Origin of the sequence: Turicibacter sanguinis (genome assembly GCF_013046825.1) — a bacterium.
Classification (GTDB): domain Bacteria; phylum Bacillota_I; class Bacilli_A; order MOL361; family Turicibacteraceae; genus Turicibacter; species Turicibacter sanguinis.
Window position 1 is genome coordinate 2,887,400 of the sequence record NZ_CP053187.1, and the last position, 112,288, is coordinate 2,999,687.

Below are 112,288 nucleotides of genomic sequence, written 5' to 3' on the forward strand. Positions count from 1 at the left end.
TCCCAACTATCCCAATTATGGCAACGGGTGGACCAACAAATGAATCAATCTTAGAAACCATTGCGGCAGGAGCAAATGCCATTACTTATACACCTCCAACAAATGGAGAATTATTCCGTGTTAAAATGGAACAATACCGTGAAATTGAAAACAGTGGTCAAACTTATCAATTAACACCCACTGAAAAAGAAGCATTAGCTGAATAAGAAAAAAGCTCTGATAATCTCAGAGTTTTTTTTATAAATGTCCCTCTCCTCCTTCTTAAACCGTGCCATTTCTCCTTTCCTTTGAGTAATTTATATTAGGCATCAAATAAGGGGGGAAATTTGTGAAGATCCATAGATTAATCGTAAATAGTACAAATAGTTTGAGCATTGAACCAATCGATTTCCATTCACTAACACTCCTCGTTGGAGTCTCAGGATCAGGAAAAAGTCAAGTTCTTCATTATATTAAAGAGTTAACCCAACTGTTACAAACTGGACAAACCAAGACACTCGAATCTGGGCACTACGTCCTTGATTTTGAATACAATGAGCACCTATATACTTATGAAGTGACACTTGATAACTATCATATCATCAATCAAGATTTAAGTTCTAGAGAAGGTGCCTTATCCATTCCACTACAAATTAAAAACATCAACGAAAAAATTCGTTATGTTCTTCCTGTTTCACTCATCAGACAACAACAAATTAAAGAAAACTCACTAAACTTCTTAAGTGATAACACCTTAGAAAGACTAGCCTATATTTATCAATTTCAAAAAGAGCGTTTCGATATTCTAAAAGCCTTATACCAACTGATATTTGAAGAAGTCGAAGACTTGACCTTTGAAACAATTGAAAATCAATATGTTCTACGTCTAAAAGATAAATCAGGTGCTACGCTGACGCACCACAACTTATCAGATGGGATGCTTAAAACACTTATCTACTTAAGTGAAGTAACCTTAGCTAAACCCGGAACAGTCTTATTAATTGATGAATTTGAAAATGGTTTAGGCCTTAATTGCTTAGGACTCATTCTAGAAGAGATGATTCAAAAACAAGGAATTCAAATGATTTTAACCAGCCATCATCCCTATATCATTAATAACATTACACCTTCTTGTTGGGTCATTGTTCATCGAATCGACTCTATCGTTTCAAATAAAACAGCAATCGAACTCGGCATTGGTCAAACCAAATACGATGCCTTTTTTGAACTCATGAACCGACTTGAATACGAAGGAGTCTTCTAACATGAATCTCTACATTCTCGTTGAAGACGGAAAATCTGGTCATAAAATCATCGATAACTGGATTGGCAATTTAATGCCTTCTCTCACACGAGTTGCCACTGTTAATGAGGTGACTGACCAAAATTATGTCATCTTTAGTGGGCTCGGTTATCCACGTCTTCTTGGAACAGATCCTAGCTCACCTTCTCGAAATATTCTAGGACAAACCATTGAAACCATCAATCGAAGTCATAAATTCAACTACCTTCTCATCTTCTTAGATGGAGATGATGAAGGCGTCATGGCTCGTAAACAGATAACAATTAATAAAATCAAAAACTATCCACATGCCTTATCTTGTCCCTATCAAATATTCGTTCAAAATAAATGCATTGAAACCTGGTTACTCGGTAATCGTGACTACTTCCCAACCAGTTACAGTAAAGCCTTTGCCCCTTTTGCTAATCATTATAATGTGGCAATCCAGGACCCTGAACTCATGGAAAAAGATAATCGTGGCCTCGTCAGTACAAATGCTCTATATCATGAACGATACTTAAGACAAATGATGCAAGAAGTCGGTCTTCACTACATGAAATCTCGGGCTCATCCTGTGATGTATAGTCTTGAGTTCATTGAAGGCCTTCAAAAAAGAGTTTTTGAAACAGATGACTTACGAAGTTTAAAAGAATTTTTTGAGTTCATCCAAAAACTAAATGACACGACTTTAGCCCCTAACGGCCAGTGACGGGCTTTTTAACGCTCATCTTTAGACCGTACGAGAGATGAGTCTTCATGATTCTAATCCTTTCATCTCAAGAGAAAGGATTAGGCCGAAGTCAATCAGGTTACTTAACATCGTACTTTCCTCGCGATACTTATAGGTAATCTAAATTTTAAATCAATCAAAGTTTTCTAAAAATCAAGAAAACTTATCGTCACTGATATAGGATAAAAAATAAAAATATAGTAAAATGACAACAAAGACTATAAAAGCGAGGGAAGAACATGCAAGCACAATGGACCATTCAATTAGACACCCATCTCTACGGTTGTTTCAATACATCCTTATTAATTTGCGAAGAAGACAATGCTCGATACGCGACTGATGAAGAACAAATAGACTTTTTAAATCGCCTCATTCAAATTGACTTAGAAGAATTAAAAGATGCTTATTTAATCGAACGATTAGATATTTTTAGAGAACATCTAATGGCTTTAAATTTCACACCAGAATTCTTCCATTGTTGGAATGAAGTAGCGCCTAATAGCTATACAGAATATTTAAAAATTGAGCATCAAGAGAATAAAAAAATCGTGGCTTGCTTTAAAGTCAACACGACGCAAGGGATCAAAAATCAGGAAATCATCGATCTTGTGGGTGAGATTGAAAGTATCAGTGTAACCAAATATGAAATTGCAAAAGATTCTAAAATTGGATCCATTAAACTTCAACTATTAGATTTAGGGATTCATGAATTAAAGGCATAAAAAAGACGGGGTGAGTCCCCGTCTTTTTTTTATTCTTCATCTTCAGTTAATGTTTTGCGTCCATAGAACACATCTTTATCAATATGATTATATTTTTTTCCAATTAAAACAGCTGTTGTTAATGTTCCGTTTACATTTAACATCGTACGTCCCATATCTAAAATCGGATCAACCGCAATAACTCCTGCAATCAGTGGGAAATAAGCTCCCATTCCCATTCCTGATAACACAACTGAAATCGCCATCGTTGCAGACCCAGGAATTCCAGCAATTCCAAATGAAGCTAACGCAATCACTAAGACTAACATCGCAATAAAGCTTAAATCAATCGGTGTTCCCGTCATGTTAGCTACCATGACCGCGACTAATGCAGGATAAAGTCCCGCACATCCATTCATTCCAGCATTAGATCCTAAACTTCCAACAAAAGTAGCCGTTCCGTTATCAAGTCCAACATTATCGGTTAGCTTTTCAATACTTACAGGTAATGTTCCAAGACTTGAACGTGAAGTAAAGGCTAATACTAAGGCATCTAATACATTTTTAACGTAACGGAATGGATTTAATCCATTCATTGCAATTAAGATTAATTGCACCACAAACATCACAGCGACTCCAACATACAGGGCAATAATAAAGTCAAACACTTGTCCTAAAGCTGACATTCCACGTCCCGCAATCGTATTTGCTAGTAGGGCAATCACGGCATATGGCATCCATTTGATGATTGTCATCGCAACACTTAAAATGATTTTATAGAAAGCTTCTACAAAATCAATAAATGGCTTCACCACATCATAATACTTTTTCGTTTGACGTTTCGTCGCAATTCCTAAAAAAGCCGCAAAAATAACAACTGCTACCACATTTCCTTCTGCCATCGCTGCAATTGGATTAGATGGAATTAGCCCACGAAGTGTATCAACAATTGAACTCACTTCACGAATAGAAACATCACCCTCCATTAACGTTGTGCTAACCCCTAACTTAAATAAGTTTCCAATGATTAATCCAATAATCGCCGCAATCGTTGTTGTTCCAACTAACGTCAACAAGGTTCTAGCTGTCATCGCTCCTAAATTTTCTCCCTCTTTCATGTTAATAATAACACGAATAATTGAGAAGAAAATAAGTGGGACAACTAACATTTTTAATAAATCCATGAATCCGTTTGCCACTAATCCATACCACTTATTAATTTCTGCAATAAATGGAACATCCATCGGAACATCTGGGAATCCGCCTACAACTTGAATTAATAATCCAAGTACAAGACCAATCGCAGTTGCCGATAACATACGTGTTGAAAATTTAACTTTCTTTTTTTCAAATTGCTTCATCACAAAGAATAAAGCAATTAAAATCGCAATAAAAATAACCGTTCGAATATCGGTTAAATATAAGAAATCTGTAAAAAATGAACTTGTCATCCGTTCACTTCCCTCCTATTCAATTTGTCAAGTGTCTTTTATTTTACAATGATGCTTTTAATTTAGCAACTAATATAATAACTATTTTTCATAATAATGATTAACATTCACAATCATTAAGTCATCTGATTCAATACAAACTTCATTTTAAACGAATCAAAATAGCATCTTAACCTTCCTAGCGTGCTTTATATAGAATACCCCAATCTGATACTTTAATCCAAATTGTGATTGATAACAAATAAAAAAACCATGATTATCATGGTTTTATTCCATTTCGGTAAGAACCTCTCCTTCCACCCCTTGTAATAATTCAAAATAATACCCAATCAAGACTGTATCATCGATGTAAGAAGATTCTTTAACGCAGATACGGTATAAATCAATTAACTTTAAACATTCCTCTTGTGATTCTACCTTATAAAACGGTTGATTTAAATCTTCACTATTGCCGGTGAGTAAATTTCCTCCAAGATAGACTTCTGTTTGATCAACTACATAAAGAGAAGGTAACTGTTCAAGCCACGTCTCATTAATAATTTTAAAATTCGTTCGTCGTTCAATATGTGTCACAGATAACTCAGGTTTTTGACAACATAAATAATATAAGACACCACAGACCATCGTAATTAAAACAAAAAGTCCGACTTTAAATGGAAAACGAAGAGAAACAATTAAAAAAACAAGCGTCAATCCAACCAAAATCAGAGTCGCTAAAAATTTTAATTCCTTCACTAATTGAATTCGTTCTAAGTCAACCTCAATTTTTAAGGACCGATATAAAACTTCATGAAATAAATGATAAAAGTAGGAATCCGATTTTTCAAAGATATGACTCGTCATCGTGACGTCGACTTCAACTTGAGGTGAAAATTGAAATTTCGCAAACTCATCTGGATTAACTTCACTAACATAGAGTTCTGTTTTTTTCTTTGAAGCTCCTAACCGTTCCTTAACCTCTTCAAGTGAACACGATTTTAACGATTTAAGATTAGAAAAATCCATTGCTATTCCTCCCATCCATATCTATTAACTAGCATCACCTTTTCGCTTGGGATGGTTTTTTAAATTGTACAATAAAAGTTAGTTAAAAGAGACCTCATGAATACCTAGTACGATGCTTATTATTCTGCCATCTCTTTTCCTCCTTTATACTAATATATGCGATGACACATAAATTTAACCCTCCCTTTCTTCATGCTACTCAACCTCCATCCTAAAAATCATCCAGATGACAAACATCAAATCTAATTCTGAATCCTCACCTCTTTTAATCTCATATTGTTGTTCATTACGCCAAAAATTATAACGATACTGCACTTCAAATAAACACGCTCCTGACAAATTTTAAATTTGCCGAGGTTCCTTACTTTCACTCGTTGCAATCACCTCTAAATTTGGTGAATAAAACACATAATTCTCCTCATCTTCTAACACATAACCTGACACTAAACCCGCTTCATTAAGCCCCTGAAATAACAGCTGATTCTGAACACTCTCAAAATAACTCACCAATTCATGATTCACGGTACACATACACATTCGCCTCGAAAAAAGATGACATTTCAAGTCGTGCATATCCCACTTTCTTATCTTCAATATAAATCGCTCGGTACTCATCCATCGCTAATTGACTGCCTTTTAAAACAATCTCCTCCCGCTCTTGAAGACATGCTCTCATTTCTTTGGCACTTAGGGTACTTCCTCTATCGAGCAACAATTCAAACTCACACATAACCATCCCAACACACGTCACAACTATCAAAATCAAAAGTCCTACAATTAAGATAAAGCGACCTATTTCAGAAAAACCCTCCCACCTCACTTCAATCACTCCAATATCTTAAAATTCAGTTCTCTAAATTTTATTGTTTTTTTGACATAAATATGAATTTTCATGAAAAACGATCCCTTTTTAACCAAAAAAAGAGCGAAAATTCGCTCTTCTATCGTTTACGTTTAATTAATCTTTCCACAAAGATGGCCATTGCCCCATCTCCAGTGACATTAGTAGCCGTTCCGAAACTATCTTGTGCCGCATGCAAAGCAATCATCAATGGCTTCTCAAAACTTCCAAATCCAAGCATGGATTCGAGTAACCCAAGAGCCGCCATCACACCACCTCCTGGAACACCAGGTGCCGCAATCATCATAATCCCTAACATTAAAATAAACGGAATATACATCGCTAGTGTTGGGGATTGTCCATTTAATAACAAAATGGCCATCGAGGTTAACACTAATGTCATGGTATCACCCGCAATATGAATGGTTGCAGACAATGGAATCACAAATTCACAAACTTCTTCATCCACATCATTCGATTTTGCACATTCGAGCGTAATCGGAATCGTTGCAGCCGATGACTGCGTTCCAACAGCTGTTAAATAAGCGGGGAACATATTTTTTAATAATCGAAATGGATTTTTACGTTTAATTCCCCCAGCTACCGTATATAAAATGATTAGATATAAAACCTGCAATCCAAATAAGACAAGATAAACCATTAAAAAAGATTTAATCGTTGTGAAAATGGTTCCACTATAACTGAGTTCTGCAAAAACCGAACCAATATAGATGGGAACAATCGGAACAATCACTTTTGAAATCACAGACATCATAATCTCACTAAAATCCTGACAGACTTTAAATAAAGAACTTTCTTTACGAGTTGAAAGCCCAATTCCAAGTAAAAATGCTAAAACTAGTGCGCTCATCACTCCCATAATCGCTGGCATTTCAATCGTAAAAATCGGGGTAATCGTGATGCCATCTTCCGTAAATAAGCTAATGCCTCCTATTAAAGAAGGTAATAATAATTTTCCAATTACGAAAGCCAAAAATCCTGCACTAATCGTTGAAACATAGGCCAGTACCGTTGTTAGAAATAAACTTCTTCCTGATTGATTTCCAAGCGATGCAATCCCAGGAACAATCAGTCCAATAATAATTAATGGAATCACAAACGAAATAAACGCTCCAAATAGACTTCGGAAAGTCGCCATGATGGCAATCGGTAAACTCAACTCGGTGGTGCGACACATCACCCCCAAACTGATTCCGATGATTAACCAAATTAAAATACGTAAAATTAATGGCATCTTTTTCATGCTTCTTCCCTCACTTCTTTTGAAATATTGTTACTATTATCTCAAAATTTACAATTTTTTCAACATTTTATTACCAAAAATAACATATTTTTTTAAATTTAAAAGGAATCTCTAATTCTGAGATTCCTTCTTTTTTTTATCAAATTGGGTTATGACCTCACTTTAACGTGAAGATCATGTATCTCCTCTTGTTTAAGATAAGCTAAATAACGTTTGGTTTCAGCTACCACAACCCCACTTAAAGCGATTAACGCAATTAAATTCGGTAAAGCCATTAATCCATTCACAATATCAGCTATTAACCAAACTGCATCTAATTGTAAGAAAGCTCCAAGTCCAATCATGATGATGAAAAGAATACGATATAGCGTAATACTTTTCACACCGAATAAAAATTCACAGCAACGCTCGCCATAATAGTTCCATCCTAAAATCGTGGTAAAAGCAAACAGCGATAAACACACCATTAAAAGTAAAGAACCTAAAGGCATCCCCCAGACAGTCGGTAACACAGAATTAAATGCAGCTTCTGTTAAAGCACCACCCGAAATCCCTTCAACCGTAAAGACACCTGTTACGATTAAACTTAAACCCGTTAATGTACAAATAATGAGACTATCGATAAAAGTTCCCGTCATCGAAATTAACCCTTGTTCAGCTGGCCAATGAGTTTTAGCAGCTGCTGCTGCAATCGGTGCACTTCCAAGACCTGACTCATTTGAAAATACGCCACGCGCGACCCCATTTCGAATAGCCATTGCTATCGTTGCTCCTGAAAAACCGCCCATTGCGGCTGATGGTGTGAAAGCACCACCAAAAATCATTTGAAAAGCTGGCAGAATGAACTGATAATTCACGATTAAAATAATAAGACAGATGATAATATAAGCCCCTGCCATCACAGGCACCACTTTTTCTGCAACTTTTGAGATAGCCGTAATCCCACCAAACGTAATAATCCCAACTAAGACAGCTAATAAAAGTCCAGTGATTTTTGCAGGAACATTTAATGTCCTTTGAATACTTGAAGAAATCGCATTGACTTGCGTAAACGTTCCAATACCAAGTAAAGCCACTAAAATCCCACTAAAAGCAAAGAATATGGCTAATGGTTTAAACTTTTTCCCCATTCCATTTACAATGTAATACATCGGTCCTCCCGCTACGTTTCCATTTTCGTCCACTTCACGATATTTAATGGCTAATACGCCTTCTGCATACTTCGTTGCCATGCCAAAGAACGCAGCTAACCACATCCAAAAAAGTGCTCCTGGTCCTCCCGCTGAAATCGCAGTCGCCACTCCAATAATATTTCCTGTTCCAACCGTTGCAGCTAACGCTGTACATAACGCACCAAAAGAAGAAATATCCCCTTCACCTTTATTATCTGCTTTAAAAATTAACTTCACCGCTTGAGGTAATTTAAATAATTGAATTAGCCTTAAACGAACGGTTAATAAGACCCCCGTTCCAACTAACAACGTTAGCAGTGGAGGTCCCCAAACAAAACGATTCATTTGATCTAATAACTGTACAAAATTCATCACTAACACTCCTTTTTTTACACCCAACTGGTTGTTTTAAAAAAGAAGGGAAATAATATGTCGATTTCCTGGGAAATTCCTGTTATTTTACCCCAACAAACAAAAAGAGTCACCTTTTTAAAGATGACTCTGGAGTTTGACGTTAGTAAAAAGAAGGGTAACACAAAAAATGCGTTCCCAAAAAATACTATTCATCCCTGTCCTTTTGCCTGAGAGATTGAGCGAGATTGCCTTGCCCCTTCGGCGCCTATTCAAATAGGTCTCTCCAGAGTTCCGTCCGCTTTACAGTCCTCACTTGATTAATCAAGTACCTGAGAGTATGACTCCTTCGGTGTTCCAAATTGGAAACTCTTCTATAAAACTTCAACCGGTGTATTTTCATTAAATTAAAATTAGAATAACTCATCTTGTCGTATTTTGCAAGAGGAATGAGTCTAATAAATTTTATTTAGCATCGTTTTCAGAAATAGAAACTGACTGAACTGAGATTTTGCTCATCATTTCTTCAGCTGAAACCATTGGAATCCATGAGTCATCTCCTTTTTTAAACATCACCCTTAATTCCTTTGCTTTTTGACCATCCTGCTGAACCACCATCCAAATCTGCGCTAAATCGCCTTCTTCTGTGATATCAATAACATCATAGGTTAAAGAAAAATTTTTATTCTCAAAATTTGAATCGGTACTTGTTAACAACGTCATCTCTAATTCCTGGACTTGATACATCAGTGAATCTAAACTTTTTCGTGGAGATGGAACCTCTCTTAATCGTCCCACTTTTCCCACGATTAAAAAACTGACAATCAAGATCCCCATGATTAATCGTCGATTCATTTTTTCACCTCTTTTAATATCCTTTGCATGATGAACCTAAACCTCATCTTTGAAACATTAAAAAGCTTTTATTTTAGCTGATTGTTCCTTAATTTAAAGTTCTACTCGTTCATCACGATACGAATCCAAGAATACCTTGTTTTAATTTATCTAAAATCTGTTCTTGAGTAGGAATTTTAAACGTCTCATTTAACCATTCTTCGGTGAGATCTGGGACCCACAATCCTTTTTGTTTCTTGAGCGGCAGATCAATGGTCTTGCTCATCATAGGCTTTTCAATTTGTTCATTTTCCATTAAACTCAAAATGGTATTAACTAACATGTCTTGGCCTCGTCCATTGAAGATATCATCAATTGTTCCAAAGAAATTGGTCAAGACTTGTTTTAAAATCGTCAGGCGTTCATTAATAATCAGTTGCAGTACATCAACAAAGGTTAAATCGACTGTGACATACGCTTCCTGTCCTTCAATCCGTGATCCTTTTATCTCATAGCTGATCGTTGATAAAACAGATTGTAATAAATCCCGCTCTTGATCCGTTAAAGTAAGCTCATCCGAGTTTAAAATTAAAGCATAATCATCTTCTTGAACTTTATCAAACATCACTTTTACGGTTAATTCCGGAAATACTTGCTGAAATTTTATATATCCAACCCCGCCAACGACCACTAAGACGGCAATGATTATCCAAATCCATTTTTTCATGACTCACACCCTTATCCTATCTTTTTATTCATTATAGACTTTTTTAAAGGATTTTATAGCCATTGCCTGTAAAAAAGAGATTAGTTACGCTAATCTCTTTTTTCTTCATCTTGATCATCTAAATCTTCTCTACGAGATGGAACAATGAGTAATGCCATCCCTATCACCACCAATATCATAGGAACTAGTAACATCTCCATAGTCGGAATCCATTGACATAATAAAAAGGAGACTCCAATCCCGAGACCGATGAGATTTCCACGTCGAATACCGTTTTCAAAAATATGAACTCCACACGGAATAATGATAAAAAATGCCCAAAATCCACTAAAGAACACACTAAAATCCCAAATCCTTAAAACATCACCCCCTACTCCAATTCCTAAAATAATGAGTGCTAATCCCCAAATTAAATCCGATAGTTTCAAACTCATAACAATCGCCCCTAACTTGTATTTACTACACTATATGTTAGATACTGTCAAAAAGTGACCTAATTTCTTTATTAAACTCCTTCATCCTCATCAAAAAACGTTAATAGTCCCCCATATATTCCATTTAATACAGCTTCATCGAGAACAATCTTCCACGAATCCTTTTCATAAATAAGATGAACCTCGACCGTCGTTGTCATCATTTCCCTCTCCTCGCTATGAATCAGATACGTCATGATTTGATGATAAGCCTCATTTAATTCTTCTTGATTGGGATGCCCCTCTTCATATAACGTTGCATTTGAGAATAAACGGTTGAAGATTTCGATATAAAATAATGGCATGACTTTGTCCATGTCTACATTTGTCATTTCCGTGTAAACGATAGCGCAATCCCCTTCATCTTCAACATCTAAAATTCTAAAATTAAACCGTTCAACCACTTGAGGCATCATTCGATCAAACGGGATATCGTTCGTAATTTTGGCATCTAAAAACGTGTTAGGATCTAAAATATTAACCCCAAAATATTTTTCAACCGTTCTCTCATCATAATTTTGAACCCCAATTAAAGCACTTGAAACCGCGCTTTTAATCGGTTCTCTCGATGAACCACACCCCGTTAGTAGAATGATCATCATCATAATTAAAACCTGTTTTAAACATTTCCATCCCATTTCATCACCTCCTCTATTCACTAACTATTCCTACTTAATATCCCCCATTTTCCCTCGACTTAAACCTAAAAAAAAGACTCCCATCTTCTTATAGAAGCTGAAAGTCTTTCATTTGATTCAATCTCTTTTAAACTTAGTTTTTCAATAATAATCTTAATTCCTTATAGAAAATTTACCGATTGTAAATATTCCTCAAGAGTTGAGCAAAATCTTTTTATCAAAAGATTTCCCTTTAAATACTCCTTGGCTGTTATTATTCTAACTCATCTTCTGCTGCCATTGACCATCCATAGGTATCCGCTACTGGAATATAGCGAATTACTTTATCAGTTTGATTTAAACGTTTTTTCAAATAGATACTTAAGTTGTGATCGGTACAATAAATATAGCATCCTTTTTGTCCACGAGTCATTAAGGTTCGGTATGTATTTTTTATGATTTTGTCTGCTAACTCTAAAGCTTCTTCAGGATTTTTTTTATACATTCCTTTTAATCCTTTAATGGATTGGTCGGTGCTAGCTCGTTTAAAGAAATCTGTTACAACTTGACCATTTTCATAACGCATATCATCCCCAATAATCACACCAACATAGTCGAATTCAAGTCCTTGACAGGTATGAATACATCCTGCTTCTTTCACTGAGGTTGGATCAATGGCCCATGTTGATGAGTTTCCTAAATTCCAACTCATTCCGAAATGATGCTCTTTAATTTCGATATCTTTATGATTCGTATTATTACGACCGTCTTTTTTCCATTCCCAACAATATCCCGCTACAATTCGTGCTTTATTATTAATCACATTTTTCTTTTCAATTAGGTCTCTCATGACATTCGGATCATCCACCACTTTAATATCATAATCAAATTCGAATCCATCAAAGTTTGCCGTTTGTTTAATTTCTAATACATCATCTAACCAAGACAGGTATCCATCTGCTCCATTACATCTAAATTGAGAATCTAATTTCATTTCATAAACATCCGCATTTAACTGACCTGCAAAGAATCTAATGGCCTCTTTACTCCCCGCATCTGATACTGTTACCCTTTGATTTTCATCTATAAAGAAGATTGAAAATTTAGCGGCATTAATAATTTCTTTTGTTTGATTTTCTCCTTTATTTTTAAACATCCCAGACTTTTCATTTAACCGATGTGCTTCATCCACAATTAAAACATCAAACTCATTTTTATCAGATTCATAATAACACCCTGAACCTTTAAATAAATTATTTATGTATGATTTTTTATGATTTCCTTGAAGTTTCTCACAATAAATCGAACGAGGCGCACTATTTTTCGTAATATACTGACTTACCATCTCCTCTGATGTCAATTTAACTAAGAGATTTATAGCAAGAACAGATTTACCTGTGCCTGGCCCTCCCTCAACAATTAACACATTTTTCTTATTACTACGATAAGAATCGCGAGCTAACTCTAGTGCCTCTTCATACACCACTTTTTGAGTATCTATCATAATAAATTCTTGATTTCCTTGAAGCATTGAATTTAATGAATCTTGTAAAGACTTTGAAGGACGAATTTTTCCATTTTCAATTTTATATAAAATACGCTTTCGATCGGAAAGTTTAATATATTTCTGAATAAATGATCTAAGTTTTAATACATCACCTTTTACGTAGACAGGGGCACGGTCAATATAATCTTGGTAATGTTCGTTTATTAAAGCATCATTCTCTTCAAGAACATAATTGTGTAAATAGGCACAAGGATATAAACTTACCTCCCCATTTTGAACTGATTCATTATAATTTTCAATTAAACTTGCATATGACCAAGCTTGATACGATGGATAGGCTGTTTCAGTTACTCCATGAGCAAATCGAGTTTTAATAATTCCATCCTTCATTTCAACTAATTCAGAACTTTCCCACTGCTTGAGTTCCACAATAACAACAGAATCATTTTTTTGCTCATCCATTCCAGTTAAAATGAAATCAATTCGCTTTGAAGTGGTTGGCACCTTATACTCAATGGCTACGCCTGCTTCACTAGGAATGTCATCTGTACTTAAAACCTTATACATATATTGCATCGAATTATCCCAAGAACGTATTTCATTTTTTGATGTACGTCCTATCTTTTTCTGATAATTCTCATAAATTTTCATCGTTAATTCATCATTTAAAATATGGTTTAAAAATTCACTTTTTGTTGCTTCATATACTATCATTTATATTTACTCCTAAATGTCATAGTTAACTCATTATATTCTACACTACTTGAGACTGTCTATATTCTTCAGCAATCATAGTTTTATTAAATTCTGCCGTTGGATCAATTTCTGTAACTATTTTTTCTAACTCATCAATTGATACATTAAAAAATTCTTTTCTTAGATTAATTTTATTAACCCTATTTTTTTCAAGAATACTATGTAATTTTTGTTCTAAAGCAACTGCATCATCTGAAAAAATGAAGCTATGTACATCGAACATAAAAGGCACACTGGCATCACTTAATTCCTTTACTCTATCCATAGGCTCTAACCTTCTTGTCATACCCACCTTAAAAATATTCTCTCCAAACGACCCTAAGTTACTAATTATATACACATTTCCAGCTTTTCCATTTTGACGTTTTATAATATCGTCTTTCTTCTGCTCAACATCAAACAATTGTCTTTGTAACTCTTCAATTTTATTATTTAATTGAGATAATTTATCTTGATTATCCGTAATTAACAATAGCTCTTTAACTTTATTAATCTCTCCAATATATTTAGCCTCTTCCTTTTCAACCTGTTTTCTTTGTTGTTCAAGTTGTTTTCTCTCCTCAACTTCTTGCTTCATATTTAATCAATAACTCATTAATAGTTTTTTCATTTTCTTTATAGGCTTTTCTTAAAGATTTCACATCCATAGAATGGATTTTCAACACAACTGTTGGACACAAGTCTTCTAACTCAAGTGACTCTAATTCCGATAACTCTTGATAATTATTAATAGAGTATTCTACTGCTCTATATAATTTCTTTATTTTTTCTAATTTATTTGTTTGAGTATTAATTTGTTTTTCTACTTTGTCGACCTTAGCTGTGGCATTTTCTATTTCATCTTCTAATTTCTTTAATTCTTCTTTTTGTTTTAATTGTTCATTAAGTAAATCTGTTATTGACTCTACTGCTTGTTTTTCAGCATCTTTTATTATTTCGTTAATCATAACTTCTTTATTTTCTATTTGATAAATTAGATGACTTAAATGTGCTTCATAATTAATAATTTCTTTATTTAATCTATTCACCATCTTCAAAAGTTGTGATTTTTTAAAACTTAATATTACGGCAAAAATTAATGAAAAAAATAAAAACCATCCCATGTATAAAACTGCAATAAAAACCTCATTATAATACCATTTATTCAGTCGATTTATAACTTGTTCATAAGACAATACCATCTACATATTCCCCCTTTTCTGATTTCTTCTAATAATAGTTTATCACATAATTTTACATGCAAAAGAATTATACGGGTAATTATCAATTCAATTTTCAAAAAGACTCCTCCTATTTAGAGAAAGTCTTTGGTTTATTATTTCTCATGAACAAAGTGTGGAATACAAAAAAAAACGTCTCAACAATGTGAGACGTTTTTTTGTATTAATTAAATTTTCTTGTTTGACGAGCCAAGATTATTTTGACAATCAATGAAAATAGGGCAGGTCCAACTAAGTAAGCTAGCATAGCCAGTAGCGTATAAGCGACTTGACTATGTTTTTGAATTTCATGAACAAAGGCAAATGGAACATTAAAGGGTTCTCGAAGTAACATAATGTTTGATCCAAATAAAACATTTAAGATAATTGATATCATGGCTCCTATCATAAAATAAACACTAAAATAAACATAAGTTTTTCGGTTTACTAAAGTTTTTTGCTGTTTTAAATACATAAAGCTTAAATAAATCATAGCCGTATGGAAGAACAGACTGTATAAACATAAGTAATGCCAAATGGGATATCTCATGAGTGACGTTGTCGGGAAAATTAAAAATCCAATTCCCCCAAGTAAAGCACCCATGATAATAAATGCATCACCGAGTTTTTTAAACACGCCTTTTCCATAGCCACTAAGCCATAACGCATATATAAACAATGAGCAATACGATAATGGGAACCATGCATCTAACCAGGTATAGCCGAAATAAAAGTTATAGCCAATTTTAATGAGCTCGAGAAGGGTGATGATAACCGCTAAGATTTTGGTTAACTTCATCACTGTTTTCCACTGCATCTTTCTTGAGGCAAGTAAACACACACCTACTATCACAAAACAAACCAATAATGAGATAAGATGGGCGCTTGTAAACATCCCTGCACTTGGATATTGATCCAATGGCGCAAAAAATGCCGAACTCATTTGTTTTAGCATCCTTATCCCTCCTTAATTTCAGCTATTGTTTTTGCTTTACTATGTTCAATGGGTTTCCATTCCACTTTTTTAAATAAAGCCGTAATCGTAATAGGAATATACGTTAACATAAATAATGGGAATGTGAAAATATACAGAACTTTTTTGAAGTTCGTCGTGTGAATTTTATTCCACTGCGTAAACGTTGTTAACGCTCCGATGGCAACTAACGTAAAGTAAATATTAATAATCATTTGCTGTAAACTACGAATAATAACAGCCACTTCATAACGCGAGAAATCCCCCAATAACAGAGCCAATCCATTAAATAAAATACTAAAAATAGTTAAGAAGATAGCTGGGCTAATGACCATAAACATGTCAAAGCATGATGAGTTTTTTCGAAGCGCCCCCTTCATTAAATTCCCACCATATTGACGAAAGACTTGGAAAAATCCTTTTGCCCAACGAAGACGTTGTCTAAATGATTGTTTGAATTTAATTGGTTGCTCATCATATAAGACGGCATTTCGGCAATACCCAATTTTTTCGCCTGAAAGAACATTATCTACGGTGAATTGAATATCTTCTGTTAACAAGAAAAATTTCCATCCGTCATATTTTTCAATAATACGACGACTAAAGAAGAAGCCTGTTCCAGAGACAGCGCAACTTGTTCCAAGTAACATACGTCCTCGATTTAAATATTCTGATTCCCATAAAAACCAGATGGCGTATCCCGCTGAAATCCAATTATCACCAAAGTTTTTGGAGTTACGATAACTCGTGATGATGTCATAACCATCGGAGAACGTTTTATTCATTTCTAAAATATAGTTTTGATCCAAAACATTATCCGCATCAAAAACAAAATATCCGTCAAAACGCTCATTGTTTCTTTCCATCTGGTCTAGTAAATATTCCATCGCATAGCCTTTACCAATTTTATCTTGATTAAAGCGTTCATAGACGACGGCTCCTAGATTTCTTGCAATTTGAGCGGTATTATCCGTACAATTATCTGCGACAACAAAAACCGTTACGTTGCCCTTTTGATACGTTTGTGCCTGAATACTCTCAATCAAATGGCCAATCACTTCTGCCTCATTTCGTGCAGCGATTAAGACGGCAAAATGATGAGCTTTTTCTTCTTTATGCGGTTTATCTTTTTGAACTAAGGCCGTTGCTACATATAGGAATTGATAACAATAACAGACGAAAAAAATTGCTGCCACCGTAAAGTTAATCATTATTAGTTTTTCCATAAATCTCTCCTCAATATGACTTAGACATGGTTGTCATTTGTATTCGTTTAAGTTAGCTCTTTAATCTTCATCATAATAGGTGTTGAAACAGATTTATTTGACATGGCTCTATCTCACATTAAAATAAAGACATCTCAAAATCACTCTATTTGACAATCCTCTTTCTGTTTAAAATTCGAGCGATTGTGACAAACATACATGATAACAATATTTTATTGAATTGACAACACATTAACTTAAACATTCTATAAACAAGCGCTTTCTATTTTCAATATTGGTGCAAGAATTCATTATTCTAATTAAAAAGATTAGAATCTGTTTTAAAAATAAGTTAATTTTTGAGTTTCGATTCTCGTCGACAATTTGTGTCATTGCTGACATCTAGACTTATTTTAGAAAGCTTAGCCTTTCAAATCAATAGTTCACGTCATTTCTATACAAAATCACTACTATATTCACTATTTTGCTACATTTTTTATACATTTATTAAAATTTAGGTCCATTTAGTTTGGATTGATAAAAAAGATTCTATCCTTAACTTAACCTATCTTCTATGAAGTATTCTTATTTTTAATCTTGATTTTGACGGAATCTAAAATAAACCAGTAAGTTTTTTCGACATTTTTCTATCTTTTCTAAGAATTATGCTTTAAAATATAGGATGATTCTTTGATTATAATTCATGATCTAAATAAAAAAGCTTGCCAAAATGCAAGACTCTAATTAACGGATTATGAAGGAGGGATTTAAAATGAAACAGTTTAATCTATTTAAGATTTGCATTGGAATCTTAACAGCCTATGGTATTCTCACTTGGACGAATAGTCAAACGTCTCAACTTCTATTAAGTATCCTAGTGACAGCCCTTTGGTGCGTGGCTTATTTTTTCATAACCAAGCAAATCAATGTCAAAAATAAATCCAATCTAAACCTTATTGTTTTTTTAATCACCTTAATTAGTGTCTCATATTTCAATTTTACGATTGAGAGGCCATTACCCTTTCTAACACAATCTTATTCATTAAGTTTTGTTGCGAGTGAGGGACCTGTTCAAATTTCTCAAATGAATGTAAATCATCAAAATTTGGATTTAAGTACTCTAACGACAGACAATGATTGGATTTTTAAAGAAACATTAGCAAGCTCTAATGGTACTCCTTTAACTCTATCCAACCTAAAAAATGAGTTAATCGGCATCCAACTTTTAAAAACGAGTGGAGCTGGAACTCTTTCTATTTATCGTAACGATCATCTCGTTAAAACCATTCATTTAAATAGTACAACAGAGAACGATTTAAAAATTAAAGTGTCACCCGACTATCCTATTTTATTAAACCTCGCTTATATGGGCTCGCTGATGGCTTTTTATCTCATTTTAAGTTATCTGGTGGCTTTTGCTGGCAAACTGACACAAAGGTTCAATGTTGAAGCTTTATCACCTGAAATCATTGGATATGCTGCACTGCCTATCCTCCTCATCACTTTATTTAAATGGACCGGACTTGCCAATGTCTCTTATCGTCCTCTATTATTAATGATCTTCTTCATTTCTATAACGGGAAGTGAAATCGGATTATTTAAAAAAGTAAAAATGAAACACAATGATTCATTCATCAAGTGGATTCGTATTTTCTTCTACTTAATACTCACTTCGATTCTGACCATCTTAGTGATGCAAATCATTTACTTTTTCCCAAACTTTGATATCACCATGACATGGATTGCACATCATATCAACTTAATTTTCTTGGCTTCAACAATTGTCTTTAGTATTAGTTTGGCATTATATTGTCTTTTTAATCACTTAATTTTAGCAATTAGCTTATCAAACCTCTTATTAATTGTCGTTGGCATTGCGAACTACTATAAAATGCTTGTCGTTGGAGAACCAATTTATCCGTCAGATATGTCTATGTTATCGCAAATGGATGAAATCGTAGGCTATGTTAAAGAAATTTTATCGCCAGCTCTGATTGGTGGATTAATGGCTTTCATCATTGGTCTAGCTATTCTTTCCGTCTTCACACGTAAAGGAACAAAACTAACACTCAAATCCCGTGTCATTGGATTAGTTTTAGCACTTTTTTATCTCGCCTCAACCTTTTACTACGATAAAACATTCATGAATCCGATCGTCACTAAGACAGTGAATTTCTCAAAATGGAACCAACTTTCAAACTATCAACAAAATGGCTTCCTATTTGGATTTATCACCAATCTTCAAAACGACTTGATGATTAAAAATGAAAACTATAGTGAAGCCAATATGCAACAAATCACTGATTATTATACTGAAAAAGCAAAAGAATATAATCAAAACTTAACGAATACCCAAACACCTAATGTGATGGTCATTGTCAGTGAGTCATTAAGTGATCCAACTGTGTTTAATCAATTAACATTTAGTGAAGATCCACTTCCTAACTTAAGACAATACATGCAAACTTATTCATCAGGGAACATGTTATCACCTTTTAAAGGCAACCGTACCGCAAATATTGAGTTTGAATTTTTACTTGGCTTTACAAACTCTTTATTACTAGAAGGAACCGTCCCATTCCAACAAGCTTTAAGTCAAAAAACAGAGATTCCATCGATTGTCTCTTACTTTGATGATTTAGGTTACTCTTCAATTGCGATTCATCCAAATAATGCAGCCTTCTATAAACGAAGTCTCGTTTATCCAGCTCTTGGATTTGATGAATTTATGTCAATTGATAAAATGACAGCCCCTGAATATATTGATAGTGGGAAATATGTAACAGACGAATACGTATTTAATCAAATGTACGACCATTTACTAAACACAGAAGGTCCTACCTTCACGTATGGATTAACCATGCAAAATCACATCCCTATCTTTGATGAGAAATTCGGTCCAACGTCCATAACCGTTACAGATTCATCTGGAGTTGAAAACAAGGAAATGGAAACTTATGCAGAGGGTCTAAAAGAAACAGATACTGCCTTAAAAGACTTTATTACCAAAATTGAAAACTATGATGAACCAACGGTTGTTGTCTTCTTTGGAGACCATTTAGTCAACTTCTCATCCGATATTCATGCTGCTCATGGATACGTTGATAAAGATCCAAATGCACAGACAGCTAAATTATTCTATGAAACACCTTTATTAATTATGTCAAACATCCAAGACTTTAACATTGAAAACATTTATGATGTCAGCCCAATCTTTATTGCTCCCCTAATCTTAAAAGAGCTTAATTTGCCACTGACACCTTTCCAAATGTTCTTATCTGATTTATACGAAGAATTCAGTGTGTTACATAACAACTTTAAAATGGATGCTAACCAAAACCAAGTTAATGAATTAACAGCAAAACAACAACAACTTTTATTAACCTTTGAATTAATTCAATACGATATTTTAGAAGGTTCAGAAGACTTACTTCCTACTTTCTTCAATGTCCCTGAGTAAACTAAAAAGCGTATCAGATCGCAATGGCTTGATACGCTTTTTTTCTTATTCCACCGTAAATGAAATCTCCTCATTTGGCTTTTTATTTTGACAATTTTCCCTTATATCTCATCTATCTTCTTCCCCTATCCATTTTCTGAGCGAGCTTTTTAACAATTTCTAAAATAGCTAATGCATCACGACTCGCACTGCGTGGAAAGACATATGGGATATCGAAATAATCACAAATACCTTCAATTCCTAGTTTTGCAGGACTTGGATATAAATCATGAAAACAATAATAAATTAATTGAAATAAGCAAAGTGTTTCATAAGACTGATTTAACCACACCCCATTTTGACGACACGTATGAATTAAAACGCCTTCGCGCTTGGTCATCACATGAGATAATAAATTTTTTCCGACTAAATGAGCTTGTAACTCTTCATTAATACTTAAAAAATCAGGCGCCTTTTCAAACATCGATTCTTCATAGCCCATCTCAAGCACTTTTTCACTCAGTGGTTGTTTCGAATAAACTAATGTTTGATACACGACTTCTCCCGCTAAATTCACTAGCGCAACATCAATGAGCGTCATCATCTTAGAATGTTTAGATTCATTTCCATATGCCATCAAAATTAAAGCATTTGGGTCATTTAAAAATTTTTCAAACTGCGACTCGAGTCGTAATTTTCCTTGTTCATGTGCAACTTGTTTCCGAACTTCTAAGCACGTTAAACAAAGGCGCTCCTCTAATCTCCCCTTCTCTAATGTCATCTCTCCACATTGGCAAAGAGCAGACTGAGGGATATCATCTAAATGAAATACTTTAATTTCTTTAACGCATTTCTTTCGGTTACGGCTCCCCATCTTTTTATAAACACCCACAGGTTGTAATCCAAGCCCCACCACATCTAGTCTGTAATGTTGTGACAGTTCCGTTAACGAATACAACTGACCACTTTCTTTTACCTCGATTTGAGAGAGTCGAGGTAACAAAGAGATTTCATTTACGCCATCACTACATTCTAGTGAAATATACGCCTTCATATCTTGAATCGGTAATCTTCTAGCACGTGATTCATCAAAAATTTGTAAATGTCCCGTTAAATAAGACTTAATGGCACGTTCACTTTGCAAATAAGATTCAACCGTTTCCAACGTCTGATGCACCAAAACCTTTTTAACATAAGTCTCTTCTTCAAAATACCCGTGTATAATCGTATACCACTTATTCTTAATCAAAGAAGGCAGGATTTCTGACGTTTTAGGAAGATAAAAGACGCCAGACGCTAACTCTTCATCTGATAATTTCTCAATGCCCCATCCAACATGAGTATAATCTTCTAGGTACGTCAACTCACCTTCTGATGATGCCACCTCATAGACAAAATAATCTTCTTCATTACTCGCAAATTTCGGAACAGTATAAATGCCATGGCCAGTTCTAACAAGACATAAGTAATGATTCACAGCTGATTTAAAATAAGATTCTTGTTCACACGGCATTTCATCCATAAAATGACCATTTGCATAAACCTCAATTTGACCATTGTCATATTCTAATTTAAATAAAATTCCTCTAATCCACTGTTCATAATCACGAGCCCCAACTTCTGATAAATACATGTTTATTCTCCCTCGAATCAAATTCCTTTTTTTGACAGTTTATAACATAATATTACCATACTAATCCTTCATTTCCTATCTTTAAAACCATAAAACCTAACTTATGATTTTGTTTTATTGTTTTTTTAAACAGATAATTAATAAATTTTCAATCCTTAAAATATTTTTCTTATTAAAATAATAAATTTTACATTTTTGGCCTACTCAATCGTAAGTCTCACGTCATACTGAATGATGTTATCATCTCATTCAGCTAACCATGATCTCTTACTTAAAATAGAGTGGATTTAACTTAAACAAAAAAAAACTCTGATAAATATAGTTTAAAATGTTTCATTCACATTTTTAAACTAAACATTTATCAAAGCTTTTAAATGATATTGAGTAATGTTTTATTAGAGTATTTTTTCGTTTATGAACCATAAGAATTTGGGTAATTTTTTCATAAACAAATAGGATGATAGCGATGATTTCCTACTTTGGGAGAATAAAAAACCATCTGCTTGCTTCACATGATTTAACAAGTATTGTCCTATTTTGGGATACAGGCCAATACTGAGTCATTTTCAATTCATGGATGAAAAGGCATATCATACGATTGGGAGGCCATACGATGCTTTCATCTCATAAATGATCACGACTCTAATCCAAAAAGGATTAGGAATTAGGACTTTAGTGCCATTGCTTGAGTCCTAGATTGAAATGAATGAGTAGCCTAGATCATAACGTTTTTGAGATGCTTTATGATCAGGTCCAATAAAGAATCCGTAGATTCAATGACTGCAACCTCACACTACCGCAAACAGGTGATTGCCATTTTATCTAAAAACAGGTGTCATTAAACATAAAAGAATCTATCTTACCTTCTATGGCAACTAGCTAGCATCATCATCTTGAGTTAAGCCCTGTAGCTTGGCGTCCTTAAATTTCCTTAAGTTTGTCTATTTGATTGCATGTCCTACGATTTCTTCATGTTTAATTATAACGAAGACAAATTCCATTGTATACCCTAAATAGGGTGTCAACTTTGTCACCGTATTTGTTATAATCAATCTAAAAATAGCCAAACTACTTTTAAAAAGGAGGAATTATTTTGAGTGTCGTGGAAATTCACATGGAATTAACCAATAAGCAATATGCGTTGCAAGATCATCTCTTTGAACTTCAACACGAAATGGATTTAGTTGAAAAAAACATCGAAGCTCATGAGCAAGATCCTTTCATTTCAGAAGAGCAAGTTCAATCTCTGTATCGTCATCTCTGGTCTTTACAGGCTGATTTTAATGAAAGTAAAAAAGAATTAGAGACCGTCAAAAAACGTTTAAGTGAACTAGTTGAGATAGTAGGCGGTATCATGAGTTCAGATTTTTAAAGGCACTTTTGATAAAAGTGCTTTTTTTAGGCTAATTGTTTGGCAATAAAACGTCCCTTAAATAATTTCTTCACCCGATTTAATGTGTGAGACAAGCTCTCTTCATCTGCATGAATCGGTATTGCCTTCATCTCTTTTACTGAGGCATTACTCGGATCTTGTGGCAAGTTAAGGTGAAAAGATTTTAAAATTTTATTCGTTACCTCATCCATATTTACAAAATATTCATTAAATAAAACCGTCACTTTAATCATGATTTGATTCACCACCACAATAAGAGAGGTCTCACACCCTTTAAACCCAAGGTCATTTTTAATAATCATCCCCTGATAACCATCCACTTTAATTCCTTTAATTTCAGCAGACTTTCTCATTAACAACTGTTGATTTTTCATAACAGGTGTCATCCCCTCATCGAGTTGTTGACGTGTAATCGAAATAGTAAGGGGAGAATCAACGCTCGATTGTCCCTCAATAGCCATTAAGTCATAACCATCCAAATTCATTAATACCTCTAACTGTCTCGGAATCATAATCGAAGCATCCATTAATTGATATCTCACTAAATGATCATAACGATATCGTCCTCCATAGAACGCCTCAAAACAATTCTCATCCTTCAAAAATTTCTCCATTTTCATCTATCCGTGTCCCCTTTATCCATAAAATATCGCCGTGTATCTGACAGCTCGTTTACATGTTTACATTATATTGACAAAAATCTCAAAATAGACCTAACTTTTTCATAAAATGAGGCGGATGGAAAAAGACAAATATTCCTTTAAATCGAATATCTTTCAAAATGCAGACTTTTTTTATGTAAGATGTTGCCCCTTTTTGTTTTAATGGTTCACTTCCTTTTTTTAATTTTGAAAACATTTGTCAATCACGTCGTAAATCTCTTTCTTCTTTTGTATACTATAGCATATTAAGGAAGAGAGGGATTAACCATTGAAAAAAATTGTCATTAGTATCTCACTACTCGTCACTGTTTTATCTATCGTTTATATCTGTCAATATAATACAGCCTCTAAAACAGCAGAAGAAGCCATGTCTGTCGCCGGTGCTGATTCCATTGAAATCCTTTATGAGAAAAAAACAGAAGATGGTAGCATTTTACTGTATCGAACCATCGGAACGGATTCCTTATCTATCGCCTATGTCAATCGTAACTTTTCAGGTTATGAATTTATGGATTACAACATTGCTTATGAAATCTCAAATTTAGAAGCACAAGCTGGTCTTTCTTATGTCAGTCTTCAAAAAACAGAAGATGTTCCCTATACGATTTATGCAGGAATCACAACAGATGAAAACTTACATGAAGTCTTAATTACAGAGCCGTCTTTTAGCATCGCTCATAGCGCTAAAATTATCGAATCTGATATAGAGGGAACCTATATTTGGATGGCCTATTCTCCTGATTTTACAGGAGAAAATTTCTCACTCATCGGTCTTTCCGAAACAGGTGATATTATCGGTGACATTGAACAAGATGGAACACAAGTTACCATTCATACCATTGATACAACTGAAGCTCACTAAAAAGAGGAAACTTAATGTTTCCTCTTTTTACATTGAGGTGTCAATTCTAAAAAAGCAACGGATAAACGCCCCCTATCTAAACAGGTATCAAACCAATAGTGATACCATCTTACATAAAATAAAAAGACATAGGCCCCTACACTCCTATGTCTTATTTCAATTTTTAATAATCATCATCACCTTATAAGACAAATTCAGTTTTAGTCCATTGTCTAAAAAAATTAATATCTCGAATCGATCCATCACCATTTAAAAGCCCCAAATAAATCCCATCAGCTTTTCCAACTTTCCAAATCGCACTCGCTGTATTATCTTTCGTCGAAATACCAGCTGACTTCACATAATCAATAAAAACATCTTTACCAACACCAAATGTTTCAGTCACATAAGCGACTAAATAAATATCGATACAACTCGCTCCTAAGTCATTCACATCTTTGCTCAAAATATGCTCTTTTACAATTTCAGGCCATTCCTCAGGATAACTCTCCACAATCAAATCTTGAATTTCACCTAAACAATAGGCACGATAACTTCGTTTCTCCCATTGTTTTAATAAAGAAGCATCACCTTTTAATTCCACTAAATGATTTAATGTTGTTTTTAAATGACAAAGCATGGGGATGACTTTCGTATCCAAACTTCGTCCTCTCAAATGATTTGGTAACACAACCTTCAAATTATCATCTTTCATCATATTCTCCCCCATTTATTTGAAAACCCTTTCCTTTTCATCACTATTATATGACCTCTTGTCGATTATATCAAGAAAGCCTCTAAAACTTTTTTTAATTTTTGCTTGCAAAATAGCTCATAGCAAATCTCAAACTAAAAAAATCAGAGTAGCCTTCTATATTTTTCAATATATGTCGGCTTCCTCTGATTTGTTGACTTTTTTTATTCCGTTACGTAAAAATTTCGCTGCGAATAGCCTAAATCATCATGATCTAGGCAATAAATGACTTTACCTTCTTGGGTAAATCCAATTAAATCGACCTTAATGTCCTCAATTATCGTCAACTGCTCTAAAAATTCTAAAATTCCATCTTCTAATATCTCATAACGCTCAATATCAATCCATTTCGGAAAAAACTGTCCCTCATTTTTAATTCCAATCGCCACTACCATTTCATTTCCTTGCTGCATATAATCCATAATCTCTCGAGTCTCCCCTTCTACCGGTTCAAACTCAATCAAATCCCCCTCCAAAAACTGCTGCTCCTTTAACCCAAACCAGCGCATGACAAAATCATCCTCTTCATATACAAACATTTGTAAGTAATCTTCATTATAAGCTAAATCCATCATATTCGCTTGAGCAGGAACCTCTAATTTTTCACAAGTCTGTGACGCTAATTCACAGATCAAATATCCTGCTGCCGCTTCATATCCCCCGATTTCTGCTATTAAATGTTGTCCATTATTAATAAACGTTGGCATTCCATAATACGACACTTCAAGTAACTTTTGAGCATCATAATAAATCGGTTTGGCTAACAAAACCGGTTCACTCCCCTGATTCCATAACCAAAGCCCCTCCGTATTGCTATAACTCATCATCGTTAAATCCTGATTAAAGTCACACCCCAAAATTTTCCCCTCTCCGTTGATAACATCAGGTAATCCCTCTACCTGAACAACTTCTAACTCTTCATCAAAAATAAATAACTCCTCTTCCGTTATCACATACAATTGATTATCAAGAATCTTTACCTTAAAAACACTCATCCCAAGCATCACTTCTTTGATGACATCTAAACGAGATGCACTCATCTGATAAAGAATGGCCTGATGATCTAGCGTATATGGCACTGTCAAATAAAGATCATGACCTCCAAGACGTCCTAAAAACGTCAAAGGCTGCAGATACTCATCGCCTAGCTCATTAAGATTAAACAGCACATCAGAAAGCTCTTCGACTTCTTCTTCAACCCCTTGATTATCCTCTACGATTTCTTGCTGTGGCATTGAAGTCACAGACTGACATCCAGCTAATAACATACTTAAAATAAAGATACTTATCCCTTTTTTCATGATTCCCCTCCATTTTTTCTAATTATACCACATAACATTCTAAATTCCCTTCATTCACTACATGAAATAAAATCAATCAGCAATGATTGGTTAAAGTTTTAATAAATTGCAAAACTTAGACCTTTCCGTTCAAATATAACTAAAAAAATCCCCCTAAGAACCGATTCTTTAAGATTTAAAAGGAGCCATCACAGGCTCCTTATTTATTTAATTGTAATCAGACTTTCTAAAATAGTCTCACTTTCATGATGTTCATAAGAATCCTCACCCGTAGGAATCCAAATTTGTTTTTCAATCACAACTTTGAACGTTCCTGTTTTAGTCTTTGATGCTCGATAAATTCCCTTTACGCCTTGATTTCCTAAATATCTTAATTGGCTCATCTGAAGCTCTTCTCCTGTTTCATCAAAAACACGAATATCATATCGTGACCAATCTTCCTCTGGAATAGTCGCATCCACAATGACTCCAAATGGAGTCATTGATATTTGTTCAATACTGGCTCCATTCGCATTTACTCCTTCAACAACCGTCACTGATGATAACTCTTGATTAACCTTAACTGGCACTTTAAATGCCCAAGTTCCCCATGTGGTTTGTGATTCATCATCAATATGATTGGCACAATTTTCTACGACAATTTTCTTTGTTTGGAAGGTAAACTCTTCTGGAATTTCTCCTGATCCTAAATAGTACTGCTCCACGCCAACAAACGTATGCTCATCAATAAATTTTCCTTCAAATCCTGAAATTCCGATTACCTCTAATTCCGCATCAAAATCAACTTTACTATAGGCCTCTTCTACAAGCAGTTGATTCACCTCAATGACCTGATTCTTTGCTTCTCCAACGATGTAGGATAAATGTTCAAATGGTTTCTCACTCTCCACGACATACGTTACATATAAAAACTGTCCATCACTAAAAATTTCCGACAACGTCATCGCAATTCCATTCGAATAGGCGGTTTCATTCACTGATGTTGCATACTCTGAATAATTACCTGGGAAGTACAAATTCTTTTCAATTGACTCAAAGACATTACCAATAACTGGTAACTTAGAAGCTACTGCTGGATTCGTGAATCCAAGTCCTAGTGTAATCGTAAGCCCCGCTGCTAATCCTACTCCTACCTTTTTCACACGTCCTAATTTCTTTGTACGTTTCATCATCATCGCCTGCTTAACTCCTTCATTAATCACATCGTCTAATTGATTGGGTAAAGAAATCTCATCATATTTATTCATTAAAACATCCTCCCTTTAATAAAACATTTAACTCCTCTTTCGCGCGTCTTAAATGACTTTTTACGGTATTTAGCGGTAACTCCATCAAATCGGCTATCTCTTTTTCTTTATAATCATTAAAAAACTTTAAAATAATTACCATTTTATACTCAGGCCGTAATCGATCCATTGCTTCATACAAATCTAACTTTTGTTCAATCGAAATTCCTTTGTTAACCTCCTGAATATCAACCTGATCTAATAATGGCATCACATCCTGCTGCTTCTTGATTTCCTTTAAAGCCACATGAATCAAAATTTTCGTCATCCATGTCTTAAAATAATCGGGATTCTTTAATTGATGAATCTTCATCAATCCTAAATAGGTCATCTCTCCAACAATATCAAGGGCTACTTGTTGCTCCTTCACATAACTAAAGGCCATTTTATAAAAATAGGCTTTATGACGCTTAAGTAGTTCACCATAAGCATCATGATCTCCTCTTATCGCCTTTTTAGCTAACTGCCTCTCACTGACTTCCTCTACTTTTTTAACCCAAGGTATTACTAATACACGATCCATATCCTACGCCTAACCTTTCTTTGATACCATGCTATCATAATTGACACCTATTAGAGAGATAAACAGGATAAAAAGTTGCAAGAAAATAAAAAAAATAACCATTCACAAACCGAATGATTATTTTGAGTGATTTAAATGATGCCCAATCGCAGCTCCACCAAAATAATTGATTAAGCAAGCTAAGACGCCTGGCATTAACACAAATAATCCAGGCATGAAAAGGACTAAAAGACTTAATCCAATACTCCACAAGAAAATAAAAAGAGATTGAAGAAGATAAGCATGTGACATAAAGAGAGCATTTTTTAAAAGTTGAAAAATTGATGTTTCATAACGTGAGAATAATAAGAGAATAAAGGCCGTTAAGACGACAAGTTCAAAAATTAGGATAATGATAAACAGCCAGGCAAGCGTCATTTTTTGCAGTAATGAACGATATCCGATGAATAGATAAAACAAACTTCCAAACCAAAAAATTCCGAGAATAAGAAGAAGCGGGAATGACATTTTAAAGTTTTGACGATAACTTTTATAAAAATCAGCACCTACTTGAATCTCTTCCCCTCTTAGCTTTTTCCCGCAAACAAATAAGAGCGCCGTTGTTGAAGTCACGATTGTTACAATTGGTAAACATCCCACAAACCATAAGACACTTAATAACATTAAATCATATGCGTCTGCTAACATTTTTCCAAGAGGCCGATCTGCATTAAAGATTCCCATCCTAATCCCCCTAACACTCAATGGCTTGTTCTTGACGTAATTCTTCAACTGCTTTTTGACGAACTAAAAACTTATGAATCGAATTTCGAATAAAAATACTTCCGGTTAATCCAATCGCTCCTGGTAACACAATCACAATCCCGGGTACAAGCAGCAAGCAAAAAATGATAGCGATGATTAAACCAAACGCTTTAATCGACTCAATAAAATAAGCATGTATAAATAAAAATGAATTTCTAATAATTTGGATTGTACGAAGCTCATATTTAGCTAAAAGTGCACACATATAAACACTCATCATCACTACCTCAAAAGCTAAAACCAACATGACCACAACTGACCCATTAAAGCCTTCTTTTAAAGCGGAAAAACTCATCATAAAGTAAGTTAACGTCCCATACCATAAGATGGCTAAAATCCCGGTAATCAAAAAAGATTGTTTAAAATTCTCTTTATAGCTTTTAATAAATTCAGAAATTATTTTAGGCTCATCTTGTTTAACCTTTTTCCCACAAACATAAAATAAAGCCGTTGTTGAAGCCCCAATCGTTACAAGCGGTAAACTTCCAATAAACCATAAAATTGATAAAACAGCGATATCGCTAATCGCATAAATCATTTTAAAGAATAGATTATCATCGTATTGTGATGCCATAAAAATCCCCCTCCTGTTTTTACTCTTTCATTATACCTTAAGATAAATAATTTGTAATCGTTTTTATTCCAATTTTAGGTTTAAAAAGAGTCTAAATTAGAGATTTTTACATATACTAATAAGGAAGTAGGGAAATCGTTCGTAAACGTCATTCGTCTCTTAGGTAAAGAGCTCCTTTTTCACTTATATTTGATTTTTTCAAATGTAAACATCCAAAAGAATGATTTCTCTTTCACAACACGCTAGAATGAAAAGTTGAACTGATATCAGTTCAACTTTTTTCATTTTCCACCAAATTGTTCTATTTTTCTCAACGTGTGAATAGACTATAAAGAATGAACAGAGACCCTGATTCATTCAACTTGAAACTCTCCTTTTCTTTTAATAAGATTTTCTTTACTCTATAAAAAAATATCCGGTGAGGCTTAATCACCGGATATTTTTTATGATTCCATCTGTCTATTTTTTATAAACTGCCAGTACAATAAAGCAAGAATTAAACTTAAGAAACCACCGACAAATTTAGAAACAATGAAGGCTGTACTTATATGGGGAGTCATGGAATTTACAAAAGCAAGCTGTCCTCCAAAAACGAAGGCACCACTAATACATAAAGCCGAACAAATTAATTTACCCAATTCATCCATTTCATGAAAACGACTAAAGGCCAATAAATTACTAACAAGATTACCAATCATTGCACTGATGCTCACATCATTAACCCCAATCCATCTCCCTATCATCGCTAATTGAGAGTTAAAGAAACGATAAATAATTTCTAGCAAAGAATACGCACCCGCAATAAAGATTCCAATGCGTACAACGATTTGAGCCCCTTCTGCCAGCGAGGCCATTCCTTTTACAAATTCAACACCTGAAACAGCCTGGGCACCTGCAATCATCAGTCCGATTAAACTCATCCAAACCACAACCCGACTTAATAGATTAAAGAATTTAATTAATGATAAGGGCCTCACTAAAATTAAAGTCGATAAAATGATAACCCCAACAAATAACGGAATCATATGACGAAATAGTATTAAACCCTCAATTCCTGCTATGATTCCACCAACAAAGCATCCAAATGGGATGGCAATCATTCCAAGAACCATTCCTTTTAAAAAGATAGGAATATCTTTTTTAGGAATCATTCCAAATGCCACCGGAATCGAAAAACTAATCGTTGCACCCAGACCTGATGCAATCACCATTCCTGAAAATTCTCCCATTAAAGTGGAATTTGCTAATTCCATTGATAATTGATATCCACCCATATCACAAGCTAAAAAAGTTCCAATTAAAATAGAGGGATCCATTTGAAAAAGAGTCGCAATTGGAGTCAACACCCGACTTAATACATCTGAAAAAACAGGCGCCAATAAAAAAATTCCAAGCATATTCAGCGTTAAAACACCTATTGACTTAATCCCTCTTTCAAAACATTCGCCTAAACCCATTCGGTTTCCCATCATAAAATCAAGGCCACCAATCACAAAAAAGATTGCCACCACATAAAAAATTAAATCTGTTATCACATCTATCCACCTTCTATCTTAACTTTTTATATTCCTTCTTCACTAATTTAACATTAATTGTAACAAAAAGAAACAAAACAGGTCTTTGTGAACTTTCACAAAGACCTTTTAATTAAGAAATTTTTTGATTAAATTTTTTCCAACTAAGCTCTTGCATTTTTGAAAATTCTTGACGCTCTTGCTTAAATAAATTTGGACTAATTCGATAGGCATAAGCTTGTAGCATTTTCCCATCTTCCGTCACAACCTCTACAATATCTCGATTGTACATGTTGCTTGGATTATTTTTTGAGATATATCCTTCAATTTCATCTAATGGTTTTAAGACTTCGTGGAGTTCGTTGACATAAAAGAGTTGTCCTTCAATCCAATGTTCGCCCGGCATTAAGGCTGGATAATCTTCTTTTTTATAATAATATAAAGTGCCTTTTACTTTGGCATTTTCAACATGCGTTAAGTTGTCATGTAAAACATCAATATAATTGCGCTCTCCAACCATTAGTGTTCCGTAAACAAAGATGGGTAACACAGTTTCTTGATGTTTTAGCATACAGCTCCTCCTGTCACTTTAACATCTTGATCAACGTTAATTCCTGTTTCAATTAAAATCGTTAACCCTGTTACAATATCTGCTACAGACATCGATGGCATTGTTGGCTTATCAACTGTTTGCATTGGGACATAAGGAATATGAACAAAGCCTGCTTTTAAAGAGGGTTGTTGCGTCGCTGCAAAATGTAAGGCTCCATACATGATATGATTACATACAAATGTACCAGCTGTATTTGACACAGCAGCAGGAATCCCGGCTGCTTTCATATTTTGAACCATTGCTTTAATCGGTAACGTTGCGAAGTAAGCAGCAGGACCTTCTGCAAAAATAGTACGGTCAATAGGCTGTGCTCCCTCGTTATCTGGAATACGCGCATCATCTTGATTAATCGCGACACGCTCAACTGTAATATTAGGACGACCACCTGCTTGACCAACACAAATAACCATATCAGGTTGTTCCTCTTTTAATGTTTGATAAAGAACCTCAATACTTTTATCGAATACTGTTGGAATCTCTTTTTTGATAATTTGAACCCCTAAAATCTCATCTGGTAATTGCATCACAGACATTAATGCTGGATTAACGGGTTCTCCACCAAATGGATCAAATCCTGTCACTAAAACTTTTTTCATAACATTCATCCTCCTAATCGACAACTAGATGCAAGTATTTATTAGAATGCCAAGAATCGCATTAAAATAATATGGATAATTAACATGATGATAGCAAATGGTGCTTGAGCTTTAATGACACCATATTGATTTTTCAATTCTAAAATAGAAGCCGGCACAATGTTGAAGTTTGCAGCCATTGGCGTTAATAATGTTCCACAGAATCCTGCTGTTAAGGCTAACGCACCAGCAATTAATGGATTAGCACCTAATGCAAAGACGAATGGAACCCCAATTCCAGCTGTAATAACTGAAAAGGCTGCAAAAGCATTTCCCATAACTGCTGTGAACACTACCATTCCAACACAGTAAGCAATTACACCCAACCAAATATTCCCTTCTGGGATGACTTGACTTACTCCACCTGCAATGACATCTCCAACACCTGCAACTGTAAATAATGTTCCAAGCGCTGCTAAAATCTGAGGTAAAATAGCTGTTGGCCCAACTTGACTTAATAAACGAATTGACTCATCGTTTGCTTCTTTAACATTTGATTTAGAAATAAAGAACATCACGATTAAAGCCCCGATTCCACTTAACCCAATCGCATTGTAAGATCCTAAATTTGTAAACTGTGCAATGACGAATGCTAACACAGCTAAAACTAATGCTGGAACAAATAATTTGTTTCCAATTTTTTCAGCTGAATCTAATTTAAACTGTTCGCTACTTGTTTTAAAGCTTCCCACTTTAACTTGTTTCGTTGCTGATAAAACAGCCATCGCAATAATTAATACCCCAACGATATTCGCTGGAATCCAATCACCAAAAATAAAGATAATTCCAAGGATTGACCAGAATAATGCCGTTCCTACTTTCGCCTGTTGCTCGTTAGAACGAAGGGCAAACACAGATAAAGAAATACAAACTAAACCGATAATCGCATAAATGATCGTTAATAAAACATTAGTCATTAGTTATTCCCTCCCTTTTTAGACACCACTTGATATTTGTTTTTGAATTTTTTCTCATTCATTCTAAATTGAATAATACCAAGTACTAAGGCAATAATCGCAATCGGTAACGTTGTTAGGGCAATGGTAATCGGTCCTTGCTTAGCATCAACTGTATACCCAAGCTCATTTAATGATCCAACAATTAACATAACCCCTGGAGCCCCAATGAATAAGTTTTGACCAAAGAAGTTTCCATAGTTTTCTGAAGCGGCTGTTAATCCTTTAATTGATTCAACATCTTCTTCTTTAAAATCTTTATATTGAGATGTTGCAGCTCCCTCTGCCATTGGTAAGAGTAATGGACGACCAAACTGCACATGTCCTGACATACGAATACTTAAAGCAGCCATAATTAAGCGGAATAATAAATAAATAGATAAAACTCCATCCGCTTTTGCATTTTTAATTTGACCAATTAACCAAGCGGCGCGCTCTTTTAAACCGTAACGTTCCATTAACCCAATAACTGGTAATGTGATAACGAATAACGTCATAAAACGGTTCGATACAAAGGCTTGTCCTAAAATCGTTAAAATTTCATTAAAATCTAAGCCACCTACAAATCCTGTCACGATTCCTGCAATAACTACAATAGCTAATGTATCAATTTTTAACATAAAACCAATGACAATAATTAAAATACCTACTAAACTAAACATAACCTTCCTCCTTTTACTTCATTGCCATCCAAATAAAACATTCTGTTTTTTTGTCATGTCTCAATTATAACACAAAAATGACACAAATACGCCTTTTTTCGACATTCCTTTTATTGGAATTTAATTTTAATGCAATAAAAAAGTTAAATTATCTTTTATAATTTAACTTTTTTTCTGATTATTTTTTAAAATAGGCTCGACTTCCATTGGAATCCATTTCAACAACAAGCTTAGCAGGAATCCGTTCTTTTAACTCATTTACATGTGAAATCACTCCAATTAAACGGCCATAATCTTGTAATTCCATTAAAATATCAATCGCTTGATCAAGTGACTCAGAATCTAATGTTCCAAATCCTTCATCGATAAACATCGTATCGAGTTGAATGCCCCCTGAATTTTGTTGCACCGTATCTGATAATCCGAGTGCAAGTGCCAATGAAGCTTTAAAACTTTCTCCTCCAGATAACGTATTAACGGGACGTTTTTTACATGTATGACTATCATAAACATCTAAATCCAGTCCTTTACGACCTCCACCTTTGACCTCTTCTCGTCGTAATAAATAGTATCGACGTGCTGTCATTTTTTCAAGGCGAGAATTGGCAGCCTCTAACACATCATCAAAATAACTAGAAAGCACATACGTTTCAAATGACATTTTACCGCCACTTTTTCCATTTGCAAGATCGGCAAGTTCTCCAATGACACGGTATTCCTCTTCCCGTTTTTGAATGAGTCGATACTGACGCTGAATGCTCTCTAACACATCTTTATTATGCGCTTTAATTAAATCTTTGGCATTCATTTCTTTTTGAAGCAACTCTTTTTGATCACTTAAATGTCGAATTAACTCTTCTATTCTTGAAAGTTCAACCGGTGCCAAATCTTTTAGTGATTGCTCAAGCGCGATTAACTGACTTTGAACCCCTTGTAACTCTTGCTCATATGCTTTAACTTGAGCTTCTGACTGCATGATTTCTTGCATCGAGCATTTTGATAATTGATATTCTTCAACCGATGTAAAATCAGTCCTCAACTGCGTATCAAAAAGTTGCTTCGCTAATGTTAACTCACTTTGATAATGAGTCATTTGACGCTCAACTTCTAAAATTGTGGCCTTTGTTGACGCCATCTCTGACGTTAACAGCTGATACTGAGACTGTGCCTCACGAATATGTTGCTCTAACTGATTTCGCTCTTGCTTTACCTCATGTAACTTTGACTTCACCATCAAATAATCTTGATATGGTTTTGGAATAGCATCAAGCATTTCAATCACAACTCGGCGAACCGATGATAAATTTGCCACTTGCTCTGCTAATTGATGTTCAGAGGCTTTCAAATCTTGCTCCAGTAGCTCCTGTTCTTCTTTTTGTCTGATCAACCTGTCAATCTGTTGCTCTAATGCTTGCCCTTTCAATTTAATCTCCTTTAAAGTCTGTGATTTAAACTGAATACGTTGTTGAATCTGCGTCATTAACATCTGTATGAATGACTGACTTATCTCCTCATCTTCTTTAATTAACTGATGCCCAACTAACACTTGAACTAATTCATCAATTGAACGTTGCTCTTCTTTTAAAGTGGCTGCAATTCCCGCTACTTTCTGTTCAAGTAACTGATGCTCTTGTTGTTTTGATTCTAGCATTAAACGTCTTGCTTCAAGCTCCTCCTTACTTAAAATAGGTTCATCGCTTGTTCGAGGATTAGGATGTTCAAGTGACCCACAAACTGGACACGCCTCTCCTACCTTTAATTCATTCGCTAATCGAATCGCCGATGCATGAATAAACAACGCGGCCTGATGCTCATAATCAGCTTTTAATGAGTCTAATAACCCCTGACTTTTCGTTAGCTGATTCATCGTATACTGATAATTAGCCTGATTTTTTAATAGACGCTCATAGCGTGTCAATAACTGCCCTACAATCCCTTGCTGTTCTTTCAACTGATTCATCTCTAACTCTTCTTTAAAACACGCTTCTTTTAACAACTGCTGTTGCTCCGTCGCACTCGGTAACGTTTTGAGCACCTCTATCATCTCATTAAGACGCTTGCTTTTATCTTCTAAAGAAGCCGTCATTTTAGTCACGACCTCTTGCACACGATCTTGTTCAAATCGTCGCTCTTCAATAATCTTTAAACTATCCGCATAGTTTTGCAACTGATTCATCTCATCGGTCAACTTAGAAACCGTCGCTTGCCACTCTTCAATTCCTTCAAAACACTTCTTCACAATAATAAAACGCTGCTCAAGATCAGCTAATTTCTCAACTCCCGCCTGATGCAAGCTAACTTCTTTTTTATATAACGTTTGTTGTTTCAAAACTTCATTTTCAAGCTTTGTAAGTTCGTCTGCTTTTTTTGAAAACTCAACCCTTTTTCCTAACTCATTCATCGCTTCACGCGATTTCATCAACATTTGAAAACGGGCATCTATTTCCTCTTTTTGCTTAAACTTTTCATTCAGTAAAAGACCGTCCTGTCTTTTTTGCATTTGAACCTGTAAATCCTGATCCACAGCAATCACTTGTTCATGAAGCGTCAGTTGTTCTTGTGATAATTTCTCCAATTCAACTTGCACTTCTTCTAAAATATGAACCAATAATTTATTTTCAGCAATCATTTGATATAACATCGAGCTCGGGTCACATTTAATCACCTTTAACTTCGCTGCAATCTCTTTTTCTGTATCCGCCACTTCTGCTTTTAAGCATTTAGACTGTTCTACTAATTGTTCTTGCAACGCTTTATAAAAATCAGTTCCAAAAATTTTACGAAGTAATTCTTCTTTACTTGCCGTATTCGCATATAAAAACTCTTTAAAATCTCCCTGTGGAATCATCACAATCTTTCTAAATTGATCAACACTAAGACCAAGAATCGCCTGAACTTCATTTCTAACATCCATATCCTTCGTCAATGGCGCACGATCACTATCTAGTTCTCGTAACTCAACAGAGGCTGCCATCTCACGCAACCCATCACCACGTAACTTTTTAACCCACTGCTTAGGTGCACGGTTAATACAATACACTTTATCTTTCACTGAAAACGTAAACTCAACTTCCGTTTTATTGTCACTACTTGCGGCAAAGTCACTTCGAAGTTCTTCGCCTTTTCGTTTATTTCCACTCGTCTCACCATATAAAGCATAACAAATCGCATCGAAAATCGTTGTTTTACCAGCACCGGTTGGACCTGTAATTACAAAGATATCTTGATTTTTTAAATCCTCTTTAAAATTTAACTCCGTTTGCTTCGCATACGGTCCAAAAGCTGTTATTTTTAATGAAATTGGCTTCACTTCTAGCACTCACCCTTCATAACTTTAATCGTTTGTTCAATGACTTGTTTTCCTGCTTCATGCAAAGATTCCCCACGATGATGCTCATAAAAATCTGCAAACAACTCCTCCGTTGATTTCGTCTGGCGAGCACTCGCACTCAACTGACTTCCTTTAAATTCTGAAAATCTTCGTTCAAGTTCTAACAACATCACATTAGGATACACCTGACGAAGTTTTGCCATCGGTTCGAGTAACTCCCCTTCATCTGTTAAAATGACTCGTAGATAATCTTCTTGTCCCTCATCCTCAAGCGTCAAAAGCTCATCAAGTTTTCCAGTGATGGTACGCATATCACGACGTGGTTTTAAAGGTAATAGTTCAATACTAATCTCACCTTCTGCGTCTAAATCAATCATCGTCATCGATTTATGGTAATGCTCTTCTGAGAATGAATATTTTAAAAGCGATCCGCTATAGCGGATTTTATCACTATTCACACGTTGTGTTCGATGTAAATGCCCAAGTGCCACATAATCAAAATGCTCCAAAAGCGTTGCATCCACCGATTCCTTTCCCCCAACCACTAATTTTTTCTCTGATTCCGATTGTTCTGGCGCTTCTCCACCCACAACAAACGCATGCGTGATTAAAACATTACGTTCAGTAGAATCAATCGGATTGACTTCCATAATAGCCTTCATGGCGTCATTAAGTGATTTGATTTCTGGATGATTTAAAGCTTCTCGGACAACGGCATAATCTGCAAACGGCAATAAATAAAAATTAACAGGACCCGCATCATCTTGCAGTCTAACTTTTTTGATAATTTTCGTAAAATTCCCTGCGACATAATACTGTGCCGCTTCAAATAACTCGTGTCCAAAATCAATCAATTCTGCCCCATCATGATTTCCTGCAATCGCTAAAACAGGTGTCTTTAGCTCAATTAATAAATCTTTTAAAAATTGATTATATAGTGCGACCGCTCTTGCCGGTGGCACACTACGATCATAAATATCTCCTGCTAACATCACAGCATCAGGTCGATACGTTTGAATATACTGTTTAATTTGCTCTAATACAAATTCTTGATCTTCAATCATTAAAAACCCATTCACCATTTTTCCAAAATGCAAATCACCTAAATGCATTAATCTCATCAAACCGCTCCTTATAAAATCGAATAAATGTTCTATAAAAATTATACGATTTATAACTTACCACCGTCAATCATTCCCTAGGAAATAGGAGAAAATAATTTTCAAGCATTTCCTACAAATTCCGACTTTTAAAAAAATATAAAAAACAGCCTCTTTTTTTTATTTCTGAAGAAGTCATTTTTAACTGATGATTATACGAAATCATCGATTTCATTATATAATTTTTCATTTTCATCGATTTAAGCTATTTTAAAAGCCAACAAAAAGTTGTATACTTATACAATACAACTTCCAACTTAAAAGATACAACTAAAAAAGGGGGGATTTTTATCCTTAATCAAAATTTACCTAAATACGTAGCAGTTGCTGAATGGATAAAACAAAATATTTACAATAACACATATAAAGCTGGTGAAAAACTCATTAGTGAAAATCAGTTGTGTGAAAAGTTTTCTATTAGCCGACAAACAGCCCGTCAAGCAATTGCTATTCTTGAAAAAGAAGGATTGGTTTTAAAAAAACAAGGCAGTGGGACTTATGTCAATCACATCTTTAGCGAAACTAAAATCCCCTCAAAAACAATTGGCTTAGTGACGACTTATTTAGATGACTATATTTTCCCTGGCATTATTTCAGGCATTGAAAAAGTTTTATCACTGAATGGATATAACACCACTTTACGTTTAACACGAAATAAAGTGAATACAGAACGTGAACAACTTCTATCATTATTAAAATCTGATATTGATGGATTAATTGTTGAGGGAACAAAATCGGCTCTACCAAATCCGAATTTAGATATTTATAATCAATTCGAACAGCGAGGGATTCCTGTTGTCTTCATTAATAGTCATTACGCTCAACTTAACTGCAACTACATTGTGGTAGATGATGAACTGGGTGGAGAACTAGCAACGCGACATTTAATTGAAAACGGACATCAAAATATTACCGGTATTTTCAAATACGATGACATGCAAGGAAATTTACGCTATAAAGGATTTTTAACTGAAATGTATAAGCATAATCTTTCAGTTGATGAATCTGCGATTATTTGGTACTCAACGGAAAACATGGAACAACAATTCTGCCTTGAAAACCTTCCTCAATTATTAAAAAAATTCAAATCATCAACTGCCATTGTTTGCTATAACGATCAAATTGCAATGAAATTGATTCAACTACTCGCTTCAAATGACCTGAACGTTCCTCATGACCTTTCACTTGTTAGCTTTGATAACTCAAGCTTAAGTCAAATCGGAGTCGTCCCCTTAACTAGTATCACACATCCTGGAAAAGAGTTAGGAAAACTTGCGGCTGAGTCCATTCTGAGCATGATTAATAATCCACATTATGAAATGAAACATACTTATCATCCTGAATTAATAATCAGAAAATCAGTTGCTAAGTTAACAAAATAAAAAAATCGACCAGCGGTCGATTTTTTTACTTTTGAATTAATTTAAAGAGCTGACTTTCATGAGGTGAAATACTACATTCAAAGGATATAAACTTCTTTACCTTCCCTTTCTTAGCCCCTAATTCTCAAATCCTATCTCCCCCTTGAAACTACAAACAACTTATAAAAACAAAACACAACTTCATGATAACTTTTTTCAATCTACACTTTTAATAAAACGTTTACAGAGATATCAAAAAAATACTGTACATAACGTGTACAGTATTTTTTTATTAACGTTGCTGTTTGCGCTCTAAAGCTGCACTAAATTGTTCTAATCCAATAATTACTGCCCCACCAATGATGAAGTAAAGAAGATTAAATGTCTCAAATGACATTGGTAATTGCGGTGTCTCAAGCGTTGTCGGCCCCATTAAAACCGCATAAATTGATCCAATCATTAATCCTAAAATAAGATAAATCATTTGTGGACGTGCATTTTCTAAAGCATGACGAATTAATTTAATCGTTGATAAGATTCCAGTAATAATTCCAATTCCAAAAATAAATAAAATAGGAACATAACTGAAATTAAACGTTAAAACCTCTTTAATAGCCCCAATAATTGTCGTATAAAGTCCGAAAATTAATAATAAAGTTGATCCTGAAATTCCAGGCAACACCATAGCAGAAATGGCGATCATCCCAGCTAAGAAGACATAAATGATTAATCCAATGTTTAAATTTGATAAAGAAATGTTAATTCCTCCACCCGAAGAAATAGGATTAAAGACAGAAATCGCAACTACAATCAAAATTCCGGTAACTGTCCAAACAAGATTAATATATTTATTTCTTAATGTTTCGCGCTCCGCTTTAATAATTAACGGAATTGAGAAAATAATAAATCCAATAAATAAAGAACTAATATTATAAATATGTTCTTCAAAAATAGAAGCTAAAAATAAAACAGAACCAATCAGCCCAATGGCCCAACCAATTCCAATTTTAATTAAGAAATTCAAAGCTTTTAATTTTTCTTCTTTATTATTTTTTGAAATCAATGTATTTAATGATCCGATAAATTGATCATAAAATCCTAAAATAAATGCGATCGTTCCTCCTGAAACACCCGGAACACTATCGGCTAATGCCATAAAAAAACCACGTATTAAATTAACAAAAAACATCGATTAATCCACCTCTACTATTCTAGTTCATCCCTTGTGATGATATTATAATTAGTTTAATCATATCATAAGACGACTTATATCGCAATGAAAGAAAGTTATCGATTTTCATATAAAAAAAAGACGATTTTTATGAACACTCTAGGCCTACGTCCCATATGATAAAAAGTAAAGTCTATTAGGTTTCATCTAAGGAGGATGTATATGGGAGCATCAATCAAAAACTATTTTACTTGCGCAAATAGTTCAAAAGGATTTTGTAATTTTTTTGATTCTAATTTACAAGGATTAAATAACTTGTATATTTTAAAAGGAGGTCCTGGAACAGGTAAATCAACTTTGATGAAAAAAATTGGGGCCCACTTTTATGATTTAGGGTATGATATTGAATTTATCCATTGTTCATCTGATGCAGATTCACTTGATGGGGTCATTATTCCTAAACTTTCTGTTGGAATTGTCGATGGAACTGCTCCACACGTTATTGAACCAACTGCCCCTGGTGCTATTGAAGAATACGTCAATTTAGGCGTTGCTTGGGACCGTCAACTATTAAAACCTCATACAGCTGATATTTTAGCTCTAAAATATCAAATTGGACACTGCTATGATGTTTTATACCAATCTTACGCCGAAGCATTAGGGATTCATGATGAATGGGAAAGCATCTACATAGCTGAAATGGATTTTAACAAAGCCCCTTTACTTAGACAATATATTTGTGACACCTTATTAAATTTTGAAAAACAAGATCATACCGCAGTGGTTAAACATCGATTTTTTGGAGCCTCTACTCCAACCGGATCAACTGACTATATTCAAAACTTAACTGAGGACTTAAGTAAACGCTACTTTATTAAAGGACGTCCTGGAACAGGAAAGTCAACCCTTCTAAAACAAATGGCAGCCCACTGTGAAGAACTAGGATATGATATTGAAATCTATCACTGTTCATTTGATCCAGACTCACTTGACATGCTATTAATCCCCTCTAAAGGTATCTGTTTCTTCGATTCAACAGCTCCTCACGAATACTTTCCAAACAAACCAACAGATGAAATCATCGATATGTACGATGCTCTGGTCACTAAAGGAACAGATGAAAAGAATGAAGCCGCTCTGAAAGAAATCTCAAATCGATATAAACAAACCATTAAAAAAGGAACGGATGCTTTAGGTCTTGCTAAACAATTTCATGATCAATTAGAACAATTTTATATTGATGCTGTTGATTTCGATATTATCGAAAAAATTTATGTTGACTTAAAAACAAAAATTGAAGAATTAATGTAATAAAAAAAGCGATTGTCTTTGTAGACAATCGCTTTTTTTATTATATTAACGACGTTTTGTCGCATTTTTATTTGATGCTGTTTCTTTTTTGACACAAAGTGCCGTCATCTGTGATTTAATTTGATGATAAGTTACCGGATCAAATAAAAGATCATTCCAAATTTTCACTTTATTATCTCGAATCCCGCAAATCACTTGTTCATAGTTAGGATACTTAATCACAGCAATCCCTTGTTTTGTTTTAATCTCAACGATTACTTCTTCTTTTCCTCTTGTTTCAAATTTTCTTGCGACTCCCTCTTGAGTATGTTCCCACATATTTAACCTCTCCTTTTAGTATGATTAGTTTTTGGATTGGTGATTCAATGAACACCGTGTATTTTGAGCTACAATTAACCATATGCTTAAAAAAAAGTTTTATGATAAAAAAGAATCCAATTTCTTTAAACTTTTTATCACTTGAATCCACCTCTCAATCCCTTCGGATTGTGTGATATAATAAGTTATATTCTTTAATTAAATACCGGAGACCTACTATGCAAATCACAATTAAGAACAAATCAATTATATTTGATATTCAATATGGAAAACGAAAAAAAATGGTGCTAGATATAACACCAGAGGGACATATCACCTTGAAGGTACCTCAAAAAACATCGGAACAAGCTATCCATGAATTTATGAATTCAAACGCTAATCTGTTACTAAAAGTTCAAGAAAAGATAGAGAATCGAAAATATATCTCAAACGAAAAATCCTACGATAAAGAAGAAATTTTCCTCTATCTTGGAAAAGGTTATCATCTTAATCAACTCATTCCAGAAATACCTGAGTCAGAGAAAGAAATTCAAAAGCAACTACAACAATTTTATACCACTCAAACGAAAAAGATCATAAAAAAACGTGTTCAACATTTTGAAAAAATCATTGGCGTCAAAGCTAAAAACGTCACTGTGGTAGACTCCCCTAAAACATGGGGAACTTGTGATTCTAACAAGCAACTTACATTCAACTATAAACTGTCTATGGCCCCAATTGAAGTGATTGATTACGTTGTTATTCACGAGCTATGTCATATTTTTCATATGAACCATGACCGCTCTTTCTGGCGTAAGGTTGGGATGTATGATGTGAACTTTAAACAACATCAAGACTATCTTTCAAGATTTGGAATCGTCATGACCATTTAAAAAGGCACTCCCATGAGGGAGTGCCTTTTTATGAACAAAAAAAAAGACCACCTAAATAAGTAGTCTATGATTAACAAATAAAAATGGCGCGCCTGGCAGGAGTCGAACCCACAACCCTCTGATCCGAAGTCAGATGCTCTATCCAATTGAGCTACAAGCGCATAAGATTTACATTTATTATCTTATTTAATATTATACTCTACATCATTTTCTTCGTCAACCAAATATCTGTTAATTATTAACAAACATTACTATTCAAGAATGAAAGATAATCGAGTTCTCTTGAGTTACCTTTCATCCTTACTTTATTTGATCGGGGTTCTCATCACATTTCGAACATTCATCAAACCTTCTTTTTCATAAAACATTAAGGCTGCCTGATTATTAGCTAATACACTTAGCTCAATATACTCTAATTGACGGTCTTTCCCCCAATCCTTAGCCGCCTTAAATAATTCATGTCCATATCCACATCCTCTATATAAAGGATCCACAACTAAATGTACTAAATAAACATAATGACGCTTGAGTAAAGATGGAAGATCAATTGATTCTAATTGCTCAACAAGAGCAAGTCCCCGAATTTCACCTTCATCTTCTAACAATAGATAATCTGCTTTCTCATTCAATAAATACTGCCGCACCCAATCGATATCTTCACTTATTTTTTTAAAATCATCCGGTTGCAACTTGGACATCATTTGATTGAGTTCATTATTTAAACGAACAATTAAATCGATATCCTCAACTGTCCCTAGCCTTACTTTCATACTCTCACCTCTTAATGATGATTGTATTAGATAGAAACACAATTTATGACTAATAAAATAGTTGGATTACTTTTGTTTTTTCAATTGATTTCGATAAACGAGCATACGGCCCCATTTTCTTGGAATAAAACGATTAAAAAATAACAAAAATCGATTAATCATTCCTGGAACAATGACTTCTTTTCCTTTTAACATGCCTGCAACTGCAATTTCAGCCACTTCTTCTGCTGTTTTAATTTTAGTTGATGCCACCTGAATATGTGCACGTTTTTGAAAATCTGTATCAACTGGACCTGGACATAAAACACTTACCTTAACGTTTGATTTCTTCATCTGTAGCTCATAAGAAATGGCTTCTGTTAATTGTAAGACATACCCTTTTGTAGCATAATAACTCGCCATTAAGGGACCAGATTGAAAGGCTGCAGTTGAAGCGACATTCATCAGATATCCCTTATCTTGCTCCACAAAATCTTTTAAAAATAATTTACTCAAAAGATGTAAACTTTTAATATTTAAATCAATCATATTTAATTCATTCTCTAAGTTTATCTCGATAAAGTCACCAAATAATCCAAATCCTGCATTATTAATTAAACCCTCGATAGAATAAATCTGACAAGCCTCATAGAGCAATTCCGTTTGCTTCATATCCGATAAATCAAACGGCATCACTTCAACTTTCACTTTATATTTTTTTAAAATATCAGATTTTAATTGTTTTAATAACTCTTCTCTTCTTGCTACTAAAATTAGTGAATACCCACGTTTTGCAAGTGCATAACAAATGGCTTCTCCTATCCCTGATGAAGCTCCCGTTACAACAAAATAACCCACAATAACTCCTCCTTGTAAAAAACAAAAAGAAGAAAGCAAAACCATACTTTAAACAAATAAAGTTTTGCATTCTTCCTTCCTATCATTCATCTAGATATTTACAAAAATGGTTTCAATATTTCTTTCATCAGCCTTAACACGTAAATGTATTGGATACAAAGGTTCCGATTATATAGGTAACTATTTATTGCTATTAAACACAAATCTAGACTAATCTCTTTAACAATAGATTATTTTTTTTCATGATTCTTCGCTAGAATCTCTATTGCACCTTTAGCTGCTTGTTGTTCAGCTTCTTTTTTAGTTTTTCCAATTCCACGTCCAAGCGTAATCCCATCCAACAAAACAATAGCTTCAAATGAACGATTATGAGCTGGACCTGTCTCAGAAATAATACGATATTCAATTGCTTTTTTAGAATCTGCTTGCACAAGTTCTTGTAACGTACTTTTATAATCAAATACTTGTGTCACTTCACCTTGTTGGTAAGCTTTATGAATAATCTCATGAACAAATGAGTAAACCGTGTCCATTCCTAAATCAAGATACATCGCCCCAACAAATGCTTCAAACGCATCAGCTAAAACCGTTGGACGTTCACGACCTCCAGAATTTTCTTCACCACGCCCCAATAACATTAACTTTCCTAAGTTTAAATTACGAGCATAAGACTCAAGTGATGGCTCACAGACAAGTTGGGCACGAATCTTCGTCATTTCACCTTCTGAAAGAGAAGGTTTTAAATTAAAAAGGTAGTTTGAGACTGTTAATTCTAAGACCGCATCTCCTAGATATTCTAATCGCTCATTATCTTCAATTTTTAAATGGCGATGTTCATTAACGTACGATGAGTGAGTAAAAGCCTGACAATAACGATCTAGTTGACGAAACGCAATCTTATTTTCTTTTAAAAACTCCGCTAATTGATCTAAATATGCCAAAATATTTCACCTCCATTCAAATTCCAAATAATTATAACCCTTTTCCAGGCTTTTCACAAGAGATTCGTAAAGAGTCGAGTGTTTTCGACGAAAATAGAAGTAACAAGACATTTCTACATCTATTTTCAACTGCAAATCAGATGACTATTCAACATTTTCTCTCAATGCTTGACTAATTTTATTCACGACATCTTGTGAAACAGCTTCACGTGCTTGACGAATCGCATTCATTATAGCAAGAGAATCCGATGATCCGTGAGCTTTGATAACAGGTGCTGTTACCCCAAGTAACATTGCTCCCCCTACCTCTGAAGCATCCATTCGCTTTTTAATACGGCTAAAAATTGGTTTTAAAATTAAAGCCCCTACTTTTCCTCGTGTTGAAGACATTAATTCTTCTTTTAATAATGAAAAGACTGATTTTGAAGTCCCTTCTACCGCTTTTAAGGCAATATTTCCAGAGTATCCATCTGCCACAATGATATCTACTTCACCAGAAATCATTGTTTTTCCTTCCATATTTCCAACGAAGTTAATCGAAGAATCCGCTTGAATCAATTTAAATGCTTCTTTTTGAAGGTCTGTTCCTTTTCCTTCTTCTGTTCCAATATTTAATAAAGCAACACTTGGGTTTTGAATATGTAACACTTCTTTGGCATAAATTGAAGCAATTTTCGCATTCTGATATAAATATTGAGGTTTGGCCTCACTTGTTGCTCCAGCATCACATAAAATCGTATATTTATTTGCTTTAATCGTCGGCATAACAGGAGCTAAGGCTGGACGCTCCACTTCTTTCAAACGTTTTACAACCAACGTTCCCGCTGCAATTAACGCACCTGTAGCTCCTGCTGAAACAACCGCATCAATTTCACCAGCTTTAGCATCTTTACAAGCACGTACCATTGAAGAATCTTTATATTTTCGAATGGCCATGGCAGGATCTTTAATATCCATCGGAATCACTTCTTCACAATGAACGATTTTAATACGCTCGTGTGGTTCCTTCATATATTTTTTTATTTCATCCGCTTGCCCATATAACAAAATCTCAATATCATTAAATTTTTCCACTGCTTCATAAGCACCTAATACTGGTTGTTCTGGAGCAAAATCGCCACCCATGGCGTCTAATCCTATTTTAAACATTTCATGTCACCTCATTCATTGACGCTAATTCCTTAGCATTCATTCATCTTATAAAAAAAATAACTATTACCATTATAAACTATTTCAAAGGTTTTCGACACCTAACTTTTCTGATTTTAATCAAATTGATGCATCTCATTGGCCACCGTTGATTCGATATAATCGCGTAGTGGTAAATATAAATTATTTTGTTTAAATTCATCTGAACTGACTAAACGATAAGCATCTTGCATCGCAACTTGTAAAATATTAAAATCTTGTACTAAATCCGCCATTTTAAACACTGGAACCCCTGACTGCTTCTCCCCAAAGAAATCTCCAGGACCACGAAGTTTTAAATCAGCTTCTGATATTTCAAAGCCATTCGTTGTCTGAGTCATAATTGTTAGTCTCTCTAAGCTCGCTTCATTTTTAATATCACTCATCAATAGACAATAGGCCTGTTCACTTCCACGTCCAACACGTCCCCTTAACTGATGTAATTGCGATAATCCAAATCGGTGGGCATCATAAATGAGCATCAAATTGGCATTTGGAACGTTTACTCCAACCTCAATCACAGTCGTTGAAATTAAAATTTGAGAACGATTCGCCACGAAATCATCCATTACAGCATCTTTTTCAGCTTGAGACAAACGTCCATGCATTAATCCGACCTTTGCCCGTCCCTGAAAATGGTGTTGCCACAAATGATACACTTCTACCGCATTTTGTACATCCATCGCTTCAGATTCCTCAATTAGTGGGGTAATAACATACGCCTGTTGACCTTTACTTAAAATTTCATCTTGAATAAAATTTAATGCCCGATCTAACTTTCCACTATCAATTAAATAGGTTTCAACAGGTTTACGCCCTTTAGGCATTTGAGTAATTGTTGAAACATCCATATCACCAAAAGCTGAAATTGCAAGCGTTCTTGGAATTGGCGTTGCTGTCATCATCAATACATCTACAAATTCACCTTTTTCACGTAACATTTTTCGCTGATTGACTCCAAAACGATGCTGTTCATCCGTTATGACAAGTCCTAAATTTTGAAAGACAACTTCTTGTTGAATAATCGCATGAGTTCCAACGAGCAGATTAATTTCACCTTGTCTTAACTTTTCTAAAATTTCACGTCGTCGTTTCCCTTTAACCGAGCTACTTAAAAACTCTATGTTTACCTCTTTAAACGGGGAAAAGAGCTCACAAAATGATTTATAATGTTGTTGCCCAAGTATTTCAGTTGGAACCATTAAAGCCGTCTGAAAACCAGCTAACATTGTCATAAATAAGCTCACAGCTGCTACAACTGTTTTTCCTGAACCTACATCCCCTTGTAGTAATCGATTCATCCGAGTGGGACTCATTAAGTCTGTTTTGATTTCAGATAATACAGTCAACTGTGCCTCTGTTAATTGAAACGGCAATTGATGAATGAATTGCTCCACTTTCATCTCATCAAAACATTTATTCGCCCCTACTTTTTCATGTTTCGTTTGATGACGTAAATATTGAATTTTAAGCTGAAACTTCAATAATTCCTCATATTTAATACGGCGTTCAACTTGACGTACTTGTTCTTTATTCTTTGGAAAATGGGCAAATGATACAGCATCCTTATATGAAATTAATCGATAAGATTGTTGCAAGTCGAGTGGAAGATCATCATTAATCAGTGAGTGAAATTGTTCATAGGCTGCTTTTACTATTTTTTTAAATGTTTTAGTTGGAATTTCCTTTAAAGAATAAACTGGCTCAATTCCTCTTCCCTCTGCACTCCCAATGATAATATCTGTCGCTGTAATTACCTTACGTCCTAAATCCCATTTTCCCGTCACGGTAATTAAAGTATCTAACTTTAATTGATTTTTTAAAAATTGACGATTAAAGACAACGACTTTAACGACTTCATGATTAACTAACACATTAAAACTCATACGAGCCTTCATTTTTCCATAATATTGAACACTACAAGCTGTAATGACTTTTGCTTCAACGGTAATTTTTTCTTCATGCATGGCGTGATGAATATCAATCAATTCATAATTTTCATAGCGATAGGGAAAATACTCTAATAAATCTTTTACCGTCACAATTTTAAGTTGAGCCAACTTTTCAACCATTGCTTTGCCGACCCCTTTAACTTCTGTAACTAAAATTTCATTTAATGACATTTTCTCACACCCTTTCAAATCATCATTTTTTCTTATATTGTATCATAAAGTGTCAATTTAAATATGAAAAAAGACGTGTTAAATGATTAACACGTCTCAAATCTCATTCTATTACTCAACTGAGATAATGTATGAATAAACAGGTTGTTCTCCATTGAAAATCGTTACTTCTACGTCATCATATTTGTTTTCAATGTACTCTGCTAATTCATCAGCTTCATCTTCATCTGTTCCTTCACCGTAAATGATCGTTACAATTTCACTATCTTCATCAATCATTTTATCAACTAAAGCACAAGCACTTTCAAAACGATCTGGTACTGATACAACAATATCTTTATCTAAAATTCCGATAAAATCATTTTCCTTAATGTCAACACCATTCATTTGTGTATCACGAACAGCATATGTAACTTGTCCTGATTTTACTTCTGTAATAGCTTGTGTCATTACTTCAGTATTTTCAGTAACAGATGCATTTTCATTAAACATAATTAATGATGTATAACCTTGTGGAATTGTTTTTGACGGAATAACAACAACATTAATATCTTCTGTTACTTGAGCCGCTTGATTAGCTGCCATGATAATATTACTATTATTTGGTAAAATAATAATATTTTTTGCATTTAATTCATCAATTGCCTTTAAGAAGTCTTCTGTTGATGGATTCATTGTCTGTCCACCTTCAATCACATAATGACATCCTTGTTCCTCAAATAAGTGCTTAATCCCTTCACCTGCAACAACTGAAATAATTCCATATTCCACTTGTTCTTTTGTCGCTGGCATAGCCGGTTCAGAACTATTTTGTCCGATAATTTCATTGTGTTGTTCTGTCATATTTTCAATCTTTAACTTCACAAATTCACCATGTTTTTGTGCTAATGTTAAAGCTTCTCCTGGTGTTAAGGTATGAACATGAACTTTAACAATGTCTTCATCTTGAACAACGACAATCGAATTTCCTAACTTTTCCAAACGTCCGCGGAAAACTTCTTCTTTAAATGGAGTGCGTTCCTCATCTAAACGTAAAATGAACTCTGTACAATATCCAAATTCAATTTCATCACTGCTTAATGCCATTTGAGCTGATTCTTGTGTCGTTTCAGATACTTGTTCTAAATTAATTACTTCACCTTTTAAAGCTTTTAAGAATCCTTCAAAAATATATGTTAACCCTTGTCCACCACTATCAACAACGCCTACCTCTTTTAAAACAGGTAAAAGATCTGGTGTACGATCCAATGAAATTTGCATTTCATTTACGACTAGTTCATATAAATCAGTGATGGTCTCAACTGTTTCATATTTGCAAACAGCAGCTTCAGCCGATTCACGAGCAACAGTTAAAATAGTTCCTTCAACTGGCTTCATAACTGCTTTATAAGCTGTTTTAACACCACTTTCAAGTGCAAAAGCAATCTCTTCAATACTCGCTTCGTCTTTCCCCTCAAGACCTGTAGCAAATCCTCTAAATAATTGTGATAAAATAACACCTGAGTTTCCACGGGCACCCATTAATAAACCACGTGATAAAACTTTTGCTACTTTTCCAATTGAGGCTTCATTTAAAGAAACTAACTCTTTTGCTCCCGCAGTCATAGTCATACTCATATTTGTTCCTGTATCTCCATCCGGAACAGGGAATACGTTTAATTGGTCAACATATTTAGATTTGTTGGCTAAGTTATTAGCTCCATTTATTACCATTTGTTTAAATACGATACCATTTATCTGTTTCAACGACATGAACAATACTCCTCCTAGCGATCTAAACCTTTAACACCTTGCACAAACACATTAACTTCTTTAACATGTTCTCCAAAAGTTTTTTCGATCACATACTGAACTTTTTTCTGAATTTCAAAACATACTTCTGATACTTTAATTCCAATTCCAACAATTACATATAAATCAACGATTAACTTATTATTGTCATCGGCGCGTAATGTAACACCTTTACTATAGTTCTCTTTACCTAAAACAACGGCTAATCCATCTTTAACAAAATTCTTTGAAGCCATCCCCACAACACCATAACATTCTGTTGTAGCATTTCCGATGACTGTAGAAAGGGCATCTCTTGAAATGTCGATTCGACCATATTCATTTTTAATTTGGACTGTCATGATTGACAAACCTCCCTCATCGCTATATTCTTGATATCATTTTACTATATATTATACACCATGACAAATGAAAAATGTCAATCAAGGCGACTAAAACAACGGAAACAATACTATTCTCTGCAATTATTTCAAAAAAACTTGATAATTTATAAAAAATGTGATAAATTAATATGAGTCTTAGATAGTTAGTGAAGTAAGGAGGTTTGACTATGGCTCGTGTTTGTACAATTACAGGACGTCGTACGACAACAGGAAACGCTCGTTCTCATGCAATGAACTCTTCAAAACGTACTTGGAAGTCTAACGTTCAAAAAGTTAAAATCTTAGTAAACGGTAAACCTAAAAAAGTATACGTTTCTGCTCGCGCATTAAAATCAGGTAAAGTAGAACGCGTTTATTAATAACAATAAAAAAAAGTTATCATGTTGGATAACTTTTTTTTATTGTTATTAATAAATCCAAATTCTTACTTTTGCATCTTTTGTGTCCACCATCACTAAATCACCCACAAAATCTAAATCAATTAATCGTGTGATTTCATCAATATCAACAGCTACATCCGTACCCACTTTTTCATTAATTCGATTTTGAACAAATCCAAGTTTTAAAAATGATTTTGCCACATTTAATGGGATATTGATTTCTACAACCTCTTCATCCCCTTTTTCAAGTGACTCTACATCTATATGTAAAAAGCGCCCAATCATTGATTGATTAACTGTTGCTACCTTTTTTTTCGCTGTCTCCATTGCCTGAATTAATTTTTGCCCTTCTTCGGCTGTAATTATTTTATTTTCAATCATCTTTAAAATTTTAACTAATTCTTCATTCATTTAAATCTCCCTCTCATTTTTTACTTTATCTTTTTAACAGTTCCGTCGCTTCCCTTACTGTCATTTCCCCTTTTTCAATCCGATCCAAAATTTCATGTGTCTGTAAAGTAGTTTCCGTCGTTTGGTATCCGAGTGATTGAATGGTTTGGTCTAACATTCTTCGAACTGTTGGATAAGAAATTCCTAACTCTCGTTCAACTTCCTTAATATTTCCTCTATTCTTCAAGAAAACCTCAGTAAAAACGAGCAATTCTTTAGGTAAATAACTAAATTTATTCAAACGATACTGTCCATTCATTTGGGTTTTACAACATTGACAACTTAACTGTGTGACAAGTAATGATTGTTCGCAAACCGGACAAAATCCGAGTGTTTCATATTGCTTCAAATCCTTCACCACCTTTATTTGGTACAAATCATCACTTCATTCTCTTCTGATTTAATATGAATAAGATTAATCGGTGGATATCCCCTCATTAAATCTAAAAACTCACTAAATCCATCAATCACGATTTCTACCATTTCATTCGATTCTTCCGTCGTTGCCATGTGTTTTGTAATAAATCTCACAAAAGGTGGACAGATTTTTAACATTGCTTTAATCATTCCAAATCGAAGAGCAGGAAGTCGAATCACTTTACCTTCATCGATTATCCGTACTTTTATTTTCTTAGCACGGTATTCCAGCTTGTGCTGAGTGTCTTTTTCAATTTCTTTTATCGCTTGTTTAACAGTTATCCGCCCCTCTTCAATTCTATCTAATAAGTATAGATAGGACATCTATCTCCCCCCTTTTTACCATTTTATACCATTATCATATGTCCGATGTTAAAAAATTTCAATCTATAAATTAACAGTTTTAAAGATATAATTAAAAATATTGATTTTATTCTTAAAAATTCATAATCTCATACTGAAAGAAAAAAACTGTCGATTAAATCGACAGTTTTTTTAGTGTTTTTTGAAGATATTCATGACACCGACTACAATGGCACTTAACCATTTCGGTAATTTAATTGTATAAAATCTCATGTAGATCTCTCCCCCATGCAAAGGATAATTTAATTCTTTACACTATATGTTAAAAGTTAGGGAGATATAACTTAATTTTAACAGGATTTAAAAAACCCTTCATTCAATCTCTACTGTTTACCATCAATAAATATCCTTCATCAAATGAAAGACTAAACTTATCTGCTAATACTTCATTGCTTATACAGCGAATATCACCTTGAGTTAACTCATAATTAGTCAATGGATATTTAAGACCTCTAAGTGTTAATCCCTTAACCGTTGTCTCAAAAGCAAAAAATGAAATATATTGATGAGCTGGTCTTAAAAATTTATGATCGCCTCTTGAAAGTAAACATAGTGAGTTTGTTTGATCAACTATAAAAATACGTACTTTCGCTTCGCTAAACTGTAACAGAAGGCGAATATTAGCTAGTGTATGATCAATTCGCCCACCCATTGCTCCATAGATATAGATTTCGGTGACACCAAGCGAAATCGCATACTCAATAGCCACCTCTGTATCTGTTTCATTTTTTTCACACGGTAACTTAATTACCTTTGAACATAATTGTTGGATCTTTTGATAATCGCACTCTCCAATTGAATCGAAATCACCAATCGCAATGTCAGGTATAATTCCTTGATTAACTAAAACTAAGGCTCCTCTATCCACACCAATACTAATAGATGCGTCCTTTAAAGAAGCTTCATCAAACCAACCATTTGGGGCCCCACACATAATTTTAGCAATCATCATGATTATCCTTTAATTTTTTGAATAGCTAATTTGCGATCAGGTGCATTGAATACCGCTGACCCCGCTACAACAACATCTGCTCCTGCTTGTTCACACAAACGTGCTGTTTCTTCGTTTACACCACCATCAACTTCAATTAAATATTCATATCCAAACTCTTCTCGCCATTGGTTTAAAGTTGCAATCTTATTTAATGAATCAGAAATAAATGATTGTCCTCCAAATCCTGGATTAACCGACATAACTAAAATCCAATCCACATCATTTAAAACATGTTTAATCATTTCAAGCGGTGTATGAGGATTCAAAACAACCCCACAAGCAATATTATATTGCTTAATCAATTGTAACGTACGATGTAAGTGTCGGCATGCTTCAACGTGAACTGTAATAATATCCGCTCCTGCCTCTACAAATTCTTTAATGTATTGATCCGGTTCTTCAATCATTAAATGAACATCAAAAGGCAACGTTGTATGGGGACGAAGACATTTCACAATTCCTGGCCCTAATGTAATATTTGGAACAAAATGCCCATCCATCACATCAATATGGATATAATCTGCTCCTAATGCATCAACGCATTTTACCTCTTCTGCTAACATGGAAAAGTCAGCTGCTAAAATAGATGGTGCAATCTTTAACATTCCTTATCCCTCCAACAATTAATACTTTGGCTTTCTAGATTTTATCTCAGTTAAAAACTGTAAATAATTGTCATATCGACTAGACAATACTTCATGATTTTCTACTGCCCGTTTCACTGCACAATTTGGTTCAAATTCATGAACACATCCTCTAAACTTGCATTGGTCTGATAGTTCATAAAAATCTATAAAACATTCTGATAAATCTGTTGCCTCAAGTTGATCTAAATCTAATGAACTAAATCCTGGGGTATCAGCAATTAATCCACCACTTAACTTATGCAACTCAACGTGACGAGTCGTATGTTTCCCACGTCCTAATGCTTTTGAAATTTCATTTACTTGAATATCTAGAGTTTCATCAATTGAATTTAATAGCGATGACTTCCCAACGCCTGATTGTCCACAAACGACAATAATGCGATCTTTAATTAACTCCGTAATCGCTTCAATTCCAACTTGATTTCTTGATGAAGTCTCAATGACTTGATAACCAATCTGACGATAATAATCAAAAATAGGATCTAAAACCTCGTGTTCTTCTTTTGATAACAAATCAAATTTAGTTAATACGATAATCGGTTCAATACGATTCATCTCGATAACCGCTAAAAAACGATCGAGTAATTTAACGTTAAAATCAGGTTCTTTGACTGAAAAAACAACCAAAGCCAAATCAACGTTTGCTATAGGGGGGCGAACCAGTTCATTTTGACGATCTTCAATTTCCATGACATAGCCATTTCCATCTTCTTCAACTAAAAAACGAACTCGATCCCCAACAAGAGGCGTTATTTTTTGTTTTCTAAATAATCCTCGACTACGACATTGAATGATTTTTTTTGTCTCAACTTCTTCAACATAATAAAATCCACTTAACGCCTTTAAAATTATACCTTTTTTCAAACTATCACCTACTAAATGGCCAGTTTTCACTGACCATTTTCATTTTTATTGAGTTGAACTACTTGTTGTTGAACGACTCGGCTTTTTCGCCACGTATAACGTTACATCTGATTTTACTTTAACACGCGTTCCAATGGCAGGAGATGTTTTAAACACATCACCTTCTGTATAACTAGAATCTTCAATATAAATAACTTTTGCGCTTTTTAATCCAATTGATTTTAATTCACTTTCAGCTTCATCAATAGTCATCGAGGCAACATCTGGTATTCTAACTTCTTCCGCTTTATAATGAGATGGCTCATAAATGATAATGTAATAGAAGAACATTGCCATTAATAAAAACACCGTATAAGCACTCAATAACGCTGTATTTAAAACGCCAAATTTCTTTTGTTTTTTGGTTTTTTTCTTTTTCGCCATTTCTTCTGATACCTCCTTATTTAAATCAGGCATCACCATCGTTTTTTCTAACTCCATCTCTTTAATCACTTCAGATTGTAACGGTTCATCCACACGATCTGATGCAAGTGCAGAATTTAATTCACGTAACAATTCTTCAACACTTTGATATCGTTCACTTGGTAGCTTAGCAGTGGCACGATGGATAATATTATCTAAACTATTCGGTAATTCCGGTATCACATCTTTAAGAGACGGCATCTCAGTTTCTAAATGCTGAAGTGCGATATTAACGGCTCCTTCACCTTTAAATGGAACATCTCCTGTCAACAATTCAAACAAAATAATTCCTAATGCATAAATATCAGAACGTTCAGTTGCTAAATTTCCTCTTGCAAGTTCTGGCGCTAAATAATGAACAGATCCCATGATCGTATTGGTTTGGGTAATATCCGCTTCGTTACTTGATAAAGCAATACCAAAATCCGTAATTTTTATAATTTGATCATCTGTAATCATAATATTTTGAGTTTTCAAATCACGATGAATAATATTATTTTCATGAGCGTAAAGAACCCCTTCTGCAAGTTGTTTCATTAAATGAACAGCAACTTCTGGACTTAATGCTCCATTTTCACGCAAATAATCTTTTAATGTTTTCCCTTTTACATATTCCATCACAATAAAAGGTTGCTGTTTATAATCGCCAACATTATAAACATGAACAATGTTAGGATGATCTAAGTTAATCACCTGAGATGATTCACGTTTAAATCGCTTAATAAATCGTTCGTCTTTTGATAACTCATAACGTAACATTTTAATCGCAACATGACGTTTTAACGTTCGATCATAGGCTAAATAAACATTAGCCATTCCGCCGTCTCCAATTAACATTTTAATATCATATCTTGAATTAATCGTTGTACCGATTATCATCTAGAGCAACTCCCTTCAAAGCACTCATATAAAGCAACTGATATATTATCAGTACCTCCATTTTCATTTGCCATTTGAATTAATGTATTAACTTTCTCATTCGTTGATAGAGGATTTTTAAGAACTTTTTCAATATCCCTATCCTCAACAAGTGAAGTCAGACCATCTGTACATAATAAAATAGCCTTCAGATCATAATTTTCTAATACTAAATAATCAAACTTCAAATCTTTGTTAACTCCTAATGCATTCATAATAATATTACGATGCGGGTGTGTTTTTGCTTCTTGTTCAGATAATTTTCCTTCTTCAACAAGCTTTCGAACAAAGGTATGATCTTTTGTGATCTGTCTTAAACCTTGGTGTGCTAATACATACGCTCTACTATCCCCGGCATGAGCAAATGCAATAAAAGACTTCGTTATAACCGTTACAATTACTGTCGTTCCCATACCATGAGAAATATGTTGCTGCTCAATGTACTGCAAAATATCTTGATTAATTTGATGCAAAACTAATTTAATCCACTTACGTAAATCTTCTGAATCATCAAATGAAAGTGTTTCATTAAAGGAATGTTCCACAACTTTAATGACCATCTCACTTGCAACTTCTCCTGCTTCATGCCCCCCCATTCCATCTGCAACCACCATAACGGTACAAAATGGATTTTGATAAATAGTCACGGCATCTTCATTGTGTGGTCTTACTTTTCCAACATCAGTCTTATAACACATTCGGTCCAACATTATTCTAAAGCCCCCTCCTTAGCTCTTAACTGTCCACATGCTGCATCAATATCACTACCTAGCTCTCTTCTGACTGTTACATTAACCCCACGTTTTTTCAACGTTTGTTCAAATTTTTCAATATGCTCAATTGGTGTACGATCAAATCCTCGTTCTGGAACATAATTAACTGGAATCAAATTAATGTGACAATTTAATCTTCCGACTAAATCTGCTAACTGATTAGCACATTCTACCGTATCATTCACATTTTTAATTAATCCGTACTCAAATGTAATACGTCGATTAGTTTGTTTAATATAATACTTGACGGCTTCCATTAGTTTTTCTAATGGATAAGCACGATTAATCGGCATTAATTGGGTGCGTAGCTCATCTGTCGGGGCATGTAAAGAGACAGCAAACGATACTTGCGGATGTTGATCGGCAAAATTATAAATTTTAGGAACAATTCCACTCGTCGAAACGGTGATATGACGTGATCCAATATTCAAACCTTTTTCACTATTAATAATTTCAATAAACTTTGTTAGATTCTCATAATTTTCAAACGGTTCTCCAATTCCCATCACCACAATATGGCTCACACGCTCCTGTGATTCATCTAAATATTGTTGCACACGTAAAACCTGTGCCACAATTTCACCTGCTTGTAAATTTCGCTTTAATCCACTCAAGGTTGAAGCACAAAACTTACACCCAATACGACATCCAACCTGTGTTGTAACACATACCGAACACCCGTATTTATGTCTCATTAAAACTGTTTCAATTAAGTCTCCATCAGACAATTCAAATAAAAACTTTGTGGTCCCATCACTTGCCACTTGTTTTTTTCGCTCTTTTAATGTTGTGACATCAAAAGACTCTTGCATTAACCCCTTTAAATCCTTTGGTAAGTTACTCATTTCATCAATTGAAGTCACTCTTTTTTTAAATAACCAGTCAAAAATTTGATTAGCACGAAATTTAGGTTGTTTTTGCTCTTGTAACCAATTCTGCCAATCTTGTATATCTAAACTATAAATGGATTTCTTCTCCATAATAGCACCACCATTTCTATCTTTTAGAACTCTTTTAATTGAACGATGAATGACCTAGTCTTATTATCGTTTAAAAGTCTCATTTATAATCACAAAATTTCTCGTTTTAAACAAGCAATAAAGAAGCCATCCGTTTGATAATCCCCGGGAAATAATTGAACCATTCCAGTACTTGCTTGTTCGTTTAAAACTTCAGGTAAACGCTCCACTAATGTTTGATCTAATTTAAACTCAGGATGCTCGCGTAAAAACCATTCAACCATTTTATCATTTTCTTTACGATTGACTGTGCAAGTACTATACAATAAAGTTCCACCATATTTCACCAATGAAGCCACTGTCTTCAAAATTTCTTTTTGGATTGCCATCACACCATCTAAATCTTCAGGTTTCTTTGTTATTTTAACTTCAGGATGTCTTCTTAAAATTCCAAGTCCTGAACAAGGAGCATCAACTAAAACAGAATCAAAGCTTTCCGATGGATAACATTCTGTCAACTTTGTTGCATCTTGTAAATTCACTACAACATTTTTAAGCCCCAATCTTTTCACATTATCCTCAATCAATTTAATTTTATGAGGATAAATATCATGAGCATAAACCATTCCCGTCTGGCGCATCATTTCAGCGACATGAGTCGTTTTCCCACCTGGAGCTGAACAGGTATCTAACACTTTCGTGTGATGTTTTGGCTTTAAAGCTCTCGCCACTAGCATCGAAGATTCATCTTGAACATAAAACCATCCTTGTTCAAAAGCTTTTGTCTTAATGACATTCCCTTTTGTAATGACCAGTGCATCTGGACTTAAAAATCCATCTCGACACTGAATTCCTTCTTCTTCAAGTTTTTGTTTTAGTTCTTCTTTCGTTCCTTTAACACCATTAACACGAATTGTTACATTTACTCGCTCATTGTTTGCATTGGCCATTTGTTCTGTTTTTTCCATTCCAAATTGCTTTATCCAAAGCTTAATTAACCAAAGAGGATGTGACGTCTTCGTTGCTAAACGCTCGGCATCATCTTCAATTTCTTGTAAATTAGACAAAGGGTTACGCATCATTTCACGTAAAATAGCATTCACCAATTTACCGTTAAATTGACCACCACGCTTTTTAGCAATATTAACAGCTTCAGAAATGGCAGCATGCTCAGGAACACTATCTAAATAAAGAATTTGATAGAGTGTCATTTGTATCAAAATGCGAATCCACCCTTTAACTTTTCCATTAAAAAAAGGAGTTGCATAAAAATTCAATAGTTGCTGATGCTGTAAAGTTCCGTAAACCAATTCCGTCATAAAATTTTTATCCTGAATGGTTAAGTCACTTTTTTCAATCTGCTCATTTAGAGCATGATTGCTATAAGCACCATTAATTAAAATATCTGTTAATGTCTGCAAAGCCAATTCACGGGCATTTGCCATAATACCACTCCGTTCTCAACCACCGTGATGTAATTATAATTTGTCACTTTATATTATAACATAATCTATTAAAATTCATCTGTTATTTCCTCTACTTTTCACTCTTCCTTTAGGAATTTCCCTAATATTAAAATAAAAAAGCTGTTTCAATTTAGAAACAGCTTTTTTGTTTATTGTGCCTTATCAACAATTTTACGGCCAAAGTTTCCTTGGACTTGTGAACTTTGTAAGACATTTGTAAAAGAATGCGGATCCACTTCATTTAATAACTGAAGGGCAATATATAATTCATAACTTGAAACAACCATCATTAACAAACTACGATTCGTGTGGGTATAAGCTCCCTCTGCATTAATAATCGTAATTCCACGTCCAAGTCTTGCTTGCAATGTTTGAATAACTTCATCTTGCTTCGTCGTAACAATAAAGACAGTATAACTTTTGTGTGGAGTATGAATGCGATCAACCATTTGCATTTGAACAAACATAAGTAAAATGGTATATAGTGCAATTTCCCACCCTTGTAAAAATCCTGCAATGGTAATAATAATACAGTTAACATAAAATGAATATTGTCCAAATGAACCTTGTTTTTTCATTGATAAATATTGGGATAAAATATCTAGTCCTCCAGTCGAACCACCATATTTTAAAATGGTTCCACTACCAAGGGCATAAATCATCCCTCCAACTACAATATTTAATAAAACATCTTCAGAAAATGTTTTTTCAGGAATAACATTCAAACAAATGGTTAAGAACGTAACGGTATATAGCGTATGATAAGTAAATCTTTTTCCAATAAATTTATACGCTAATAATAATAAAGGAACGTTAATTGACCAAATTAAAAGCCCTAAATTAATTTTAATCCCTAAAGTACTATATAAAATTCGACTAACCAGCTGCGAAATACCAGTTACCCCACCCACGTATAACCCAGATGGATTGATAAACCAGTTAATTCCAATAGCAAATAAAATGGTTCCTACAGAAATAATCGCCAAGCTTTTAAGTTCTTTTTTAAATCGCTCTGATGTCAAAATATCCATACCTCATATCCTCCAACTCCATTTTGTCTCTCACCTCAAAATGGATAATTCATTTAACCTTGAGAAATTATAACATTTTTATTAGTAACTTTAAATGTTTAATTCATCGTTTTTTTTGCTATTTTTATCCATTTAAAATAGACTAAAAAAATCCCGGTAACAGAAAGAAAAAAACATATCTGCGCTGCAACGCCTCACAGATATGTTTTTTTAAAAAAGCTCTTATTAAATTTTCTTTTTAACAAAGTTTCCTTGGATCATCTCACTTCTGACCACATTCGTAAATGAATGTTCGTCAACAGACTTAATGATAGCTAAAACTTCATATAACTCATAACTTGATAAAACAAGCATCAACACACTCTTATTATTTTTCGTATAGGCACCTCGACCCTCAAGTACCGTAATTCCTCGATAAAGATGTTTTAAAATGGTTTCAATCATTTCTTCCTCTTTCGTCGTCACGATATAAAGTGTTAAATTCTGATGAATCGTATGAATTCGATCAACAACAACAGAAGTAATGTAAATACAAATAATTGTATAAAGAGCCGTTTCCCAACTTTGTGTTAAGCCCGCAATCAGGATAATAATAGCATTAATACTAAATGAATATTTTCCAAAAGATCCATCATATTTCATTGAAATATATTGAAAAATAATATCCATCCCACCAGTTGAACCACCAATCTTTAAAATCATTCCAATTCCAGCACCTACTAAAACTCCACCAAATACTGCGTTTAATAGGATATCTTCAGAAAATTGTCCAATAGGGACCATTTCAAGCATGACAGATTGAATCACAACTGCTACCATACTTAAAACGGCAAATCGTTTTCCAATTGATCGCCAAGCTAGATATAAAATCGGAATATTAAAGACAAATACAAGGGTCCCTAGACTCAATTCTATGCCTAATCCAGCGCTTAAAAACTCAATAATTAACTGAGCAATCCCTGTCAGACCCCCAGTATATAAATTGGCTGGTGTTATAAACATATTAATAGCTAGAACGATTAATAAATTTCCAATTAACATAATAGATAAGTTTTTAATCTTCACCGACAAAACTTCGTTTTTAATAAAATTCATTGACTGTACACTCCGTTGCTATTTTATTGTTCATTATCTTCCTTTAAATAGGTCCATCCTTCTTCTTGGTACACTTTTCCTTGTTTCATTAACGTTCCTAAAGCTCGCTTAAATGATGCCTTGCTCATTTTAAAACCGCGACGAATATCATCTGGTTCTGATTTATCATAAAATGGCATCGCTCCACGACGTGACATTAAATACTCCATGATCACATCTGCATCCTCAACAATAGCAAACTCTTTTTGTGGAATTAAAGAGATATTTAACTCTCCATTTTCTTTGACACGAACAACGCGCCCTTCAATCATTTCACCTAAACGTGGTTCTTCACGACGTTCACTTTCATGAATGAATCCCATGTATCCTTCTTCTGTGATGACATTTGTCCCAACTTTTCCAGTACGGATAACACGAGCTTTAATTTTTTTACCGTGTAATGATTGAGGCGCTTCATGTTTTACCCCACCAAATTCAGATGGACGAGCAATAATCGCAAATAAATAATTTGACAACGATTCTTTTAAATAACAATAAACATAATCTCCAACTTGAGGCCATAAATGTTTGTAAATTGGTAAATCTGATGGAGCAATTAAAATTTGTTTATTAATTCCGATATCGACGAAAATTCCTAATTCATCACGAACACTTACAACTTCACACCATCCAAACTGTTCAGTCGTCACTTTTGGTTCATGCATGGTGGCTGTTAAACGTTTCTTTGAATCGTAATAAACAAATACCTCGACCATTTGGCCTTCTTCTAATGGACGCGTTACCTCTGCTTGATGTAAAAAGTATTCTTCTCCATCAAGTGTTAATGTATAACCAAGTGGTGTTTGACGCTCCACTTTCATTTCATGAATTTTTCCTGCTAACATTTCATCACTTACTTTCCTTTTAAAGTCAATATATTATAACATGAGCCAATTTTAGAGAAAAGCAAAATAATTCGTTTTCTCGACGAGTTTTATAAAATAAGTTGACACTAACTGTCCTTAGTATCATCTTTTTTTATGAAAAAACTCAATAAAAACACCATATTCTCTAATTATTTTTATAATAAATAGATATATACTAATACTAAAACCAATCTAATAAGAAAAGGATGTTTTTTATGAATAAAACTTGTAAATACTGTCATCAACCGCTTAACAATCACTCAATGACGACAAAATTTGGTATTTTCTGTTGTGAGGAACATCTGAATCAGTATCTAAAAAACCTTAGCAATGAAGAATATATCCAATTACAACATTCTTTTTGTGTTTGTAGTGACGAAGATTAAAAAGGTTAGCTCTCTTTTGAGCTAACCTTTTTAATAAATGAATGTTTGTAACCCTAAAACGAGTAATCCGAGTAAAAATAAATGAACAGGATAGAACACGTAAAACATGTATTTATTAAATGGTCTTCCTTTTTGCCCATTATAGTCTTTTAAAAAGATCAAAGAAAACAGGCTAAATAACTGAGCGTTACACATGAGAAAATAGATGACTTGAAGACCTACTTCATAACCATTGCCTAGATGATCACTCATCAAAGAAGTTATCACACTCAGTTGGCCACCATAGAGTAACACATTTAAAATGATGAGCATAAGACTTAATCGCTTAAAATTATCAAAGCATAAATACATCACAAAAATCGTCATAATCCCATAAAAACCATAATCTGTTTGCATCATTTGTGCTAAAAATCCAAGCGCTACAATAAACAATCCAGGGATAAAATTTTTACTTTCATCTCTTGAAATATGATCGTATCCCCAAATGGCTAATAACCCCAGTCCTAGTGTAAAGAAAACATTTTGATGACTCATATCAACAAAAGAACCCGAAATTCCAAAATCAAAAAACGGCTCTGAAATAACTGCAAAAAGAGCTAATCGCAAAAAATATTTCTTCTTATTTGAGGTATGATAAAATCCATTCACAATTAAATACGCAAAAATTGGAAAAGCAATTCGACCGATGAGACGCATTAAAATAATCACGAGTTGAAACCAAAAAAACGACTCCAAACTTTGTCCATAAACAGATTGTAAACTAGTTAAAACAATCGCTGCAAAATGATCGATAAACATTGCCAAAATCGCAATTAATTTTAATGACGTAACAGTCAATCGCTGATTAACAAAACCAATCCCTTCTGCTTGATTCACCATTTCACTCACTTCATCACCACTTTCATTTTTTTCCATTATAACATATGAATCCTTTAATAACCACTAACGATAAAAAAACAGCCAACGGCTGTTTTTTCCCTTAATCTAAATCACAAACTAATTTTCCTTCTGATAAACTACGTCCGATTGCTTTTCCTAACTTTAAAACATCGACTAATTTTTCTTCATCTGGTTTAAAGCATAACTTAACTGGATCAATCATTTTTAATTTTAATTGTGTTAAACGAGCATGAACGTTATCCACGGCTTCTCCACTCCATCCGTAAGAACCGAATGCGGCTCCGAATTTTCCACCATGAGTCACTGGATTCATCGCTGTTAACACATCCCAAATAATTGGAACCGCATCTTTATTAATAGTCGTTGCTCCAATTGCAATCGCATCTGCTTGATATAAATCTTGTAATAATTGTTCTTTTAATTCAGGATAGCTTTTAATATCTAAATCATATAAACGAACTTCTACCGAAGGATTTACCATTAAAATTCCTTCTTTAATCGTTTCGGCCATGATTTTTGTATATCCATAAGCAGATGTGAATGGAATGACAACTAATTTATCCATTGAGAAGTTTTCAGTTGACCATTCTTTATAAATGTTCATAATTTCTTCAATTCGAGCATCAAGTACTGGACCATGTCCTGGACAAATCATTTTTATTTTATAGTTTGAAAGTGAGGCAATCGCTTTTAAAACATAGGTTTTAAATGGAGCGAAAATTGGATTATAGTAATTTAATAAGGCATCCATGTAGTCCTCATTTTTTGAGGCTGGTAATTTTGACATTAACACTTCATCAAAGGCATAGTGACTACCAAATGAATCACAAGTAAATAAGATTTCTTCTTCTACTAAGTAGCTATAAATCGTATCTGGCCAATGTAAGTTTGGTGCTGAAATGAATTTTAAGGTACGTCCGCCTAAATCTAATTCATCATTCATTTTAACCGCTTGTGATTTAAAATCAATGTTTACGATATTGCGTAAATAACGAATCGCTACAGCTGATGCAATAATAGTCAAATTAGGATTTAATTTAATTAACTTTTCAATTGATCCAGCATGATCAGGCTCTGTATGATGAACAATTAAATAATCAATTTTATCAATTGATACTAATCCTTCAATCTTTTTTAAATAGTCGTCGAAATAAGGCGCTTTCACTGTATCAAATAAAGCGACCTTTTCTTCTCCTTTTACAAAATAAGAGTTATAAGATGTCCCGTATTTTGTTTCCATGACAACATCGAATACTTCAAGATCATGGTCTTGAACACCAAGCCAATAAACATTTTCAGCAAGCTTTAAGCTTTCCATAAATCGATCTCTCCTCCATTAAATAAGAAGTTTTTAGGTAGATTATCTATCTATTCTATTTTAACATACTAACCTTTTATCCCCAACTTATATGCTCTTAAAATTATGACTTCTCGCTAGTTCTCCTATCACCTAGGTGTTCGCTCATCAGATTTTTTTAAAGTATGTCCCTTTTATAGAGATAATCATCTATTCAAATGGGTTCCGTCAAATTCTTTCTTTATTTAAATCAACAGGACTGCATTCATCTCCTCTTTTTAAATCCAATGGGGATAAGTCTCACTCACTACGATTAGTCTAACCGACAATCTTTAAATCTAATTGATTGACATCAACCTATTTTAACTCTTCCTACTTTGAGACCATCATCGAAACGTTTAGAATGCTAAACTCCTCTCTAAATTAAAAAACTAACTCAAACAAATGTCTGAGTTAGCCCCCATTTTTTTATAATTTTGTTGGTTCTGGGTATTCTACCCCTTTAGTATCTACAGATACTGATTTCATCATTTGTCCAATAACAGGTTGATCTAAGTGGTTACATTCAACACTCGCAATTTGATCCACCACATCGATTCCTTCAATGACTTTACCAAATGCTGCATAGCTTCCATCTAAGTGTGGAGAATCTTTATGCATAATAAAGAATTGTGATCCTGCAGAGTTTGGAACGTTTGTACGAGCCATAGAAATAACACCACGTTCATGTTTTACCGGATTATCAAATCCATTAGATTTGAATTCACCTGTGATGCAATATCCAGGTCCACCAATTCCAAGACCTTGAGGGTCTCCCCCTTGAATCATAAAGCTACGAATAACACGGTGGAAAATCACTCCATTATAAAACCCGCTATTTGCTAATGAAATAAAGTTATAAACTGATTGAGGTGCTACCTCTGGATATAATTCAATTTTCATGATCGAACCATTTTCCATTTCAATTGTTGCAATCGGATTTGTTTCTTTTGAGTAGTCTGTTTGTCCTACGTAAGTTTTAGACATGAGTCATACCTCCAATAATTAATTAAATTTCTTTCCAACTTCAATTGGATGAGAGCCGTTTAAAAGGCTCGCTACATCCATGCGTTTTTTACCTGAAATTTGGATATCTGTAATTTTTAACCCTGCATGATCACCACATGCAACAACAATTCCATCTTTTTCGACTTTAACAATCGTTCCAGGTTCTGCATCATATAAATGATTATTCGGTTCTGCCCACCAAATTTTAACGGCTAAATCGTCCAATTGAGTAAAGGCAACTGGCCATGGATGAAGTCCACGAACTTGATTATATAATGTCGTCGCTGGTTTATACCAGTCGATACGTTCATCTTCACGTTTAATGTTCCAAGCAAACGTTGCTTCTTCATGATTTTGAGGCGTTGCTTCAATTTCACCTGCTAAAAGTTTAGGTAAAGTTTCTTTTAAAAGCTCTGCTCCCGCTACACTTAATTTTTCGAACATACTTCCTGTATGGTCTTTTTCACCAATTGGAACAACTACTTTACTAATCATGTCCCCTGTATCCATTTTAACATCCATATACATGATTGTGACACCCGTTTCAGTTTCACCATCAATAATGGCCTTATGAATAGGGGCTCCACCACGATATTTCGGTAATAATGAGGCATGAACATTAATGCATCCATGTTTTGGTGCATCTAGTAAAATTTTTGGAATAATCTGTCCAAAAGCAGCTGTCACAATTAAATCTGGATTCCACGCTAAGACTTGATCATAATCTTCTTTAATTTTCTCTGGTTGAAAAACAGGGATACCGTGTTCCATTGCTTTTTGTTTAACAGGCGTTGGCGTTAGGATTCGCTTACGTCCAACTGGTCGGTCGGGTTGAGTAACCACTCCAACTACTTCATATCCTTCACGGATGATAGTTTCTAATACCGGGACTGAAAAATCAGGTGTTCCCATAAATACGACACGTGTCATGGTGTTCCTCCTCTTATGACTTTAAAACGAGATGCTCCCTAACTCGATTTTAAAGTAACTACTTCTCATGTTGTATAAACGATAAACATAGACTCTAAATATTATTACCATATCTAAAGGTATTTTACTACCTTCTTTCATCATTTTTTGATTAATTAAACTGATTTGGATAATAATCTAAGCTCAAACTCACGACATCTTCACTAAAATAGACTAATAATTGACCTAAAATTTGATGAAGCATCGGTTCTCTTTTATATTTAATCATAAAGTACATTCTAAAACGTTGATTTAATCTTCCCACATAGGGCATGGTTGGACCAATAATAGCACAACTCCCTCCTAAGTGAGTTCGCAAATATTGATTAACTTTATCACACGCTAAAATTAAGGCATTGTAATCTTCACTGCTTAACATGACACTTGCTAAATAAAAATACGGCGGATACCCGAATCGACGACGCATCATCATCTCTTGTTCGTAAAAAGCATGATAATTTTGATTAACGACACATTGCATAACATAATGATCAGGACTGTACGTTTGAATTAAAACTTCTCCTTCTAATTCATGACGACCCGCTCGTCCTGCGACCTGAGTTAGTAATTGAAACGTTCGCTCCGCTGCTTTAAAATCTGATAAATGCAACATTAAATCCGCCGCTAATACACCAACGAGTGTCACATCAGGAAAATCCAACCCCTTACCAACCATTTGTGTTCCAATTAAAATATCCGCTTCTTTCTTTTCAAAGGCCGCAATAAGTTCTTGATGTGATCCTTTTTTCGACGTCGTATCCACATCCATTCGCATAATTCGCGCTCCTTCAAATTGGGCACTTAAATATTCCTCTACTTTTTGTGTTCCAAGCCCAAAAAATCGTAATTCTTCACTTTGACAAGCTGGGCAACGGTTTAAGACAGGTGTTTCATAGCCACAATAATGACATTTTAAACGATGGTTGGGTTTATGATAAGTCATTGATACATCACAATTTGGGCAATTAACCACTTCACCGCATTCACGACATTGCATAAAGTTTGAATACCCTCGTCGATTTAAAAGCAAGACAACTTGTTGATTTTTTTCAAGACGATCACGAATGGCTTCTTGTAAACGATCACTTAAAATAAAGGTCTCAGCTTCTGTTTTTTGTTCCCTCATATCAATGAGTTCAACCCGCGGTAAAGTTGCAGTTTTAACCGCTCGTTTTGACAAAGTCAATAACTGATAAACACCCTTTTGAGCTCTGGCAAATGACTCTAAAGAAGGCGTCGCACTCCCTAAAACGACAGGACACTGATGTATTTTTGCTCTTTGCTTGGCTACTTCAATCGCATGATAACGTGGTGATTCTTCCTGTTTATACGTGGCTTCATGTTCTTCATCAACAATAATAATCCCAATCTCTTGAAACGGCGCAAAAATAGCAGAACGGGCGCCAACCACAATTTGAACTTCTTGTTTTAAAATTTTACGCCATTCATCATACTTTTCGCCCATTGAAAGTGCACTATGCAAAACAGCCACTCGATTTTGAAAACGACTTTTAAAGCGTGATGCAATTTGCGGTGTTAGCGCAATTTCAGGCACTAACATAATCGCCTGCTGCCCCCTTTTAATCACATTTTCAATCATTTGAAGATACACTTCTGTTTTCCCACTTCCCGTAATTCCATGTAATAAAAAGACCTCAGAGGAATGCGAGGCACAAGCTTTTACAACAGTATCTACTGCCAATTGTTGCTCATCATTTAAGGTCAATGCCGTCGTCACTTCATGAGTTTGCGAAGCAAAAGGATCTCGATAATCCTCCACCTCAATCTCTTTTACCACTCCTTTATCTACTAACGACTTCACAATTGCACTTGAAACATGAAGCGATTCGATCAGTGATTGCTTTTGCACTGGCATTTTAGATTGCAATAAATACTCAATCACCATCTTTTGCTTAACCGCTCGATTAAACGCATTAGAATCGATATCGGATGCAGTGAGCATCAAATACTTCGTCACTTTTTTCCCAAGCTTATCCTTCACTTCGTAGACTAATTCGACTTCACGATGCTCAATAGCTTGTTTGATATCACGCCAGTACGTTTTAGGGATTGCCTCATAATCTAATATTTTTGATGTTTGAAATAATGCATCAAGACTTGGTGATAAATGCTCCGTTAAGCGAACCAACTTCTTTTTATATTTCGCCCGCATTGCATTGGGAATCATGGCTTCAAAACATTGAATCATCGTACTGCCAGTTTCCTTACTTAATGAAAGTCCAAGCGTTCTTAACTCTTCATTTAAAACCGGGACCACATCAATCAACTCTTTAATCGGTCTCACTTTTTCTAATTGTGTGCTCTCTTTTAATGAAATGACAAATCCCATAATCGTTCTGGGTCCAAAAGGGACTAACACACGCACACCTGGTTGAATGATTGTTTCTAACTCTAAGGGAACTTCATAATCAAATATTTTATTAACCGCTTTGTTTTTAATATCGACCACGACTTCTGCAATCAAATTCATAACCTCCCTTAGCCATTTTTAATATTATATTATACCACATCACCTTAACTTCAATATATAAACCAACATGTAATTCATTGTTTTGTAATCACACTTGGTATTTAAATTCAATTGATACTAACATTACCAATAAGGAGACCCTAATCTCTCGAAAGAGAGAACTATTTAACATGTGCGCCCAGTGATTGTGGACTGTGCTTTGCACCACTGGGGCCTGCCCCACCAATGGTGGAATTAAAACGTGTGGGGGCCCGCCCCACCAATGGTGGAATTAAAACGTGTGGGGGCCCCACAAACAAAAAAACCTTAGCGAAAGCTAAGGTCTATTCTTCTTTTAACTCGAAATCAACAACATCATAAAGAATTTCTTCTAAAGCAACCCCAACTGGTTTTGCACATTTTGCTGTTGGTAACCCATCAACATAATCTAATTGTGATTGGTTTTCATCAACGATTTGGCGAGCACGTTTTGCTGCAATATAAGCAATTTTATACTTTGAATCGACTTTATCTAATAATTTATCAATTGATGGATAACGCATTCCTGACATAATTATTCAACCTCCACAATATTTTTATTATAATATTCTAAAACACGATTACTACGTGAGTGTTCAGCTTCAATAATCGCCATAATTCGATCGCGAGCATTTTCAACCGTGTCATTAATCACAATATAATCATACTCGTGAGCTAATCCAATTTCAGCTTCTGCTTTTTGCATACGTTTATTGATTACATCCATCGCTTCCGTACCACGCGTCATGATACGATTACGAAGTTCATCCATACTTGGAGGAGCAATAAAAATAAAGCATGCATCTGGTTTTACATTTTTAACTTGAAGGGCACCTTGTACTTCAATTTCAAGTACAACATCTTTTCCTTCATCTAATTTTTGGTTTACATAATCAAGTGGTGTCCCATAGTAGTTCCCTACGAACTCTGCCCACTCAAGTAATTGACCTTGATCAATTCTATCTAAAAACTCTTCTTTTTCTACGAAGAAATAATCCACACCATTCTGTTCTCCAACACGTGGCTTTCTTGTTGTCATTGAAATTGAGTATTCCAAGTTATGGTTTTCTTGTTCGAATATTGATGCGCGCACAGTTCCTTTTCCAACGCCACTAGGACCTGATATGACTATTAGTACGCCTTTTTCTACTAATCTCATGCATTCACTTCTCCTTAAACTTTCATTTCACTATCATAGCATGAATTGAAATAAAATAAAATAGCTCAATAATTTTTTTGTCATAAATTCCACGCAAATCTTTATAAATCATTTTAGACATCTTTTATAAAATTAAAACCACAATAAGTTTATTATTAGAAATTTCACTTGTTTTTATGTCTATGCTTTTAAAAAAATGATATACTTTTCATAAATCAATATGTTTAACGAGGTGATGTTTTAATGGCTTTTGACGGACTCATGACAAAGACGGTCGCTAATACGCTAAAAGAGCAATTAGTAGCTGGACGTATCAATAAAATTTATCAATTATCCAATCATGAAATTTTAATGCAAATTCGTGCCGGTGGAAAAAATCAAAAATTACTATTTTCAACGCACTCAACTTATGCACGACTTCAACTAACCAAATCAGATTATCAATATCCCGATGAACCACCAATGTTTTGTATGTTCTTACGTAAACATTTAGAGGGTGGGATTATTTATCACATCGAACAAGTTAATGACGATCGTATTATTAAATTTACGATTCGTCATATGAACGAACTTGGGGATCAAATGATTAAGTTCCTCTATATCGAAATTATGGGAAAACACAGCAATTTAATCTTAACGGATGCAAATCATCGTATTTTAGATACGATTAAGCATATCTCTCCATTGGTGAACCGCTATCGTTCTTTACAACCTGGGGCGACCTATATTTTACCACCCACACAAAATAAACGGGATCCATTTGAAGTCAATGCGAAACAATTTGAAGAGCTTATGAATCCCGATGAACGTTATGATAAACAGTTAGTCGCCCACTTTGCTGGCCTTTCTCCTCTTATTGCGCGCGAAATCATTTATCGATCTAACTCTGAGAAAGTGACTGATTTATTCAACGCCTTCCAAAATGTGATGCAAGAAATTAAATTAAAGCCAAGTCCTCACGTCATGATTGGTGAAAAAGAATCTTTCTATTTAATTCCCCTTTACCATCTTGAAGCACAACTCATACCTTGTGAAACACTTTTTGATATGTTTGATCGCTTCTATTTTGGAAAAGATGAACGGGATCGAATTAAACAACAATTCTTTGACATTGAACGATTTATTAAACAGGAATACGATAAAAATATAAAGAAATTAAATAAATTAAACGAGGAATTAATTCAGTCTGAAAAAGCAGATCAGTATAAAATTCAAGGTGAATTAATTTTAGCTAATCTTTATCAAATTGATCGTGGTTCAAGCACAATACGTGTTCAAAATTTCTATTCAGAACATCTAGAACCGATGGATATTCAATTAGAACCGATGCTATCGGCTTCCGATAATGCCCAAAAATATTTCCAAAAATATAACAAAGCTAAAAATGCTGTAAACTATATTTTAGAGCAAATCGAATTAACCGAAGTTGAAATTTCATACTTTGAAACACTGTTAATCCAAATCGAAACGGCCTCATTAAAAGATGCTTACGAAATTAAAGAAGAGCTTGAAAATGCCGGTTATTTACGCAAACGCCAAACAAAAAAACGAAAATCAAATGGAAAGCCAAGTATCGAAAAATACTTATCATCAGATGACGTTGAAATTTACGTTGGAAAAAACAATTTACAAAATGATTATCTGACACATAAACTGGCTCGTCGCCATGAGTGGTGGTTCCATGCGAAAGATATGCCTGGATCTCACGTTTTAGTTCGTAGTGATGCAGATGAACTTTCTGAAACAACCATTCGAACAGCGGCGCAACTCGCCGCTTACTTCTCAAAAGGACGTCTCTCATCAAGCGTTCCAATTGACTACACACGCGTTCGTCATGTTAAAAAAATTCCAGCTGCACATTTAGGATTAGTCACCTATGAAAATCAAAAAACAATCTACATCGATCCAGATGAAGCCTTCATTATGAATTTAAAAAAATTAAAATAAGAAAAGGAGCCGTTGGCTCCTTTTCTTATTGATGTGGTTTATATTTACTTGTATGTAGAAATTGTTCAAAAACAACTTCTCCATCTGCATTGTACCCATAAAGCGTTGTATCGGCACGAAGTCCCCCTTCCGATACAATCGTTTTTGGTTTATATGTGATCCCCTTTAACGCTTCTGAATTAGACCAAAACTCAACAGTTAACGTCCCATATTCAGCCATGACATTAATATAAATTGGATAATCTAACGTATTAATAAATTTTAAATCAATCGCATTATCTGCCATTGTTGCATCCTGCCCAAGTGGCACATAATTAACTGATAAGCTATGATTTCGGCGTTCAGTCGCAATAATCCCTGCCTCTAATTGTGTATTGTATAGCGTTGAAGACACTTGGCAAATCCCTCCCCCAATTCCAGGGACAGCCTTTCCATTTAAAAAGATGGTTGCGTCAACATATCCATGAGCTGCATCAACCGGTGACACTTTCTCTGCATATGAAAACTCATCATTTGGCATCAATAACGTTTTATTCACTTTACTAGCTGCTAATTCAACATTCTTTGCTCTTGGAATTCCTGCCGGGTAAGTTGATGAGTACGTTGAAATTTTCGTATCAATCGTTTTTAATAACTCTATATCCGTTTCCCTTGGATTAATCAATGGCGTGACTTCAATATAAATGGGTTCTTTTGAAATCGTCTTCAGTTGTTCTGTTAATTGCTCTAATAGCTGTTCTCCTGAAATCAGCTGTCCATCACTTCCTTCTTCAATTTGAAAAGAACCATAGTACACCATTTCAAAAATGGGTTCTACCTTTTCAACATAACAAGCTTCTTCGATAGACTTTACCCAATTTTCTAGCGCGTCTTGATCATAGTTATATCCAATTTCAAACTCATATAGCATCGGTTCTTGAATTTGACTTGCCTGTTCCATAATCTCTAAATCTTTCCCAATTTCGATGATTTTTTTCGAAAATGATTCAATATCTTGATTAAAAGTCACATTAAAATCTTCCAAAGAACGTTCAAATGTTTGATCCCCCACCACGACAGTCATTTTTCTTTGTCCAAAATTTCCAAGTTCTTTTTCAATAACCTCCACAATTTTTTCTTGTGTCAATTCTGAAACATCAATATCGTTAATAAAAATATTTGGAAAAGCTACGGATTCATACGCCATTACGAGTTCCTCAGCTTTAGAATACTCATAGTAGCGATATCCAACATACGCTAAAATCAAAGCCGTATTAATGACTGCAACCAATACCCCAATAAGCCATTTCTTTTTTGAATTCATTTCATCCATCCTCCTAATTCCTTACTACCCTAACATTCTTGCCCTGACGATGAAACAGGACATCTTACTAATACAGTATACGCATTTTCACACACCTTCAAACTCAATAATTGCTTAGTTGAAACCATCATGTTCCCCCTTAAGATAGTATTTATTTTAAAAACGGAATCCATCTGAGTTTTTGGTAACACCTTCTGTTCATCCCATTTAAAAAAATCAACCTTTTGAAGTGAAACGCTTAATCGAATTAAATTCACTTGTTCTTGTAAATTTTTTCGTCTCTCACTCACACGTTTCAACTCATCCATTAAAATAACCTCTAAAGAAGTCTCTTCAGTCGAAGCTCGATTCATCAGATACTCATAAGCCAGACGTTTCTCTGCTTCTTTTTTAAACTCCATCGCTTTCCATTCCACGACGCGAGCTAAATAATACTCTGTCTCAAGCCGAGGACTCTCCTTCTTTCCCCTCGGAACATAAAGACCTGAATCCGTTATATGATATCGCCTTTTAATTAAGCACCTAGCATCTTCTTGGAGTCGTTGCGTTGTGAAGAGTTGACGTTTTCTTCTTAATAACATTTCTTTTAATAAGCCTTGCCAACATTTTAAACGCTCCACCTCATAAATCATCTGACTCACTTCTAAGGGCGTGTATCTTTCATAAATCAGATGGTGTGTAATGGGAAGTTTTTTTAAATTAATCACACAAATTTCTTGATTAAACGTATACAGCACTTTTTTGATCAACTTTAGCTCTTTACAACGCTTCTTTAATGCTGGCGATAAGACACAATAAATCTCTTCAACTCTTAAAATTCCATCTAGTAAAATCGTATAGGTTTTAAATTGATACGCCTCCACTTTCAAACCAGTCGTTAACTCTTCAACAAATCCCTCTACTTTTACTTTCAAGCTAACATTTAATTTCGTATTTGAAAAAATCCAATCAACCACTTCAAAAAAATCAACAGAACTTGGTAAAAAGGCCAAGTCTTCCTCCTCTGCTTGAATCTTTGGGGTTACATTCTCATAGGGTTGATGTCGATTCCAAAGCAAAGAGGACGCTTCATCTGTCATCACACACTCCAATAGGTTCAAAACTGAAAGTGAACTTTCCTTTTTTAAGGATTGATAATTGGCAAGGCATCTCATACTCTCTAACACTTCAGAATCAGTACATCCTTCTTTTATACTTTTTGAGAGGATCTCACCTTGATGAATCGCTAATAATTCACTAGCTTGTGAAATGGATTTAGAACGTAATAAATAAATCACAAATTGATTATAAAATTCCTTCACCACGTCTTGTAATGAAGATGCCTCTCGTCCTAAAATTGAATCACTTATCTGCAAGGGCTGTTTAAATGCCACAATCACTTCATCATCCATGACCTCAAGGGCTAATGGTTCAGTTGTGTAAATCCGCTCTCCTTTTCGACATAAAAAAATTTCCCCTGATTCAAGCAAAATGGTCAGCCGTTGATTTTTCATTATTCTTTTCAAATAAAACATAGAATCACTTTTTTTTAAGCAGTAATGAATCTGTCCCATTTGATTCAACTCTTCTAACCATTTCTTAAAATTCAATGGAATCCATTCATTGAAGCTTAAAATATCGAGTCTAACAGAATGCTGATTTAACAAAGTCGCCACTTTTAGAAAACGTGATGACTTTAAATCCATCTCATATTCCATTAACTGAAATGTTTGACTTGAAAAAACAATAAATTGAGTCGCGATTGAAAAATCAAGTTGTCGCATCACACTCTCTAACACATTGATTAAACTAGCATACCGATAATGACTCAAGACATGATGAATAGCGTCCTCAATATCCGCAGACTGTTGCCTCAATTCTTCGGCCTGAACCTCTTTTAATAACCATTTCATCTCCTTTTTCCCTTCGAAAACAATGAGTGAAAGGCGATGTTTGGGATGGGTAGTGATAAACTTTAATCCCCATTTTAAAGCTTTTTTGATGTCATGAAAGTGCTGTTTAGATGACTTTGAACCATCAATAATCAACACATAATGTGTCTGAGATTGTTGAGATTGAGCTCGCTTCTTAATTTTATAAAAATAGCCTTGCTTAAGGTTTGATTTTGCTAAAATTAGCTCTTGATTTCCAAGTGATTGAATCTCTCCCACTTGTTTAAACTCCTTCATTAAAACGCCTCCATCATGTACTTGATTGATACATTTATATGAAGAAGATAGTAAGTTTATTCTAGCAAATCCGACGAAATGAAAGATGTCATTTTTTGGTAAACAAAACCATTTTTAATGTCTTTTTAAAAAATGTTCACTTATTTTGTTTAAAATAGCCTCTATCCGCATTTATCTCTTCACGTTATAATAAAAGAAATACTGCTTAAGGAGATTGAGAATGAATTTTATTGCAATAGATTTTGAGACAGCAAATGAAAAACGTGACAGCGCGTGTTCGATTGGATTAACCGTTGTTAAAAATAATCAAATTATTGAACAAAAATACTACCTAATCAAACCAAACGAACTTCGCTTTGCTCCGATTAATATTTCGATTCATGGCATTCGCGCCTCTGATGTCAAAAATGCTAAAACTTTCGACCAACTTTGGCCAGAGCTACTTCCCTATTTCACTAATAACATCATCATGGCACATAATGTAGCCTTTGATTTAAGTGTATTACGTCATACATTAGATGCTTACCACATCCCTTACCCAAATTGTCGTTATGGTTGTACGATGATTTTATCAAGAAATTTCTTTCCTCATTTAGAAAATGCCAAATTAAACACGGTTAATCATCATTTAGGACTCGAATTTAATCATCACCATGCGAGTGCTGATGCTCATGCCTGTGCCAATATCGTATTGAAAATGCAAGAAGAGTTACAATGTGCTGATTTAGAAGAACTTTGTCAAATGGCAGGGCTAAAACTGGGTACACTTCACGATGCTGGCTATATCCCTGCTAAAAAATTAAAAAAGACGGTGACTTCAAAACGCAATTTTACTCCTTCCCCTCTCCCTTTTATCTCATCAAAATCTGATGTATTCAAACATAAAACCGTTGTATTTACGGGAACCTTAAAATCAATGTCACGCCTTAGTGCCATTCAACTGATTTCTCAACTCGGTGGAACAGTTGGATCATCGGTAACACGTAAAACAGATTTCTTAATTGTGTCTCATCCTGCCGTGTATGAGCTTCAACCTCATGAAATGAGCACCAAATTAAAAAAGGCGATTGAACTTATTTACAAAGGTCAAGCCATTCAAATTTTAAATGAATCTGAATTTTTAGAACAACTGACTAAATAAAAGAGGAATCCTTGCTGGATTCCTCTTTTTAGTAATAAACCATTTCGACTACTTTTCCAAGTTGCGTTAAAATATCTTCTAACTCTTCTAAGACGCGTAACTTAATGCTTAACTCTTTTGGAAAATCAGGATTTTGATGTGCGGCATTAATCGCTCGCCCAATTAATAATCGGATATGCGTACAGTCTTCAAATAGCATTTTTGCGAGTAGTGCTGCGCCATGTTTTTCGGATAATAACTCAAAATTGGAAGAGAGTTTAATTTCTTTTAAAATTTCAACAGCTCCTTTAATCGTTAAAACTCCTTCTGTGACTAAATCAATTCCTTTAATGTGAGCAATCGGTGGGATGTGGGAGTCAATATAATGAAAACTTGTCTCTACCTCTTCGCCAATCGCACGAGCGACAATATGAGCGGCTGTTCCTCCACACACAATTTTTTTACCCACACTCTCCATTAAGGCTTTGACGACTTCTTGGTCTTGTTCTTTGTTTTGTGGAGGTCCTGCGAATAATGTCGCCCATTTCGGTTTAATCACCTTTAAACTGACAACCGTTGTATCATCCCCGGGATTGCCACCATATAAATCATCACACGCTTCAATTAATAGATTAGTAATTTCACGAGCTGACAGCTTCTCATTGACAACTGATTCCAAAAAATAAGAAACCTCATGCCAGCCCCAGCCTAAATTTAAAATCGTTCCAACTCCAGCATGAACCACTCCATCACTAATTAAAACTAATGTATCGTTTTCTTGAAGTTTAAAAGTACTTTCTTTAATTTTCCGCTGGTTAATGACACGCTCCTCAGCCTTAACTTTTAAAATTTCACCATCTCGCCAAAAAAACAAACTCGGATTATCAATTTCTACCACATAGACTTGATCATCTTGATTAATCTTAACAATGGTTAAGGTTGAATACGCTAGCTTCCGAACCTGACAAACCGGCAACGTATGAACCATTGTATCCACCACTTCATCAATTGATAAGCCAGCTTTTAACATCGTAATAGCAATTTTTGAACTTAAAGTGGCTAAAATATTCGCCTTAACCCCGCTACCAAGCCCATCTGATAATACCGCAATCACACTATCATGAGTTCGAAAAAATTCAACTTTATCACCGCACAATTCCTCGCCCACTTTATTTAAACTTCCCCAGGAGAAATCAATAAAAAAACTCATGATAATCCTCCCTCATCTTCTTGAATCAATCGTTTTAAACGAGTTAACGTCACTTTCGTTTCTGCTGTCGTCTCCCCTAATAAACTGGCAATTTCTTGTGCAACAATCATCTGCTTATTAATAACTTGTTGGGCCATATCAATGGCGTTAATTTTTAAATGCTGCATTTTTAACTCGTGTGCCATCTCACTCGTCATATCATGTAAGATACATAACATCACTTCTTGCTGCTCAATCCAAATAATACTTTGAATCACGATCGTTTTGTTTTCATTTAAGCTTAAACGATGCCCTAATAGATCGCTTTTTGACTCAATAACACTTGAAAAAGGGGCTTCATCTAAAAAGATTGAAACTGGCAAATCAATCGCCTGATCTTTCTTCACTTCAAAAAAACGTTCTGCTGCTGGATTAAAATCAATAATCGTTAAGCTCTTATCCACTACTAAAATAATACTCGGTGTCACATCAAAAATAACATGCGAATAAGTTTCAGCCTTATGCTTCATATATGGCAAGCACATCGTCGGTTCCGCCATATGATTATAAACCGCAATTGCTTTTTGTCGGCACGTTGGATACCCGCAACTTCCACAATTCAACTCATCCATTGCAGAATACTTGCCTATATTATTTAAAATTAACTCAATTTCTTTTTCACTTGGTTGAATAATCGGAGAATATTGATTTTTAAACACTCGATTGAGATTAATAAGAGGCAAACGTCCGCCTTCACTCATCTCATGTAGAGGCTGAGTTTGCCTCGCATAATCTTTAATTCGCATTTTACGATTAAAGATATTTTCACATTCTTCTCCAATAGCAGGTCCCCCAAGACAACTATGGTGACAAGCACTCATTTCAAAGAAAATATTTTTAAACTCTCCTCGTTCAATTCCTTTAATCACTTCAATACAATCACGAATTCCATCAACGGATACAATTTCAATTTTTTTATCTTTTTCATTGAAGCACTTACTCATGCCACCCACCATAGGATACGTTCGTTGACTCACCACCCCATCATCTAATGGGACTTCTTCAAGTTCATTTAATTTAATTCCCGCTTCATTAAACCATTGCTTTAATTCTTGTATCGTTAGTACTGCAGAAATACTTTCTTCCTCCTCACCTTCGATTTTCTTGGCTAAACACGGCCCCACAAAAACCACCTTGACATCTTGCCCATACTTCAATTTTAACATTCTAGCATGTGCCATTAACGGGGTAATGACTGGAATCAAATGCGGGATTACTTTAGGATAATGTTTTTCAATTAATAAATTAACAGAGGCACAGCAACTCGTAATATAACACTTATCTAAATGAAAATGCTGATACGTTTCATAGACTTGAGTTACGACTTCTGCTCCAACTACCGTTTCCTCTACATGCGAGACACCTAATTTCTTTAGCGCTGCAACTAATTTATGTCCCTGATCTTTAAAAACACCAAAAGCGGTTGGAGCTAATGAGACAACAACTGATTGGCCCGATTTTATAAATTGCTTAACTTTTTCTAATTCAGTTTCAATCTTCTTCACATTTTTAGGACAAGCCTTTAAACATAATCCACATGCAATACATCGTTCTTCCATAATAATCGCTTGCTCATTTTTAATCTTAATCGATTGGACCGGACAGGCTCGAACACAGGCGTAACAATTTTTACAATTTGCTTCTGAAAAACTAATAACCCCCATCCTCTCACTCCTTTCCTAATTGTGGTTTAATCACTGCTTCAAATAGTTTCTCTGCATCATCAGGAGAAACCGCCAATACTTCTTCATTCGGTCCCATAACAGAGACCGCCTCCGTGCAATGACCTAAACAAAAAGCAGCTCTTAATTCCAACACTTCTTGTAGCTGATGCTTTTCAATCAGCGATTGAAAAATCTGAATCACTTCATACGATCCTTTCAAATGGCATGAACTTCCCACACAAATTTTAATCGTTTTCACCCTCAATACTCCTCTCCAAAATAAATTCCTGTTTAACTTTATTCCTAACGACTCTTTCATAGTCTATCAATATTTTAATAATCAGACTTAACATTTAAGCTCTTTGGATACTAAGACAAACTATAGGGGAACCAACCCTCTCACCAAGAGTCATCCTATACCGTTTAAAAAACCAGTTAAACGTTTTTCAATTGTGAAAAACTTATCTAGACTTATATATTAACCCTCAAATACAACGAAAAAAAGATAGAATCTTGAAACGATCCTATCTCTTTTTTTGCGCTTTTCTCTTAGAAAAGCATATTTCCCGACAACTTCTGCAACCCCTTTCAATCGACAAACTATTTCCCGACATTATTCTCATTCGCCAGCAAACGACCTTTATTTCCCGACATAATTTTCAGTGCAAACTATTTCCTGATTTTGAAATAAAAAAAGCATGAGATAAACTCATGCTCATTGATCGAGTAAGCCATAGGTTAAAATATAATCTTCTAATACCCAATCATTTTCATAAATTTCAGAAGCCACCTCTACGCCAACATAACGCAGATGCCAAGGTTGATAAGTATATCCCACTTCTGCTTCACGATTCTCTGGATATCTAATAATAAATCCAAATTCATGAGCATGTTCTAACACCCATTTTCCTTCTTCAGTTTTAGCAAAATCAACCGATAAACTTTGATTGACACTATCACTCGTAACATCAATTGCTAATCCTAATTGATGTTCACTATGTCCAGGTCTCATACTAATTTTTTCTGCATATTCCATTCCCATTTCATACAGATCTTGTTCATAATTTTTTTTCTGTGTTTCATAGGAAATGTAACCTGACCGTAATAAAAGCTCAATCCCTTCCTCTTTTGCCGCTTCAAAGAGTTTTTCAGTGGCATCTGCTGCATCACGGCGTAAATAGTTCGTACCAGTCAATGCAAAGGTCGAAAGTGTAACATCTAATGGAACAAAATCAGTCGGCACATACGTTGCCTCTAATTGATAGTTTTTATTAACAAGTGCTAGCAGTTGATTTGGATTTGGAGTTGAAACAATCGCTTCATAAAAATTTGATTTAACATTTGGATATTTAGCATATTGAAGGGCATACGTAATCGAATGTCCACTATTTAAGACTTCATCATAAATTTCAAAATTAGCCGAACTAAAACTACTAGCAGTCATGAGTTCTAGTGTTTGAGATGGATTTAAATCGGTATCAATTAACGCTTTTAAATCAGTTAATTCACAGCTCGTATATAAGACCTCAATCTCCTCTGCTTGATATCCTTTTTGTTTTAGGGCTGGGAATATGGTATTTTGATATTCATCCACCTGAGCTATTGTTTCATTTATTCCAATTTGAGGATACCTTTTTTCATAGCTTACATACTCTAATAACGTATATAAATCATTTCCTGTTTCTTTGGCAAAGCTTAAAATACTATTTAAGGTTGTGATATCACCTGTTTTAATATATTGACTAAAGTTTGGTGACTGAAACCACATGTCAATCGTTGTTTCATCATAACCATTCTGAAGTAAAGTTGGAACAAAAACATGTTCAAAAAAAGAAGCCACGTACACAACTTCAGTTGCTTCTAACTCGGGATATTTTTCTTTTAAATCAACATATTCATCGTAGCAGTCATAATTAAAGTTTTTCACAAAAAGATAATCGAGTAGTTCTTCACTGCTTCTTTTATCTCTTATAATCTTATCAATCATCTCTGAATTTTCATTACGCAATTGAGTAATCACTTCTTTTGAGTACCCCAATCGTTCTAATTGCATCTCATCACTCATCATATGAGAATAAAATGTAAAGCCTATACCTAATAATGAAATTAATGCAATCACGACACATAATTTTTGCATATTTTAACGCACCCCTTTTTATATTCCATCCTATTATGTCCAGAGATAACCAAAATAAACCTAATATTTAACAATTTCCAAATTTAATTCAAATTAGTTCTTTGTCTTATGGTTATAATTGGGGATTTGTCTAGAAACAAAGCCTAGTTTAAGCATAAATTAATAATGTACCTAGGAGGTAAAAGAATAGTTTCATCCATTCAACTGCCTCCCATGTTCAGAAACGAGCATGGAGTGAGATTTTAAGAAATCTCCAACATCCTTTGAATTGCTGGGACCTCCTAAAGCTCATTTAACCACAACATAAGTTTGAAATAGACTAAGTGTGAAGGTTGCGAAAGCAGAAAAAATAAATGAGATGGCATAAGGTTAAATCCTACGTGCTCATACAATGGAAAATCAGCAGCGAAGCTCCGAATAGGAGAACGTTCAACGACTATCCCTATAAGGGAGTACACTACAAGCGATGGGTAGTGGAAGCGGAGGACATCCTCAAACTAGGATGATGATATAGTCTACACTCATATGAAAGTATGAGAGACCTATCCTTAGGTCACATAGAAGTAGCGCCTCTATGTTAATATATTCTTAAATTAAGGTGAGCTTATGAGTTCTGAAACTACTCGAACAATTAAATATAGTCCTGTTGCTGATACGCTTAGATTCATCAATCGTCTACAACAGGCTGCTACTCCAACAGATAGTAGCATCTTACGATATAACAATCTTATTTTAGGTGAAGCGTCTAAAGCTAATACAAGACCCTTTATTTTATATCTACCAAATGGAGAACCATTTAAATTAGCCACTCTTCCCGACTCTGGTCTTCAATCCGCTTCACTGTTTAGAGTCGAAGATGTCAATGAAAATAGTGCAACGATTAGAGCGTTGGCTTATAATTCAAATGCTAACTCAAATCATAGTAATGATGCTCGAGATATGAGTGATTCAGATGGTTTTAGACACATTAACACAATAAACGACGACCTCAATGTTTTTGAAAGACAAGGGCTAACTTCGATAAGTTTGATTCCTACCAAAACATTGTGTACCGTTGACTTAAACTCTTTCATAGCAATTCAATGCTTAGAAGATGTCTATGTACCACTAGATGATAACAATCTTTAATGATGGCGTATGGATGGTGTTGTTTAATCACAGCACCTTTTCTTTTATGCTAAAAAGGGAAAACCTCCCTTACAAACAGATTAGATGGGATGTTCTCATCTTACCCGCTTATAAAAGAGGTCCTAAATCGTTACATATGTAAGATTCTAATCCCTTCAATAGATGAAATTGGAATTTCTTCCACTTTATTCATCAAATTATCAATACTAACCGTTGTTTCATTTGCTAAATTCAAAATTCCAGACTTAAGTGTTCCATCTTTTTTGACGATTTGTACAATTGGGGCTTTCATCGAAGTGGGACGATTGGTTAAATCACGGATGAACAATAATAATTCCCGTTGCTTTTCATCCATTGGTTCGACTGTTTCTTCTACCTCATCATCAGAGTTGTCGACATCTACCTCCTGTTTCTCCTCTAACCCTTCTCCATTTATTACTTCTTTACTTAACGTCTCAGTCGCTTTTGCATCAACTTCTACTTCTTCACCTAACGTATTAGTCGCTTTTGCATCAACTTCTATTTCTTCACTTACCATATTAGTTACTGGCACTTTAACCTCTACCGCTTCAGTATGTGTGTTAGTCTCAGAGGAATCCACTTCTATCTCTTCAATCGTAATATTGTTTTCATCATCAAATCCCTCTGTTTCTTCAACTTTAACATTATTCATTAAACCAACTGTTTCCTCTTGCTCTTGAAGATGATCATCTGTTTCATCGACTAAAATATCGACGCGTTCATACTCATCATCTTCTACTTCATCACTCACTTGTAATTTTTCGACCTTTTTAGCACTTTCATCGTGAGAAACTGTAAACTGATCAAAATCAAAAAAATCTGTACTTGCATAATTATGAACATAATCAGGATTTGATACATTATTTGGTTTTTCTGTAGGGGTTTTAAAATAACTTTGCTCACTGACAAAACATCCTAGATAACCAGTATCCACAAATAATAACGGTTCTTTTTCGACTTTTTTAGGCATTTTAATCCTCCTCTTTCGTTCGTCATAATATAACTTATGCACATTTTAGGTTTAGGTGAATCGCTCTCCTATTCGACTTCATGAGAAATGATAAGTTTTAAATAATCCAAACATTTTACTACATTTACTTATCAATCTTGTTATTATCTGATAGAATGAACATATAGCTTTTAAAGTCAGGTGATTAAATGAAAGATATTTTAAATAAATTTAAGATTTTATTTTATAATCCAATTATTGTCTATTTACTTCTTATTATCGGAATTAGTCTGGTTGCCATTACTTCCTCTGCACCGTTGACTGAAATCCAGTACGGAGCATCAGATTATGCCATGAGGCAAGGATTGTTTTATGGCATTGGATTTATCCTAACCTTTATCATCATCATCATTGGAACGGATCGAATTCGAGCTTTGAGATGGTGGTTATATGGATTTGTAATGATTTTACTATTCGGACTTTTTATTCACGAAAAAGGCATTATGAATGTTCCGTTTGCTAAAAATATTAATGGGGCAACCTGCTGGTACATCTTACCTGGTATCGGAACTTTACAGCCATCAGAATTTATGAAAATTGCGCTCGCACTCGTTGTAGCCGATATCATTCAAAAACACAACGAGTTTTATCCCCATTTAAAGCGTACCGTCAAAACAGATTTTTTACTTCTTCTAAAAATTGGAGCAGCTATTGTGCCACCAGCTTTTTTAATTTTTGAACAGCCGGATTCTGGTGTTACGATGATTATTTTATTCTTCGTCGCACTCATGATTTTTTCTTCAGGAATTAAGTGGCGATATATCTTTATCGTTGGTTCAATCGCTATGGTCGGTATTACAATCTTTATTCTAGCAGTCGGAGTTTTCCCAGACTTTTTAACAAATGTTCTTGGAATTCAAGCTTATAAATTAAGTCGTTTCTTTGGATGGTTTGATCCATTTGGAACGATTCAAGGAGCAGGAAACCAATTAGCAAAAGGATTACTTGCCATTGGATCGGGTCATCTAATTGGAAACGGATTCCAAAGCTTAACCACTTACTTCCCTGAAGCCCACACTGATTTCATTTTTGCCGTTATCGGAATGGACTTTGGATTAATTGGAACTTTAATTACGGTGATTTTATGTGGTTTATTTGATTTTGAAATTCTCAATACGGCAACACTGAATCGTGGTCATTACAATAGTTACTTATGCGTTGGAATTTTTGGAATGTTATTCTTCCAACAAATTCAAAATATTGGGATGACGATTGGGATGCTTCCCATTACAGGGGTAACGCTTCCGTTTATCAGTTATGGGGGAAGTTCATTACTCTCTTATATGATTTTATTTGGTCTCATTTTAAGTAGTCATATTGAAGGAATGAAATTAAAGCACTCTGAAGTAGATTACCACGAACGGACACTTTACTTAAAAACAAAAGCTTATATTAAAGATAATGCAAAAGTCGATTAGAAAAGGACATTTCCCAATTGGGAGATGTCCTTTTCTTATCTTTAATAAACGAGACACTGCGATACTTTTAAGAAATAAACATGACAACTTACTTTTTTAGTTGGGAATATTTCTTTAATCGCTTTAGAATAGTATTTCATTTGTGTTTCGTATCTTTGTTTTAGTTCTTGTTGTTGTACCTCAAAGTCACGAATATAGTCGGTTTTATAATCCACGATATAGACTTCATCTTCAAATTCTGCTAATAAGTCAATGACCCCTTGAAGTAAGATTTGAGACTGTTCATGCTCATCCACCTTTACTAACGTCATAAATGGAACCTCTTTTTTAACTGATAACGCTGTTATAATTTTTTCATAAAGAGGACTTTTAGTAAACTCTAGCACTTGCCCTAGATCAATTCGACTACTCATCTCCTCGGTCATCATTTCCTTTTCAATCACTCGTTCTTTGACTTGCTGTAAACTTTCTAACGTATGATTTTTCATCACCGGTAAATGCTGCATAAATTGATGCAATGCGGTTCCCGCTTCAGCTCCACTAATTTTCTTTTCTCTCATAAATGATGGCCGATCATAAGCCACTTGTGGTCTAAGCTCAGGAATCCCTTTAAACATAGGTGTTTCCTCAGCCAGTTTGCGCTGTGAAACAGATTGCTTTGCGTTAATCTCAACTAGTTCCTGATGCTCATAACGCGTTGAAAAAATTTTTTCAAAATCAATAACAGGGGGTTGTTTAGCTAATGACTCTTCTACCTTCATCGATTGTTCAAGCTCCTGTTGTTGGGAGAATATTTCTATTTTCCATGAACTAGCATCTTCTAAACAAGTCGGTGTTACCCCTAAATAGGTCGCCACGATCTCTTGGTTATCTGGATGCTTTAAAATAGCTGGTAAAATCCAATCAGCATAATTAACTGCTTTTAATCGATACGAATCTGGTAACCTCACACCCGATTCAGTGATGACTTCTTTTAAAGAAGCGAGCTTTTTCTCAACCTCAAAAACTCCTGTAAATAAAAGCTTAGATTTAGCACGTGTCATGGCCACATATAAAAGACGCATTTCTTCTGCTAACATTTCTCGATGAATGAGGCTTGCTACCACATTTTGAGCAATTGTTTTTTGAGTAAAGCTTAACTGCGAATCAATGTACTTGACTGCTACTCCATACTTTTTATGTAAAATATAATTTCCTTTTTCGTCCTGAACATTAAATTTCTTTTGAATTTGAGAAATAAACACAACAGGAAATTCAAGCCCTTTTGATTTATGAATAGACATAATTCGAACAACATCTTCATTCGCTGTGACCGTTTTAGCTTTTCCAAAATGTTTTCCAAGAGCTTGCATTCGATCGATATAATTAACAAATCCATATAAACCTTTTTTAGTGCTCGACTCATAATGGCGTGCCTTATCGACAAAAACATCTAAATTTGCCTTTCTTAAATAACCATGTGGAAGTCCCATCACAAACTCATAATAAAGCGTTTGTTCATAAATAAGGGTGATCAAACTTGCTAGCGATTGTGTTTTCGCTTCGAAACGCCAACGTTCTAATATCTCAACAAAACGCTTTGTTTTTTGTTTTAAAAACTCATCCTCTCCGTGATTTTGATAAAATTGGACGAGTTCATAAAAGGATGAAGCTTTACTTGAAACTTTGATGAGTGACAATTCACGCTCATTAAAGAAAAATAACGGTGATCGCATCAGGCCAACCAAAGGAATATCTTGATAAGGGTTATCAATGACTTTTAAACAAGAAACCATATTAATAATTTCAATTGAATCAAACAAATCGGTATTTTGTTCGGTAAACAGCGGAATATGATATTGACGAAAAACATCTTGAAACGTTGTCACACTGCTTAACGATCGCATTAAAATCACAATATCTTGATAAGTTAAAAGACGCATGCGACCTAATTTTCGATCATATACTTCTTGTTTAGAATCCATCCAACGCTTAATTGTTCTCGCAATGTGATGCGCTTCAAGTTCAACGGTACTTAAATCCGTTTCATCATCTGTGACTTGCAATTTATCAATCAAATGTACTTCATTTTGGTTAAATGGATCATTCACTTCACCTAACACGCCAAGTCGAAGCATTGCCGCTTCATCATAATTAATTTCACCCACCGGCTCATCCATTAACTGCTTAAAAATATAATTCGTTGAATCAATCACTTGCTGATGAGAACGATAGTTTTTCATTAAATCAATTTTATGACCTTTTCCATTTCCATCAGAGAACATCGTATATTTTCCTTGAAAAATACTTGGTTCTGCGAGTCGGAATCGATAAATCGACTGCTTGACATCCCCTACCATGAAAATTGGAATTTCAGGTGACTTAATCTTGGCAATCGCCTGAACAATCGATTCTTGCATGAAATTAGTATCTTGATACTCATCAATCATAATCTCCTTAAATTGAGCATGAATATCAAATGCTACCGCAGTTGCTTGTCCATCTTGGATTAACAACCGAAGCGTATACCACTCTAAATCAGAAAAATCAAGTAATTGTCGTTTTAATTTCGCTTCGCTAAAACGCTCATGAAATAGAAGAACCATTTTCGCTAATGCTTCTACCACTTCTTGACTCTTTTTAAAATGAATCAAATGCGTTTCATTCGAGTACGTTAAATATTTTTCCTTTATTTTCTCAATTCGTTTTTTAAAAGAATCACGCGCCTCTTTACAAATCGTGTTCATCTCTTCATCAAAATCTTTCTTAGGTGCTGAAGGAAATCTCGAAAGCGTTGTATTCATAAAAGCCTCGCGTAGCGCTTCATATGATGAGTTCATGGCATCCTTTAAACGATTGACATACTCTAAATCTTGAAAATATACATCTGTTGCGTATTTATGTAATTTCTCCGTCATTTGTGAGTAAGTCGCATATTCTTTTGCTTTTTCTAAATCTAATACTGCTTCATTAAGACTTGGAGTTATGACTTTTAAAATTTTATCATAATGAATCCATGACATTAGATCTTGCTCATCCCACTGATATAGGTGAGGTAAATTCTCTAACCACTGAATCATTTCAGGATTAGAACGTGCCAATTCGTAAATTTTAAGTAACATGACTTTTAAATTCTCATCATTGCGATCATTATTAAACTGACGACTCAACAGCAAATAAGACTCATCCTCATCATCTGATAAGTCATCAAATAACGATTCAACCACCTCATCTTGAATAATCCCGACTTCAATATCATCGGCAATCTTAAACACAGGATCGAGTTCTAATAAATAATAGTAACGTTTAATTAACTTATTACAAAAGGCATGAAACGTTGAAATATGAGACTGAGAAATTTTATTTAATTGGACCTTTAAATGTTCATTATCTGGTTGCTTTTCTAACTCATCTTGAATGCGTGAACGCATACGTTGTTTCATTTCAGCAGCTGCTGCCTCTGTAAAGGTCATGACAAGTAATTCATCAATATTTAGTTTCTCTTGAATAATTTTTTGAATCATTCGTTCCACGAGTACAGCCGTTTTTCCTGAACCTGCCCCAGCTGAAATTAATAAATCTTCGCCTTTTCGATAAATAGCTTCCCATTGTTCATCATTCCAAGTCGCCTCCAGCGGTTTAATGGGTACTTGATTCATCTTGATCTCCTCCTTCCTCTAGTTGACATTTAATCGCCTCTAATGCATTTTCTTTTTTCATTTTAGCTAAGATACGTGGTTGATTTCCGAGAAAATCAATATCAAATTGGCACACCCCTCGATAAGAACAAAAATCACATGCTTTACGATCGCCATGATGACTTGGATTAATCTGAAGAGAACCTTGCGTAATTTTCGTCGCGGCACGTTCAATGGTTTGATTCGTATAATTTCGTAACATCGAAAGTTCAGCCGGAGATAACGTCGATGTCCCACGACTTGAAAAACTTCCATCTTTTTTTAGCGTAATAGGGACGACATCACTTTTTAAGCGATCCGTTATTCGATGATCACTGAGTGTCACCACGTCATAATCATCCGGTAAATAACCTTTCATTTTAAAATCCTCTTGATGTAGCCTTAATATTTGCTCTTCTAACGCCACATCTCTTAATAAATCTTGATCGTCTTTTGAAATAATGGGGCGATGAACATGGAAGTACAAGAGTCCTCCGACTTCTGCTGGCATGTCAATTAATTGCAGGGCATTCGTGACCACGACATCTAAATACGTTAATAGCTGTAAACTCAAACCATAATAGACCTTATCAAGCTCTAAATCTTGTTGACTCGATTTATAATCGACAATTCTTAAATAAGCTTGCGATTCATCTTTTGATTTAGCAACATCAACACGGTCAATAATTCCTTTTAATGATAATTTAAATCCTTTTCCAATCGGGCGTGAATCGATGTGAATTCCATTTGATTTTCCAGTTTGGAATGGCAACTCAAAAAACATCGGCTTAAACTCACTTTGGCTACTTTGATACTTGAGTCCAATTAACGTCTTATAAACAACATGAGTCAATCGCTCCGTTAACTTCATCATACGTTTATTTTGTTTTAAAATCTTATATAACAACTGTTCACTCAACTCATCTGACACCATTTTAGCAAGTGTCTGACACTCATCTTGCGTTAAATCAGCAAATGTTCGATTCTCCTTTTGAATCATTGTGGCAATGCGTTTTAATGCCTCATGATAAAGCTCACCAATATGCGGTAAATCAAGTTGATAACGTTCTCGATCTTTTAATTGTAATCCATAGCGTAAATAATGAGCGAATTCACACTGGTTAAACAACTCCAGTCTTGAAACACTCGCCACAATTTCTTCACTATAAAGTTTTTTCGTCAACACTTCATCTAAATTAGTTACCTCATTTTCATATCCTAAAATTCTCATAACCATTTGATAAATCAATGGATTATGTTCCTTGTAATACGCTAATAATGGTTCATAGTAAGAACGATACGCTGGATTTTGTTTGAGATGCGCTAATAAATGAGCAACTGATTGATTCAATGTCGTTAGTTGTTCATATAAATCGTCATCAAATTCACGACCAATGTGCGCCTCTTGTGAAAGCGGGAACATTTCTTTTAATTGATTATAAACGTATGAAGGTAAAAACTCTTTCCCTTCATCATTACTGCTCACATAAGAAAGTGTTAACGTTTGTTTAGGTGAGGTAAACACGGTATATAGGATAAACTGTTCATCTTGTTGACTTTGCTCAAGACTAGGTGCTAGTTCAATGCCTAACTCTTTTAATTGTTCACGTTCTACTTCACTTAAGAGACTACTCTCTCCCATAACACTCGGAATTTGCCCCTCATTCACGCCAAGAACAAACGCATGCTTAATTCCATACTGTCCTGCTTCACCTAAATCCGTAACTAATTGATAACGGGCACGTCTTAATTCGCCAACTGAAACTTGATCAAGTCGTGGTGGAACAGTCGCATAAGACATTTCTTCAAGTCCTGCTTTAAAGACCGTTGCAAAATTTTCTAGACTAACCGCTTCTTCTTGTCCAATTTCAACGAGTTGCTCAAATAGCTCAAGCACTTTATTCCAAACTTGTTGATGCTGTTTAAGTAACTTTAAATGCTGCGTCTCTTCAGCACTTGACTCAAGTAGTGCTAGCTTTTGTGGAATTTGGGCTTCTTCTAAGAAGGTAAAGGTCGCAACGGCAAACTCCTTATAGGTTTTAGCTTTTTTTAATTTTTTCTCAAATGATGTTAACAAACTAGAAATCTGCTTTTTTAAAGTATTTAATAAGTCTTCAACTGCTAAGTCATCATCCGTTTTCACATACCCTCTGCCAAGTCCTTGATACTTCTCATACACCCAATCATCTTTTTGTTGCCAGTCTTGTTTTTTAATCTGACGAGCTAAACAATAGTTTTCTAGCACATCAACTTGACGTTGATAAGCCTGAAACGCTTCGTAAAAGGATTGTTGTTTTTTTATCTGACTTACATCCATAAAAAGTCCCGTTTTAATGATCATAAACATCGATTCATGACGCCATCCATTCATCATGACATCAAAGACATGATAAAGTAACACCATTAGAGGGTGAATCAACATAGATTCTTTATAATCTAAAAAGACTGGAATCTCAAATTTAGGGAAAATAGAGGCAATCAGTTCTTGATACTCCTCTGATTGTGCCGTATAAATGGCAATATCATTAAATGCATAACCCTCTTTATGAATCAAGTGATGAATTCGTTTTGCTACTTCTTCAACTTCGAGTCGGCTATTCGCTGCTTGGAAAAAATGGACGCCTTTTGCTTCACTTTTAACCGTCGGAAACTGCATAAATTGTTTTTCTAGATGAGCTAAGGCAGTGTCTGATTTAAAACGATGATTCCCCTCTGTTAGTTCTTGAATTTCATAATTTAATCCCATTTCTTCTAGTTGCGAAGCTAATTTAGAATAGGTACGAGATGGCAAAGAAAAAACAGAGCTAGTTGAATTTAAATCATGTGTTAACACAATAGTGACAGATTTCGCGTACTTCATCAATTGCAATAAAATTAATTCTTCTTGCTTATTAAATAAATGATAGCCATCAATATAAAAATCACTATTAGCAATGGTTGAGGAATAAGCGATTTGCTCACTCAACAACGTATAATAATCTTCTGTCATCAAATATCGACCTAATGATAATTTTTCAAACTCATCATATAAAATAGCAATATCATTAATTTTTTTTACGGATTGAACCGACCAATTCGAAATCTCTTGTTGTGTTTGAATGGTTTGAAATAATTGATTCGGTGTCACACAATAATTTTTAAACTCCGCAATCATCTCACTTACTTTTGAAATGAAACCAGGTTTGTTTGCATAAAACGGAAATAATGATAGCTGATCTTTTTTTTCATTCATGACTTTTTGCAACAACAGCGCCAATCCAACTTGGTTCAAATGATAGCGACTCAAACCACCCGTTTCCTGTAAAATACGATATGCAAAACGATTAAAACTTAATCCCTGTACCCTCATTAAACTAGGATACTGACTTTGTTTTAAAAGTTGATATTCTAAATGAAACGTCATCTGATCAGGTGCAATAACAAAAATAGGATCTCCTTGTGGAAGCTCATCACAAGCTGCCTTAATTTCATTTAAAACAAGTCTTGTTTTTCCAACACCTGATCGCCCTAAAATAAAACGAATACTCATCTCTTTCACCTTCTTTAATTAAACTAATCAATCGATATCCTCTTTATTATGGCATCTTATTTAATGAAAGTCATTATTTAAAATAAAAAGACAACTCGTAAAAATGCGAGTTGTCTTGATTTATATCTAAAAGGCTTATTTTAAAGCGTCTTTTAAAGCTTTACCAGCTTTGAAAGCAGGATATTTGCTAGCTTCGATTTCGATTGTTTCTCCAGTATGTAAGTTACGTCCTTGACGTGCAGCACGCTCACGTACTTCAAACGTTCCGAATCCTACTAATGCTACTTTGTCATCTGCTTGTAACGCTTCAGTTACTGCTTCAATATAAGCACTTAAGAATTTATCTGCATCTTTTTTAGTTAACTCAGCTTTTTCAGCGATTTTATCTACTAATTGAGAACGGTTCATAAAAATCAATACCTCCTAAGACATTTCTTTGCAAGTAAAAGTTTACCACACCCGTTTTATGGTTGCAAACATTTATTTGAATATTTTGTTGAGACAACACTATTTTAGGCAATTTACTTCGCTTTTTTTCATCTAAATTAATATTTTATAAAAAATCGCTTCAAAAATGAGAAAAGCCTCTTTTGAAGTAAATCAATAAGAGACTTTTTCGGCTTATTTTAAAGCATAATGGCAATTAATCCACCATTACCTTGGTTTACAATTTTAATTAATGTATCTTGTAATTTAAAGCGTGCATTTTCTGGCATTGAATATAATTTTGCTGAAATACCATCGCGTACAATATCACTTAAACAACGACCAAAGATTTCAGTAGACCAGATTGCTAATGGATTATCAGCAGAATCTTTCATAATAAAGTCAATTAAATCTTTACTTTGTTGTTCTGTTCCGATGATTGGTTCAAATACTGACTCAACATCGACACGAATCATATGAATAGATGGTGCAATAGCTTTTAAACGAACTCCATAGCGTGCTCCTTGTTTTACAACGGTTGGCTCACTAAGTGTCATATCTTCGATTGATGGAGTTGCAATTCCATATCCAACTTGTTTAACCATCTTAAGTGCAGATGCAATAGGTTCATATTCCTTTTTAATATTTGCATAATCTTGTAATAAGAACATTAAATCTGCTTTATCTTTAATTGGTCCAACTAATTCTGTTAAAATTTGATCATATAATTGATCTGGAACCTTAATTTCAAGCTCTGCTAACCCTACACCAGCATCTAAAGCACTGATAAAACAATCCTCAACAATATCTTCTGCTTTTAATTCATCAGCTAAGTAATTAATATCACGAAGCTTGTAGAATTCATTTGTACTTTGATTAATTAATTTTAAGAAGCGTGCTTTTAACCAATTATCATCACTTAATGCATCAACCCAGCTTGGTAATTTAATATCAAGTTCTGAAACTGGGAATTCATATAAAGCCTCTGTTAAGACACTATAAATATCTTTTTTCGTCATATTTTCAACACTTAGAGGTAATACTGGAACACCATACTCATCTTGTAATTGATTTCTCAATTCTTGTACATCATCAGTTTTTGGATGAGTCGTATTTAAAATCACAATAAACGGTTTATTAATTGCCTTTAATTGTTCAATGACTAACTGTTCAGCCTCTAAGTAATCATCGCGATTAAAGTTTCCAATCGAACCATCCGTTGTCATAACGATTCCAATATGCGAGTGATCTTCAATAACTTTTTGTGTTCCGATTGCTGCTGCCTCTACAAATGGAATTGGTTCATCATACCATGGTGTATTCACCATACGTGGTCCTTCATCCGTTTCATATCCAATCGCACTTGGAATGACATATCCAACACAATCAATTAAGCGAATATTCGCACTTACCTCTCCTTCAACTGTTACATTAACAGCCTGTGCTGGAACAAATTTTGGTTCTGTTGTCATAATAGTTTTACCATTCGCACTTTGTGGTAATTCATCTATCATGCGTTTCTTTTCATTTTCATCTTCAACTAGTGGAATAACTAAAGATTCCATAAATTTCTTGATGAATGTTGATTTTCCTGTACGAACCGCCCCTACTACGCCGAGATAGAATTCGCCATTCGTACGAGCAAAGACGTCTCTCATCAGTTCATTTGTTTCCATATAGTAAACCTCCATTTTCACTTGTATTTTGTCAATATCAATGTATGATGCTTATCCCCTACTTTATGAGAGAATTTTGATAAAACTTTAATTTTTTTACTGTAGGCCTTATTAATCCATGGAATTATTGCCATAAAACTACACTAACAACAGTAAATGAAAGCGTAGCTTGTCTGTGTTTTCTTCGAATTATATGCAAGAGCTATCTCAATATATGATAACTTCTTTTAATTTGAAATAAAAAAATATCCTAGCTTTCGCTAGGACATTTACTCAAACCTTAAAATCAACCCTTTAATACATTTAGATTTCTCAATGATGATTACATCATCATTTTTAATAACTCATTCATATCTGTTGGAACTTCCCCGTTAATAATCATTTTAGTTAATTGATCTTCAATAGCAGGATCAACTTTTCGTCCAACCATTGCTGCTACACTTCCAATCAATGCTCGAACTTGTTGTTCATTTTTCAAATCCATTTGTGAAGCCTCAGATGCAATATTAAAAAGATCATCTTGCTTTACATTTACATCTTTCCCAAATTTCCCAAAAATATTATCAAACATATTAAAACCTCCTCAAGTCATTTTCAATATAGCATATGACTCAAGGAGGGAATTTGTCACTATTTAATTTAAAATTGTGATGATTTTTGCCTATTAATAAAATTCTGGCTTCATATCACGCATCATTAATTGTGAAATCGCAAGTGTTGGCTCTAGTTTATTAAAAATAACTTGATAAACCGTCTCAACGATTGGCATTTCAATTTGAAGTTCATGAGCTAATTCATAAGTTGCTTGACAAGTACGAACTCCTTCAACAACCATGGTCATACTATCAATTGCTTCTTGTAAATTTGATCCACTTCCTATTTTATAACCTGCCTGCCAGTTACGACTATGAACTGAAGTACACGTTACAATTAAGTCTCCTAGACCACTTAGACCACCAAATGTTTCTTCATTTGCTCCAACAGCAACACCTAATCGTTTAATTTCAACTAATCCACGTGTAATTAAGGCCGCTTTAGCATTATCACCATAACCAAGTCCAGCAATAATTCCAGCTGCTAATGCAATAACATTCTTAATTGAACCTCCAACCTCAACTCCAATTAAATCATCTACACGATAAACACGGAAATAATGATTATTGAACATTAGTTGGATTTCATTTGCTAATTCAACAACCGTGGAAGCACATGTCACAGTCGTTACAGCACGTTCAATTACTTCTTCAGCATGTGAAGGCCCTGATAAAGCAACAAATGCTACTAAATGATTAGCATTAATTTCCTCTTGAACAATCTCAGAAACACGTTTATGGGTTCCTGGTTCAATTCCTTTACTTGCATTAATAATAACAACTGGATGATCTAATACTTCGTTTATCTCTTTTAAAACTGCACGGATTACTTTAGTAGGGACTGATAATAAAATCATCTCAGCCTCTTTTAAAGCTTCACTTAAATTTGTTGTTCCCTTTAAATTGTCAGGTAACATAAGCTCCTTAAAAAATCGAGAATTGTGATGATTTTGATTGATATCATCAATAATTTCCTGATTTAAATCGTACAATTTAACATCATGTCCATTATCACATAGGACTTGTGCTAAAGCTGTTCCCCAACTTCCAGCTCCTACAACTGTGATTGATTTTGTCATCTTTATACCCTCCTAACGATTATTCATTAATCGCGTGTTCTGGCAATAATATGAATCGGTGTTCCTTCAAATCCAAAAGCTTGACGTAAACGATTTTCTAGATAACGTTTGTATGAGAAGTGTAATAATTCTGGATCATTAACGAAAATAACAAACGTCGGTGGTTGAATTGATACTTGTGTTGCATAGTAGATACGTAAACGTTGACCATTATGAGTTGGTGTTGGATTCATGGCTACTGCATCCATAATCACATCATTTAAAACATGAGTCACAACACGTTTTTTATGATTTTCAGCCGCTAAATTTAACGGTTCAAATAACGTATGTAGACGTTTTTTCGTTAAAGCAGATAAGAACACAATTGGAGCATAATCTAAGAATGACATTTCAGTACGGATTAATTCTTCCCAATCACGCATTGTTTTATCGTCTTTTTCAATAGCATCCCATTTATTTACAACAATCACAACCGCTTTTCCAGCTTCGTGTGCATATCCAGCGACACGTTTATCTTGTTCAATTAATCCTTTAGAAGCATCAATAACAATTAAACAAACATCACTACGTTCAATAGCACTTAAGGCACGTAAAACACTATATTTTTCAGTTGTTTCGTACACCTTACCACGCTTACGCATTCCGGCCGTATCGATTACAACATATTTTTGTCCATCTTTTGTAAATTCAGTATCAATTGCATCACGAGTCGTTCCAGCGATATCACTAACAATCACACGTTCTTCGCCTAACAAAGCATTTGTTAATGAAGATTTTCCCACGTTTGGACGTCCAATTAAACTAAATTTAATGACATCTTCTTCATAATCCATACCTTTTTTCTCTGGCATATTTAAAACGATTTGGTCTAACATATCACCAAATCCAATCCCATGAATTGCTGACGTTGCAATTGGATCTCCAAGACCTAGTGAATAAAATTCATAAATTTGTTCTTTAAAGTTGATATCATCAACTTTATTAACAATCAACACGACTGGTTTTTTTGTTTTATATAACATATTTGCTACTTCTTGATCGGCTTGAGTAATTCCATCACGAGCATTTGTAACAAATACAATAACATCTGCTTCATCCATTGCAATTTCAGCCTGATACTTAATTTGGCGCATGAATGGTTCATCACCAATTTCAATTCCACCTGTATCAATGACATTAAATTTGCGAGTTAACCATTCCCCGCTACTATAAATACGATCTCTTGTGATTCCAGGTTCATCTTCTACAATTGAAACACGTGAACCTACGATACGATTAAAAATAGTCGATTTTCCAACATTAGGACGACCAACGATTGCTACTACAGGTAATACCATGTTGCCACCTTCTTTCATCTTTACACATAACTAAGTCGTTAATATTATATTAGTTTTATAATGACTTAGTCAAATTTTACTTCATATTTGGTTTTGAAATAAAAAAAGGGGGGGATTTTCCCCTTTTTTATTATTTTAATAAGTTCTTTAAGGCATCTCCGAATAAGTCTCCAAGTGTTTCAGTTTCCGCTTGTTCCTGTTCTTTCATGTACTTATTAAACTCTTCACGTTCTGCATCTTCTTTAATACGACGAATGCTTAATTCAAGTTTTGCTTGTTTTGGTTCAAAACGCATCACTTTAACTTCAACAACTTCACCAACTGATAACACATCTTCTACACGATTAATTCGTTTTTCAGTAATTTGATTTGCCGGTAAGAAACCAATAACATCTTCTTCAATCGCAACAAATGCACCACGATCATTCATTGATTCCACTTTTCCTGTAATAACGTCTCCCACTTTTAAAGTTACCGTATTCCATGGATTTTCTTTCACAGCACGTAATGATAATCCCAAACGATGTTTTTTCACATCTAATGAAATAATTTTAACTTCTACTTCTTCATTAACTGATACTAAAGAGGCCAATTTTTTATTTGGATTCCAAGAAGCTTCAGTAAAATGACATAATCCCTCAATATATGGTGCTACCTTAATGAATGCCCCTAAATCAGTCATATTCGTCACTGTTCCACAAATGACATCTCCGACTTTATGACTAAATGTTTGCCATGGATCTTGCTCTACTTTTTTTAATGATAATCCAATACGATTATGTTTTTTATCTAATAAAATGATTCGCACTTGAACTTTTTGCCCTTCAGACACCACTTCTTCAAGTTTTGCTTTATGATCCCAAGAAAGTTCTGAAAGATGAACAAGTCCTTCTACCCCTTTAGCTAACTCAACAAATGCTCCAAATTCCGTTAAACGAACCACTGTTCCTTCTAACACTTCATTTTCATGATGAACTTGTACGAATTGTTCAAATGGTGTCGGTAAAACAGCTTTAATTGAAAGTTGAATTTTTGTTCCTTCTACTTTAATCACTTTCGCACTTACCTCTTGATTAACAGTTAAGGCGTCTTCTACCTTTTCAACTGGTAGATGAGAAATTTCTGAAATATGAACCAATCCTTCTAAAGCACCAAAACGAACAAATGCTCCAAATTTTTCAAGACGCACGACTTTTCCAGTCACGATATCTCCTACAGCTAAAGTAGAGTACTGATCTTCACGTGCCACTTTTAATTGCTCTGCCACGACAATTTTACGAGAGACTTTAATGCGTTTATTACGTGGATTGAATTCAACAATACGAACTAGCATTTTTTGCCCAACGTATTGTTCTAAATCTGTTACAAAATCGACATCTACCATGTTAGTTGGTAAAAAAGCATCCATTCCGATATTAACAATTAAACCACCTTTTACCGTGCGGATAACTCTCCCTTCTAATGTTTCACCTTTTTCATAAGCTACTTTTAAATCTTGGAAGCGTTGGTATTCAAGTAATGCACGACGAGATAATAAAATTTGCTCATCATCTACTTTTTTAGCCATTGCTTTAATAGTATCTCCAACTTTAACAACATCTTTAGCAGATTCTACTTTATCTAACGTTAATTCATTTAAATAAATAGTTCCTTCTGTTGCTCCACCAATATCTACTGTTACTTCTTGATTAGAGACACGAACCACAACACCCTCAACAATATCATTTACTGAAGGTAATGAAAAATTCGTAAATTCTAAAACATCATTCATTGTCATTTCTTCATGATCAACTTGATTAAACTGCTTCATTATTTTCCCCGCCCTTTGCAATGTTAATAATTGTATTAATAACTTCTTCAATTGTCATATATGAAGTATCAACCTCAATCGCATCTTCGGCCTTTAATAAAGGAGAATGTTTGCGAGTTGAGTCTAACTCATCACGTGTTTGAATTTCTTGTTTTAAACTTTCTAAATCACATGGAATATTTCGTTTAATATTTTCTTTATAACGACGTTCAGCACGAACTTCTACAGAAGCTGTCATAAAAATTTTATAATCTGCATCTGGTAAAACATTAGTCCCGATATCACGCCCATCCATTACAACATTTGCTGTTTTAGCATACTCAATTTGACGACGTTTTAATTCATCACGAACGACTTTATGGGCTGAAACCGCTGATACATTTTGAGAAACAATCGGTTGACGAATAGCCTCTGTCACATCAACGTCATCTAAATATACTTTTTTATCATTTGTTAATCGAATCGTTGTATCTTCTAACATTTTTTCAATTTTTTCTTCATCTTGTACGTCAATGTTCTGATTTAAGGCTTTTAATGTTACCGCACGGTACATTGCCCCGGTATCGATATAAACATACCCTAACATTTCTGCGACTTTTTGTGCAATTGTACTTTTACCTGCTGCTGCTGGTCCATCAATTGCAATTACTTTAGAACGAACCATAATATCACCTCGACTACCATTATTTTATCACAATGTTGAAAACTTAAACAACATCAAAATAGGCATCTTTGCCTTTAATTCATTTTATTTACAAAAATAAACTAAACAGTCTCTCAAATTTACAGACACCATTTAGTTTATTGTAAAATCATTATTTAAATAGGATGACCATCAGAATAACAAAGAGTATAAAAAATGTAATTCCAATATAAACTTTTAACCCTTTACTTAATAAATCTGATGTAGATTTCTCCCCTTTAGATTGATTGTGCTCTTCAGATTCTAAGTGCATATTCAAAGATTCTAACGCTAATTTGTTTTCTGAATAAAAAGCATTCAAATCTGCTTGTTTTAATTCGCCCGTTGGAATTTCTTTCTTTGTATCCTGTGATTGACATTGTTCCTTAAGCTGTTGAATCGTTTCTTCTAAATTCCCATTCCCCAAGTTAGCCTGATCTGAAATTTCAGACCAATCATGATTGTCTAAATCAATATCCGAATTAAAAATTAATTCTATATTTTTATTAAACACATCATCTTCATAATTTTTGTTAGAATTTTGCTCATTTTCAAGAATCTCACTAAAAATAGAACTCAGACATTCTTGATCAGTTTGAAATTTACGTAAACGAGAATAATCATGTTGAACTAAAGCATCTAGGTAATCTAAATCATCATCTAAATCCCCCGTTGTCATTTCATTTAGTTCATTGACGATTTCATCATAAGTTAATGACTCAGTAGTTTCTTCTAAATCATTAAGATTTAACTTTAATTCAGATGCAAAAAGTTCCTTTTCAAGTTGCTCCCATTCACTAAAATCCTCATTATTAATCATGGATGTAATTTTATTATAAGTCCGATTTCCATATCGATCACAAAGATTATTAATTAATTCTGACGAACGTTGAGTTAATCCTGACTTTGGTCCCATCTCATCGTTATCACTCATTGTCGTTGGCTCTTCATCAGATGAATGTTCATGGATGGTTAAAAAATTATGTAAATCAGATGAAAAACCATCGATCGTTTGATCTATTCCGGTTTCATAATTTGAAACTTTAGAATGAGATGGCGTTCTATCGTTTTCACGATGTCCAAAATATAATCTTCGTAATTCAGCATAATCCGCCTTATTTTCCACCTCACTCACACTCCTTCTTGACATTATTTTTATATGGATTCGATAAGAAAGTTATCGTTTTTTTTGGCTATTTGTAAAAAAATCAATAAGACTAGCTAATTATATCATAATTTTGTTTTAATTTGAGTATTAAATTTGAATTTTTTTATCTTTTCAGCTTATAATAATCTTGTAATTCTAAAGAATTATAAATAATATAATAAAATCCTTTGAAGGGGGACATAACTATGTCTAAATTTTCTATTGTATCAAAAGATGAATGCATCGCTTGTGGTGCCTGTGGAGCAGTAGCCCCAGATATTTTTGGGTATGATGATGAAGGTTATGCTGAAAACATCTTTGAAGGTGATGCAAATACTGGAACTAAAGAAATTGCTGACAACTTAGAAGCTGATTTAATCGATGCAGCTGAAGGATGTCCTACAGAAGCTATTAAAGTTCAAGACTCACCTTTCAATTAATCTTCCCAAAAATTGTATGTAATATACAAAAATTATGAAAAAAAATAAAAAAAGACTAGATAATCTAGTCTTTTTTTATTTTTAAAATTGACGCATCTTATTAAATTTTAATTTTTTCTTAACTTGTGTGCTATTCGCAGCTGTTAATAAGGTTTTAACTTCATGAGGTGTTAGAGGGCGAAATTCACCTGCAGCTAATCCCTGAACATCAATTGTTCCAAATTGTTCACGACGTAATTTTTTCACCGGGAATCCAATCGCATCAAACATTTTTTTAACTTGATGATAACGACCTTCATGAATCGTCAATCTAACAAGAGAGGACTGGTTCTTTTTATCAACTGAAACTAACGTAGCTGAAGCTGGTTTTGTTTTATATCCGTCAATTTCAATTCCTTTACCAAATGGCTTTAAATTTTCTGGTAATACAATTCCCTTGACACGTGCTAGATAAACTTTATCAATCTCACCACTCGGATGCATCATTTTATTGGCGAACTCACCGTCATTAGTCATTAATAAAACACCTGAAGTATCGTAATCTAAACGTCCAACTGGATAAACACGCTCTGAAACTCGATCAGCAAAGAAATCTGAAACCGTACGACGTCCTAACTCATCTGAGACAGTACTTACATATCCACGAGGCTTATGTAAAACATAATAAACTTTTTTCTCACGTTGAAGCGGAACTCCCTCTACTTCAATTTTTTCTTTACCTGTTACTTTTGTTCCTAGTTCACGTACCACTTTATCATTAACAGTTACTTTTCCATCAAGAATTAATTGCTCTGCCTTACGACGAGATGCAATTCCAGCTTGAGCAATAACTTTTTGTAATCGTTCCATCTTCTAATCTCCTCCAATCATGGATTAACGTAAATTCGACGATTTTCACGTAAATTTCATTTTACCTTTATTATTAGTAAAAATCAATCTTTAATCCTAGAGAGATTTGATTTTAAAATTTTAAAGCCCTCCAAATTAAATGAGGGCTTTTTTCTATCAAAATTCAAAAGAAAATAGACACAGCTAAAATGGATGCAGCAAACCCTATTAAATCGGCTGTTAATCCTAACTTCATCGCATGCTTCATCTCAGATAGCCCAACAGCTGCAAAATAAACTGTAATAATATAAATCGTCGTATCTGTACTACCCTGCATAACCGATGCCAATCTTCCTAAATAGGAATCCGGACCATGTATAGAGATTAAATCAGTCGTTACACTCAAAGCTGCCGATCCAGATAAGGGTCTTAAAATCATTAAAGGAAGGACATGCGCATCAACATGAATAAAATCAAGAACGGGTTGTAGGACGTTGGCAATCGCCTCCACAATACCAGAAGCTAAGAAAACTTTAATCCCAACAATCATTCCTACGATGTTTGGAACAAGTTGAATCGTCGTTTGCATCCCTTCTTTAGCACCTTCAACAAAATGGTCAAACGCCTTTGTATTATTAATGAATGCCGTTAAAAAAACAAGTAGCAAAAAAATAGGTAAAACATAACCACTAATCGCTGACATCCATTCACCTTCTTTCTAATCGTTTATCGTATCCTTGATCACCCGATGATTGGACTCGCTTTAAACGACTATAGATATTGTGAATGAGTAATCCTCCAATCGTTGTAATACCAGAAGCAAACAGAATAGGAACAAATACTTCACTTGGATTTTGTGAGTGATATAAATGACGAAGTCCTATAATCGTTGTAGGGATAATCGTAAATCCAGCTGTATTCATGACAAGTAGAGTATACATTTCAAAGCTAGGTTTTTCAGGATTTGGGTTTGTTGCCTGAAGTTCTTTCATTGCTTTTAATCCCGTAGGAGTCGCCGCACTCCCTAGACCTAATAAGTTACTAACCATATTCGTTGTTAAAAACTTTAAAGCTGGGTGATCTGCTCTAAGTTTGGGATACAAAAATCTAGTAATAGGTGTTAAGAGATGACAAAGTAGATCAAGCATCTTAGAATGATTCGCTACTTGTAAAATTCCCGTCCAAAAAATCATAATCCCGGCTAAATAAAGAAGTAAATTAATCGCTTCTTGGGCTCCTGCTAAAATAGCATTATTAACATCCCCCGTTGTTCCATTCAAAAAACTAAAAATAATTCCGACAGTAAATAATCCCATCCAAATTTTATGAATCATTAATAATTCACCGTCCCGGTAAACCAATTAAAAATTTTATCAAACCAAGATAATTCTTTTTCTTTTACTTGTATTGGACGATAAACAGGAATTTCTCTTTCTACTTGATCATTTAACAAAATCTTTAATGTTCCAACCTCATCTGTTTTTGGACTTTCATATAGAACTAATTCTGTTGTAACAGACTCACTTCCATCTTTTTTCACTGCTAAATAAACAGTATCTTTAACATATAACTTTTCGGTTGAATTTAAATCTTCTCCATATAATTGACCAGCTTCGATCACCTTTTTTAATTCATAGTTATCGAATCCGTAGTTAAATAAACTCATATGATCATTCCAATCATCTCCCGCTTTTAGCGTGACAACGACTAGTTCTAAATCGTCTTTACGTGCAGAAGTCACTAAAGTCCTACGCGCTCTTTCGGTAAACCCCGTTTTCCCTCCTATCGCATATTCATAATACCCTGTCACTAATTTATGTTTATTATGCCATACATAAGGAGTTCCATTTTTAGACGTCGCCTTATGTGTTTCAGTTCCTGTCACTTCTCTAAAAATCGGATTGTTCATTGCATATTGCATTAAAATAGCCATATCTCGAGCCGTAGATAAGTTATATGTGGTTTCATCTAAACCTGATGGATTTTGAAAAATACTATTTTTCATTCCAATTTCTTTTGCTTTTTCATTCATCATTTTAACGAATCCTGCTTCATCACCTCCAACAGCTTCAGCTATGACCATCGCCCCATCATTTCCTGAACGAAGCATTAATCCATAAATGACATCAATTAGCTTCATCTGATCCCCTAATGCCAAATATAAAGATGATCCAACCTGTCTTGTTGCATTATCAGACACCTCAACCCACTCATCTAATTGTCCATTCTCAATCGCAACAATAGAAGTTAAAATCTTAGTAATACTAGCAATATACATTTGTTCATCGGGACACTTTTCAAACAAGACTCGTCCTGTTGTTTGCTCCATTAAAATTCCACAAGTCGAACTAATTCCCATTGCATTGGCTGTTTGATTTCCTTTTACACTAAAGACAACGGCTACAAGTAAGATAGCGACTACTACTTTTAACTTTTTCATTCGTTATTCACCCCAATTCTAATCTCATAACAATGTATGTTAACTTATTTTAAAATATCAATAAATTCGTACAGTTCTTTGGAGAAATTTAAATAAAATAAAAAAAGCTCTCCAGCGTTCGGAGAGCTTTTTTTATTAATTATAAGTTTTTTTAGGTTTTTTACCTTTTTTCAGTTTCGGTTTAGAATCATCTACCACTTCTGCTGCAATTTCAGCATCCATTGTATTTTTGGCTGCTTTCGCATTCGTAACTTTTTTACTTTTTGGATCACGTGCCATACTAATACCTCCAGTTCTCAAAAGTAAAGCCAAGATTAGTATGCACGTTTCAGTCTCATTTATTTATGATTCTTCTGAAAAGTTAAATAGATCTTCTTCTTCCTCTAAGTTAAAATCCGGTGATACAAATGGCAATTCAGGTAACTCTTCTAACGTTTTAATCCCAAAATAATCTAAAAAATCATCTGTCGTTCTAAATAAAATAGGTCGACCAGGTCCTTCTAAACGCCCAGCTTCTTCGATTAAAGAAAAGGTTAATAATTTTCTTAGGACATTATCACTACTAGCCCCTCGAATATTTTCAATTTCATGTCGTGTAATCGGTTGACGATAAGCAACAATAGCCAATACTTCTAAAGCCGCATTTGAAAGGCCTCGCTGATTTGGATTTTGAATCAAACGTTTTAAATAAATGGCATGATCTTTCTTGGTTGTCATTTTATAAACACCCGCAACTTCAATAATATCAATCCCGCTGCAAACCTGCTTATAACGATCTTTTAAATCTAAAATAAGGGATTTTACCTCAACCTCATTCACATCAATGACATATTCTAACTGTTCAAGACTTACGCCTTCATCACCTACAGCAAATAATAATCCTTCTAAAATTCCTAGACGCTCTTGTTTAAACAACTTCATCACCTTCTAAACTTGAAATATAAATATCCTCATAATAACTCTGCTGTGAAATACTGATTTGGCGCCCCTTCACTAATTCTAGCAATGCTAAAAAGGTGACAACAATATATTCTTTATCGTATTGTTCAAATAATGAAATAAACGCAACACGTTTTTTATATTTTAATTGTTGATTGAGTGATTTCATTCTTTCTTCAACTGATATGTTTTGTGGCACAATTCTCGTTTTTAGTGGTTTAGCTAGTTTATGACGACGTAATAATTTTTCAAAGGCAGAGATTAATTGTTCGACTTGAAGATTTTGCGGTAACTTTACTTCTTGATCCAAGTAATCTGTAAAATCAATCGGTGGCTTTGTAAAAAACTGACCTCGCTCCTCTTCAAGTTCACGAAGTTCTTTTGTTACTTCTTTATATTGCTGATACTCAACTAATCGTTGAATCAACGCCTCACGAGTATCTTCTTCATATTCATCCTCTATCTCAACAACCTGTTTGGGTAATAAACTTTTACTTTTAATTTCAATCAATGTGGCGGCCATGACTAAGTATTCTGAAGCAATCTCAAGCTTTAAATCTTCCATTGCGTGAATATAATCTAAATATTGCTGGGTTATTTCTGCAATCTTGATGTCATAGATATTAACTTTAGCCTCTTTAAGAAGATGTAATAATAAATCTAGTGGCCCCTCGAATGCATCAATATGTACTTTATATTCCATACCCCACCTACTTCTTTCTAGTTTCCATCCCTTTATTGTAACGAATTTTCAACATTAAGACAATAATAGACTTTAAAAAACTCAAATTCATGACTATTTAAGAGATGATAAAAAAATTATCTCCCCATAGGGAGATAATTTTATTTGGCTGAGGATTTTTTTTGATTTTGTTTTTGTTGATGATTATATCGATACGTGATAGGGAAACGAATAACTGTCCTGATAAGAGCTTTAAAATCAAATGGAACAAGTGGATATAAATAAGGTTTTCCAAAGCTTTTCATAGTAGCTAAGAAAATAAGACTTAGTATAATAGTCCCAACATACCCCCATATTCCAAGCAAAGCCGTTCCAATAATAATAAATAACTTCAACATTTTATTGGCTAATCCAAGCTCATAGCTAGGTGTTACAAAGGCTCCTAAAGCTCCAACAGCAACATAGAATAAAATTTCAGGTCCAAATAACCCGACATCAACCGCAACTTGACCAATTAAAATAGCAGACACGATCCCTAAAGCAGACGAAATTGAAGTGGGTGTATGAATAGAGGCCATCCTTAAAAATTCAATTCCAATCTCTCCAGCAATCACTTGTAAGATAATTGGAATATTTCCTTGTTCTTGAGGCCCGATAAAATTAAGAAAGTCGGGTAAATACTCTGGGTGCAAAACAAATAATAGCCATGTTGGCATTAAAAAGATTGAAACAATGATGCCACCTAATCTAATGATACGAAGAAAAGTTCCGACAGCTGGTGTTTGACGATATTCTTCAACACTTGTTAAATGGTCAAAAAGGGTAACAGGCCCCAGAATAACACTTGGAGAAGTATCGACTACGATTGCAATCATTCCTTGATATAAATGAGCTGCCACCACATCGGGTCTCTCAGTATATCGAACTAAAGGATACGGATTGTACACCTGTCCCGTGATAAACTCCTCTAATTCTTTATCGGTCATCGTTAATCCATCAACCTTAATCTGAGAAATACGTCTTTTAATTTCATCAACAATTACTGGATCAGCGATATCTTCAATATACATAATAGCAATATCTGTCTTAGATTGATCTCCGACTTTAAGAATTTCATTTCGAAGTTTTCCTGTACGGATACGTCGACGTGTTAAGGCTGTATTCACAATAATGTTTTCAGTATATCCATCTCGAGAACCACGAACGGTTTTTTCGGTGTCTGGCTCTGAAGGACCGCGACCTGGGTAGCTCCTTACATCAACAATGAAAGCTTCAGTTTCCTCATCAATAATAATTCCAATTAATCCGCTTAAAACAGCAGTATAAATATCTTCTAATTTTTCCGTTGAATTAACTTGTTGATGGACTAAACGATTATGAATGGTTTGCAAAACATCGTGACCTGGCTCAGGCAAACTATTTAAGAGTAATAACTGAGTCATTAAATCAACAATTAAATCCGAATTAATTAGACCAGTCACATAATAAAGTTGTAACCGTCGTCCCATGACAACAATTTCACGTTTACCAACATCAAAACTTTTTCCAATTCCTAATCTTTCTTCTAAGATGGCTTGGTTTTCATCAATATTTTTTTCAACAGGTGTATATGGATCATAACCCATCGTATCCCACCTTCCCTTCTAATTCAATCATCCTTTTGGTTTAAAAATTAATGCGACGATAAAAGCAAATAAAATAGCAGATGTAATTCCTGCAGCTGTTAAGTCAAACATCCCCATCCCAATTCCTATGGCACCAATTTGCTCAGATTTTTCTAAAGCCCCATGAATGACTGAATGACCAAAGCTCATAATCGGTAATTGAGCTCCTGCTCCTGCGAATTCAATTAACTTATCATATAAATTGAAAACATCAAGTGCTGCCCCTATAACCACAAAACTACACGTAATATGTGCCGGAGTTAATTTAAAATAATCTAAAATCAGCTGTCCTAAGGCACAAATAATTCCTCCAACAATAAAAGCATTAAAAAATATCATGTTGTCTATTCGCCTCTTTCTTTAATTAACATAAAATTCTACTCTGCAACTAGGGCAACAGCATGAGCGATACATGGAATTGTTTCTTTTTGTTGTAAAATAATTGGATTTAATAAAGCTCCAGTCGCAACAACTAAGACTCGTTTAAGTTTCTTTTCAAGTAATAACTTTTTAATATATCCATACGTGACAACAGCACAACATCCACAACCACTTCCTCCTGCAAAAACGGGTTGATCAGGAGAAAAGATTAATTTTCCACAATCATTATGGTTGGCACTAATATCATATCCATCACTTTTTAATATATCGATTAAAATAGGGCTACCACAATGAGCTAAATCACCTGTTAAGATTAAATCATAATAATTGGGTTGTAATCCAAAATCATCTAAATGTTGTTTAATCGTTTGAGCAGCAGCGGGAGCCATTGCCGATCCCATATCATTTGCATTATTTTGAGCAGCATCGACGATCATTCCAACGGTTCCTGATTCAATACGAATAGGAGATTTTTTATGACTGACGATGGCAGCTCCTGAACCGGTTACCGTATATTGGGCCGTTTCCGGTTTTGGACCTCCATATTCTGTTGGATTGCGATATTGACGTTCAGCCGTTGAATTGTGACTGCTAGTTGCCGCTAAAGCAACCTTTGCACTATCTGAATCTACAAAAATAGAACTCAGTAATAAAGATTCCATTGAAGTTGAACAGGCACCATATATTCCAAAGAAAGGAATATTAAATTCCCTAAACACATAATGAGTGGGAACTATTTGATTCACTAAATCACCTGCAAAAGATACTGTTATATCCTCATCTTTTAAATTACACTTATTTAAAACGGTCTGCACAGCACTTCTCATTAACTGCGATTCTGCCTGCTCCCACGATTTTTGACCACAGTAAGGCTCGTTATATTTTACATCAAAATATTCTTGTAAAGGACCTTGAAACTCTAAAGGTCCAACCGCCGTTCCTGTCTCTTGTAAATAAACTGAATTTTCAAACTTCCATGATTGTTTTCCAACTCTCATTTAAATCATCATCCTTTTAAAAATTTATCGGTTACCTTTAACGTAATGTTAAAATAATCATCTTAATTGCTTCTTCAGATGTCATTTGAACAATTCCAAATTCAATTAAGTAATAACGGATTATTCCAAATACGTATGCTGAAATAACAGCAAAGACAATAACTGCACCTGCAAGTTTAAATAAATTAGTTGCAATCCCTAAGACCACACCTTCACTCTTACTTTCAAGGGCAGCAGATGTTAAAGAATTTGCAAACCCTGTAATGGGAACGAACGCACCGGCTTTTGCAATCTGTCCAAAATCATCATAAACACCTAGTCCAGTGAGAATTGAAGTAATTAAAATAATGGTAACAGTTGCTAAGGTACTCGCCGTTTCACGGACATACCCTAGCCAATGAACATTAATTTCAATGAGTGCCTGACCAAAGACACAAATCAGTCCACCAAAGAAAAAAGAAACGAGAGCATTCTTAAAGTAATTTGGTTTGATAGCATGTTTTTGTATGACTTCATCATATTTTTTAGTTTTCAAAACTTTTCACCACTCTTAATTATTTTTCTTTTTCTACTTTTAATATGACTTTTTTTGATAAATTTATTAGTTTATTG

105 protein-coding genes, 1 tRNA gene and 2 riboswitches (1 of these 108 only partly in view) are annotated in these 112,288 nt (G+C 34.4%); of the genes, 17 read left to right on the forward strand and 89 right to left on the reverse strand.

What is annotated here, in order from left to right; translation table 11 throughout:
- The 4 genes from HLK68_RS13965 to HLK68_RS13980 form a co-directional block, all read left to right on the forward strand.
- Positions 1–206 carry the 3' portion of a beta/alpha barrel domain-containing protein gene (locus HLK68_RS13965; protein ID WP_006783819.1) on the forward strand. Its footprint begins 538 nt before the window's first position, so the window shows 206 of its 744 coding nt (coding positions 539–744); its start codon lies beyond the left edge, outside the window; it ends in the stop codon at positions 204–206.
- Between the two features lie 122 nt (positions 207–328).
- Positions 329–1,243 carry an AAA family ATPase gene (locus HLK68_RS13970; RefSeq protein WP_006783820.1) on the forward strand — a complete coding sequence of 305 codons (915 nt, stop codon included), beginning with the start codon at positions 329–331 and terminating at the stop codon, positions 1,241–1,243.
- Between the two features lies 1 nt (position 1,244).
- Complete coding sequence (locus HLK68_RS13975) at positions 1,245–1,970, forward strand: hypothetical protein (RefSeq protein ID WP_006783821.1); 726 nt, start codon at positions 1,245–1,247, stop codon at positions 1,968–1,970.
- 260 nt (positions 1,971–2,230) lie between these two features.
- The gene (locus HLK68_RS13980) at positions 2,231–2,713 is read left to right on the forward strand and encodes a hypothetical protein (protein ID WP_009606236.1); all 483 of its coding nucleotides are present in this window, start codon (positions 2,231–2,233) and stop codon (positions 2,711–2,713) included.
- Between the two features lie 29 nt (positions 2,714–2,742).
- On the opposite strand, the gene HLK68_RS13985 is transcribed toward HLK68_RS13980, so the two are convergent.
- From HLK68_RS13985 to HLK68_RS14055, 15 genes are all read right to left on the reverse strand, one after another.
- Entirely contained in the window at positions 2,743–4,143 is a 1,401-nt protein-coding gene (locus HLK68_RS13985) for a cation:dicarboxylate symporter family transporter (RefSeq protein ID WP_006783822.1), read from the reverse strand.
- Between the two features lie 267 nt (positions 4,144–4,410).
- On the reverse strand, positions 4,411–5,148 hold the full coding sequence (locus HLK68_RS13990; protein WP_006783823.1) for a hypothetical protein: 738 nt from the start codon (positions 5,146–5,148) through the stop codon (positions 4,411–4,413).
- A 342-nt stretch (positions 5,149–5,490) separates the two neighbouring features.
- Positions 5,491–5,679 (reverse strand): hypothetical protein, encoded by a 189-nt coding sequence (locus HLK68_RS13995; RefSeq protein ID WP_009606241.1) that lies wholly within the window; start codon positions 5,677–5,679, stop codon positions 5,491–5,493.
- The gene (locus HLK68_RS14000; RefSeq protein ID WP_229040030.1) at positions 5,660–5,968 is read right to left on the reverse strand and encodes a hypothetical protein; all 309 of its coding nucleotides are present in this window, start codon (positions 5,966–5,968) and stop codon (positions 5,660–5,662) included. The genes HLK68_RS13995 and HLK68_RS14000 overlap by 20 nt, the downstream gene beginning before the upstream one ends.
- A gap of 121 nt (positions 5,969–6,089) precedes the next feature.
- The gene (locus HLK68_RS14005) at positions 6,090–7,253 is read right to left on the reverse strand and encodes a dicarboxylate/amino acid:cation symporter (RefSeq protein ID WP_006783826.1); all 1,164 of its coding nucleotides are present in this window, start codon (positions 7,251–7,253) and stop codon (positions 6,090–6,092) included.
- A gap of 149 nt (positions 7,254–7,402) precedes the next feature.
- The gene (locus tag HLK68_RS14010) at positions 7,403–8,797 is read right to left on the reverse strand and encodes an alanine/glycine:cation symporter family protein (RefSeq protein WP_132942614.1); all 1,395 of its coding nucleotides are present in this window, start codon (positions 8,795–8,797) and stop codon (positions 7,403–7,405) included.
- Between the two features lie 187 nt (positions 8,798–8,984).
- A riboswitch (glycine riboswitch) is annotated at positions 8,985–9,076 on the reverse strand.
- Between the two features lie 165 nt (positions 9,077–9,241).
- Positions 9,242–9,631 carry a hypothetical protein gene (locus HLK68_RS14015; protein ID WP_009606234.1) on the reverse strand — a complete coding sequence of 130 codons (390 nt, stop codon included), beginning with the start codon at positions 9,629–9,631 and terminating at the stop codon, positions 9,242–9,244.
- A 112-nt stretch (positions 9,632–9,743) separates the two neighbouring features.
- The gene (locus tag HLK68_RS14020; protein ID WP_006783829.1) at positions 9,744–10,337 is read right to left on the reverse strand and encodes a hypothetical protein; all 594 of its coding nucleotides are present in this window, start codon (positions 10,335–10,337) and stop codon (positions 9,744–9,746) included.
- A gap of 89 nt (positions 10,338–10,426) precedes the next feature.
- Positions 10,427–10,771, reverse strand: coding sequence for a LiaF transmembrane domain-containing protein (locus HLK68_RS14025; protein ID WP_006783830.1), 345 nt, complete (start codon positions 10,769–10,771; stop codon positions 10,427–10,429).
- Between the two features lie 71 nt (positions 10,772–10,842).
- The gene (locus tag HLK68_RS14030; RefSeq protein ID WP_006783831.1) at positions 10,843–11,448 is read right to left on the reverse strand and encodes a hypothetical protein; all 606 of its coding nucleotides are present in this window, start codon (positions 11,446–11,448) and stop codon (positions 10,843–10,845) included.
- A 253-nt stretch (positions 11,449–11,701) separates the two neighbouring features.
- Entirely contained in the window at positions 11,702–13,648 is a 1,947-nt protein-coding gene (locus HLK68_RS14035) for a DUF2075 domain-containing protein (protein ID WP_132942613.1), read from the reverse strand.
- Positions 13,649–13,688: 40 nt separating this feature from the next.
- Positions 13,689–14,267 (reverse strand): GIY-YIG nuclease family protein, encoded by a 579-nt coding sequence (locus HLK68_RS14040; protein ID WP_006783833.1) that lies wholly within the window; start codon positions 14,265–14,267, stop codon positions 13,689–13,691.
- The gene (locus HLK68_RS14045) at positions 14,251–14,871 is read right to left on the reverse strand and encodes a hypothetical protein (RefSeq protein ID WP_039930635.1); all 621 of its coding nucleotides are present in this window, start codon (positions 14,869–14,871) and stop codon (positions 14,251–14,253) included. The genes HLK68_RS14040 and HLK68_RS14045 overlap by 17 nt, the downstream gene beginning before the upstream one ends.
- 202 nt (positions 14,872–15,073) lie before the next feature.
- Positions 15,074–15,844 (reverse strand): TMEM164 family acyltransferase, encoded by a 771-nt coding sequence (locus HLK68_RS14050; RefSeq protein WP_006783834.1) that lies wholly within the window; start codon positions 15,842–15,844, stop codon positions 15,074–15,076.
- Between the two features lie 2 nt (positions 15,845–15,846).
- On the reverse strand, positions 15,847–17,088 hold the full coding sequence (locus HLK68_RS14055; RefSeq protein ID WP_006783835.1) for a glycosyltransferase family 2 protein: 1,242 nt from the start codon (positions 17,086–17,088) through the stop codon (positions 15,847–15,849).
- 751 nt (positions 17,089–17,839) lie between these two features.
- On the opposite strand from HLK68_RS14055, the gene HLK68_RS14060 reads away from it, so the two are divergent.
- Positions 17,840–20,527, forward strand: a complete 2,688-nt coding sequence (locus HLK68_RS14060) for an LTA synthase family protein (RefSeq protein ID WP_009606239.1) — start codon at positions 17,840–17,842, stop codon at positions 20,525–20,527.
- Between the two features lie 112 nt (positions 20,528–20,639).
- On the opposite strand, the gene HLK68_RS14065 is transcribed toward HLK68_RS14060, so the two are convergent.
- Positions 20,640–22,139 carry a hypothetical protein gene (locus tag HLK68_RS14065; protein ID WP_006783837.1) on the reverse strand — a complete coding sequence of 500 codons (1,500 nt, stop codon included), beginning with the start codon at positions 22,137–22,139 and terminating at the stop codon, positions 20,640–20,642.
- Positions 22,140–23,006: 867 nt separating this feature from the next.
- Positions 23,007–23,091, reverse strand: a riboswitch (cyclic di-GMP riboswitch).
- Between the two features lie 150 nt (positions 23,092–23,241).
- Between HLK68_RS14065 and HLK68_RS14070 the strand changes: the two genes are divergently transcribed.
- Entirely contained in the window at positions 23,242–23,511 is a 270-nt protein-coding gene (locus tag HLK68_RS14070; RefSeq protein ID WP_237701255.1) for a hypothetical protein, read from the forward strand.
- 26 nt (positions 23,512–23,537) lie between these two features.
- Here HLK68_RS14070 and HLK68_RS14075 read toward each other — a convergent pair whose 3' ends face one another.
- Entirely contained in the window at positions 23,538–24,152 is a 615-nt protein-coding gene (locus HLK68_RS14075; RefSeq protein ID WP_006783839.1) for a hypothetical protein, read from the reverse strand.
- A gap of 310 nt (positions 24,153–24,462) precedes the next feature.
- Between HLK68_RS14075 and HLK68_RS14080 the strand changes: the two genes are divergently transcribed.
- Positions 24,463–25,056, forward strand: a complete 594-nt coding sequence (locus HLK68_RS14080) for a hypothetical protein (RefSeq protein WP_006783840.1) — start codon at positions 24,463–24,465, stop codon at positions 25,054–25,056.
- A gap of 181 nt (positions 25,057–25,237) precedes the next feature.
- On the opposite strand, the gene HLK68_RS14085 is transcribed toward HLK68_RS14080, so the two are convergent.
- From HLK68_RS14085 to HLK68_RS14145, 13 genes are all read right to left on the reverse strand, one after another.
- On the reverse strand, positions 25,238–25,750 hold the full coding sequence (locus tag HLK68_RS14085; RefSeq protein WP_009606226.1) for a hypothetical protein: 513 nt from the start codon (positions 25,748–25,750) through the stop codon (positions 25,238–25,240).
- 203 nt (positions 25,751–25,953) lie between these two features.
- The gene (locus HLK68_RS14090; RefSeq protein WP_006785365.1) at positions 25,954–27,090 is read right to left on the reverse strand and encodes a hypothetical protein; all 1,137 of its coding nucleotides are present in this window, start codon (positions 27,088–27,090) and stop codon (positions 25,954–25,956) included.
- A 203-nt stretch (positions 27,091–27,293) separates the two neighbouring features.
- Complete coding sequence (locus HLK68_RS14095; protein WP_129821291.1) at positions 27,294–28,337, reverse strand: DUF4179 domain-containing protein; 1,044 nt, start codon at positions 28,335–28,337, stop codon at positions 27,294–27,296.
- On the reverse strand, positions 28,330–28,899 hold the full coding sequence (locus tag HLK68_RS14100) for a sigma-70 family RNA polymerase sigma factor (RefSeq protein WP_006785367.1): 570 nt from the start codon (positions 28,897–28,899) through the stop codon (positions 28,330–28,332). The genes HLK68_RS14095 and HLK68_RS14100 overlap by 8 nt, the downstream gene beginning before the upstream one ends.
- A gap of 117 nt (positions 28,900–29,016) precedes the next feature.
- Positions 29,017–29,622, reverse strand: a complete 606-nt coding sequence (locus HLK68_RS14105) for a DUF624 domain-containing protein (protein ID WP_006785368.1) — start codon at positions 29,620–29,622, stop codon at positions 29,017–29,019.
- 10 nt (positions 29,623–29,632) lie between these two features.
- The gene (locus HLK68_RS14110; RefSeq protein WP_006785369.1) at positions 29,633–30,277 is read right to left on the reverse strand and encodes a YesL family protein; all 645 of its coding nucleotides are present in this window, start codon (positions 30,275–30,277) and stop codon (positions 29,633–29,635) included.
- 443 nt (positions 30,278–30,720) lie between these two features.
- On the reverse strand, positions 30,721–31,812 hold the full coding sequence (locus HLK68_RS14115) for an ethanolamine utilization protein EutH (protein ID WP_006785370.1): 1,092 nt from the start codon (positions 31,810–31,812) through the stop codon (positions 30,721–30,723).
- Between the two features lie 112 nt (positions 31,813–31,924).
- Positions 31,925–32,362 carry a gamma-glutamylcyclotransferase family protein gene (locus tag HLK68_RS14120; protein WP_006785371.1) on the reverse strand — a complete coding sequence of 146 codons (438 nt, stop codon included), beginning with the start codon at positions 32,360–32,362 and terminating at the stop codon, positions 31,925–31,927.
- Entirely contained in the window at positions 32,356–33,000 is a 645-nt protein-coding gene (gene pcp / locus HLK68_RS14125) for a pyroglutamyl-peptidase I (RefSeq protein ID WP_006785372.1), read from the reverse strand. Before pcp ends, HLK68_RS14120 begins: the two co-directional genes overlap by 7 nt.
- Positions 33,001–33,041: 41 nt before the next feature.
- Entirely contained in the window at positions 33,042–33,956 is a 915-nt protein-coding gene (locus HLK68_RS14130; protein WP_006785373.1) for a DUF979 domain-containing protein, read from the reverse strand.
- The gene (locus HLK68_RS14135) at positions 33,956–34,657 is read right to left on the reverse strand and encodes a DUF969 domain-containing protein (RefSeq protein ID WP_006785374.1); all 702 of its coding nucleotides are present in this window, start codon (positions 34,655–34,657) and stop codon (positions 33,956–33,958) included. The genes HLK68_RS14130 and HLK68_RS14135 overlap by 1 nt, the downstream gene beginning before the upstream one ends.
- A 178-nt stretch (positions 34,658–34,835) precedes the next feature.
- Entirely contained in the window at positions 34,836–37,967 is a 3,132-nt protein-coding gene (locus HLK68_RS14140; protein ID WP_006785375.1) for an AAA family ATPase, read from the reverse strand.
- A gap of 2 nt (positions 37,968–37,969) precedes the next feature.
- Entirely contained in the window at positions 37,970–39,109 is a 1,140-nt protein-coding gene (locus HLK68_RS14145; RefSeq protein WP_132942612.1) for an exonuclease SbcCD subunit D, read from the reverse strand.
- 329 nt (positions 39,110–39,438) lie between these two features.
- Here HLK68_RS14145 and HLK68_RS14150 point away from each other — a divergent pair, with 329 nt between their 5' ends.
- The gene (locus HLK68_RS14150) at positions 39,439–40,530 is read left to right on the forward strand and encodes a GntR family transcriptional regulator (RefSeq protein WP_081448244.1); all 1,092 of its coding nucleotides are present in this window, start codon (positions 39,439–39,441) and stop codon (positions 40,528–40,530) included.
- Between the two features lie 271 nt (positions 40,531–40,801).
- Here the strand turns inward: HLK68_RS14150 and HLK68_RS14155 are convergent, their stop codons facing one another.
- Positions 40,802–41,698 (reverse strand): DUF368 domain-containing protein, encoded by an 897-nt coding sequence (locus tag HLK68_RS14155; RefSeq protein ID WP_006785378.1) that lies wholly within the window; start codon positions 41,696–41,698, stop codon positions 40,802–40,804.
- A gap of 204 nt (positions 41,699–41,902) precedes the next feature.
- Here HLK68_RS14155 and HLK68_RS14160 point away from each other — a divergent pair, with 204 nt between their 5' ends.
- Entirely contained in the window at positions 41,903–42,991 is a 1,089-nt protein-coding gene (locus HLK68_RS14160) for a PRK06851 family protein (RefSeq protein WP_006785379.1), read from the forward strand.
- A gap of 45 nt (positions 42,992–43,036) precedes the next feature.
- Here the strand turns inward: HLK68_RS14160 and HLK68_RS14165 are convergent, their stop codons facing one another.
- Positions 43,037–43,309 (reverse strand): hypothetical protein, encoded by a 273-nt coding sequence (locus HLK68_RS14165; RefSeq protein WP_055163623.1) that lies wholly within the window; start codon positions 43,307–43,309, stop codon positions 43,037–43,039.
- 218 nt (positions 43,310–43,527) lie between these two features.
- On the opposite strand from HLK68_RS14165, the gene HLK68_RS14170 reads away from it, so the two are divergent.
- The gene (locus tag HLK68_RS14170; protein WP_006785127.1) at positions 43,528–44,181 is read left to right on the forward strand and encodes a M48 family metallopeptidase; all 654 of its coding nucleotides are present in this window, start codon (positions 43,528–43,530) and stop codon (positions 44,179–44,181) included.
- Positions 44,182–44,265: 84 nt separating this feature from the next.
- On the opposite strand, the gene HLK68_RS14175 is transcribed toward HLK68_RS14170, so the two are convergent.
- The 8 genes from HLK68_RS14175 to HLK68_RS14210 form a co-directional block, all read right to left on the reverse strand.
- Positions 44,266–44,342: transfer RNA gene (locus tag HLK68_RS14175), tRNA-Arg, on the reverse strand.
- A gap of 144 nt (positions 44,343–44,486) precedes the next feature.
- A complete protein-coding gene (locus HLK68_RS14180) occupies positions 44,487–44,951 on the reverse strand; it encodes a GNAT family N-acetyltransferase (RefSeq protein ID WP_006785128.1) in 465 nt (154 codons plus the stop codon).
- 66 nt (positions 44,952–45,017) lie between these two features.
- Complete coding sequence (locus HLK68_RS14185) at positions 45,018–45,788, reverse strand: SDR family NAD(P)-dependent oxidoreductase (protein WP_006785129.1); 771 nt, start codon at positions 45,786–45,788, stop codon at positions 45,018–45,020.
- A 230-nt stretch (positions 45,789–46,018) separates the two neighbouring features.
- Positions 46,019–46,729 carry a ribonuclease III gene (gene rnc / locus HLK68_RS14190; RefSeq protein WP_006785130.1) on the reverse strand — a complete coding sequence of 237 codons (711 nt, stop codon included), beginning with the start codon at positions 46,727–46,729 and terminating at the stop codon, positions 46,019–46,021.
- A 144-nt stretch (positions 46,730–46,873) separates the two neighbouring features.
- Complete coding sequence (plsX, locus tag HLK68_RS14195) at positions 46,874–47,878, reverse strand: phosphate acyltransferase PlsX (protein WP_006785131.1); 1,005 nt, start codon at positions 47,876–47,878, stop codon at positions 46,874–46,876.
- Positions 47,879–47,994: 116 nt separating this feature from the next.
- Entirely contained in the window at positions 47,995–50,040 is a 2,046-nt protein-coding gene (gene recG, locus HLK68_RS14200) for an ATP-dependent DNA helicase RecG (protein WP_006785132.1), read from the reverse strand.
- Between the two features lie 111 nt (positions 50,041–50,151).
- Positions 50,152–51,792 carry a DAK2 domain-containing protein gene (locus HLK68_RS14205; RefSeq protein ID WP_006785133.1) on the reverse strand — a complete coding sequence of 547 codons (1,641 nt, stop codon included), beginning with the start codon at positions 51,790–51,792 and terminating at the stop codon, positions 50,152–50,154.
- Positions 51,793–51,806: 14 nt separating this feature from the next.
- Positions 51,807–52,172, reverse strand: coding sequence for an Asp23/Gls24 family envelope stress response protein (locus HLK68_RS14210; RefSeq protein WP_006785134.1), 366 nt, complete (start codon positions 52,170–52,172; stop codon positions 51,807–51,809).
- A gap of 209 nt (positions 52,173–52,381) precedes the next feature.
- On the opposite strand from HLK68_RS14210, the gene rpmB reads away from it, so the two are divergent.
- A complete protein-coding gene (rpmB, locus tag HLK68_RS14215) occupies positions 52,382–52,573 on the forward strand; it encodes a 50S ribosomal protein L28 (RefSeq protein WP_006785135.1) in 192 nt (63 codons plus the stop codon).
- A gap of 48 nt (positions 52,574–52,621) precedes the next feature.
- Here rpmB and HLK68_RS14220 read toward each other — a convergent pair whose 3' ends face one another.
- The 14 genes from HLK68_RS14220 to HLK68_RS14285 form a co-directional block, all read right to left on the reverse strand.
- Entirely contained in the window at positions 52,622–53,005 is a 384-nt protein-coding gene (locus HLK68_RS14220; protein WP_055163620.1) for a hypothetical protein, read from the reverse strand.
- Positions 53,006–53,030: 25 nt separating this feature from the next.
- Positions 53,031–53,393: a DUF2089 domain-containing protein gene (locus tag HLK68_RS14225; RefSeq protein ID WP_009607123.1), complete on the reverse strand. Its 363-nt coding sequence runs from the start codon at positions 53,391–53,393 to the stop codon at positions 53,031–53,033.
- A 14-nt stretch (positions 53,394–53,407) separates the two neighbouring features.
- Positions 53,408–53,785: a hypothetical protein gene (locus HLK68_RS14230; RefSeq protein ID WP_006783247.1), complete on the reverse strand. Its 378-nt coding sequence runs from the start codon at positions 53,783–53,785 to the stop codon at positions 53,408–53,410.
- A gap of 171 nt (positions 53,786–53,956) precedes the next feature.
- Positions 53,957–54,037 carry a stage V sporulation protein SpoVM gene (spoVM, locus tag HLK68_RS14845; protein WP_081448223.1) on the reverse strand — a complete coding sequence of 27 codons (81 nt, stop codon included), beginning with the start codon at positions 54,035–54,037 and terminating at the stop codon, positions 53,957–53,959.
- A gap of 103 nt (positions 54,038–54,140) precedes the next feature.
- Positions 54,141–54,773, reverse strand: a complete 633-nt coding sequence (locus HLK68_RS14240) for a thiamine diphosphokinase (protein ID WP_006784058.1) — start codon at positions 54,771–54,773, stop codon at positions 54,141–54,143.
- Positions 54,774–54,778: 5 nt separating this feature from the next.
- Positions 54,779–55,423, reverse strand: a complete 645-nt coding sequence (gene rpe / locus HLK68_RS14245) for a ribulose-phosphate 3-epimerase (protein ID WP_006784057.1) — start codon at positions 55,421–55,423, stop codon at positions 54,779–54,781.
- An 18-nt stretch (positions 55,424–55,441) separates the two neighbouring features.
- Complete coding sequence (gene rsgA, locus HLK68_RS14250; protein ID WP_006784056.1) at positions 55,442–56,329, reverse strand: ribosome small subunit-dependent GTPase A; 888 nt, start codon at positions 56,327–56,329, stop codon at positions 55,442–55,444.
- Between the two features lie 45 nt (positions 56,330–56,374).
- Positions 56,375–57,670 (reverse strand): Stk1 family PASTA domain-containing Ser/Thr kinase, encoded by a 1,296-nt coding sequence (gene pknB / locus HLK68_RS14255; protein ID WP_129821287.1) that lies wholly within the window; start codon positions 57,668–57,670, stop codon positions 56,375–56,377.
- Complete coding sequence (locus HLK68_RS14260; protein WP_006784053.1) at positions 57,667–58,419, reverse strand: Stp1/IreP family PP2C-type Ser/Thr phosphatase; 753 nt, start codon at positions 58,417–58,419, stop codon at positions 57,667–57,669. The genes pknB and HLK68_RS14260 overlap by 4 nt, the downstream gene beginning before the upstream one ends.
- Positions 58,419–59,462, reverse strand: coding sequence for a 23S rRNA (adenine(2503)-C(2))-methyltransferase RlmN (rlmN, locus tag HLK68_RS14265; RefSeq protein ID WP_006784052.1), 1,044 nt, complete (start codon positions 59,460–59,462; stop codon positions 58,419–58,421). Before rlmN ends, HLK68_RS14260 begins: the two co-directional genes overlap by 1 nt.
- An 89-nt stretch (positions 59,463–59,551) precedes the next feature.
- Positions 59,552–60,886 carry a 16S rRNA (cytosine(967)-C(5))-methyltransferase RsmB gene (gene rsmB, locus HLK68_RS14270; RefSeq protein WP_006784051.1) on the reverse strand — a complete coding sequence of 445 codons (1,335 nt, stop codon included), beginning with the start codon at positions 60,884–60,886 and terminating at the stop codon, positions 59,552–59,554.
- A gap of 170 nt (positions 60,887–61,056) precedes the next feature.
- A complete protein-coding gene (locus HLK68_RS14275; protein WP_006784050.1) occupies positions 61,057–61,938 on the reverse strand; it encodes a YitT family protein in 882 nt (293 codons plus the stop codon).
- Positions 61,939–62,163: 225 nt separating this feature from the next.
- A complete protein-coding gene (locus tag HLK68_RS14280; RefSeq protein WP_006784049.1) occupies positions 62,164–63,033 on the reverse strand; it encodes a YitT family protein in 870 nt (289 codons plus the stop codon).
- A 23-nt stretch (positions 63,034–63,056) separates the two neighbouring features.
- Complete coding sequence (locus HLK68_RS14285; RefSeq protein WP_132942611.1) at positions 63,057–63,917, reverse strand: CvfB family protein; 861 nt, start codon at positions 63,915–63,917, stop codon at positions 63,057–63,059.
- A gap of 236 nt (positions 63,918–64,153) precedes the next feature.
- Between HLK68_RS14285 and HLK68_RS14290 the strand changes: the two genes are divergently transcribed.
- Positions 64,154–64,324 (forward strand): hypothetical protein, encoded by a 171-nt coding sequence (locus tag HLK68_RS14290; RefSeq protein WP_006784047.1) that lies wholly within the window; start codon positions 64,154–64,156, stop codon positions 64,322–64,324.
- 30 nt (positions 64,325–64,354) lie between these two features.
- Here the strand turns inward: HLK68_RS14290 and HLK68_RS14295 are convergent, their stop codons facing one another.
- The 7 genes from HLK68_RS14295 to gmk form a co-directional block, all read right to left on the reverse strand.
- Complete coding sequence (locus tag HLK68_RS14295) at positions 64,355–65,239, reverse strand: TraX family protein (protein ID WP_006784046.1); 885 nt, start codon at positions 65,237–65,239, stop codon at positions 64,355–64,357.
- A gap of 64 nt (positions 65,240–65,303) precedes the next feature.
- Positions 65,304–66,542, reverse strand: a complete 1,239-nt coding sequence (locus tag HLK68_RS14300; RefSeq protein WP_006784045.1) for an FprA family A-type flavoprotein — start codon at positions 66,540–66,542, stop codon at positions 65,304–65,306.
- A gap of 447 nt (positions 66,543–66,989) precedes the next feature.
- Positions 66,990–67,547 (reverse strand): peptidylprolyl isomerase, encoded by a 558-nt coding sequence (locus HLK68_RS14305; protein ID WP_006784044.1) that lies wholly within the window; start codon positions 67,545–67,547, stop codon positions 66,990–66,992.
- An 18-nt stretch (positions 67,548–67,565) separates the two neighbouring features.
- Complete coding sequence (gene fmt, locus HLK68_RS14310) at positions 67,566–68,498, reverse strand: methionyl-tRNA formyltransferase (RefSeq protein ID WP_006784043.1); 933 nt, start codon at positions 68,496–68,498, stop codon at positions 67,566–67,568.
- Between the two features lie 151 nt (positions 68,499–68,649).
- Positions 68,650–71,028, reverse strand: a complete 2,379-nt coding sequence (gene priA, locus HLK68_RS14315; protein ID WP_040763827.1) for a primosomal protein N' — start codon at positions 71,026–71,028, stop codon at positions 68,650–68,652.
- A 323-nt stretch (positions 71,029–71,351) separates the two neighbouring features.
- Positions 71,352–71,579, reverse strand: coding sequence for a DNA-directed RNA polymerase subunit omega (rpoZ, locus tag HLK68_RS14320; RefSeq protein ID WP_006784041.1), 228 nt, complete (start codon positions 71,577–71,579; stop codon positions 71,352–71,354).
- 2 nt (positions 71,580–71,581) lie between these two features.
- The gene (gmk, locus tag HLK68_RS14325; protein WP_006784040.1) at positions 71,582–72,205 is read right to left on the reverse strand and encodes a guanylate kinase; all 624 of its coding nucleotides are present in this window, start codon (positions 72,203–72,205) and stop codon (positions 71,582–71,584) included.
- Between the two features lie 243 nt (positions 72,206–72,448).
- Between gmk and HLK68_RS14330 the strand changes: the two genes are divergently transcribed.
- The gene (locus tag HLK68_RS14330; protein WP_006784039.1) at positions 72,449–74,152 is read left to right on the forward strand and encodes an Rqc2 family fibronectin-binding protein; all 1,704 of its coding nucleotides are present in this window, start codon (positions 72,449–72,451) and stop codon (positions 74,150–74,152) included.
- Between the two features lie 25 nt (positions 74,153–74,177).
- Here HLK68_RS14330 and HLK68_RS14335 read toward each other — a convergent pair whose 3' ends face one another.
- Together HLK68_RS14335 and HLK68_RS14340 are read right to left on the reverse strand one after the other, a co-directional pair.
- Complete coding sequence (locus HLK68_RS14335) at positions 74,178–75,455, reverse strand: VanW family protein (protein ID WP_006784038.1); 1,278 nt, start codon at positions 75,453–75,455, stop codon at positions 74,178–74,180.
- 29 nt (positions 75,456–75,484) lie between these two features.
- The gene (locus HLK68_RS14340; protein ID WP_129821284.1) at positions 75,485–77,623 is read right to left on the reverse strand and encodes a hypothetical protein; all 2,139 of its coding nucleotides are present in this window, start codon (positions 77,621–77,623) and stop codon (positions 75,485–75,487) included.
- A gap of 220 nt (positions 77,624–77,843) precedes the next feature.
- On the opposite strand from HLK68_RS14340, the gene HLK68_RS14345 reads away from it, so the two are divergent.
- Positions 77,844–78,764, forward strand: a complete 921-nt coding sequence (locus tag HLK68_RS14345; protein ID WP_132942610.1) for an exonuclease domain-containing protein — start codon at positions 77,844–77,846, stop codon at positions 78,762–78,764.
- Between the two features lie 28 nt (positions 78,765–78,792).
- Here the strand turns inward: HLK68_RS14345 and HLK68_RS14350 are convergent, their stop codons facing one another.
- The 4 genes from HLK68_RS14350 to HLK68_RS14365 form a co-directional block, all read right to left on the reverse strand.
- Positions 78,793–79,953: a SpoIIE family protein phosphatase gene (locus tag HLK68_RS14350; protein ID WP_009607131.1), complete on the reverse strand. Its 1,161-nt coding sequence runs from the start codon at positions 79,951–79,953 to the stop codon at positions 78,793–78,795.
- Positions 79,950–81,656 carry a [Fe-Fe] hydrogenase large subunit C-terminal domain-containing protein gene (locus HLK68_RS14355; protein WP_132942609.1) on the reverse strand — a complete coding sequence of 569 codons (1,707 nt, stop codon included), beginning with the start codon at positions 81,654–81,656 and terminating at the stop codon, positions 79,950–79,952. Before HLK68_RS14355 ends, HLK68_RS14350 begins: the two co-directional genes overlap by 4 nt.
- Positions 81,657–81,660: 4 nt before the next feature.
- A complete protein-coding gene (locus tag HLK68_RS14360) occupies positions 81,661–81,915 on the reverse strand; it encodes a (2Fe-2S) ferredoxin domain-containing protein (RefSeq protein ID WP_006784033.1) in 255 nt (84 codons plus the stop codon).
- A gap of 456 nt (positions 81,916–82,371) precedes the next feature.
- Positions 82,372–83,793, reverse strand: a complete 1,422-nt coding sequence (locus tag HLK68_RS14365; protein WP_055163599.1) for a M15 family metallopeptidase — start codon at positions 83,791–83,793, stop codon at positions 82,372–82,374.
- A gap of 606 nt (positions 83,794–84,399) precedes the next feature.
- On the opposite strand from HLK68_RS14365, the gene HLK68_RS14370 reads away from it, so the two are divergent.
- Positions 84,400–84,921 carry a CotY/CotZ family spore coat protein gene (locus HLK68_RS14370; RefSeq protein ID WP_006784031.1) on the forward strand — a complete coding sequence of 174 codons (522 nt, stop codon included), beginning with the start codon at positions 84,400–84,402 and terminating at the stop codon, positions 84,919–84,921.
- A 130-nt stretch (positions 84,922–85,051) separates the two neighbouring features.
- Here HLK68_RS14370 and HLK68_RS14375 read toward each other — a convergent pair whose 3' ends face one another.
- Positions 85,052–85,912, reverse strand: coding sequence for a hypothetical protein (locus HLK68_RS14375; protein ID WP_132942608.1), 861 nt, complete (start codon positions 85,910–85,912; stop codon positions 85,052–85,054).
- 188 nt (positions 85,913–86,100) lie between these two features.
- On the opposite strand from HLK68_RS14375, the gene HLK68_RS14380 reads away from it, so the two are divergent.
- Entirely contained in the window at positions 86,101–87,369 is a 1,269-nt protein-coding gene (locus tag HLK68_RS14380; RefSeq protein WP_006784029.1) for an FtsW/RodA/SpoVE family cell cycle protein, read from the forward strand.
- Between the two features lie 41 nt (positions 87,370–87,410).
- Here the strand turns inward: HLK68_RS14380 and addA are convergent, their stop codons facing one another.
- The 10 genes from addA to HLK68_RS14430 all read right to left on the reverse strand — a co-directional run bounded on the left by addA (position 87,411) and on the right by HLK68_RS14430 (position 103,283).
- Positions 87,411–91,007: a helicase-exonuclease AddAB subunit AddA gene (addA, locus tag HLK68_RS14385; protein ID WP_132942607.1), complete on the reverse strand. Its 3,597-nt coding sequence runs from the start codon at positions 91,005–91,007 to the stop codon at positions 87,411–87,413.
- Positions 90,988–94,554 (reverse strand): helicase-exonuclease AddAB subunit AddB, encoded by a 3,567-nt coding sequence (gene addB, locus HLK68_RS14390; protein WP_132942606.1) that lies wholly within the window; start codon positions 94,552–94,554, stop codon positions 90,988–90,990. The genes addA and addB overlap by 20 nt, the downstream gene beginning before the upstream one ends.
- Before the next feature lie 135 nt (positions 94,555–94,689).
- On the reverse strand, positions 94,690–94,962 hold the full coding sequence (locus HLK68_RS14395; protein WP_006784026.1) for an HU family DNA-binding protein: 273 nt from the start codon (positions 94,960–94,962) through the stop codon (positions 94,690–94,692).
- Between the two features lie 218 nt (positions 94,963–95,180).
- A complete protein-coding gene (gene spoIVA, locus HLK68_RS14400) occupies positions 95,181–96,656 on the reverse strand; it encodes a stage IV sporulation protein A (RefSeq protein WP_006784025.1) in 1,476 nt (491 codons plus the stop codon).
- Positions 96,657–96,978: 322 nt separating this feature from the next.
- Positions 96,979–97,227 carry a stage VI sporulation protein F gene (locus tag HLK68_RS14405; RefSeq protein WP_006784024.1) on the reverse strand — a complete coding sequence of 83 codons (249 nt, stop codon included), beginning with the start codon at positions 97,225–97,227 and terminating at the stop codon, positions 96,979–96,981.
- A 93-nt stretch (positions 97,228–97,320) separates the two neighbouring features.
- Positions 97,321–98,328, reverse strand: a complete 1,008-nt coding sequence (locus HLK68_RS14410) for an NAD(P)H-dependent glycerol-3-phosphate dehydrogenase (protein WP_132942605.1) — start codon at positions 98,326–98,328, stop codon at positions 97,321–97,323.
- A 26-nt stretch (positions 98,329–98,354) separates the two neighbouring features.
- Positions 98,355–99,665, reverse strand: coding sequence for a ribosome biogenesis GTPase Der (der, locus tag HLK68_RS14415; protein ID WP_006784022.1), 1,311 nt, complete (start codon positions 99,663–99,665; stop codon positions 98,355–98,357).
- Between the two features lie 130 nt (positions 99,666–99,795).
- Entirely contained in the window at positions 99,796–101,475 is a 1,680-nt protein-coding gene (locus tag HLK68_RS14420; RefSeq protein WP_006784021.1) for a S1 RNA-binding domain-containing protein, read from the reverse strand.
- Positions 101,462–102,139 carry a (d)CMP kinase gene (gene cmk / locus HLK68_RS14425; RefSeq protein WP_006784020.1) on the reverse strand — a complete coding sequence of 226 codons (678 nt, stop codon included), beginning with the start codon at positions 102,137–102,139 and terminating at the stop codon, positions 101,462–101,464. Before cmk ends, HLK68_RS14420 begins: the two co-directional genes overlap by 14 nt.
- Before the next feature lie 151 nt (positions 102,140–102,290).
- Complete coding sequence (locus HLK68_RS14430) at positions 102,291–103,283, reverse strand: hypothetical protein (protein ID WP_006784019.1); 993 nt, start codon at positions 103,281–103,283, stop codon at positions 102,291–102,293.
- 227 nt (positions 103,284–103,510) lie between these two features.
- Between HLK68_RS14430 and HLK68_RS14435 the strand changes: the two genes are divergently transcribed.
- A complete protein-coding gene (locus HLK68_RS14435) occupies positions 103,511–103,744 on the forward strand; it encodes a ferredoxin (protein WP_006784018.1) in 234 nt (77 codons plus the stop codon).
- An 81-nt stretch (positions 103,745–103,825) separates the two neighbouring features.
- On the opposite strand, the gene HLK68_RS14440 is transcribed toward HLK68_RS14435, so the two are convergent.
- The 11 genes from HLK68_RS14440 to spoVAC form a co-directional block, all read right to left on the reverse strand.
- Complete coding sequence (locus HLK68_RS14440; protein WP_132942604.1) at positions 103,826–104,593, reverse strand: pseudouridine synthase; 768 nt, start codon at positions 104,591–104,593, stop codon at positions 103,826–103,828.
- Between the two features lie 163 nt (positions 104,594–104,756).
- Positions 104,757–105,275 carry a spore maturation protein gene (locus HLK68_RS14445; RefSeq protein WP_006784543.1) on the reverse strand — a complete coding sequence of 173 codons (519 nt, stop codon included), beginning with the start codon at positions 105,273–105,275 and terminating at the stop codon, positions 104,757–104,759.
- Positions 105,276–105,279: 4 nt separating this feature from the next.
- A complete protein-coding gene (locus tag HLK68_RS14450) occupies positions 105,280–105,906 on the reverse strand; it encodes a spore maturation protein (protein ID WP_006784542.1) in 627 nt (208 codons plus the stop codon).
- Complete coding sequence (locus HLK68_RS14455) at positions 105,906–107,012, reverse strand: D-alanyl-D-alanine carboxypeptidase family protein (protein ID WP_006784541.1); 1,107 nt, start codon at positions 107,010–107,012, stop codon at positions 105,906–105,908. The genes HLK68_RS14450 and HLK68_RS14455 overlap by 1 nt, the downstream gene beginning before the upstream one ends.
- 135 nt (positions 107,013–107,147) lie before the next feature.
- A complete protein-coding gene (locus HLK68_RS14460; protein WP_155061965.1) occupies positions 107,148–107,291 on the reverse strand; it encodes a hypothetical protein in 144 nt (47 codons plus the stop codon).
- Positions 107,292–107,354: 63 nt separating this feature from the next.
- A complete protein-coding gene (gene scpB, locus HLK68_RS14465) occupies positions 107,355–107,927 on the reverse strand; it encodes an SMC-Scp complex subunit ScpB (protein ID WP_006784539.1) in 573 nt (190 codons plus the stop codon).
- Positions 107,920–108,654: a segregation/condensation protein A gene (locus HLK68_RS14470; protein ID WP_006784538.1), complete on the reverse strand. Its 735-nt coding sequence runs from the start codon at positions 108,652–108,654 to the stop codon at positions 107,920–107,922. The genes scpB and HLK68_RS14470 overlap by 8 nt, the downstream gene beginning before the upstream one ends.
- Positions 108,655–108,794: 140 nt before the next feature.
- Entirely contained in the window at positions 108,795–110,258 is a 1,464-nt protein-coding gene (locus tag HLK68_RS14475; protein ID WP_006784537.1) for a spore germination protein, read from the reverse strand.
- 27 nt (positions 110,259–110,285) lie between these two features.
- Complete coding sequence (spoVAE, locus tag HLK68_RS14480; protein ID WP_006784536.1) at positions 110,286–110,636, reverse strand: stage V sporulation protein AE; 351 nt, start codon at positions 110,634–110,636, stop codon at positions 110,286–110,288.
- A gap of 38 nt (positions 110,637–110,674) precedes the next feature.
- A complete protein-coding gene (gene spoVAD / locus HLK68_RS14485; RefSeq protein WP_006784535.1) occupies positions 110,675–111,676 on the reverse strand; it encodes a stage V sporulation protein AD in 1,002 nt (333 codons plus the stop codon).
- Between the two features lie 37 nt (positions 111,677–111,713).
- Positions 111,714–112,211 (reverse strand): stage V sporulation protein AC, encoded by a 498-nt coding sequence (gene spoVAC / locus HLK68_RS14490; RefSeq protein ID WP_006784534.1) that lies wholly within the window; start codon positions 112,209–112,211, stop codon positions 111,714–111,716.
- Positions 112,212–112,288: the final 77 nt, after the last annotated feature.

What these genes read in the sequence shown, in the direction of transcription:
- HLK68_RS13975 (WP_006783821.1), top strand. Translation starts at nt 1,245, where the DNA reads ATGAATCTCTACATTCTCGTTGAAGACGGAAAATCTGGTCATAAAATC.
- HLK68_RS14120 (WP_006785371.1), bottom strand. Translation starts at nt 32,362, where the DNA reads ATGCTAAAACATCAAGAAACTGTGTTACCCATCTTTGTTTACGGAACA.
- HLK68_RS14015 (WP_009606234.1), bottom strand. Translation starts at nt 9,631, where the DNA reads ATGAATCGACGATTAATCATGGGGATCTTGATTGTCAGTTTTTTAATC.
- HLK68_RS14350 (WP_009607131.1), bottom strand. Translation starts at nt 79,953, where the DNA reads ATGAGTTTTTTTATTGATTTCTCCTGGGGAAGTTTAAATAAAGTGGGC.
- HLK68_RS13995 (WP_009606241.1), bottom strand. Translation starts at nt 5,679, where the DNA reads ATGTGTACCGTGAATCATGAATTGGTGAGTTATTTTGAGAGTGTTCAG.
- HLK68_RS14365 (WP_055163599.1), bottom strand. Translation starts at nt 83,793, where the DNA reads ATGCAAAAATTATGTGTCGTGATTGCATTAATTTCATTATTAGGTATA.
- cmk (WP_006784020.1), bottom strand. Translation starts at nt 102,139, where the DNA reads ATGGTTCGTTCTAAAGTAATTGCAATTGATGGACCAGCAGCAGCAGGT.
- spoVM (WP_081448223.1), bottom strand. Translation starts at nt 54,037, where the DNA reads ATGAGATTTTATACAATTAAATTACCGAAATGGTTAAGTGCCATTGTA.
- HLK68_RS14110 (WP_006785369.1), bottom strand. Translation starts at nt 30,277, where the DNA reads ATGGCATCACAATACGATGATAATCTATTCTTTAAAATGATTTATGCG.
- HLK68_RS14075 (WP_006783839.1), bottom strand. Translation starts at nt 24,152, where the DNA reads ATGAAAATGGAGAAATTTTTGAAGGATGAGAATTGTTTTGAGGCGTTC.
- HLK68_RS14025 (WP_006783830.1), bottom strand. Translation starts at nt 10,771, where the DNA reads ATGAGTTTGAAACTATCGGATTTAATTTGGGGATTAGCACTCATTATT.
- HLK68_RS14090 (WP_006785365.1), bottom strand. Translation starts at nt 27,090, where the DNA reads ATGAAAAAAGGGATAAGTATCTTTATTTTAAGTATGTTATTAGCTGGA.
- der (WP_006784022.1), bottom strand. Translation starts at nt 99,665, where the DNA reads ATGGTATTACCTGTAGTAGCAATCGTTGGTCGTCCTAATGTTGGAAAA.
- pknB (WP_129821287.1), bottom strand. Translation starts at nt 57,670, where the DNA reads ATGATAATCGGTACAACGATTAATTCAAGATATGATATTAAAATGTTA.
- recG (WP_006785132.1), bottom strand. Translation starts at nt 50,040, where the DNA reads ATGTCATTAAATGAAATTTTAGTTACAGAAGTTAAAGGGGTCGGCAAA.
- HLK68_RS14300 (WP_006784045.1), bottom strand. Translation starts at nt 66,542, where the DNA reads ATGGAAAGCTTAAAGCTTGCTGAAAATGTTTATTGGCTTGGTGTTCAA.
- HLK68_RS14445 (WP_006784543.1), bottom strand. Translation starts at nt 105,275, where the DNA reads ATGTCAGCGATTAGTGGTTATGTTTTACCTATTTTTTTGCTACTTGTT.
- HLK68_RS14260 (WP_006784053.1), bottom strand. Translation starts at nt 58,419, where the DNA reads ATGTTGGACCGAATGTGTTATAAGACTGATGTTGGAAAAGTAAGACCA.
- HLK68_RS14370 (WP_006784031.1), top strand. Translation starts at nt 84,400, where the DNA reads ATGAGTTCTGAAACTACTCGAACAATTAAATATAGTCCTGTTGCTGAT.
- HLK68_RS14055 (WP_006783835.1), bottom strand. Translation starts at nt 17,088, where the DNA reads ATGGAAAAACTAATAATGATTAACTTTACGGTGGCAGCAATTTTTTTC.
- HLK68_RS14450 (WP_006784542.1), bottom strand. Translation starts at nt 105,906, where the DNA reads ATGATTCATAAAATTTGGATGGGATTATTTACTGTCGGAATTATTTTT.
- HLK68_RS14395 (WP_006784026.1), bottom strand. Translation starts at nt 94,962, where the DNA reads ATGAACCGTTCTCAATTAGTAGATAAAATCGCTGAAAAAGCTGAGTTA.
- HLK68_RS14305 (WP_006784044.1), bottom strand. Translation starts at nt 67,547, where the DNA reads ATGTCTAAAACTTACGTAGGACAAACAGACTACTCAAAAGAAACAAAT.
- HLK68_RS14005 (WP_006783826.1), bottom strand. Translation starts at nt 7,253, where the DNA reads ATGAAAAAGATGCCATTAATTTTACGTATTTTAATTTGGTTAATCATC.
- spoIVA (WP_006784025.1), bottom strand. Translation starts at nt 96,656, where the DNA reads ATGGAAACAAATGAACTGATGAGAGACGTCTTTGCTCGTACGAATGGC.
- HLK68_RS14285 (WP_132942611.1), bottom strand. Translation starts at nt 63,917, where the DNA reads ATGTTAGCAGGAAAAATTCATGAAATGAAAGTGGAGCGTCAAACACCA.
- HLK68_RS14135 (WP_006785374.1), bottom strand. Translation starts at nt 34,657, where the DNA reads ATGTTTAGTTTAGTAGGTATTTTAATTATTGTCATTGGTTTTATGTTA.
- HLK68_RS14085 (WP_009606226.1), bottom strand. Translation starts at nt 25,750, where the DNA reads ATGAAAGATGATAATTTGAAGGTTGTGTTACCAAATCATTTGAGAGGA.
- HLK68_RS14130 (WP_006785373.1), bottom strand. Translation starts at nt 33,956, where the DNA reads ATGACTAATGTTTTATTAACGATCATTTATGCGATTATCGGTTTAGTT.
- HLK68_RS14030 (WP_006783831.1), bottom strand. Translation starts at nt 11,448, where the DNA reads ATGGGATGGAAATGTTTAAAACAGGTTTTAATTATGATGATGATCATT.
- HLK68_RS14050 (WP_006783834.1), bottom strand. Translation starts at nt 15,844, where the DNA reads ATGCTAAAACAAATGAGTTCGGCATTTTTTGCGCCATTGGATCAATAT.
- HLK68_RS13985 (WP_006783822.1), bottom strand. Translation starts at nt 4,143, where the DNA reads ATGACAAGTTCATTTTTTACAGATTTCTTATATTTAACCGATATTCGA.
- HLK68_RS14460 (WP_155061965.1), bottom strand. Translation starts at nt 107,291, where the DNA reads ATGGCACGTGATCCAAAAAGTAAAAAAGTTACGAATGCGAAAGCAGCC.
- rsmB (WP_006784051.1), bottom strand. Translation starts at nt 60,886, where the DNA reads ATGGCAAATGCCCGTGAATTGGCTTTGCAGACATTAACAGATATTTTA.
- HLK68_RS14405 (WP_006784024.1), bottom strand. Translation starts at nt 97,227, where the DNA reads ATGTTTGATAATATTTTTGGGAAATTTGGGAAAGATGTAAATGTAAAG.
- rlmN (WP_006784052.1), bottom strand. Translation starts at nt 59,462, where the DNA reads ATGGAGAAGAAATCCATTTATAGTTTAGATATACAAGATTGGCAGAAT.
- rpoZ (WP_006784041.1), bottom strand. Translation starts at nt 71,579, where the DNA reads ATGTCAGGAATGCGTTATCCATCAATTGATAAATTATTAGATAAAGTC.
- HLK68_RS14475 (WP_006784537.1), bottom strand. Translation starts at nt 110,258, where the DNA reads ATGGGTTATGATCCATATACACCTGTTGAAAAAAATATTGATGAAAAC.
- HLK68_RS14060 (WP_009606239.1), top strand. Translation starts at nt 17,840, where the DNA reads ATGAAACAGTTTAATCTATTTAAGATTTGCATTGGAATCTTAACAGCC.
- HLK68_RS14220 (WP_055163620.1), bottom strand. Translation starts at nt 53,005, where the DNA reads ATGAATGAAGAATTAGTTAAAATTTTAAAGATGATTGAAAATAAAATA.
- HLK68_RS14160 (WP_006785379.1), top strand. Translation starts at nt 41,903, where the DNA reads ATGGGAGCATCAATCAAAAACTATTTTACTTGCGCAAATAGTTCAAAA.
- HLK68_RS14095 (WP_129821291.1), bottom strand. Translation starts at nt 28,337, where the DNA reads ATGAATAAATATGATGAGATTTCTTTACCCAATCAATTAGACGATGTG.
- HLK68_RS14275 (WP_006784050.1), bottom strand. Translation starts at nt 61,938, where the DNA reads ATGGATATTTTGACATCAGAGCGATTTAAAAAAGAACTTAAAAGCTTG.
- HLK68_RS14035 (WP_132942613.1), bottom strand. Translation starts at nt 13,648, where the DNA reads ATGATAGTATATGAAGCAACAAAAAGTGAATTTTTAAACCATATTTTA.
- HLK68_RS14065 (WP_006783837.1), bottom strand. Translation starts at nt 22,139, where the DNA reads ATGTATTTATCAGAAGTTGGGGCTCGTGATTATGAACAGTGGATTAGA.
- HLK68_RS14455 (WP_006784541.1), bottom strand. Translation starts at nt 107,012, where the DNA reads ATGAAAAAGTTAAAAGTAGTAGTCGCTATCTTACTTGTAGCCGTTGTC.
- HLK68_RS14165 (WP_055163623.1), bottom strand. Translation starts at nt 43,309, where the DNA reads ATGTGGGAACATACTCAAGAGGGAGTCGCAAGAAAATTTGAAACAAGA.
- HLK68_RS14470 (WP_006784538.1), bottom strand. Translation starts at nt 108,654, where the DNA reads ATGGAATATAAAGTACATATTGATGCATTCGAGGGGCCACTAGATTTA.
- HLK68_RS14210 (WP_006785134.1), bottom strand. Translation starts at nt 52,172, where the DNA reads ATGACAGTCCAAATTAAAAATGAATATGGTCGAATCGACATTTCAAGA.
- spoVAE (WP_006784536.1), bottom strand. Translation starts at nt 110,636, where the DNA reads ATGATATTTTTTAATGCTTTTATTGTTGGAGGAATTATTTGTGCCTTA.
- addB (WP_132942606.1), bottom strand. Translation starts at nt 94,554, where the DNA reads ATGAGTATTCGTTTTATTTTAGGGCGATCAGGTGTTGGAAAAACAAGA.
- HLK68_RS14045 (WP_039930635.1), bottom strand. Translation starts at nt 14,871, where the DNA reads ATGGTATTGTCTTATGAACAAGTTATAAATCGACTGAATAAATGGTAT.
- HLK68_RS14020 (WP_006783829.1), bottom strand. Translation starts at nt 10,337, where the DNA reads ATGAAAAAATGGATTTGGATAATCATTGCCGTCTTAGTGGTCGTTGGC.
- HLK68_RS14040 (WP_006783833.1), bottom strand. Translation starts at nt 14,267, where the DNA reads ATGAAGCAAGAAGTTGAGGAGAGAAAACAACTTGAACAACAAAGAAAA.
- HLK68_RS14380 (WP_006784029.1), top strand. Translation starts at nt 86,101, where the DNA reads ATGAAAGATATTTTAAATAAATTTAAGATTTTATTTTATAATCCAATT.
- HLK68_RS14010 (WP_132942614.1), bottom strand. Translation starts at nt 8,797, where the DNA reads ATGAATTTTGTACAGTTATTAGATCAAATGAATCGTTTTGTTTGGGGA.
- HLK68_RS14240 (WP_006784058.1), bottom strand. Translation starts at nt 54,773, where the DNA reads ATGATTGCTAAAATTATGTGTGGGGCCCCAAATGGTTGGTTTGATGAA.
- fmt (WP_006784043.1), bottom strand. Translation starts at nt 68,498, where the DNA reads ATGACACGTGTCGTATTTATGGGAACACCTGATTTTTCAGTCCCGGTA.
- HLK68_RS14295 (WP_006784046.1), bottom strand. Translation starts at nt 65,239, where the DNA reads ATGGAAAAAAATGAAAGTGGTGATGAAGTGAGTGAAATGGTGAATCAA.
- gmk (WP_006784040.1), bottom strand. Translation starts at nt 72,205, where the DNA reads ATGAGATTAGTAGAAAAAGGCGTACTAATAGTCATATCAGGTCCTAGT.
- HLK68_RS14440 (WP_132942604.1), bottom strand. Translation starts at nt 104,593, where the DNA reads ATGGAACGATTACAAAAAGTTATTGCTCAAGCTGGAATTGCATCTCGT.
- HLK68_RS14155 (WP_006785378.1), bottom strand. Translation starts at nt 41,698, where the DNA reads ATGTTTTTTGTTAATTTAATACGTGGTTTTTTTATGGCATTAGCCGAT.
- HLK68_RS14105 (WP_006785368.1), bottom strand. Translation starts at nt 29,622, where the DNA reads ATGGGAATCTTTAATGCAGATCGGCCTCTTGGAAAAATGTTAGCAGAC.
- rpe (WP_006784057.1), bottom strand. Translation starts at nt 55,423, where the DNA reads ATGTTAAAGATTGCACCATCTATTTTAGCAGCTGACTTTTCCATGTTA.
- HLK68_RS14180 (WP_006785128.1), bottom strand. Translation starts at nt 44,951, where the DNA reads ATGAAAGTAAGGCTAGGGACAGTTGAGGATATCGATTTAATTGTTCGT.
- HLK68_RS14330 (WP_006784039.1), top strand. Translation starts at nt 72,449, where the DNA reads ATGGCTTTTGACGGACTCATGACAAAGACGGTCGCTAATACGCTAAAA.
- HLK68_RS14420 (WP_006784021.1), bottom strand. Translation starts at nt 101,475, where the DNA reads ATGAAGCAGTTTAATCAAGTTGATCATGAAGAAATGACAATGAATGAT.
- pcp (WP_006785372.1), bottom strand. Translation starts at nt 33,000, where the DNA reads ATGAAAAAAGTTTTAGTGACAGGATTTGATCCATTTGGTGGAGAACCC.
- HLK68_RS14230 (WP_006783247.1), bottom strand. Translation starts at nt 53,785, where the DNA reads ATGTCCTATCTATACTTATTAGATAGAATTGAAGAGGGGCGGATAACT.
- HLK68_RS14280 (WP_006784049.1), bottom strand. Translation starts at nt 63,033, where the DNA reads ATGAATTTTATTAAAAACGAAGTTTTGTCGGTGAAGATTAAAAACTTA.
- spoVAD (WP_006784535.1), bottom strand. Translation starts at nt 111,676, where the DNA reads ATGAGAGTTGGAAAACAATCATGGAAGTTTGAAAATTCAGTTTATTTA.
- HLK68_RS13980 (WP_009606236.1), top strand. Translation starts at nt 2,231, where the DNA reads ATGCAAGCACAATGGACCATTCAATTAGACACCCATCTCTACGGTTGT.
- HLK68_RS13990 (WP_006783823.1), bottom strand. Translation starts at nt 5,148, where the DNA reads ATGGATTTTTCTAATCTTAAATCGTTAAAATCGTGTTCACTTGAAGAG.
- HLK68_RS14375 (WP_132942608.1), bottom strand. Translation starts at nt 85,912, where the DNA reads ATGCCTAAAAAAGTCGAAAAAGAACCGTTATTATTTGTGGATACTGGT.
- HLK68_RS14345 (WP_132942610.1), top strand. Translation starts at nt 77,844, where the DNA reads ATGAATTTTATTGCAATAGATTTTGAGACAGCAAATGAAAAACGTGAC.
- priA (WP_040763827.1), bottom strand. Translation starts at nt 71,028, where the DNA reads ATGAATTTGATTGCAGAAGTCGTGGTCGATATTAAAAACAAAGCGGTT.
- HLK68_RS14340 (WP_129821284.1), bottom strand. Translation starts at nt 77,623, where the DNA reads ATGAAGGAGTTTAAACAAGTGGGAGAGATTCAATCACTTGGAAATCAA.
- HLK68_RS14170 (WP_006785127.1), top strand. Translation starts at nt 43,528, where the DNA reads ATGCAAATCACAATTAAGAACAAATCAATTATATTTGATATTCAATAT.
- HLK68_RS14435 (WP_006784018.1), top strand. Translation starts at nt 103,511, where the DNA reads ATGTCTAAATTTTCTATTGTATCAAAAGATGAATGCATCGCTTGTGGT.
- addA (WP_132942607.1), bottom strand. Translation starts at nt 91,007, where the DNA reads ATGAATCAAGTACCCATTAAACCGCTGGAGGCGACTTGGAATGATGAA.
- HLK68_RS14205 (WP_006785133.1), bottom strand. Translation starts at nt 51,792, where the DNA reads ATGTCGTTGAAACAGATAAATGGTATCGTATTTAAACAAATGGTAATA.
- HLK68_RS14335 (WP_006784038.1), bottom strand. Translation starts at nt 75,455, where the DNA reads ATGAATTCAAAAAAGAAATGGCTTATTGGGGTATTGGTTGCAGTCATT.
- HLK68_RS14355 (WP_132942609.1), bottom strand. Translation starts at nt 81,656, where the DNA reads ATGGGGGTTATTAGTTTTTCAGAAGCAAATTGTAAAAATTGTTACGCC.
- HLK68_RS14100 (WP_006785367.1), bottom strand. Translation starts at nt 28,899, where the DNA reads ATGGATCGTGTATTAGTAATACCTTGGGTTAAAAAAGTAGAGGAAGTC.
- rpmB (WP_006785135.1), top strand. Translation starts at nt 52,382, where the DNA reads ATGGCTCGTGTTTGTACAATTACAGGACGTCGTACGACAACAGGAAAC.
- HLK68_RS14145 (WP_132942612.1), bottom strand. Translation starts at nt 39,109, where the DNA reads ATGAGATTAATGCATTTAGGTGATTTGCATTTTGGAAAAATGGTGAAT.
- HLK68_RS14290 (WP_006784047.1), top strand. Translation starts at nt 64,154, where the DNA reads ATGAATAAAACTTGTAAATACTGTCATCAACCGCTTAACAATCACTCA.
- HLK68_RS14410 (WP_132942605.1), bottom strand. Translation starts at nt 98,328, where the DNA reads ATGACAAAATCAATCACAGTTGTAGGAGCTGGAAGTTGGGGAACAGCT.
- plsX (WP_006785131.1), bottom strand. Translation starts at nt 47,878, where the DNA reads ATGTTTAAAATAGGATTAGACGCCATGGGTGGCGATTTTGCTCCAGAA.